General features: G+C 72.2%; 85 protein-coding genes and 1 pseudogene (3 of these 86 only partly in view). 31 read left to right on the top strand and 55 right to left on the bottom strand.

Translation table 11 applies throughout. From position 1 onward, the window contains the following. Positions 1–41, top strand: partial view of a tryptophan--tRNA ligase gene (gene trpS, locus AB6L24_RS27300; protein ID WP_405659460.1) — the 3' end only. The gene continues 997 nt to the left of window position 1, outside the view; the window shows 41 of its 1,038 coding nt (coding positions 998–1,038); its start codon lies off the left edge, out of view; its stop codon occupies positions 39–41. On the opposite strand, the gene AB6L24_RS27295 is transcribed toward trpS, so the two are convergent. Beyond that, positions 1–967: the 5' portion of a GlxA family transcriptional regulator gene (locus tag AB6L24_RS27295; RefSeq protein WP_405663372.1), read on the bottom strand. 32 nt of this gene lie to the left of the window's left edge; only the first 967 of its 999 coding nucleotides appear in the window; its start codon is at positions 965–967; its stop codon lies off the left edge, out of view. The genes trpS and AB6L24_RS27295 overlap by 73 nt on opposite strands. A 173-nt stretch (positions 968–1,140) precedes the next feature. On the opposite strand from AB6L24_RS27295, the gene AB6L24_RS27290 reads away from it, so the two are divergent. After that, positions 1,141–1,725 carry a cysteine hydrolase family protein gene (locus AB6L24_RS27290; protein ID WP_405663370.1) on the top strand — a complete coding sequence of 195 codons (585 nt, stop codon included), beginning with the start codon at positions 1,141–1,143 and terminating at the stop codon, positions 1,723–1,725. A 215-nt stretch (positions 1,726–1,940) separates the two neighbouring features. Here AB6L24_RS27290 and proC read toward each other — a convergent pair whose 3' ends face one another. The 5 genes from proC to AB6L24_RS27265 form a co-directional block, all read right to left on the bottom strand. Then, a complete protein-coding gene (gene proC / locus AB6L24_RS27285; RefSeq protein ID WP_405659458.1) occupies positions 1,941–2,846 on the bottom strand; it encodes a pyrroline-5-carboxylate reductase in 906 nt (301 codons plus the stop codon). Positions 2,847–2,960: 114 nt separating this feature from the next. Then, positions 2,961–3,698: an ABC transporter permease gene (locus AB6L24_RS27280; protein ID WP_405659455.1), complete on the bottom strand. Its 738-nt coding sequence runs from the start codon at positions 3,696–3,698 to the stop codon at positions 2,961–2,963. A gap of 89 nt (positions 3,699–3,787) precedes the next feature. Continuing rightward, the gene (locus AB6L24_RS27275; protein ID WP_405659454.1) at positions 3,788–4,591 is read right to left on the bottom strand and encodes an ABC transporter ATP-binding protein; all 804 of its coding nucleotides are present in this window, start codon (positions 4,589–4,591) and stop codon (positions 3,788–3,790) included. A gap of 276 nt (positions 4,592–4,867) precedes the next feature. Continuing rightward, positions 4,868–5,692 carry a class I SAM-dependent methyltransferase gene (locus AB6L24_RS27270; protein ID WP_405659452.1) on the bottom strand — a complete coding sequence of 275 codons (825 nt, stop codon included), beginning with the start codon at positions 5,690–5,692 and terminating at the stop codon, positions 4,868–4,870. A gap of 100 nt (positions 5,693–5,792) precedes the next feature. Beyond that, positions 5,793–6,353 carry an EamA/RhaT family transporter gene (locus AB6L24_RS27265; RefSeq protein ID WP_405659450.1) on the bottom strand — a complete coding sequence of 187 codons (561 nt, stop codon included), beginning with the start codon at positions 6,351–6,353 and terminating at the stop codon, positions 5,793–5,795. Between the two features lie 233 nt (positions 6,354–6,586). On the opposite strand from AB6L24_RS27265, the gene AB6L24_RS27260 reads away from it, so the two are divergent. Then, the gene (locus tag AB6L24_RS27260) at positions 6,587–8,905 is read left to right on the top strand and encodes a protein kinase domain-containing protein (RefSeq protein ID WP_405659448.1); all 2,319 of its coding nucleotides are present in this window, start codon (positions 6,587–6,589) and stop codon (positions 8,903–8,905) included. 94 nt (positions 8,906–8,999) lie between these two features. Here the strand turns inward: AB6L24_RS27260 and AB6L24_RS27255 are convergent, their stop codons facing one another. From AB6L24_RS27255 to AB6L24_RS27235, 5 genes are all read right to left on the bottom strand, one after another. Next, positions 9,000–9,335 carry an SH3 domain-containing protein gene (locus AB6L24_RS27255; protein WP_405659446.1) on the bottom strand — a complete coding sequence of 112 codons (336 nt, stop codon included), beginning with the start codon at positions 9,333–9,335 and terminating at the stop codon, positions 9,000–9,002. A gap of 134 nt (positions 9,336–9,469) precedes the next feature. Further along, entirely contained in the window at positions 9,470–11,323 is a 1,854-nt protein-coding gene (gene ilvD / locus AB6L24_RS27250; protein ID WP_405659444.1) for a dihydroxy-acid dehydratase, read from the bottom strand. 168 nt (positions 11,324–11,491) lie between these two features. Continuing rightward, complete coding sequence (locus AB6L24_RS27245) at positions 11,492–12,118, bottom strand: TetR family transcriptional regulator (protein WP_405659442.1); 627 nt, start codon at positions 12,116–12,118, stop codon at positions 11,492–11,494. Beyond that, positions 12,115–12,939: a sugar phosphate isomerase/epimerase family protein gene (locus tag AB6L24_RS27240; RefSeq protein ID WP_405659439.1), complete on the bottom strand. Its 825-nt coding sequence runs from the start codon at positions 12,937–12,939 to the stop codon at positions 12,115–12,117. Before AB6L24_RS27240 ends, AB6L24_RS27245 begins: the two co-directional genes overlap by 4 nt. Positions 12,940–13,057: 118 nt before the next feature. Next, entirely contained in the window at positions 13,058–13,990 is a 933-nt protein-coding gene (locus tag AB6L24_RS27235) for a Ppx/GppA family phosphatase (protein WP_405659437.1), read from the bottom strand. Between the two features lie 92 nt (positions 13,991–14,082). Here AB6L24_RS27235 and AB6L24_RS27230 point away from each other — a divergent pair, with 92 nt between their 5' ends. After that, entirely contained in the window at positions 14,083–15,066 is a 984-nt protein-coding gene (locus tag AB6L24_RS27230; RefSeq protein ID WP_405659435.1) for a hypothetical protein, read from the top strand. A gap of 109 nt (positions 15,067–15,175) precedes the next feature. Here AB6L24_RS27230 and AB6L24_RS27225 read toward each other — a convergent pair whose 3' ends face one another. Continuing rightward, entirely contained in the window at positions 15,176–16,933 is a 1,758-nt protein-coding gene (locus AB6L24_RS27225; protein ID WP_405659433.1) for a BACON domain-containing protein, read from the bottom strand. Positions 16,934–17,102: 169 nt separating this feature from the next. Between AB6L24_RS27225 and radA the strand changes: the two genes are divergently transcribed. Next, a complete protein-coding gene (radA, locus tag AB6L24_RS27220) occupies positions 17,103–18,512 on the top strand; it encodes a DNA repair protein RadA (RefSeq protein ID WP_405659431.1) in 1,410 nt (469 codons plus the stop codon). Positions 18,513–18,602: 90 nt separating this feature from the next. Beyond that, the gene (disA, locus tag AB6L24_RS27215) at positions 18,603–19,727 is read left to right on the top strand and encodes a DNA integrity scanning diadenylate cyclase DisA (RefSeq protein WP_030361002.1); all 1,125 of its coding nucleotides are present in this window, start codon (positions 18,603–18,605) and stop codon (positions 19,725–19,727) included. 120 nt (positions 19,728–19,847) lie between these two features. Here disA and AB6L24_RS27210 read toward each other — a convergent pair whose 3' ends face one another. Continuing rightward, on the bottom strand, positions 19,848–20,678 hold the full coding sequence (locus AB6L24_RS27210) for a hypothetical protein (protein ID WP_405659429.1): 831 nt from the start codon (positions 20,676–20,678) through the stop codon (positions 19,848–19,850). Positions 20,679–20,927: 249 nt separating this feature from the next. Between AB6L24_RS27210 and AB6L24_RS27205 the strand changes: the two are divergent. Next, positions 20,928–21,530 (top strand): annotated as a pseudogene (locus AB6L24_RS27205) (phosphatase PAP2 family protein); the annotation flags it as partial. 426 nt (positions 21,531–21,956) lie between these two features. On the opposite strand, the gene AB6L24_RS27200 reads toward AB6L24_RS27205, so the two are convergent. Then, positions 21,957–22,637: a response regulator gene (locus AB6L24_RS27200; protein ID WP_405663367.1), complete on the bottom strand. Its 681-nt coding sequence runs from the start codon at positions 22,635–22,637 to the stop codon at positions 21,957–21,959. After that, a complete protein-coding gene (locus tag AB6L24_RS27195) occupies positions 22,634–24,205 on the bottom strand; it encodes a sensor histidine kinase (RefSeq protein ID WP_405659427.1) in 1,572 nt (523 codons plus the stop codon). Before AB6L24_RS27195 ends, AB6L24_RS27200 begins: the two co-directional genes overlap by 4 nt. A gap of 410 nt (positions 24,206–24,615) precedes the next feature. On the opposite strand from AB6L24_RS27195, the gene AB6L24_RS27190 reads away from it, so the two are divergent. The 5 genes from AB6L24_RS27190 (at position 24,616) to cseC (ending at position 29,427) form a co-directional block, all read left to right on the top strand. After that, positions 24,616–25,548, top strand: a complete 933-nt coding sequence (locus AB6L24_RS27190; protein ID WP_380841991.1) for an A/G-specific adenine glycosylase — start codon at positions 24,616–24,618, stop codon at positions 25,546–25,548. 291 nt (positions 25,549–25,839) lie between these two features. After that, positions 25,840–26,397, top strand: a complete 558-nt coding sequence (locus tag AB6L24_RS27185) for a SigE family RNA polymerase sigma factor (RefSeq protein WP_030361008.1) — start codon at positions 25,840–25,842, stop codon at positions 26,395–26,397. Then, on the top strand, positions 26,385–27,044 hold the full coding sequence (locus tag AB6L24_RS27180; protein WP_405659424.1) for a hypothetical protein: 660 nt from the start codon (positions 26,385–26,387) through the stop codon (positions 27,042–27,044). The genes AB6L24_RS27185 and AB6L24_RS27180 overlap by 13 nt, the downstream gene beginning before the upstream one ends. Positions 27,045–27,172: 128 nt before the next feature. Beyond that, positions 27,173–27,886, top strand: coding sequence for a two-component system response regulator CseB (gene cseB / locus AB6L24_RS27175; protein WP_405659421.1), 714 nt, complete (start codon positions 27,173–27,175; stop codon positions 27,884–27,886). A 32-nt stretch (positions 27,887–27,918) separates the two neighbouring features. Further along, complete coding sequence (cseC, locus tag AB6L24_RS27170) at positions 27,919–29,427, top strand: two-component system sensor histidine kinase CseC (RefSeq protein ID WP_405659419.1); 1,509 nt, start codon at positions 27,919–27,921, stop codon at positions 29,425–29,427. 16 nt (positions 29,428–29,443) lie between these two features. Here cseC and AB6L24_RS27165 read toward each other — a convergent pair whose 3' ends face one another. The 3 genes from AB6L24_RS27165 to AB6L24_RS27155 form a co-directional block, all read right to left on the bottom strand. After that, positions 29,444–29,890 (bottom strand): VOC family protein, encoded by a 447-nt coding sequence (locus tag AB6L24_RS27165; RefSeq protein WP_030361012.1) that lies wholly within the window; start codon positions 29,888–29,890, stop codon positions 29,444–29,446. Positions 29,891–29,984: 94 nt separating this feature from the next. Next, complete coding sequence (locus tag AB6L24_RS27160; RefSeq protein ID WP_405659414.1) at positions 29,985–30,452, bottom strand: helix-turn-helix transcriptional regulator; 468 nt, start codon at positions 30,450–30,452, stop codon at positions 29,985–29,987. A gap of 59 nt (positions 30,453–30,511) precedes the next feature. Beyond that, complete coding sequence (locus tag AB6L24_RS27155) at positions 30,512–32,083, bottom strand: MDR family MFS transporter (RefSeq protein WP_405663364.1); 1,572 nt, start codon at positions 32,081–32,083, stop codon at positions 30,512–30,514. Positions 32,084–32,290: 207 nt separating this feature from the next. On the opposite strand from AB6L24_RS27155, the gene AB6L24_RS27150 reads away from it, so the two are divergent. Next, positions 32,291–32,875 carry a TetR/AcrR family transcriptional regulator gene (locus AB6L24_RS27150; RefSeq protein ID WP_405659411.1) on the top strand — a complete coding sequence of 195 codons (585 nt, stop codon included), beginning with the start codon at positions 32,291–32,293 and terminating at the stop codon, positions 32,873–32,875. Between the two features lie 58 nt (positions 32,876–32,933). On the opposite strand, the gene AB6L24_RS27145 is transcribed toward AB6L24_RS27150, so the two are convergent. Beyond that, positions 32,934–33,614 (bottom strand): M23 family metallopeptidase, encoded by a 681-nt coding sequence (locus AB6L24_RS27145; protein ID WP_380842005.1) that lies wholly within the window; start codon positions 33,612–33,614, stop codon positions 32,934–32,936. A 411-nt stretch (positions 33,615–34,025) separates the two neighbouring features. On the opposite strand from AB6L24_RS27145, the gene AB6L24_RS27140 reads away from it, so the two are divergent. Both AB6L24_RS27140 and AB6L24_RS27135 read left to right on the top strand, forming a co-directional pair. Continuing rightward, complete coding sequence (locus AB6L24_RS27140; RefSeq protein WP_405659409.1) at positions 34,026–36,767, top strand: NACHT domain-containing protein; 2,742 nt, start codon at positions 34,026–34,028, stop codon at positions 36,765–36,767. A 103-nt stretch (positions 36,768–36,870) separates the two neighbouring features. Continuing rightward, a complete protein-coding gene (locus tag AB6L24_RS27135) occupies positions 36,871–37,164 on the top strand; it encodes a hypothetical protein (RefSeq protein WP_405659406.1) in 294 nt (97 codons plus the stop codon). On the opposite strand, the gene AB6L24_RS27130 is transcribed toward AB6L24_RS27135, so the two are convergent. Both AB6L24_RS27130 and AB6L24_RS27125 read right to left on the bottom strand, forming a co-directional pair. Further along, entirely contained in the window at positions 37,096–38,568 is a 1,473-nt protein-coding gene (locus AB6L24_RS27130; protein ID WP_405659403.1) for a condensation domain-containing protein, read from the bottom strand. The two genes, AB6L24_RS27135 and AB6L24_RS27130, sit on opposite strands and share 69 nt — an antisense overlap. Positions 38,569–38,780: 212 nt before the next feature. After that, positions 38,781–41,303 (bottom strand): ATP-dependent Clp protease ATP-binding subunit, encoded by a 2,523-nt coding sequence (locus tag AB6L24_RS27125; protein ID WP_030361019.1) that lies wholly within the window; start codon positions 41,301–41,303, stop codon positions 38,781–38,783. A gap of 466 nt (positions 41,304–41,769) precedes the next feature. Here AB6L24_RS27125 and AB6L24_RS27120 point away from each other — a divergent pair, with 466 nt between their 5' ends. Further along, positions 41,770–42,453: an SCO3374 family protein gene (locus AB6L24_RS27120; protein WP_405659399.1), complete on the top strand. Its 684-nt coding sequence runs from the start codon at positions 41,770–41,772 to the stop codon at positions 42,451–42,453. Here the strand turns inward: AB6L24_RS27120 and AB6L24_RS27115 are convergent. The 11 genes from AB6L24_RS27115 to AB6L24_RS27065 all read right to left on the bottom strand — a co-directional run bounded on the left by AB6L24_RS27115 (position 42,432) and on the right by AB6L24_RS27065 (position 51,628). Next, positions 42,432–42,770, bottom strand: a complete 339-nt coding sequence (locus tag AB6L24_RS27115; RefSeq protein ID WP_030361021.1) for an Lsr2 family protein — start codon at positions 42,768–42,770, stop codon at positions 42,432–42,434. The genes AB6L24_RS27120 and AB6L24_RS27115 overlap by 22 nt on opposite strands. A 225-nt stretch (positions 42,771–42,995) precedes the next feature. After that, positions 42,996–43,589 carry an amino-acid N-acetyltransferase gene (locus tag AB6L24_RS27110; RefSeq protein WP_405659396.1) on the bottom strand — a complete coding sequence of 198 codons (594 nt, stop codon included), beginning with the start codon at positions 43,587–43,589 and terminating at the stop codon, positions 42,996–42,998. 9 nt (positions 43,590–43,598) lie between these two features. Then, positions 43,599–44,102: a BlaI/MecI/CopY family transcriptional regulator gene (locus AB6L24_RS27105; RefSeq protein ID WP_193560849.1), complete on the bottom strand. Its 504-nt coding sequence runs from the start codon at positions 44,100–44,102 to the stop codon at positions 43,599–43,601. A 154-nt stretch (positions 44,103–44,256) separates the two neighbouring features. Continuing rightward, positions 44,257–44,436 carry a hypothetical protein gene (locus AB6L24_RS27100; protein WP_030361024.1) on the bottom strand — a complete coding sequence of 60 codons (180 nt, stop codon included), beginning with the start codon at positions 44,434–44,436 and terminating at the stop codon, positions 44,257–44,259. Positions 44,437–44,449: 13 nt separating this feature from the next. Next, positions 44,450–45,106, bottom strand: a complete 657-nt coding sequence (locus tag AB6L24_RS27095) for a hypothetical protein (RefSeq protein WP_405663362.1) — start codon at positions 45,104–45,106, stop codon at positions 44,450–44,452. A 381-nt stretch (positions 45,107–45,487) separates the two neighbouring features. Next, a complete protein-coding gene (locus tag AB6L24_RS27090) occupies positions 45,488–45,802 on the bottom strand; it encodes a hypothetical protein (RefSeq protein ID WP_405659393.1) in 315 nt (104 codons plus the stop codon). A 143-nt stretch (positions 45,803–45,945) separates the two neighbouring features. Beyond that, positions 45,946–46,752, bottom strand: coding sequence for a type III pantothenate kinase (locus tag AB6L24_RS27085; protein WP_380842012.1), 807 nt, complete (start codon positions 46,750–46,752; stop codon positions 45,946–45,948). Then, positions 46,752–47,759, bottom strand: coding sequence for a carboxylating nicotinate-nucleotide diphosphorylase (gene nadC, locus AB6L24_RS27080; protein WP_405659391.1), 1,008 nt, complete (start codon positions 47,757–47,759; stop codon positions 46,752–46,754). The genes AB6L24_RS27085 and nadC overlap by 1 nt, the downstream gene beginning before the upstream one ends. Before the next feature lie 5 nt (positions 47,760–47,764). Then, positions 47,765–49,468: an L-aspartate oxidase gene (locus tag AB6L24_RS27075; RefSeq protein WP_405659388.1), complete on the bottom strand. Its 1,704-nt coding sequence runs from the start codon at positions 49,466–49,468 to the stop codon at positions 47,765–47,767. 112 nt (positions 49,469–49,580) lie between these two features. Next, positions 49,581–50,630, bottom strand: a complete 1,050-nt coding sequence (gene panC / locus AB6L24_RS27070) for a pantoate--beta-alanine ligase (RefSeq protein WP_405659385.1) — start codon at positions 50,628–50,630, stop codon at positions 49,581–49,583. Further along, positions 50,627–51,628, bottom strand: coding sequence for a Rossmann-like and DUF2520 domain-containing protein (locus AB6L24_RS27065; protein ID WP_405663360.1), 1,002 nt, complete (start codon positions 51,626–51,628; stop codon positions 50,627–50,629). Before AB6L24_RS27065 ends, panC begins: the two co-directional genes overlap by 4 nt. A gap of 210 nt (positions 51,629–51,838) precedes the next feature. Between AB6L24_RS27065 and AB6L24_RS27060 the strand changes: the two genes are divergently transcribed. Continuing rightward, positions 51,839–53,086: a beta-eliminating lyase-related protein gene (locus AB6L24_RS27060; RefSeq protein WP_405659383.1), complete on the top strand. Its 1,248-nt coding sequence runs from the start codon at positions 51,839–51,841 to the stop codon at positions 53,084–53,086. On the opposite strand, the gene AB6L24_RS27055 is transcribed toward AB6L24_RS27060, so the two are convergent. After that, positions 53,046–53,282, bottom strand: coding sequence for a hypothetical protein (locus AB6L24_RS27055; protein ID WP_405659380.1), 237 nt, complete (start codon positions 53,280–53,282; stop codon positions 53,046–53,048). The two genes, AB6L24_RS27060 and AB6L24_RS27055, sit on opposite strands and share 41 nt — an antisense overlap. Before the next feature lie 315 nt (positions 53,283–53,597). Between AB6L24_RS27055 and AB6L24_RS27050 the strand changes: the two genes are divergently transcribed. Next, positions 53,598–54,707, top strand: a complete 1,110-nt coding sequence (locus AB6L24_RS27050) for a DUF5937 family protein (RefSeq protein ID WP_087885287.1) — start codon at positions 53,598–53,600, stop codon at positions 54,705–54,707. A gap of 58 nt (positions 54,708–54,765) precedes the next feature. Here the strand turns inward: AB6L24_RS27050 and AB6L24_RS27045 are convergent, their stop codons facing one another. Both AB6L24_RS27045 and AB6L24_RS27040 read right to left on the bottom strand, forming a co-directional pair. Beyond that, positions 54,766–55,440 carry a response regulator transcription factor gene (locus AB6L24_RS27045; RefSeq protein WP_030361035.1) on the bottom strand — a complete coding sequence of 225 codons (675 nt, stop codon included), beginning with the start codon at positions 55,438–55,440 and terminating at the stop codon, positions 54,766–54,768. A 175-nt stretch (positions 55,441–55,615) separates the two neighbouring features. Beyond that, on the bottom strand, positions 55,616–56,818 hold the full coding sequence (locus AB6L24_RS27040) for a sensor histidine kinase (RefSeq protein ID WP_405659377.1): 1,203 nt from the start codon (positions 56,816–56,818) through the stop codon (positions 55,616–55,618). A 172-nt stretch (positions 56,819–56,990) separates the two neighbouring features. Between AB6L24_RS27040 and AB6L24_RS27035 the strand changes: the two genes are divergently transcribed. Beyond that, positions 56,991–57,944: an SAM-dependent methyltransferase gene (locus tag AB6L24_RS27035; protein ID WP_405663357.1), complete on the top strand. Its 954-nt coding sequence runs from the start codon at positions 56,991–56,993 to the stop codon at positions 57,942–57,944. Between the two features lie 21 nt (positions 57,945–57,965). Here AB6L24_RS27035 and AB6L24_RS27030 read toward each other — a convergent pair whose 3' ends face one another. After that, positions 57,966–59,153, bottom strand: a complete 1,188-nt coding sequence (locus AB6L24_RS27030) for an NADH-quinone oxidoreductase subunit D (RefSeq protein ID WP_405659374.1) — start codon at positions 59,151–59,153, stop codon at positions 57,966–57,968. Between the two features lie 94 nt (positions 59,154–59,247). Here AB6L24_RS27030 and AB6L24_RS27025 point away from each other — a divergent pair, with 94 nt between their 5' ends. Further along, positions 59,248–59,763 (top strand): PH domain-containing protein, encoded by a 516-nt coding sequence (locus AB6L24_RS27025; protein WP_405659371.1) that lies wholly within the window; start codon positions 59,248–59,250, stop codon positions 59,761–59,763. After that, positions 59,760–61,172, top strand: coding sequence for a PH domain-containing protein (locus AB6L24_RS27020; RefSeq protein ID WP_405659369.1), 1,413 nt, complete (start codon positions 59,760–59,762; stop codon positions 61,170–61,172). The genes AB6L24_RS27025 and AB6L24_RS27020 overlap by 4 nt, the downstream gene beginning before the upstream one ends. Positions 61,173–61,483: 311 nt before the next feature. Here the strand turns inward: AB6L24_RS27020 and AB6L24_RS27015 are convergent, their stop codons facing one another. From AB6L24_RS27015 to AB6L24_RS27000, 4 genes are all read right to left on the bottom strand, one after another. Beyond that, on the bottom strand, positions 61,484–62,776 hold the full coding sequence (locus AB6L24_RS27015) for a hypothetical protein (RefSeq protein WP_405659366.1): 1,293 nt from the start codon (positions 62,774–62,776) through the stop codon (positions 61,484–61,486). 243 nt (positions 62,777–63,019) lie between these two features. Continuing rightward, positions 63,020–63,985 (bottom strand): ABC transporter substrate-binding protein, encoded by a 966-nt coding sequence (locus tag AB6L24_RS27010; RefSeq protein WP_405659363.1) that lies wholly within the window; start codon positions 63,983–63,985, stop codon positions 63,020–63,022. Positions 63,986–64,105: 120 nt separating this feature from the next. After that, on the bottom strand, positions 64,106–64,786 hold the full coding sequence (locus AB6L24_RS27005; protein WP_087885282.1) for an ABC transporter permease: 681 nt from the start codon (positions 64,784–64,786) through the stop codon (positions 64,106–64,108). Then, positions 64,783–65,523 carry an ABC transporter permease gene (locus tag AB6L24_RS27000; RefSeq protein ID WP_405659360.1) on the bottom strand — a complete coding sequence of 247 codons (741 nt, stop codon included), beginning with the start codon at positions 65,521–65,523 and terminating at the stop codon, positions 64,783–64,785. Before AB6L24_RS27000 ends, AB6L24_RS27005 begins: the two co-directional genes overlap by 4 nt. A 175-nt stretch (positions 65,524–65,698) precedes the next feature. On the opposite strand from AB6L24_RS27000, the gene AB6L24_RS26995 reads away from it, so the two are divergent. Next, complete coding sequence (locus AB6L24_RS26995; RefSeq protein WP_405659358.1) at positions 65,699–66,862, top strand: ABC transporter ATP-binding protein; 1,164 nt, start codon at positions 65,699–65,701, stop codon at positions 66,860–66,862. 30 nt (positions 66,863–66,892) lie between these two features. On the opposite strand, the gene AB6L24_RS26990 is transcribed toward AB6L24_RS26995, so the two are convergent. Next, the gene (locus AB6L24_RS26990) at positions 66,893–68,026 is read right to left on the bottom strand and encodes an alpha/beta hydrolase (RefSeq protein WP_405659356.1); all 1,134 of its coding nucleotides are present in this window, start codon (positions 68,024–68,026) and stop codon (positions 66,893–66,895) included. Between the two features lie 241 nt (positions 68,027–68,267). Here AB6L24_RS26990 and AB6L24_RS26985 point away from each other — a divergent pair, with 241 nt between their 5' ends. The 6 genes from AB6L24_RS26985 (at position 68,268) to AB6L24_RS26960 (ending at position 73,303) form a co-directional block, all read left to right on the top strand. Next, a complete protein-coding gene (locus AB6L24_RS26985; RefSeq protein WP_405659353.1) occupies positions 68,268–70,094 on the top strand; it encodes a phosphatidylglycerol lysyltransferase domain-containing protein in 1,827 nt (608 codons plus the stop codon). A gap of 30 nt (positions 70,095–70,124) precedes the next feature. Continuing rightward, complete coding sequence (gene folP / locus AB6L24_RS26980) at positions 70,125–71,003, top strand: dihydropteroate synthase (RefSeq protein ID WP_087885278.1); 879 nt, start codon at positions 70,125–70,127, stop codon at positions 71,001–71,003. Next, positions 71,000–71,620, top strand: coding sequence for a nuclear transport factor 2 family protein (locus tag AB6L24_RS26975; protein ID WP_405659351.1), 621 nt, complete (start codon positions 71,000–71,002; stop codon positions 71,618–71,620). The genes folP and AB6L24_RS26975 overlap by 4 nt, the downstream gene beginning before the upstream one ends. 177 nt (positions 71,621–71,797) lie before the next feature. Beyond that, the gene (gene folB / locus AB6L24_RS26970) at positions 71,798–72,157 is read left to right on the top strand and encodes a dihydroneopterin aldolase (RefSeq protein WP_030361050.1); all 360 of its coding nucleotides are present in this window, start codon (positions 71,798–71,800) and stop codon (positions 72,155–72,157) included. Continuing rightward, positions 72,154–72,750, top strand: a complete 597-nt coding sequence (gene folK, locus AB6L24_RS26965; RefSeq protein ID WP_030361051.1) for a 2-amino-4-hydroxy-6-hydroxymethyldihydropteridine diphosphokinase — start codon at positions 72,154–72,156, stop codon at positions 72,748–72,750. Before folB ends, folK begins: the two co-directional genes overlap by 4 nt. 64 nt (positions 72,751–72,814) lie before the next feature. Further along, a complete protein-coding gene (locus AB6L24_RS26960; protein WP_405659348.1) occupies positions 72,815–73,303 on the top strand; it encodes a DUF3180 domain-containing protein in 489 nt (162 codons plus the stop codon). 91 nt (positions 73,304–73,394) lie between these two features. Here AB6L24_RS26960 and folE read toward each other — a convergent pair whose 3' ends face one another. The 6 genes from folE to dacB form a co-directional block, all read right to left on the bottom strand. Beyond that, positions 73,395–74,000 carry a GTP cyclohydrolase I FolE gene (gene folE, locus AB6L24_RS26955; protein ID WP_030361053.1) on the bottom strand — a complete coding sequence of 202 codons (606 nt, stop codon included), beginning with the start codon at positions 73,998–74,000 and terminating at the stop codon, positions 73,395–73,397. A 121-nt stretch (positions 74,001–74,121) separates the two neighbouring features. After that, the gene (ftsH, locus tag AB6L24_RS26950) at positions 74,122–76,167 is read right to left on the bottom strand and encodes an ATP-dependent zinc metalloprotease FtsH (protein WP_405659346.1); all 2,046 of its coding nucleotides are present in this window, start codon (positions 76,165–76,167) and stop codon (positions 74,122–74,124) included. A gap of 161 nt (positions 76,168–76,328) precedes the next feature. Further along, complete coding sequence (gene hpt, locus AB6L24_RS26945; protein ID WP_030361055.1) at positions 76,329–76,868, bottom strand: hypoxanthine phosphoribosyltransferase; 540 nt, start codon at positions 76,866–76,868, stop codon at positions 76,329–76,331. A 65-nt stretch (positions 76,869–76,933) separates the two neighbouring features. Further along, complete coding sequence (gene tilS / locus AB6L24_RS26940) at positions 76,934–77,983, bottom strand: tRNA lysidine(34) synthetase TilS (protein WP_405659344.1); 1,050 nt, start codon at positions 77,981–77,983, stop codon at positions 76,934–76,936. Between the two features lie 176 nt (positions 77,984–78,159). Further along, a complete protein-coding gene (locus tag AB6L24_RS26935; RefSeq protein ID WP_405659342.1) occupies positions 78,160–79,284 on the bottom strand; it encodes a zinc-dependent metalloprotease in 1,125 nt (374 codons plus the stop codon). A 106-nt stretch (positions 79,285–79,390) separates the two neighbouring features. Further along, the gene (dacB, locus tag AB6L24_RS26930; RefSeq protein ID WP_405659340.1) at positions 79,391–80,914 is read right to left on the bottom strand and encodes a D-alanyl-D-alanine carboxypeptidase/D-alanyl-D-alanine-endopeptidase; all 1,524 of its coding nucleotides are present in this window, start codon (positions 80,912–80,914) and stop codon (positions 79,391–79,393) included. Between the two features lie 85 nt (positions 80,915–80,999). On the opposite strand from dacB, the gene AB6L24_RS26925 reads away from it, so the two are divergent. Both AB6L24_RS26925 and AB6L24_RS26920 read left to right on the top strand, forming a co-directional pair. After that, on the top strand, positions 81,000–81,491 hold the full coding sequence (locus AB6L24_RS26925) for an inorganic diphosphatase (protein ID WP_030361059.1): 492 nt from the start codon (positions 81,000–81,002) through the stop codon (positions 81,489–81,491). Between the two features lie 69 nt (positions 81,492–81,560). After that, positions 81,561–83,303: a threonine/serine exporter ThrE family protein gene (locus tag AB6L24_RS26920; RefSeq protein ID WP_405659337.1), complete on the top strand. Its 1,743-nt coding sequence runs from the start codon at positions 81,561–81,563 to the stop codon at positions 83,301–83,303. A 23-nt stretch (positions 83,304–83,326) separates the two neighbouring features. On the opposite strand, the gene AB6L24_RS26915 is transcribed toward AB6L24_RS26920, so the two are convergent. Together AB6L24_RS26915 and AB6L24_RS26910 are read right to left on the bottom strand one after the other, a co-directional pair. Then, positions 83,327–84,550, bottom strand: coding sequence for a DedA family protein (locus AB6L24_RS26915; RefSeq protein WP_405659335.1), 1,224 nt, complete (start codon positions 84,548–84,550; stop codon positions 83,327–83,329). 149 nt (positions 84,551–84,699) lie between these two features. Further along, positions 84,700–85,470 (bottom strand): MerR family transcriptional regulator, encoded by a 771-nt coding sequence (locus AB6L24_RS26910; protein WP_405659332.1) that lies wholly within the window; start codon positions 85,468–85,470, stop codon positions 84,700–84,702. A 130-nt stretch (positions 85,471–85,600) separates the two neighbouring features. On the opposite strand from AB6L24_RS26910, the gene AB6L24_RS26905 reads away from it, so the two are divergent. Continuing rightward, the gene (locus tag AB6L24_RS26905; protein ID WP_405659330.1) at positions 85,601–87,013 is read left to right on the top strand and encodes a glutamate decarboxylase; all 1,413 of its coding nucleotides are present in this window, start codon (positions 85,601–85,603) and stop codon (positions 87,011–87,013) included. A gap of 215 nt (positions 87,014–87,228) precedes the next feature. Here AB6L24_RS26905 and AB6L24_RS26900 read toward each other — a convergent pair whose 3' ends face one another. The 6 genes from AB6L24_RS26900 to AB6L24_RS26875 form a co-directional block, all read right to left on the bottom strand. Beyond that, the gene (locus AB6L24_RS26900) at positions 87,229–88,056 is read right to left on the bottom strand and encodes an ABC transporter permease (RefSeq protein ID WP_405663354.1); all 828 of its coding nucleotides are present in this window, start codon (positions 88,054–88,056) and stop codon (positions 87,229–87,231) included. 26 nt (positions 88,057–88,082) lie between these two features. After that, on the bottom strand, positions 88,083–89,045 hold the full coding sequence (locus tag AB6L24_RS26895) for an ATP-binding cassette domain-containing protein (protein ID WP_405659327.1): 963 nt from the start codon (positions 89,043–89,045) through the stop codon (positions 88,083–88,085). A gap of 155 nt (positions 89,046–89,200) precedes the next feature. Next, positions 89,201–89,845 (bottom strand): PadR family transcriptional regulator, encoded by a 645-nt coding sequence (locus tag AB6L24_RS26890; RefSeq protein WP_405659324.1) that lies wholly within the window; start codon positions 89,843–89,845, stop codon positions 89,201–89,203. A gap of 26 nt (positions 89,846–89,871) precedes the next feature. Next, entirely contained in the window at positions 89,872–90,423 is a 552-nt protein-coding gene (locus AB6L24_RS26885; protein ID WP_405659322.1) for a DinB family protein, read from the bottom strand. A 140-nt stretch (positions 90,424–90,563) separates the two neighbouring features. Next, positions 90,564–92,021: an aldehyde dehydrogenase family protein gene (locus AB6L24_RS26880; RefSeq protein ID WP_405659319.1), complete on the bottom strand. Its 1,458-nt coding sequence runs from the start codon at positions 92,019–92,021 to the stop codon at positions 90,564–90,566. Positions 92,022–92,081: 60 nt separating this feature from the next. Continuing rightward, positions 92,082–92,852, bottom strand: the 3' portion of a protein-coding gene (locus AB6L24_RS26875) for a helix-turn-helix domain-containing protein (protein WP_405659317.1). The gene runs 153 nt beyond the window's last position; the window shows 771 of its 924 coding nt (coding positions 154–924); its start codon lies off the right edge, out of view; its stop codon occupies positions 92,082–92,084.

Below are 92,852 nucleotides of genomic sequence, written 5' to 3'. Positions count from 1 at the left end.
CGGCGGTGCCCGAGCCGGTGCCGGTGAACGTGGCGCGGTAGGCGCGCGGGCTGGTGGCGAGACGCGAGGCGAAGTGCTGGCGCATCGTGATCTCGCTGCCGAAGCCCGCGCGGCGGGCCACCTCGGGCATGGGCAGGTCGGTGCGTTCGAGGAGCTTCTGCGCGGCGGCGACGCGCTGGTCCAGGAGCCAGCGCAGGGGTGTGGTGCCGGTCGCCGCGGTGAAGTGACGGGCGAACGAGCGCGCCGACATGCCCGCCCTGGCGGCCAGGTCGGAGACGGTGAGCGGTTCCTGGAGGTGACGCAGGGCGTATTCACGGACCGAGGCGAGGGCGTCGGCGTCGCGGTCGGCGCGAGGTGTGGGGTGCTCGATGAACTGCGCCTGGCCGCCGGTGCGGAACGGGGCGGTGACCATCGAGCGGGCGACGGTCGCGGCGACTTCCGAGCCGTGGGCCGTGCGGACCAGGTGCAGGCACAGGTCGATGCCGGCCGCGGTGCCCGCGGCGGTCCAGATGTTGTCGTCCTCGATGAAGAGGGCGTCGGGTACGACGGTGACGTGGGGGTGGTGGGTTCGCAGCAGGTCGACGAGGTTCCAGTGGGTGATGGCGCGGCGGCCGTCCAGGAGGCCTGCCTGGGCCAGGGTGAAGGCGCCGCCGCACAGGGCCGCGATGGTGACGCCGCGGGTGTGGGCGCGGCGCAGGGCCTCCAGTAGTGGGGGTGGTGCCGGTGTCAGGTGGTCGTCCAGGCCGGGGACGACGATCAGGTCGGTGCCGGTCAGCCGGTTCAGCCAGGCGAGGGTGCGGTCGGGGGTGAGGGTGAGGCCGGCGCGCATCGGGACGGGGGTGGGGGTGGCGGCGACGCGGTGGAGGTCGAAGGGGGGTACGCCGCGGTCGGTGCGGTCGGTGCCCCAGACCTCGGTGATCACGGAGACGTCGAAGGAGCGGATGCCTGGGAAGGCGAGGAGGGCGATGCGTTGGGGGTGAGGGGTTGTTTTCGGGGTGGGTGTGAGAGGGGTTGCTTCCGGTGTCGGGGGTGGTGTGGGGCGGGGCTCGGGCACGGTGGCAGTAAACCATCGATCGGTGGCTTTTGTAGGGCTGGGGTGGTGGGGCTCCTGGCGGCAGCATCGTGGACATGGAGAACGCACTGAACATCGCGGAGAACGCGGCGCTGGTCGTCGTGGACGTACAGAAGGGCTTCGAGGAGGAGGGGTACTGGGGCACGCGGAACAATCCCGAGGCCGACGACAACATCGCCGCGCTCATCGACGCGTGGCAGGCGACGGGGCGGCCGGTCGTGTTCGTACGGCATGACTCGCCCAAGCCGGAGTCGCCGCTGCGGGCGGGGTATGTGGGCAACGAGTTCAAGGAGTACGTCGAGCAGCGGCGCGGTAAGGGGGGTGGGGGTGAGCTGTTCGTCTCGAAGAGTGTGAACTCGGCGTTTTATGGGACGCCTGATCTGGATGCGTGGCTCAGGGGGGCCGGGGTTTCTCAGATCGTGGTGGCCGGGATTCAGACCAATATGTGTGCGGAGACCACTGCTCGGATGGGTGGGAATCTGGGGTACGAGGTGGTGTTCGCCTATGACGCGACGTACACCTTTGATCTGGTGGGGCCGTTTGGGTGGCGGCGGAGTGCTGAGGAGATTGGGCGGGCCTCGGCTGTTTCCCTGCATGGGGGTGGGTTTGCTCGGGTGGTGCTGACGAGGGAGGTGTTGGGGGGTGTGGGGTAGGGGCCCTGCGGGGCTCTCCCCAGTCCCGCCCCTTCCCGGCTGTGCCAATTTGCGGCTCCGCCGCGTGGGGGCTTCGCCCCTGGACCCCGGGGGTGGGTGTCCCGTTCCGGTGGGACAGCCCTCCCCCGAAATCGGCGCTTCGAGCCTCGTCCTCAAACGCCGGACGGGCTGAAAACTACTGCCCCGGGGGCGGGCTGAGAGGAGCCGGGATGGGGTCAGGAGTTGTTGCCTGAGGCCAGTTCTCGGCTGCGGTCTCGGGCTGCTTCCAGGGCTGCGATCAGGGCGGCGCGGACTCCGTGGTTCTCGAGTTCGCGGATGGCGTTGATGGTGGTGCCCGCGGGGGAGGTGACGTTCTCGCGGAGCTTGACCGGGTGTTCGCCGCTGTCGCGGAGCATCACCGCCGCGCCGATCGCCGCCTGGACGATGAGGTCGTGGGCCTTGTCGCGCGGGAGGCCGAGGAGGATGCCCGCGTCCGTCATCGCCTCCACCAGGAAGTAGAAGTACGCGGGGCCGGAGCCGGACAGGGCGGTGCACGCGTCCTGTTGGGTCTCGGGGACCCGGAGCGTCTTGCCCACGGCGCCGAAGACCTCCTCCGCGTGGGCCAGGTCGGCGGCCGTGGCGTGGCTGCCGGCGGAGATGACGGACATGCCCTCGTCCACCAGTACCGGCGTGTTCGGCATGACGCGGATGACCGGCGTCTCGTCGGCCAGGTGCTCCTCGATGAACGTGGTCGTGATGCCCGCGGCCGCGCTGATCACCAGGGTGTCGGTGCTGACGTGCGGGGCGAGTTCGCCCAGGAGGGAGGCCATGTCCTGCGGCTTGCAGGCGAGGATCAGGATGTCCGCTCGCTTGGCGGCCTCGGCGTTGGTGAGGGGCTCCACGCCGTAGCGGGTGCGGAGTTCGTCGGCGCGCTCCTGGCGGCGGGCCGTGACCAGGAGGTCACCGGGGGCTCGGCCGCTGCGGATCATGCCGCTGAGCAGGGCTTCGCCGATCTTGCCGGTGCCGAGGACGGCGACGACCTTCTGGTTCGGCTTGCTCGGCGTCTTCCGCTTGGTCGCGGTGCGCGGCCTCGTCGCGGACTGCGGCTTGCTCGGCTTGCTCGGCGTGCTCGGCTTGCTCATGGGCGGGGCCCTCCCGGGGTGCGTCGTTCGGGGTCATCCTCGCATCGGGTGGGGGTGGGGTGGCGGGTTGTCCGGTGTGCGGACGGGGGGTGAGGGCGTGGGTGTGTGTGGGCTTCACGGGGTGCGGCGGCGGAGGGTTGCTGCTCCTAGGGTCAGGACCAGGAGGGCGCAGGCCGCGACGATAACCGTGTCGCGGATGAAGTCGCCTGTGATGTCGGGGTGGCGCAGGACCTCGTTCATGCCGTCGACCGCGTACGACATGGGGAGGACGTTCGAGATCGCCTCCAGGACCGGCTGCATGTTGTCGCGGGGCGTGAACAGGCCGCAGAGCAGCAGTTGGGGGAAGATCACCGCCGGCATGAACTGGACCGCCTGGAACTCGGAGGCCGCGAAGGCCGAGACGAAGAGGCCGAGGGCCGTTCCGAGCAGGGCGTCCAGGAGTGCCACCAGGAGCAGGAGCCAGGCCGAGCCCGTCACGTCCAGGCCGAGGGCCCACAGCGCCAGGCCCGTGGCCAGGGCCGACTGGATCACGGCCAGGGCGCCGAAGGCCAGGGCGTAGCCCGCGATCAGGTCGCCCTTCGCCAGGGGCATGGCCAGGAGGCGTTCCAGGGTGCCTGACGTGCGTTCGCGGAGGGTCGCGATGGAGGTCACCAGGAACATCGTGATCAGCGGGAAGACGCCCAGGAGCGATGCGCCGATCGCGTCGAAGGTGTGCGGGCTGCCGTCGAAGACGTAGCGGAGCAGCAGGAGCATCACGCACGGGACGAGGATCATCAGCGCGATGGAGCGGGGGTCGTGGCGGAGTTGGCGTAGGACTCGGGCCGCTGTCGCGAGGGTTCGGTTCGGGGTCATGAGGGCTCCGTGGGTTTTTGAGTGGCCCGGGAGGGGTTCGCTCGGTTCGGGGGCGTTCGGGTCCGGGGGCGTTCGGGTCCGGGGGTTCGTCAGGCGGCGTTTGCCTTGTCCACCAGGTGGAGGAAGGCTTCCTCCACCGTTTCCGTGGCCGTGCGGGTGCGGAGGGCCTCGGGGGTGTCGTCCGCGAGGATCTCGCCCTCGCGCATGAGGAGCAGGCGGTGGCAGCGTTCCGCCTCGTCCATGACGTGGGACGACACGAGGATCGTGGTTCCTCTGTCGGTGGCGATGGTGTGGAAGAGGTTCCAGAGGTCTCGGCGGAGTACGGGGTCCAGGCCGACCGTGGGCTCGTCCAGGACCAGGAGGTCGGGGGTGCCGAGGAGGGCCACCGCCAGGGAGACGCGGTTGCGTTGGCCGCCGGAGAGGTTGGCCGCGAGGGTGTCCGCGTGGGTGGTGAGGTCCACCTCCGCGATGGCTCGGGTCACGTCCTCGCGGCGGCGGGTCGCCTTGGGGCCGTGGCCCGGGGAGAGGATCGCGGCGAAGTACTCCAGGTTCTGGCGGACCGTCAGGTCGTCGTAGATCGACGGGTCCTGGGTCACGTAGCCGATGCGGGAGCGGAGGGTGGGGGCGCCTGCCGGGTGGGTCAGGACGTTCAGGGTGCCCGTGACCTTGGCCTGGGTGCCGACGATGGCTCGCATCAGGGTGGATTTGCCGCAGCCTGAGGGGCCAAGGAGGCCGGTGATCTGGCCTTGGGGGACGGTGAAGGTGAGGTTTTTCAGGACTGTGCGGTGACCTCGGGTGGTGGTGAGGGAGGTCGCTTCGATTGCGGAGGTGGGGGGTGTCGGGTGGGGTGTCGTTGGGGGTGTCGGGTGGGGTGGGGGCTCGTTATTCATCATGTGATGATTATGCGGGGTGGGGGGTGGGGCCCGTCAAGGGTTGGGGGGTGGGGGGCGGTGGCCCTGCGGGGCATTCCCCAGTCCCGCCCCTTCCCGAAACCGGGGCTCCGCCCCGGGCCCCGGGGGTGGGGGTCCCCTTCGGGTGGGGCAGCCTCCGTCGAATCGGCGCTTCGCGCCTCGTCCTCAATCGCCGGACGGGCTGAAGTGTCCCGGGCAGGCCGAAGGTGCCCGTGGGACAGGCTGAGGGTTTCGGGCAGGACGGAGCGGGCGTGGGGGTCAGTGACGCGTCGAGGGCTTGCGTACGAGGGTCAGGTCTACTGCGTAGGCCTCTTCCACCTCGCCGCTGGGGAAGATTTTGGTCAGGTGGGTTCGTTCGTCGGCGAGGACCGGGGCCGAGCGTTCCGGGCCGAGGTTTGCGAAGTAGGAGCGGCTGCTCAGGTGGGCCAGGTGGAGGGAGAGGGGGACTCGGCGGGTCCAGTGGAGGCGGCGGTGGGTCGGGGTCAGGCCCGGGGTCACCGACTCGATCACCGCGGGTGCGCCGCTGCTGATGCCGCTCGCGTGGTAGCCCGGAAGCCGGGACTTCAGGCGGGCCTCCTGTTCCGCCGCCCAGGCGACATCCGGGTCCGGCGTGTTCCACCACACCGCGAGCGCGCCACCGGGGCGCAGGACGCGCAGGGCCTCCGGCACCGAGCTCGCCGGGTCCGTCCAGTGGAAGGCCTGGGCGTACGTGACGAGGTCCGCCGACGCGTCCGCCAAGGGCAACGCGTCCCCCACCGCACGCAACAGCGGGACCTCCGGCAGCGACGCCCGCAGCTGTGCGCCCATCCCCGGGCCCGGCTCCACCGCGATCACCTGCGCCCCGCGGTCCCGCAGCAGGCGCGTGGCGATGCCCGTACCGGCGCCCACGTCCACCACCGTGGCCCCGGCCAGAGGGCGTTCCGCCAGTTGCTCGATCGTGGCGAGGAGTTCGGGCGGGTAGCCGGGGCGGGCCTCCGCGTACTGGGTCGCCACCGTGTCGAAGGAGAGGGCGAGGGAGGAGGTGGAGGGTTCGCTGGTGGTGCGGGGCGCGTTCAGGTGGTCCAGGTGGTCGTCGGTCGGCATGGCGTCATCCTTGCCTCGCCGTCCGCCCCCTCGCCGGGGTTCGCGCGGCTTCGGCCGGCTGTCGCTCCTCTTCGAGCGTCCGGCCGGGCGCCCCCGCCGGCTACTTCCTGCGCTTCCGCTTCGACGGGTTCTTCGTCCTGCGCGACGTCCGCTTCTCGTACTCCTGCCGCGCCGCCTCGTACTCCTCCCGGTGCAGCTTCTCGCCGGGGGCCTCCTTCAGGGCGCGGAAGAAGTACGCGAGGAGGGAGCCGACGAAGCCGATCATCATCAGGCTGCGCATCGACGCCACCGACTGCGGGTCGTGGCGCTTGGCGAAGCCCTCCCACGTACGCCGGAACGCGATCGCGCTGCAGATCGCGAACATGATGACGACGAGGAGGTTCACGAACGCGCCCACGTCCGCGATCTCCAGGCCCTGGTACGCGAAGCGCAGCACGAGGCAGCCCGCGACGGCCGCGGCCAGCGCGCCGACCGCGACGCCGGCGCGGCGCAGGCCGTAGCGGTCCGTGTGGTCGACCCAGCTCGTGCCGAAGAAGCGGATGGGCTCGGGCCGGGGCCCCGGCGCGGTGCCCCCGGACGAGGGCTCGGACGAGAGCTCGGTACGGGGTTCGTCACGCGGTTGGTCACTCACGCCTCGATTATCGCCCGCACAGGCAGGCATCTCCCGCACCCTCGTCCGGCGGCTGCCACAGCCCGTCCGGCGTTTGAGGACGAGGCGCGGAGCGCCGACAGCGGGGGAAAGGGGCGCAGCCCCATGATCACCCTCGTCCACCCAAGGCCCAGGGGCCAGGCCACGCCGAAGACATCCCCCGCCTTGCCCCGCCCGGGCCCCCGGCCGCTAGTTTGTGCGGACAGGCATGACGCACGGGGGACGACCGGAACGGAGGTCGAAAGGTGTCGCTCCGCTCAGGGGATCCCGAGGAGATCGGTGGCTACCCGCTCGAGGCCCGCCTCGGGTCGGGCGGCATGGGCACCGTGTTCCTCGGGCGTACGGCGTCGGGGCGGCCGGTCGCGATCAAGCTGATCCACCAGCAGTTCGCGGACGACGACGAGTTCCGCATCCGGTTCCGGCAGGAGGTCGCCGCGGCGCGCCGGGTGAGCGGCGCGTTCACCGCCGCGGTCGTCGACGCGGACCCCGAGGGGCCGCACCCGTGGATGGCCACCTCCTACATAGAGGGCCCGACCCTCGCGCAGCGCATCGCCCGGCGCGGGCCGATCGGCGGCGCCGAGCTGCGCACGCTCGCCATCGGGCTCGCCGAGGCGCTGCGCGACATCCACCGCGCCGACGTCGTCCACCGTGACCTGAAGCCGTCCAACGTCGTCCTCTCGCCGGAGGGGCCGCGCGTCATCGACTTCGGCATCTCGCGCGCCGCCGACCAGCAGACGCTGACGATGACGGGGCGCGTGATCGGCACGCCGCCGTTCATGTCGCCGGAGCAGTTGCAGAACCCGCGCGGGGTCGGTCCTTCCTCGGACGTCTTCTCGCTGGCCACGCTCCTTGTGTACGCGTCCACGGGGCAGGGGCCCTTCGACGCGGACTCCCCCTATATGACGGCCTACCAGGTCGTCCACGAGCCGCCCGCCCTCGGCGACGTCCCGCACGCCCTGCGCACCGCCGTCGAGCCGTGCCTCACCAAGGACCCGGCCGCCCGGCCCTCCGTCGACGAACTCCTCGTCCTGCTCCGCGACCTGCCCGCCGACCTGGAGGTCGCCGCGGGCGGCGGGCGCACCCGGGACACCCGGACCCAGCACCATCTGTCCCGGGACACCGGCGGCGGGCGCGACACCGGCAGCGGCATGAGTACGGGTACGGGCAGAGGTACGGGCGCGGGCGCGTCCCCCGGCCCCGCCGTCCCCGACCCCACAGCCGCCCCGGCCTCAGCCCCGGCCTCCGCCTCGCCCTCCCCCACCCGCCGCCCCGCCCGCCGCCGCCTGCGCCCCGTCCTCGCCGCCGTCGCCGCCGTCGTCGCCGTCGCCGTCCTCGGCGCGGGCCTCGCCCTCCTCTCCCGGTCCTCCGACGACGGCCCGGACGCCAAGCGGGACGACAAGGGCCGCAACGTCGCCGCGACAAGACCGGCCCTGCCCGACGGCTTCCGGCCGTGGCGGCAGGACGTACCGGCGGGAACGGCGAAGATCCCCGACGAGGTGCGCTGTCTGCCGCACGGCGACTCCGTGTACTGCGGGGGCGGCGGCTCCGTCGCCACCCGCGTCCGGGTCGCCGACGGCAAGCGGCTGTGGACCGAGCGCGGTCCTGGCGTGCCGGTCCAGGACACGTCCCTCGCCGGGCTCGCGAACGGCGGCCGTACCGTCGTCGGCTACCGCTTCGCCACCGAGGGGTCGGGAACCGACGAGGTGGTCGCCCTCGATGCCGCGCGCGGCAAGGAGCTGTGGTCCGCGCCGTTCGGCGCCCGGTCCTCGACCGTCGCCGGCCCCGGCGCCGCGGACGCCGTGGTGGTCGGGGCGACCGTCCTCACGGCCGACGCGGACGGCAACCGGATCGAGGGCCGCGACGCCCGCTCCGGCAGGAGCCTGTGGACGGTCCCGGTCCCCGCGGGCAGCCAGTGCGCGCCCCTCGGCGCAGGCGTCCGCGCGTACGTGATGTGCGCGCCGAAGGCCGACCTCGCCGACGGCCTGGCGCGACGGGCCACGGTCCGCCCGGTCGATCCGGCCTCGGGCAGGCCCGGGCGTGCCGTCACCCTGGACGGTCCGGTCCAGCCGCTCGGCGCGCTGGACGGGCGGCTGGTCCTGGTGCGGCAGCGGGCGGGCGAGCAGATCGGCGTCGTCGTGTACGACGCGGTGCTGCGCCTGGACGCGGCGCGCGGCAAGGTCACGACGACCCGTCTTGCCAAGACGTACGGCGGGACGCCCGGGCTCGTCGGGGGCGCGGTGTACTTCACGGAGCAGAGCGGCCGGGTCAGCGCGGTCGACGCCGGGTCCGGCCGGCTCCGGTGGGCCCGGCACACGGGTGTGGAGGGCGCGGCGGGGCCGACGGCCGGGCCGGGCGGGCTGTACTTCGGGTCGAGCGGGGGCCGGGTCGCCGCGCTCGACCCGCGCGACGGCCGCCGCCTCTGGTCCACCGACCCGAAGATCAACGGCGACGGGGGCCTGCGCACGGGTCCCCGCGTGGCGCTCTCGGGGCGGGTGGCGGTGGTCTCGGGGTCGGACAACCTGCTGTACGCGTTCGACACGGCGAAGCCGCCGAAGTCGGACTGACGGGCTTCTCTCCCGGAGGGGCACACAGCGAAGCCGCCGGAGCCCGGATCCACCAAGGCCCCGGCGGCTTCATGCCGTCGGCGGTCGCCGCGTCTCAGCAGCGCGGCGCCACGTACCCGTTGCTCCCCGTCCGCACATACGTGTCCGACACGTACCGGCCGGTGCCGATCTTGTCCCATATCTTCGACGTGCCGGTCGGGCCCGTGACCGTCTCGCCGGGCCGCTGGCAGCTGATGGAGACGCGGCTGCCCGCCTGGACGCGGCCGACCTTGGCGTAGGACGTGCCGGGTCCCGAGCGGACGTTGACGTCCGCGACGACGGGATAGCTGCGGGCCGCCGCCGCCTCGACGTCGAGCTCGGCGATGTCGGTCCCGTCCGGCTCGGCAGCCCCTACTGCCCCAGCCGTCACCGTGAGTTCCTCACTGCTCATCCTGCTACCCCATATCCCCCGTGGAACGGGCGGCGCGGGCCGCCCATGGCATGTACCTCACACCATAGACGCGCCCGCGCATCACACCAGTTGCAGGACAAAGCAGGACAGTCTGCACCGGCCCGCGGAGGGGGTCAGCCCAGCTTCGACACGTCCCGCACGGCGCCCTTGTCGGCGCTGGTCGCCATCGCCGCGTACGCCCGCAGCGCCTGCGAGACCTTGCGCTCGCGGGACTTGGGGGCGTACACGCCGCCCAGGGCCTCGCGGCGGCGGTCCAGTTCGGCGTCGTCGACGAGGAGGTCGATCGAGCGGTTCGGGATGTCGATGCGGATGCGGTCGCCGTCCTCGACGAGGGCGATCGTGCCGCCGGAGGCCGCCTCCGGGGAGGCGTGGCCGATGGACAGGCCCGACGTGCCGCCGGAGAAGCGGCCGTCGGTGACGAGCGCGCAGGCCTTGCCGAGGCCGCGGCCCTTCAGGAAGGACGTGGGGTAGAGCATCTCCTGCATGCCGGGGCCGCCCTTGGGGCCCTCGTAGCGGATGACGACGACGTCGCCCTCCACGACCTTCTTGTTCAGGATCTTCTCGACGGCCTCCTCCTGCGACTCGCAGACGACGGCCGGGCCCTCGAAGGTCCAGATCGACTCGTCCACGCCCGCCGTCTTCACGACACAGCCGTCGACGGCCAGGTTGCCCTTGAGGACGCCGAGGCCGCCGTCCTTGGAGTAGGCGTGCGCGACGTCGCGGATGCAGCCGTTCGCCGCGTCCGTGTCCAGGGTGTCCCAGCGCTCGGACTGTGAGAAGGCCTCGGCGGAGCGCACGCAGCCGGGCGCCGCGTGCCACAGCTCGACGGCCTCTTCGGAGGCGGAGCCGCTGCGGACGTCCCAGGCGTCGAGCCACTCCTTGATGGACGGGGAGTGGACCGTGTGCACGTCCTCGTTGAGCAGCCCGCCGCGGTAGAGCTCGCCGAGGATCGCGGGGATGCCGCCCGCGCGGTGCACGTCCTCCATGTAGTACGTCGTGGTCGGCGCGACGTTCGGCGCGACCTTCGCGAGGCACGGGACGCGGCGCGAGACGGCGTCGATGTCGGACAGGTCGTACCCGGCCTCGGCCTCCTGGGCGGCGGCGAGCAGGTGCAGGATCGTGTTCGTGGAGCCGCCCATGGCGATGTCCAGGGCCATGGCGTTCTCGAAGGCCGCGTGGGTGGCGATGTTGCGCGGCAGGACGGAGGCGTCGTCCCCTTCGTAGTACCGCTTGGTCAGCTCGACGACCGTCGCGCCCGCGCGCTCGTACAGCGCCCTGCGGGCCGTGTGCGTGGCGAGGACCGAGCCGTTGCCCGGCAGGGACAGGCCGATGGCCTCGGTCAGGCAGTTCATGGAGTTGGCGGTGAACATGCCGGAACAGGAGCCGCAGGTCGGGCAGGCGTTCTCCTCGATGCGGAGGATGTCCTCGTCCGAGACGTTCTCGTTCACCGCGTCGCTGATCGCGTTGATCAGGTCGAGTTTTCGGACCGTGCCGTCGACCAGGGTGGTCTTGCCGGCCTCCATGGGGCCGCCGGAGACGAAGACCGTCGGGATGTTCAGGCGCAGGGCCGCCATCAGCATGCCGGGGGTGATCTTGTCGCAGTTGGAGATGCAGATCAGCGCGTCCGCGCAGTGCGCCTCCACCATGTACTCGACGGAGTCCGCGATCAGGTCGCGGGACGGCAGTGAGTACAGCATGCCGCCGTGGCCCATCGCGATGCCGTCGTCCACGGCGATCGTGTTGAACTCGCGCGGGATGCCGCCCGCCTCCTGGATGGCCTCGCTCACGATCCGGCCGACGGGGGCCAGGTGCGTGTGGCCGGGCACGAACTCGGTGAAGGAGTTGGCGACGGCGATGATCGGCTTCCGGCCGATGTCCGCGCCCGGTACCCCGGAGGCCCGCATAAGGGCGCGCGCGCCCGCCATGTTGCGGCCGTGGGTGACTGTGCGGGACCTCAGCTCGGGCATCGTCGCTCGCTCCTCAAGAGTCATGCTTCGGGGCATGTGTGACTTACGGCCGAGCGTACGCCGGTCATCCAAGATCCGGACAGGGTGTCCGGATGCCGGGACGACCGTCTCATCGGCGGGCCCGCGCCCTCCGGCGGACCGCGCCACGCCCCGCCCTGCCCCGCGCGGCTACGGCCCGGTCAGATGCCCCTGCACCACCGGCGCCACCCGCGCCACGATCTGCTCCACGTCCGCCGAAGCCAGCGGCTCGACCTGGATGACGTACCGCAGCATCGCCGTCCCCACCAGCTGCGCCGCCGCGAGTTCCGCGCGCAGCTCGGCGTCGGGCAGGTCGAGGCGCTCGGCGATGCGGGCCAGGAGCTGGGTGGAGATCAGGCGGCGGAAGACCGCGGCGGCCGTTTCGTTGTTGACGGCCGAGCGGACGATCGCGAGGAGCGGCGTACGGGTCGTCGGGTTCTCCCAGACGCCGAGGATGAAGCGGGTCAGGCGCTCCCCGACGTCGTCGAGCGAGCCCTCCGCCACGGCCGTCGGCGCTGCGAGCGCGGGCGCGAAGGCCACCTCGATGGCGGCGGCGAAGACCTGTTCCTTCGTGCCGAAGTAGTGGTGCACGAGCGCCGAGTCCACGCCCGCCGCCTTGGCGATGGAGCGCACGGACGCCTTCTCGTACCCGCGCTCGGAGAACTGCTCGCGGGCCGCGTCCAGGATCACCTCGCGCATGGCGGGGCCCTGCTCGGACTGGGTGCGGGAGGGGCGGCCCCGGCGCCGGGGCGCGGGGGCGGCGCTCTCGCCGGTCACGACCGGGGCACCTTCGCGGCCGACGCCAGGTGCAGGCGCGTGAAGGCGAGCGCCTCGGCGAGGTCGGCCTCGCGCTCGGCGCTGGACATGGCCCGCCGGGTGTTGACCTCGATGACGACGTGGCCGTCGAAGCCGCTGGTCGCGAGGCGTTCGAGCAGTTCGGCGCAGGGCTGGGTGCCGCGCCCCGGCACCAGGTGCTCGTCCTTCGCGGAGCCCTTGCCGTCGGCGAGGTGGACGTGGCCGAGCCGGTCGCCCATGCGGTCGACCATCTGGAGGGCGTCGGCGCGGGAGGTCGCGGTGTGCGACAGGTCGATCGTGAAGTGGCGGTAGTCGTCCTTGGTGACGTCCCAGTCGGGGGCGTACGCGAGCATCTCGCGGTCGCGGTACCGCCAGGGGTACATGTTCTCCACGGCGAACCGCACGTCCGTCTCGTCGGCCATCCGCCAGATGCCCTCGACGAACTCGCGGGCGTAGCCGCGCTGCCAGCGGAACGGCGGGTGCACGACGACCGTCGACGCGTCCAGCTTCTCGGCGGCGGCGCGGGCGCGCTGGAGCTTCACCCAGGGGTCGGTGGACCAGACGCGCTGGGTGATCAACAGGCACGGGGCGTGCACGGCGAGCACCGGGATCCGGTGGTAGTCGCTGAGGCGGCGCAGGGCCTCGATGTCCTGGCTGACGGGATCCGTCCACACCATGACCTCGACGCCGTCGTACCCGAGGCGCGCCGCCATCTCGAAGGCCGTCGCCGTCGACTCCGGGTACACGGAGGCCGTCGACAGGGCGACCTTCGCATCCGGGATGCGCACGACTGGTTCCACCACGGGGACAGCGTACGGGGTGCCCCCGGCGGCGGGGCGGGGGTGGTGGGCCTTCGGCCAGGGGCGGCGGACCCCCGCGTCGGGCCCCTTCTCGTACGTCAAACCGGGCCTTCCTGGTCCGTCAGGTCGTCGGCAGGTGGTCGAGGCGGCGCAGGATCACGCCCTCCCGCAGCGCCCACGGGCAGACCTCCACGGACTCCACGCCGAAGAGGTCCATCACGCCCTCGGCGACGAGCGCCCCGGCGAGCAGCTGTCCGGCCCGCCCCTCGGACACCCCGGGCAGCTCGGCCCGCTCGGCGGTGGTCATGGCGGCGAGCTGCGGCACCCAGTCCTCCAGGGACTTGCGCTTCAGTTCCCGCTGTACGTAGAGGCCCTCCGTGGACCGCGCGGCCCCCGCGAGCCGGGCCAGCTGCTTGAACGTCTTGGAGGTGGCGACGACGTGGTCGGGGCTGCCGAAGCGGCTGAACTCGCCGACGGTGCGGGCGATCTGGGCGCGGACGTGGCGGCGCAGGGCCCGCACGTCAGCCGGGTCGGCCGGGTCGGTGGGCAGCCAGGCCGAGGTCAGACGGCCGGCGCCGAGCGGCAGGCTGGCCGCGGCGTCGGGCTCCTCGTCGATGCCGTACGCGATCTCCAGGGAGCCGCCGCCGATGTCGAGGACGAGCAGCTTGCCCGCGGACCAGCCGAACCAGCGCCGCACGGCCAGGAAGGTCAGCCGCGCCTCCTCCGCCCCAGTGAGGACCTGCAGGTCGACGCCGGTCTCCGTGCGGACGCGGGCGAGCACGTCGTCGGCGTTGGTCGCCTCCCGCACGGCCGAGGTGGCGAACGGGAGGAGGTCCTCGACGCCCTTGTCCTCGGCGGCCTGGAGCGCGTCACGCACCGTGGCGATGAGCAGGTCGACGCCGTCGGGGCCGATGGCACCCGCCTCGTCGAGCAGTTGGGCAAGGCGCAGGTCGGCCTTGTGGGAGTGCGCGGGCAGCGGTCGCGCGCCGGGGTGGGCGTCCACCACCAGCAGATGCACCGTGTTCGAACCCACGTCGAGGACACCGAGTCTCATGTACGGAACGCTACTGCGCCCGGGGCCGCTCCCGGCGTCCGGGCGGGCGTCACTGGTCTTCGGGGACACACGTACGCGCATACCCTGGAGACGTGCCAAAGACGAAAAAGGCGAAGTCCGACAAAACGAAGCCGTCGCAGTCATCGGAGTCCTCGAAGTCGGAGAAGGCCGAGCGGGCGGAGAAGGCCGACAAGGGTGCCAAGGCCGAGCGGAAGGCCAAGGAGGCCGGGAAGGCCGAGAAGGCGAAGAAGCCCGGCAAGGCCGCGAAGGGCGCCAAGGCCGGGGCGGCCGGAGGCGGCGCGGTCCAGGACGAGCAGGGTCTGGACTTCGCGCGCGCCTGGGTGGAGTTCCCGGACCCGGCGGACGACGAGCAGGTCTTCCGCTGCGACCTGACGTGGCTCACCTCCCGCTGGAACTGCGTCTTCGGCAGCGGCTGCCAGGGCATCAAGGCCGGCCGCGCCGACGACGGCTGCTGCACGCTGGGCGCGCACTTCTCCGACGAGGACGACGAGAAGCGGGTCGCGGGTTACGTGGCGCGGCTCACTCCCGACATCTGGCAGCACCACGACGTGGGCACCGCGTCGGGCTGGGTGTCGCAGGACGAGGACGGCGAGCGCCAGACCCGGCCGTACAACGGCTCGTGCATCTTCCAGAACCGGCCCGGGTTCGCGGGCGGCGCGGGCTGCTCGCTGCACATCCTGGCCCTGAAGGAGGGGCGCGAGCCCCTTGAGACCAAGCCGGACGTCTGCTGGCAGCTGCCGGTGCGGCGGACGTTCGAGTGGATCGAGCGGCCCGACGACACGAAGGTCCTTCAGGTGTCGATCGGGGAGTACGACCGGCGGGGCTGGGGGCCCGGTGGTCACGACCTGCACTGGTGGTGCACGTCGGCGACCTCGGCGCACGGTGCGGGTGACCCGGTGTACGTGTCCTATCGGCCCGAGCTGATCGAGCTCATGGGTAAGGCGGGGTACGACCAGCTGGTCGAGCTGTGTGAGGCGCGGCTTGCCTCTCAGTTGCCGTTGATCGCTCCGCATCCTGCGGATCCTGGCGGGGCGCCTGATCGCGGGTGCGCCTGATCACCGTTGGGGGATTCGCCGTCGGCGGGTGCGGGACCGTGCTGGGCTGAGCGCGCAGTTCCCCCCGCCCCTCGGAAGACCCCGTCCGCCCGGGCCTTCGCCCCCGGGCTCAGCCCTGTCCGGGGTCCCCGCCTGGCGGTGGTGTGGGCGTGCCCGGGTCCGACGGGGTCGGGGTCGGGTCCGGGGGTGCCGAAGTGGTCGGGGTCGGGTCCGGGTCGGGTGGTGTCGGGGTGGGGTTGCCCTGGGTGGGGGTCGGGTCCGGGTCGGACGGGCCCGGGCGGGTTGCCGTCGGGCGGGGGCCCGGGTTGCCGGGGCGGTGCGGCGGTGCGGAACTTCCGTAGCCCTCCAGGGAGATGACCGCTCCGGTGGAGGCGATGGTGACGCGGGCGCTCCAGTGGCCCGCGGGTTCGCGGTCGGCGTCGACGTACACCCTGATCGTCACGGACTCGCCGGGCGAGAGGGTCCCCGAGGACTGGCTGAGGGCCAGCCAGGACGCTCCGGTGCTCGCGGACCAGCGGACCGGTGAGCTGCCGCCGCCGGTCAGCGTGATGAGCGTGACGCCGCCGTGCGAGCGGGCCTGGACGCCGATGCGGCCGGCGCCGGGGCCCGACCCCGCGGGTCCGCCGGGGCTGATGACCTCCACGGAGACACCGGGTCCGCCGCGGCCGTCGCGGAAGCGGTCGGGGTCGGTGCGGGCGTTGCCCGCGTTCTCGTAGTCCTCCCTGCCCCGCGGGCCCCCGCCGGCGCCGTCGTCGGCCTCCGCGGCGCTCGCGGAGCGGCCGTCGTGGCCCTCGCCGGTGAGCGGCGCGCCGCGGTAGGCCGCCCAGAGGGCGAGGACGGGGGCGGCGACGACGGTGGCGACGACCGTGGTGGTGACGGCACGCGCGCGCAGGCGTTCGCGGCGGGCCGCGTGGTCCTTGGGGTCCATCGGGAAGCCGCGCCGGTCGAAGCGCGGGCCGCCGCCGCGGGGCCTGCCCTTGGCGCGCGGGGTGTGGGCCATGGCGTGGTGCAGGGCCGCGCGCGGGGCGGAGACGACGGGCAGCGCGGCCGGGGTGACGGCGGTGCCGGGCCAGGCGCTTGAGCCCGTGCGCTCGGCGGTGCGGCGGCACTGCGGACAGTCGTCGACGTGCCGGACGAGCTCGCGGCGCAGGGCGGTGCCGAGCAGGACCTGGTTGTCGCCGGTGAGGCGGGCGACGATGGGGCAGGTTCCGGTCTCGACGACGGCGAGGGCCGCGCGGGTGCGCTCCACCTCGCAGGCGGCGGAGGCCAGCAGGTCACGGGCAGCGGCCGGGTCGAGGCCGAGGACGGCGGCGACCTCCTTGGCCGAGAGCCGGTGCCGGACGGCGAGCTCCAGGGCCTCGCGCTGCTCCGGCGTGGTCCCCGCGGCCTCGGGCCAGGCGAGCTGGGCCAGTTCGCGGCGGCGGGCGCGGGCGGTCTCGTCGACGGGGGCGGCGGGGGCGGCGGGCGACGCGGGGGCGGCCACCGGGGCGGACGTGCTCGCTCCGGGCGAGGCGCCCCCGGACGCGCCGCCCCCGGCCTGCGCTCCGTGGCGGCCCCGCTGCTTGGCCTCGGCGAGGGCGCGCAGGCACATCCAGCGGGCGAGGGCGTACAGCCACGCACGGGTGTCGCCGTCGGGCCGGGCGCCGCGCCGCTCGGCCAGCACGAGGACGTCGCCGAGCGCGGCGGTCGCCGCGTCGTGGTCGCACAGCACCGACAGGCAGTACGTGAACAGGCCGTCCAGGAACGGTTCGTAGTGCGCGGGCGGCGCCTGGGCGACCGTGCGCGGCACCACCCGCTTACGGGCGCCCGGATGCGCCCGGTGCGCGCCGGTGGTGTACGTGGGAGTTTCCGGGCTGCTGCTCATCACCCGTGCGAAGTTAGGCGCATGATGCAGGCGCCTTCTGCCCCCTTGAGCACATTTAATCCTTACGGGTGAACAGATCCCTCAAAAGGGGACAGGAAGCCATGATTCCGTTGCCCGTTCGAGAGGGAGGGGTTCGGGGCGCCTTGTCAGTGGTGGCGGCTACGGTTCGTGCATGGCTGCCCGTACGAAATCCAGTAAGGACCGGCCGTCCTACCGCTGCACCGAGTGCGGCTGGCAGACGGCCAAGTGGCTCGGCCGCTGCCCCGAGTGCCAGGCGTGGGGGACGGTCGAGGAGTACGGCGCGCCCGCGGTGCGCACGACGACCCCCGGCCGGGTCACCTCCTCCGCGGTGCCCATCGGCGAGGTCGACGTCCGCCGCGCCACCGCCCGCTCCACCGGCGTGCCCGAGCTGGACCGCGTCCTCGGCGGCGGCCTGGTGCCGGGCGCCGTGGTGCTGCTCGCGGGTGAGCCGGGCGTCGGCAAGTCCACGCTGCTGCTCGACGTCGCGGCGAAGGCGGCCACGGACGACCACCGCACGCTCTACGTCACCGGTGAGGAGTCGGCCAGCCAGGTCCGCCTGCGCGCCGACCGCATCAGCGCCATCGCGGACCACCTGTATCTGGCCGCGGAGACCGATCTGGCCGCCGTCCTCGGCCACTTGGACGCGGTCAAGCCCTCGCTCCTGATCCTGGACTCGGTGCAGACGGTCGCCTCGCCGGAGATCGACGGCGCGCCCGGCGGCATGGCGCAGGTCCGTGAGGTCGCGGGCGCCCTGATCCGCGCGTCCAAGGAGCGCGGCATGTCCACGCTCCTGGTCGGCCACGTCACCAAGGACGGCGCCATCGCGGGCCCGCGCCTCCTGGAGCACCTGGTCGACGTGGTGCTGCACTTCGAGGGCGACCGGCACGCCCGCCTCCGCCTGGTCCGCGGCGTGAAGAACCGGTACGGGACGACGGACGAGGTCGGCTGCTTCGAGCTGCACGACGAGGGCATCACGGGCCTCGCCGACCCCTCCGGCCTGTTCCTGACCCGCCGCGACGAGCCGGTCCCCGGCACCTGTCTGACGGTGACCCTAGAGGGCCGCCGCCCCCTGGTCGCCGAGGTGCAGGCGCTCACCGTCGACTCCCAGATCCCCTCGCCGCGCCGCACCACGTCGGGCCTGGAGACGTCCCGGGTCTCGATGATGCTGGCGGTCCTGGAGCAGCGCGGCCGCATCAGCGCCCTCGGTAAGCGCGACATCTACAGCGCCACGGTCGGCGGCGTGAAGCTGTCGGAGCCCGCCGCCGACCTCGCCGTGGCGCTCGCCCTGGCCAGCGCCGCGAGCGACACTCCGCTGCCGAAGAACCTCGTCGCGATCGGCGAGGTCGGCCTCGCGGGCGAGGTCAGACGGGTCACCGGCGTGCAGCGCAGACTGGCCGAGGCCCACCGCCTGGGCTTCACGCACGCTCTCGTGCCGGCCGACCCGGGCAAGGTCCCGCCCGGTATGAAGGTCACCGAAGTCGCCGACATGGGCGACGCGCTGCGCGTCCTTCCGAGATCGCGTCGTCAAGAGGCCCCACGCCAGGACGAAGTCCGCCGGTAGACTTTGCCCTGGTCTCGCCCATCCGTACGAAGCAAGGCGTATCGAGGCGTGTGGGGGAGGGCTTGGACAACCTGCGACCGGAGGAGTGCAGTGGCAGCCAACGACCGGGCAGCGGTTCCCGGCAAGCCCGGTGGAGGCTCCGGTGCCGACGGGCTGATGCGCGCCTCCCTGAGCGCGGTCGCGCCGGGCACGGCCCTGCGCGACGGCCTGGAGCGGATCCTCAGAGGCAACACGGGCGGGCTCATCGTGCTCGGCTCGGACAAGACCGTCGAGTCGATGTGCACGGGCGGCTTCGTCCTCGACGTCGAGTTCACCGCCACGCGCCTGCGTGAGCTGTGCAAGCTCGACGGCGGCATCGTGCTCGACAAGGACATCACGAAGATCCTGCGCGCGGGCGTGCAGTTGGTCCCGGACCCGACCATCCCCACGGAGGAGACGGGCACCCGGCACCGCACGGCAGACCGGGTCAGCAAGCAGGTCGGCTTCCCCGTCGTGTCGGTCTCGCAGTCGATGCGCCTGATCGCGCTCTACGTGGACGGTCAGCGCCGCGTCCTTGAGGACTCGGCGGCGATCCTGTCACGTGCCAACCAGGCCCTCGCGACCCTGGAGCGGTACAAGCTCCGCCTCGACGAGGTCGCGGGCACGCTGTCCGCCCTGGAGATCGAGGACCTTGTGACGGTCCGGGACGTCACCGCGGTCGCCCAGCGCCTGGAGATGGTGCGGCGCATCGCCAAGGAGATCGCCGAGTACGTGGTCGAGCTGGGCACGGACGGCCGTCTCCTGACCCTCCAGCTCGACGAGTTGATCGCGGGCGTCGAGCCCGAGCGCGAGCTGGTCGTCCGTGACTACGTACCGGAGCCCACCGCCAAGCGCTCGCGCACCGTGGACGAGGCGCTCGCCGAGCTGGACTCCCTCACCCACGCCGAGCTGCTCGAACTGCCCACGGTGGCCCGGGCGTTGGGGTACACGGGCTCGCCCGAGACCCTCGACTCCGCGGTGTCGCCGCGCGGCTTCCGGCTGCTCGCGAAGGTGCCCCGGCTGCCCGGCGCCATCATCGACCGGCTCGTCGAGCACTTCGGCGGCCTGCAGAAGCTGCTCGCCGCGAGCGTGGACGACCTCCAGACGGTGGACGGGGTCGGGGAGGCGCGGGCCCGCAGCGTCCGCGAGGGGCTGTCGCGCCTTGCGGAGTCGTCGATCCTCGAGCGGTACGTGTAGCCGTCCGGCCCGGTTCGCGGCGGGTACGTCGGCCTGCGGCCCCGCTGGGGCTCGGGGTGCCCTCGGCCTGGGCTTGCCCTCTTTCCGCCGCTCCGCGGCGGCGCGGAAGAAGCCCCGGCGTCAGTCCTTCGTCAGCACGAACGACGCCTGGTCGCCGCCCAGGCCCGCCGCCTTCGCCTCCACCAGGTACGTGCCCGCCTTCGCGCCGCCCGCCGGAGGCGTCGCGCACTGGGGGGCGCTGGCCTTGCGGTCCCACTCGAAGGAGTAGGTGGCGTGGCCGTTCGCGGGGACCCTGAACAGCAGGCTCGCCGCGGCACCGGGGCAGTCGTTCGAGGACCACATCGCGTCGTCCGCACCGGACAGGGTGATCGTCACGACGGCGCCCTTGCCGCCGAGGTCGACCTTGCAGGCCTTCCCGCCGCCATTGACGGCGGTCAGCTCCAGCTTCGGCTTCTGCCCGGGCGCGTACGAGTTCCGTACGCTGCGCAGCTTCAACTTGACCGCGCCGGGCGTGCAGTTGGCGAGGGAGGACCCGGCCGGGAGCCGCGCGCCCGACCCGCCGCCGCCCTTCGCGTCGTCCGAGCCGCCGGAGCCGCCGGAGCCGCCCGCGGAGTCACCGCCGGAGCCCGAGCCGCCGGAGCCCTTCGCGTCACCGGAGCCGTCGGAGTCGCCGGAGCCGTCGCCTCCGCCGTCCTCCCCGCCCTCCGACTCGTCCCGGCCGCCCGGGTGTTCGCTGATCGCGGGCCCGGATCCGGAGGGCCCGGGCGTGATGGACGTGGCGGGGCCGTTGCCCGACGGACCGTCAGCGCCGTTGTCCCCGCCGCCTCCGCCCGAGGCTAGGGCCCACACGACAAGGAGCAAGAGGAGTCCGACGACGGACAGCAGGACGGCCCTCCGACGCCAGTAGATGGAGGAGGGAAGCGGCCCGATCGGATTGCGCAGAGATCCCACGCCCAAACCTTACGAGAGAACCGGGCGTTGTCCTGCCCCACCCGCCGCCTCAGGCCACAACTTTTGCGGATCATCATCCCGGACAGGCCCGCCCGAAGGCCCCGGAACGACCCCCGGGACACCCCGCGACGCCCTCGCGGCGCCGTCCCGGAACGCCCTCCACGGCACCCACCCCTGACTTTCGTCAGGTCCACGATGCGCCCATCGCCGGATGTGACGGTGCCGGACCACTGCGTACGGTCCGGAATCATGGACACCATGGATTCTTCCGGCCTCTACCTAGACGTCACCGAATTCGCCCACGACACCCCTTCGTGGGTGCAGCACCTCGCGGAGGTGTGGACGGAGCTCGGGCTGCTGCTCTTCGGCGTCCTCTTCGTCGTGGCCTGGTGGCGGGCGCGGCGCGGGGACCCGCGGGCCGTGGCGGTTGCGGTGCTCGCGCCGCTCGGCACGGCCCTCGCGTACGTCATCAGTGAGACCGTGAAGTCCTTCATCGAGGAGGAGCGGCCGTGCCGGGCGGTGTCCGGGGCGCTCAAGCCGCTCGTGGAGTGCCCGCCGCACGGCGACTGGTCGTTCCCGAGCAACCACTCGACGATCGCGGGCGCCGCCGCCGTGGGCCTCGCCCTCGCCTGGCCCCGGATCGCCGCCCTGACCCTGCCGATGGCGGTGCTCATGGCGTTCTCGCGGGTGTTCGTGGGCGTGCACTACCCGCACGACGTGGCCGTCGGCCTGGTCCTCGGCGCGGTCGTGGTGTTCCTCGCGGTGAAGCTCGCCGCCCGGCCTGTGACGCGGATCACGGAGACGATGCGGGGGTCGCGGACCGGCGTGGTCAGGTGGTTCGCGGGCGAGGGCACGGGCCCGGCGACCGCTCCGGCCGCGGGGACCGGGCAGTACGTGCCGCAGCAGTCCGGGCCGTACGGGCAGGGGGGCCAGGCCGGGCACGGCGGCCAGTACGAGAACTCGCTGCCGTACCGGCCCGCGCGCGCCGAGCAGCCCCAGGAGCAGACGATGACGCTGCGCCGCCACCAGGACGCGCACCAAGGGGCGCACCAGGGCGGGCATCAGGATCCGTACCAGGGCCAGTACCAAGGGCAGGGCGCCTACCAGGGGCAGCAGGCGTACCAGGGGCAGGGCGCGTACCAGGGCGAGGACCCGTATCAGGGACAGGACGCGTACCAGGGACAGGGCTCGTACCAAGGCCAGGACCCCTACGGCCACCAGCCGCAGTACCGGCCCCAGGGCCCCGACCCCCGCTCCTGAAGCGGGAGTCGGGCGACCTCACCCCGAAGCCGGCTCCCCCGCGCCGTCGTCCGCCACCAGGCCCGCCTCGTACGCGACGACCGCCGCGCGGACGCGGTTCTTGACCTCCAGGCGGTCGAGGACCGCGCTGACGTAGGCCTTGACGGTGCCCTCGACCAGGTGGAGGCGGGCGGCGATCTCCGGATTGGACAGGCCCGCGCCGACCAGGCCGAGCACTTCGCGCTCACGGGGCGTCAGGAGCGCGACCCGGGCGCGCGCCTCGGCCCCGCGCGCCAGTCGGCGGGCGCCGAAGCCGTCGATGACCTGCCGCGCCACCCGCGGCGAGAGGAACGCGGCACCGCCCGCCACCGCCCGTACGCCCGCGATGAGTTCGTGCGGGTCGCCGGACTTCAGCAGGAAGCCGGTGGCGCCGCCGCCGAGCGCCCGTGCCACGTACGCGTCCTCGGAGAACGTCGTGAGCATGGCGACCGCCGTGCCCGGCAGCGTCCGTACGATCTCCTCCCCCGCCGCGAGGCCGTCCAGGCGCGGCATGCGGATGTCCAGGAGCGCCACGTCGGGGCGGTGCGCGCGGGCGAGGTCGACCGCCTCGCGGCCGTCGGCGGCCTCCGCGACCACCTCGATGTCGGTGCCCGCCGCGAGGATGGCGCCCACACCCGCGCGGATCATCGCCTCGTCGTCCGCGAGCAGCACCCGGATCACCGCGCCCACGCCGCCTCACCCCGCATGCTCCGGTCCGCGCCCGCCTTGGGGATCACTGTCTTGTCCACCAGCCTTCCGTCGTCGAAGCAGAGTCTGAAGTGCGTGAGGGAGGTGAAGAGCTCCCCGCTGGAGCGGTAGTAGCGGCAGTCCGCGCCCGCGGGCGGCGGGGTCGGCGCGCGCTCCACCGGCGGGTCCGTGACGCTGCGGTCCGGGAGCACGGCGGCGACCTGGGACTGCGGCTGGCCGACGCGCAGGGCCGCGTAGTCGGCGGGCCGCAGGACGGAGTGCGTCTTCGTGTACGCGTACCAGGTGAACGCGCCCGCCACGAGCACGGCGCCGATGGCGACGGCGGCGCCGAACGTGAGGGCGGTGCGGCGGCGGGCGTGGGCCAGGACGGAGCCCGGGGGCGGGGGCGTCGGCTCGGGCGCCGCGGGGCGGGGTGCTCCGGCCGCCGGCAGCCTCGCCGTGACGCGGAACCCGCCGCCCCGCGGCCCCGCGGTCAGCGTGCCGCCGCCCGCCGCGACCCGGGCCCGCAGGTCGGCCAGGCCGGAGCCGCCGTCCGGCGGGGCGGGACGGGGTGCGTCGCCGTGCGGGGGCGGGCCGTTGCTGACCTCGATCGTCGTGGTGGAGCCGGTGCCGGTCGCCGTGACGGTGACCGGGGCGCCCGGCGCGTACTTCGCGGCGTTGGTCAGGGCCTCCTGGACCACGCGGTACGCGATGCGCCCGGCGCCGTCGGACGCGTCGGTGCCGTCGTCCTCGTACCGCACCGGAAGGCCCGACTCCGCGGCGCGCGCGACGAGTTGTGCCACCGTCTCGCCGGGCGGGGCCAGGGGGGCGCTCTCGTCGCCCTCGTCCCGGAGTACGCCGATGATCTCGCGCAGCCGGTCGGTGGCCGTCGCGGCGGCCTCGCGCAGGTCGGACGCGGCGGCCCGGTGGTGCGCGGGGAGGTCGGCGGCCACCTGGAGGGCGCCCGCGCGGACCGCGATCAGGCTCAGTTCGTGGCCGAGGGAGTCGTGCATGTCCTGGGCGATGCGGGCGCGTTCGCGCAGCCTGGCCCGGTCGGCGACGATGCGCTGCTCGCGCTCCAGCTGGTCGGCGCGCTCCCAGCCCGCGGCGGCGAGGGCCCGGCCCTGGCGCCAGTAGCGGCCCGCGAGCCAGGGGAAGACCACGCCGAACAGCAGCGTGCCCATGAGCACCAGCCACTCCACGACCGGGTCCACGTCCCGGACCAGGATCCTGACCGTGCCCGCCGCCCAGACCGCCGCAAACGCCAGCAGCGCCGGGCGGGCGCGGGTGCCGTGCCGGCCGAGCAGCAGCGCGAGCACGGCGAGGGCGGGGCCGTACGACACGGAGAACAGGGCGGGGGCGGTCAGGCCGAGGGCGGCGGCCAAGAGGAAGGCGGTGGCCGGGCGGGTACGCCAGGTCGCCGTGGCCGCGGCGAGGACCACGAGACCCCCGAACCGGGCCCACAGCGGGCGGGGTTCGTTCAGTCCGATCGCGTCGGCACTCACCGCGGGCACGGCGAGGGCCACCCAGAGGGCGACGTCCATCGTGCGGGCACTCTTCACTCCCTCGACGGTACGTGCCACCGGCCGACCACCGCCCCTGTCGATCGTCAGGTCTCCCCGTCCGGGGCGCAGCCGCCCACCCACCCAGCCCGCCCGGCGCTCGAGGACGAGGCCGCAGGCCGACCGGCAGCACCCCGCCCCACCCGAGGGGAAACCCAAGCCCGATCCAGCCCGCCCGGCGCTCGAGGACGAGACCGCAGGCCGACCGGCAGCACCCCCGGCCCACCCGAAGGGGACACCAAGCCCGATCCAGCCCGCCCGGCGCTCGAGGACGAGACCGCAGGCCGACCGGCAGCACCCCCGGCCCACGCGGAGAGGACACCGAGCCCGCCCGACGTCCAAGAGCGAGGCCGCAGGCCGACACGCGGCTGTTGGCCCCCGGCCCGCCACCCCCGTGGCAGGATCGACCCATGCCGACCGCCCTCGCCGCCGATCTCGTCGCCGCCGGCACTGCCGACGCCCGTTCGCTGGACGAGCAGTTCCACTCCCCCGTCATCGCCTGGTTCGAGGCCAACGCGCGTGATCTGCCGTGGCGGCGGGAGGACGCCGGGCCCTGGGGCGTGATGGTCAGCGAGTTCATGCTGCAGCAGACGCCGGTGAGCCGGGTGCTTCCCGTGTACGAGCAGTGGCTCGCCCGCTGGCCGCGCCCCGCCGACCTCGCCAAGGAGGCACCCGGTGAGGCCGTGCGCGCCTGGGGACGGCTCGGGTATCCGCGGCGGGCGCTGCGCCTGCACGGCGCGGCCGTCGCCATAACGGAGCGGCACGGCGGCGACGTACCGGCACAGCACGCGCAGCTGCTCGCGCTGCCCGGCATCGGCGAGTACACCGCGGCGGCCGTCGCGTCGTTCGCGTACGGCCAGCGGCACGCCGTGCTCGACACCAATGTGCGGCGCGTCTTCGCGCGCTCGGTGACCGGCGTGCAGTACCCGCCGAACGCCACCACCGCGGCCGAGCGCAAGCTGGCCCGCGCGCTGCTGCCCGAGGACGAGCACACCGCGTCCCGCTGGGCCGCGGCCTCCATGGAGCTGGGCGCGCTGGTGTGCAGCGCCAAGAACGAGAACTGCGCCCGCTGCCCGCTGGCCGCGCAGTGCGCCTGGCTGGCGGCGGGCAAGCCCGCGCACGAGGGTCCCGCCCGCCGCGGCCAGACGTACGCGGGCACCGACCGCCAGGTCCGCGGCAAGCTCCTCGCGGTGCTGCGCGAGGCCGTCTCGCCGGTGCCGCAGTCCGCGCTCGACCGGGTGTGGGACGAGCCGGTGCAGCGGGCCCGGGCGCTGGACGGCCTGGTCTCCGACGGTCTGGTGGAGCCGCTGCCGGACGGGTACTACCGCCTGCCGCTGACCTGACACCCGCGGGCCCCGGCCTTCACATCACAGCCCGCTGACACGAAACAGCGACGAAATCAGCGACAAAAAGGGCATCCACGCCCACACTCACCTGCCGATTTACGTCCGGCCTACTTCTGTTACACAACCTACGTACAGCCGTGCGTCCGTCGCGGGCTGCTCCGCACAGCGCCGTGACACGCCCTCCGTAACTTCTTACCCGTACCGCACAGGCAAGGGATCAGCGGTCGAGAGGCACCCGGGAATCGACCGGGGGCAGCCGGGGATGAACGGGATCGGAGGCGGTTGGGTATGGCGCACGGCGAGGTGCTCGAGTTCGAAGAGTACGTCCGCACTCGGCAGGACGCCCTGCTGCGCAGCGCCCGGCGGCTCGTCCCGGACCCGGTCGACGCCCAGGACCTGCTGCAGACGGCGCTCGTACGGACCTACGGCCGCTGGGACGGCATAGCCGACAAGCGGCTCGCGGACGCCTACCTGCGCCGCGTCATGATCAACACGCGCACCGAGTGGTGGCGCGCCCGCAAGCTCGAAGAGGTGCCCACCGAGCAGCTGCCGGACGCCTGCGTCGACGACTCCACGGAGCAGCACGCGGACCGCGCCCTCCTGATGGACATCATGAAGGTGCTCGCCCCCAAGCAGCGCAGCGTCGTGGTGCTGCGACACTGGGAGCAGATGTCCACCGAGGAGACGGCCGCCGCGCTCGGCATGTCGGCCGGCACGGTCAAGAGCACGCTGCACCGCGCGCTCGCCCGGCTCCGTCAGGAGCTGGAGAGCCGCGCCGCCGACGAGTCGGCAGGGCCTGCTGCGCGGATGTTCGAACGTGAGGAGCGGGAGCGTTGCGCGGCCTGAGTGCCCGGACCGGACCAGCGGGCCGGGCCACCAAGGAGTGGAAGGCGGGGAGTACGGCAGTGGCCGTGCTCGCCGCCCTCGGCCTTTTGCTCGCCGTCACCGGCTGCTCCACGGGCGGCTCCGGCACCCGCGACGAGGGCCCGGCCCACGTCGGCGCCGTGCCGTCCACCGCGCCGTCGGCCTCCCCCTCGCCGACCCCGAAGAGCGTCGACGCGGTCCAGCTCGTGAAGGACGACCCGAAGGTCAGCCTGGCCGTCAAGCGGGACCTGAAGCCGTGCGCCGCCGACGAGTATCCGGTGGACGTCGCCTACGGCAACCTGACCGGAGCAGCGTCGGACGACGTCGTCGTGAACGTCCTGACCTGCGGTGACAGGGTGGGCATCGGCAGTTACGTGTATCGCCCCGAAGGCAAGAGGTACGAGAATGTCTTCGCCGACGAGCAGCCGCCCGTGTACGCCGAGATCGACCGGGGCGACCTGGTCGTCAGCAAGCAGATGTTCGGCAAGGACGGCTCGGTGGCGGACCCGACGGGAGAAGAGATCATCACCTACCGCTGGTCGACGAGCCACTTCACCGAGCAGGACCGCACCCGCAACAACTACAGCACCACGGCGGACGGCGACACGACCGATCCGTCGTCGGACTGACGCCCACCTGCCCTGACCGCCGCCCGTCCCACCCCGGGCCGACCCCGACCGACCTCCGACCGACCGCCGCCCGACCGCCGCCCGACCCCCGACCGCCCCCGAACCGAGACCGGAACTGAGAGCACCCGATGGCAGAACACACCCATGTCCTGTTCGTCGAGGACGACGACGTCATCCGCGAGGCCACGCAGCTCGCCCTGGAGCGCGACGGCTTCGAGGTCACCGCCATGCCCGACGGCCTGTCGGGCCTAGAGGCGTTCCGGGCGGACCGGCCCGACATCGCCCTGCTCGACGTGATGGTGCCGGGCCTCGACGGCGTCAGCCTCTGCCGCCGCATCCGGGACGAGTCGACCGTGCCGGTGATCATGCTGTCGGCGCGGGCCGACTCCATCGACGTCGTCCTCGGCCTCGAGGCCGGCGCCGACGACTACGTGACCAAGCCGTTCGACGGCGCCGTCCTGGTCGCCCGCATCCGCGCCGTGCTGCGGCGCTTCGGGCACGCCAGCGGCCCCGGCTCGGCCGCGCCCGCCGCCGATCAGGGCCAGAGCCCCGACGGCGGCGTGCTGAGCTTCGGCGACCTGGAGATCGACACCGAGGGCATGGAGGTGCGCCGGGGCGGCGAGCCCGTCGCGCTCACGCCGACGGAGATGCGGCTGCTCCTGGAGTTCTCCTCCGCGCCCGGCACCGTGCTGTCCCGCGACAAGCTCCTCGAGCGGGTCTGGGACTACGGCTGGGGCGGCGACACGCGCGTCGTCGACGTGCATGTGCAGCGGCTGCGGACGAAGGTGGGGCAGGACCGCATCGAGACGGTCCGCGGGTTCGGATACAAGCTCAAGGCGTGAGCTCGCGGCGTGGGGGGACACAGGGGTCTGCCATGGGCAGGGGCATGAACGGGGCGCGGTCCGCGTCCGGTGAGGGGCTGCGGGCGCGGCTTCGGGGGCTTCGGGGGCGGTTGCGGGGGCTCCAGGGGCGGCGGCCGGGCGACGGGGCGCGAGGGCCGCGGGACCCGCGGGATCTGTCGTGGTCGGAGCGGCTGCAGTCGCTGGTCGGCGCCCGGCTGCGCACCGGCGTGCGCTGGAAGATCGCCGCCGCCATCGGCCTGGTCGGCGCGCTCGTCGCGGTGGCGCTGAGCCTGGTCGTGCACAACGCCGCCTGGGTGTCGATGCTCGACAACGCCCGCGACCTCCAGGACGAGCGCGTCCAGATCGCCCAGCGCAACTACGAGGCGCGCCGCACTACCAGCGCCATCTACGGCACCAAGATCGACGACCCGCAGCTCCCGAAGGAGCTGCGGCAGAAGGTCCTCACCGGCCGCCGCGCCACCTTCGTGCAGGAGCACGGCGACGGTGTGCCCGACATCTGGGGCGCCGTGCCGCTCAGCGACGGCCACGTCCTGTCGGTGCACAGCCGCTTCGCCGACCGCAACACCACGATCATGAAGGACCTCGACCAGGCCCTCGTCATCGGCTCCATCGCGGTCGTCTTCGGCGGCTGCGCCCTCGGCGTCCTCATCGGCGGCCAGATGGCCCGGCGCCTGCGCAAGGCGGCGACGGCCGCGGGCGAGGTCGCCCAGGGCAACACCGACGTGTCCGTACGGGACGCCATCGGCGGGCACGTGCGCGACGAGACCGACGACCTCGCCGAGGCCGTGGACGCCATGGCCGACGCACTCAAGCAGCGCCTGGAGGCCGAGCGCCGGGTCACCGCCGACATCGCGCACGAGCTGCGCACCCCCGTGACCGGGCTGCTCACCGCCGCCGAGCTGCTGCCGCCGGGACGGCCGACCGAGCTGGTCAAGGACCGGGCGCAGGCGATGCGCACGCTCGTCGAGGACGTACTGGAGGTGGCCCGGCTCGACTCCGCGTCCGAGCGGGCCGAGCTGCAGGACATCACGCTCGGCGAATTCGTCAGCCGCCGCATGGCGCTGCTGAGCCACGACGTGCGGGTGACGATCGTGCACGAGTCGGAGGTCACCACCGACCCGCGCCGCCTGGAGCGCATCCTCGGCAACCTCGTCGCCAACGCCGCCAAGCACGGCAAGCCGCCCATCGAGGTCAGCGTCGAGGGCCGGGTGGTCCGGGTGCGCGACCACGGCCCCGGCTTCCCCGAGGCGCTGCTCGCCGAGGGCCCGTCCCGCTTCCGCACCGGCTCCGCGGACCGCGCGGGCCGCGGGCACGGCCTGGGCCTGACGATCGCGGCCGGTCAGGCGCGGGTGCTCGGCGCCCGCCTCACCTTCCGCAACATCCGGCCGCCGGGGGCCTCGCCGGAGGAGGCCGCCGAGGGGGCGGTGGCGGTCCTGTGGCTGCCGGAGCACGCGCCGACGAACACCGGGAGCTATCCGATGCTGCAGCTCCCGGAGAAGCCCGCGAAGTGGCAGAGGTAGCCGGGACGGGAAGGTCTCAGCAGCCCCAGTCCTTGTCCAGGTCCAGCTCGCCCTCGCGCTCCTGGGTGAACGAGAACCAGTTGCCGGAGTCGTCGCGGAAGATCGCCTCCACTCCGTAGGGGCGCTCCTGCGGCTCCTGGAGGAACTCCACGCCGCGCGCCTTCAGCTTTTCGTAGTCCCCGTGGACGTCGTCCGTGCGCAGCGCGCCGCCGCCGAGGACGCCCTTGGTGACCAGCTTGCGCATGGCCTCTGCCGACTCGGCGTCCATGCCCGCGCCGCCCGGCACCATCAGGGCCAGCATCAGCTCGGGCTGGTCCTTGGCGCCGACGGTGAGGAAGCGCATGCCGCCCTCGCCGAGCGTCATGTCGGTACGGACCTCCAGGCCGAGCTTCTCCGTGTAGAACTCCTTGGCCCGGTCCTGGTCGAGGACCCAGACGGTGGAAATGGCGAGTCCCTTGATCATGGTGTGCTCCTGGTGAGGGTCTTTCGTGCTTGCCCGGCCACCGTAGGCAGCGGGCCCGGCGCTCCGCTTCTCAAGAATTGCGCTCTTCGTCTTCTCAAGAATCGTGCTCTCCGTCGGCCTCCGTCCCCGTCCCGTCGAGCCCCGCCCGCGCCGGGAACCCCCCGGCCCACAGCAGCGCCCAGCACCCGGGGATCAGCGCGGCGCCGCGCCCCACGTGCTGGGAGCGGTACTCGCTCGGGGTGAGGCCCGTGTGGCGCTTGAAGGTCGACGAGAACGTGCCGACGCTGGTGAAGCCGACCAGCATGCAGATGTCCGTCACGGACAGGTCGGCCGAGCGGAGCATGTCCTCGGCCCGCTCGATGCGGCGGCGCGACAGATACTGCCCGGGCGTCTCCCCGTACGCCTCCTTGAAGGCGCGCAGGAAGTGATGGCGCGAGTAGCCCGCGTGGGCGGCGACCGCGGTCAGGTCGAGGGCGGGGTCGGCCCAGTCGCGGTCCATCGTGTCCTTCGCGAGGCGGAGCCTGCGCAGTCTCTCCACGCCCTCGATGCTGGCACGGGCCACTGACAACGGCCCCCCGGCACCGAAGTGCCGGGGGGCCGTGGGCCGGGCGGACCAGCGGGTCAGACGGCCTCTGCCACCGTCTTCTCCCGCTCGCCGCGCGCGGAGTCCCCGTCCGCGTCACCGGCCGGCTTCTTGTCCGCGGGGGCGGCGCCCCGCAGCGGCGTCTCCTTCACGAAGAACGCGGCGATCAGCGCGCCCACGGCCATGGCGGCGGCGAGCAGGAACGCCACGTGCGTACCGGCGGACACCGCGTGCTGGTAGGCCTCGCGCGCGGCCTCCGGGAGCTTGGCGAGGCTCGCCGCGTCGAGCTGGGCGGAGTGCTCGGTGACCTTGGCGACGCCGCCGCCCCCGGCCTTGGCCATCTCGTCCTGGACCCGGTTGTTGAACAGGGCGCCCATGATCGCGACACCGAAGGACGAGCCGAGGGTGCGGAACAGCGTGGCCGAGGACGAGGCGACGCCCATGTCCTTCATCTCGACGCTGTTCTGCGCGACCAGCATGGTGATCTGCATCAGGCAGCCCATGCCGGCGCCGAGCACGGCCATGTAGATCCCGGTCGTGACGCGCGAGGTGTCGGTGTCCATCTGCGCGAGCATGAAGAGCCCGACGGCCATCAGGACGCTGCCGGCGATCGGGAACACCTTGTACTTGCCGGTGGCCGTGGTGAACCGCCCGGCGACCATGGAGACCGCCATCATCGCGAGCAGCATCGGCATCAGGAGCAGGCCGGAGTTGGTGGCCGATGCGCCCTGGACGGCCTGCTGGTAGAGCGGCAGGAAGAGCATCGCGCCGAACATCACGAAGCCGGTGAGGAAGCCGATCACGGACATCAGGGAGAGGTTGCGGCTGCGGAAGATGTGCAGCGGCATGATCGGCTCCGCGGCCTTCTGCTGGACGAACCAGAAGCCGACGAGGGCGGCGACGCCGAGCCCGATCAGCTCCATGATCACGGCCGAGCCCCAGGCGTACTCCGTACCGCCCCACGTGGTGACCAGGACGAACGAGGTGATGCCGATGGTGAGCAGCGCGGCGCCGAGGTAGTCGATGCGGCCCTGGGCGCGCTTCTTCGGCAGGTGCAGGACGGCGCTGACCATGAAGAGGGCGACGATGCCGAGCGGCAGGTTGATGTAGAAGGCCCAGCGCCAGCCGAGGTGGTCGGTGAGAGTGCCGCCGACGAGCGGTCCGCCGATCATCGCGACCGCCATCACGCCGGTCATCATGCCCATGTACTTGCCGCGCTCCCGCGGCGGCACCAGCTCTCCGATGATCGCCATGACGCCGACCATCAGTCCGCCCGCGCCGAGCCCCTGGATCGCCCGGAAGCCGATGAGCTGCCCCATGTCCTGAGCGAGCCCGCTGAGCGCGGAGCCGATCAGGAAGATCACTATGGAGGAGAGGAAGGCGCCCTTGCGCCCGTACATGTCGCCGATCTTGCCCCAGATCGGGGTGGAGGCGGCGGTCGCGAGGGTGTACGCGGTCACCACCCACGACAGGTGTTCCAGGCCGCCGAGGTCACCGACGATCGTCGGCATCGCGGGGGCCACGATCATGTTGTCCAGCATCGCGAGCAGGATCGCGACCATCAGGGCGAAGATCACCACTCGTACGCTGCGGGGCTGCGGCTCCGCCACCGCGCCCTGGTTCCCGGCCTGCGCCGACTGCCCGGTCCGCTTCTCGCTGTCTGCCACGGTCCCCGCTCCCCTGTTCCCGTACCCGTACGCCCGCCGTACTTACTTGCCGCCCGGCAAGTTGGCTACAGTAGAGGAAAGTAGACCCCTAACTAGCCGGGCGTCAAGTAAGTTCGGGCGGTACCGGGGAGAAGTGCGAGGATCGCCACCATGAGCAGCACAGGCAGGCAGCGGCGCCGCGGGGACACCCGCCAGCGCATTCAGGACGTGGCGCTCGAACTCTTCGCCGAGCAGGGGTACGAGAAGACGTCACTGCGCGAGATCGCGGAGCGCCTGGACGTCACGAAAGCGGCCCTGTACTACCACTTCAAGACCAAAGAGGACATCCTCACCAGCATCTTCGACGATCTGACGCGGCCCATCGACGAGCTCATCGTCTGGGGCAAGGAGCAGCCGCGCACGCTGGAGACCAAGCGCGCGATCCTGACCCGCTACAGCGAGATCCTCACCGACGCCGCCCCGCTCTTCCGCTTCATGCAGGAGAACCAGGCGACGATGCGCGACCTGAAGACGGGCGAGAGCTTCAAGGACCGGATGCTCCAGCTCCTGGACATCCTCAGCCACGACGACCCGTCGGTGCCGATGACCGCGCAGGTGCGCTGCTTCAGCGCGCTGTTCACGATGCACGGCGGGATGTTCGTGCTCAAAGGCAACGATGGCGACCCCGAGGAGAAGCGGAAAGCCATCCTCGAAGTCGCCATCGATCTGGTGACCCAGGCGCACAACGGCACCTGAGCACCGGGGCGCCGCCCGCGGGGGATCGGACGCGCGCGCCCCGTTCACGGGGTCGGGATCAGACGCGGACGCCCTGCGCGCGCAGGAACGCGACCGGGTTGACGGCCGAGCCGTAGTTCGGCGTCGTACGGATCTCGAAGTGCAGGTGCGGGCCGCTGGAGTTGCCGGTGTTGCCGGACAGGGCGATGCGCTGGCCGGTGGTGATGGCCTGGCCCGGGCGGACCTCGACCTTCGACAGGTGCGCGTACTGCGAGAAGGTGCCGTTGGCGTGCTTGATCACCACGGCGTTGCCGTACGCGGGGCCGTCACCGGCGCCGTTGCCGCCGGCCTTGACGACGGTGCCGGCGTGCACGGCCTTGACCACGGTGCCGACCGGCACGGCGAAGTCCTGGCCGGAGTGCTTGCTGGCCCACATGCTGCCGCCGAGGCCGAAGCTCGCGGACAGGCGGTAGTTGTCGACCGGGTCCTGCCAGGCGGCGGCCTTCTTGGCGGCGGCCAGCTTGGCCTGCGCGGCCTTCTTCGCCACGGCCTGCTTCGCCTGCTCGGCGGCCTTGGCCTGGGCGACGGCCTGCGCGCCCACCGAGGACGCGGTCACGGACCGCTCCCCGCCCTTGGTGTCGGCGGCGGCCGCGATCCCGGCTCCGAGCACCGTCGTCACGCCGACACCGGCGGCGAGGACGGCCGCCCGGGTGCGACGCAGGGACGGGCCGGAATGGTGGGACTTGGCGCGCTTCGACATGGGGAACCTCCGGGACAAGGCAAGGGGGACGGCGGCACGGGGCGTGCCGGCTCTGCGGGGGTACTGCGAGCAGCACGGGGGTACTGCGAGCAGAAACGGGGGTACTGCGAGCAAAAGGGAATCCGGCACGCTCACTGCGCATGCCGGACGGCCATCCCTTGGTAACCCCCACCCCGCCCCGGCCCCAAAACGCCCCTCTACTAGCGGCGGCCGTACCCGGCCCCGCCCGCGATCACCGCCGGAGCCGTCCGCCCACGGCCCCCGAAGCCGCCGGTTCCAGGCCGAAAGTCCCGTCCCGGCGGCCGAAAAGCACCACTAATCCGCCTCGTATGTGACCTATGCCCTGTGCGTCATGTCACCGCGGCGCAAGATCCACCACCCGCGAATGTGACGCCCACTACGCTCTCGACCATGGATCCCGCGGCCATTGGCGTCCGTATCGCGTCCGGTGTCGTCACCCCGCTGATCAGGAAGCTCTTCGTACGCCCCGGACCGGGCGCGGGCCTGGTCACGGAGCCCGTACGGATCGACGCCCTGGTGTCCTTCCGCGGCGAGCGGCGCGACCTCGCCGAGCAGGACGTGCGCCGCCTCGCCACCGCCCTGGTCCGCCAGGCCGTCCGCACCGGCGAGCGCCCCGTCCCCCACGACGAGGAGGAGGCCCTCGGCCACGCCCTGGCCCGGACGCTGCTCGCGCTTGGCACCCTCACGCTCACCGACGTGGAGGCGGTGTCCCTGGGCCACGAGGAGCTGGCGGCCAGGCTGCGCCGGACGGCCGGGGACACGACCCGGGACCTCTCGGCGGACGCCGCCCACCTCCACGAACGCCTCCTCGACACGGCCTGCCTGCACATCCTGAACTTCTTCACCCAGCGGTCCACGTTCGTCGCCCACACCCTCGTCGAGCAGAGCCGACGCCAGGCGGAACTCATAGCCAAGGTCGACGAGCTGATCGCCAGGGACCCCCTGCCCGGCGCCCGGGACGTGGCCTTCGAGCAGCGCTACCTCGCGTACGTCGCGAAGAAGCACGGCAAGCTCACGATCTTCGGCATCGACCTCGCCGACTCGCCCGGCAAGTGGCCCCTGGACGCGGCCTATCTGAGCCTGACGGCCACCGCACGCGGGCGGCACCTGGGCGACATCCGGATCGGCGACGACTGGGGCCAGGTCTTCGAGGCCGACCTCGACCCGACTCCCCGCCCCGCCGACGAGGCCCTCGCCACCCACGACCGCGTGCTCCTGCGCGGCGAGGCGGGCTCCGGCAAGACCACCCTGATCCAGTGGCTCGCGGTCTCCGCGGCCCGCCAGGACCCGGACTCCGGTGCCGGGCGCATGGCCTACCTGCACGACCGCGTCCCCTACGTCCTGCCGCTGCGCACCCTCACCCGCCACGGCGAGCGCCTCCCCGCCCCCAAGGACTTCCTGTCCGCCGTCGGCTCCCCCCTCGCGGGCACGCAGCCCGACGGATGGGAGGCCCGCGTCCTGACCTCGGCCCGCGCCCTGGTCCTGGTCGACGGCATCGACGAGGTCCCCGACGCCGAGCGCGCCCGCACCCGCGCGTGGCTCTCGGACCTGATCGAGGCCTACCCCGGCAACCGCTGGCTGGTGACGTCCCGGCCCTCCGCCGTCCGGGAGGACTGGCTCACCGACGACGACTTCACCGAGCTGACGCTCGCGCCGATGAGCGGCGCGGACGTCACGGCGTTCATCCGGCGCTGGCACACGGCCGCGGCGACGGGCGCACCGGACGAGGACCGGGCCCTGCGGGCGTACGAGGCCCAGCTCCTCGAAGCCGTGCGCACCAAGCCCGACCTCGGTCTGCTCGCCACCAACCCGCTGATGTGCGGCCTCGTCTGCGCCCTGCACCGCGACCGGCGCGGCTTCCTGCCGCTGGGCCGCAAGGACCTCTACACGGCCGCCCTCTCCATGCTCCTGATCCGCCGCGACCGCGAACGCCACATGGACGTGCCCGAACTCCGCGAGGAGCCCCAGCTCCAGCTCCTCCAGCGCCTCGCGTACTGGCTCATCCGCAACGGCCGCACGGCCATGGACCGCACCCGCGCCACCACGATCATCGGCGACGCCCTGCCCGCCGTCCCCGAACTCGCCGCCCTCGGCGACGCGGAAGCCGTCTACACCCACTTCCTCCACCGCAGCGGCCTCCTCCGCGAACCCGGCCCCGGGACGGTCGAGTTCGTGCACCGCACCTTCCAGGACTTCCTGGGCGCACGGGCCGCCGTCGAGGAGGGCGACTTCGGAGTCCTCGCCGGGCACGCGGCGGACGACCAGTGGGAGGACGTCATCCGGATGGCTGTGGCGCAGGGGCGGCCGCGGGAACGGGCGGAGTTGTTGGGGGACTTGCTGGCTCAGGGGGATTCCTTCCCCGCCGGGTCGCCCGGCCGCAAGCGGGCGCATCTCCTCGCCGCGGCCTGCCTGGAACACGCGGCGGAGCTGGCGCCTGCGGTGCGGGGGGAGGTGGAGCGGAGGACGGCCGAGCTGATTCCGCCGCGTACGGCTGCGGACGCACGGGAGTTGGGGCTGGTGGGGCCGGTGGTGCTCGATCTGCTGCCGGGCCTCGACGGGCTGAGCGAAGAGGAGGCGCAGCTTGTGACGATCGCGGCGACCCACGTCCGCTCGGACGCGGCGATCCCCCTCCTCTCACGGTACGCGGACGACCCCCGCGACGAGGTGCGCAGGCAGCTGATGTGGGGCTGGAGCCGCTTCGACTGCCGGTTGTACGCGGACGGGGTGATCAGCAAGCTCGACGACGGCAGGACGAACTTCACGCTCCGCACGGACGAGCAGGTCGACGAGCTGTTCAGGCTGGGTCTGCGCCCCAGGCTCCTGGACATCCGCGAGTCGGTGTCGGGCGAGGCCGCGTCCCGCCTGCTCGCCGCGTGCGAACGTACCTACCTGATCCTCACGGTCACACACCTCAGAACCCTCGCCGACGACCTCGGCCACACGCCGTCCGGACCGTCGCAGCCCGGCGTCACGGAGCTGATCCTCACCGGCCTGGACCTGTCAGGACTGGAACCGATCGACGTGGAGCGGATCCAGATGCTCTTTCCCCGCCTTCAACGCCTGCTCGTCCCCGACGCCTTCGTTGTCCAAGTCCGTTCATCGACCGTCGATTTCACGGTCGAGCCCTACTGAGACCCCACCCCCGGACCCGAACGCCCACCCCACCCCCACACGTTCGGATGATCCACCCCCGATCCCCCTCCCGCACACCACCCCCCGAGCGACCCTCGACCTCATGCGCCACGTCGTCGTCCTGATGGAGCGCCTGGAGACCCGCGCGGAGCTGGAGTTCTACGCCACCGAGGCGGTCCGGCACGGCTGGTCGCGGGCCGACCTGGACCGGGAGATCCGGGAGCACCGGCACACGCGGGCGGGCGCCCCGCCGACCCTGGACGTGACGCTCCCGGAGGACTCGCCCGCGTTCGCGGAGCTGGCGGAGGACCCGTTCCGCCTGGACTTCCTACGCCTCGGCCGTCCCGACCGCCTCGACGGACACGGTGTCGACGCGACGGGGCCGTGGCACCGCTGAGCCACCGCCGACGTGCGCGCCGTGCCGGGCCACGGCGACGACGGTCTCCCGCAGCCGCTCCACGTACAGCCGCATGTTCTTGGCCGCGACGTCGGTGTCCGGGTAGCGGCCCGCGAACCGCAGGCCCTCGTGGAGCCGGTTGACCCAGGCGCACGCCTTGTCCCCGTACGACACCCTGACCAGGCCGTACGCCTTCAGCTCGGTCCAGCGTCCGGAGCCGACGATGCCGCGGGCGTCGACGAAAGAGACGATCGAGTACAGGTCGGGCGACGTCGGCCGGAACTCCGAGCCGAGCAGGCGCAGGACCCGGGCGATGGGCATCCGCGCCAGTGACCTGTTGGCCCGCAGCTCGCCGCGCACACAGTGCAGCGCGCTCTCGAAGTCACGCGCCCGCGCCGCGGGCACCTCGATCGGCGCGCCGCCGACGTACCACCCCACGGAGTCCAGCCACTGCGACTTCACGCGGGTGTGGAACGGCACGATCGTGCGGTAGACGGGCTGCCCGCTGATCTCGTGGGCGATGAGGCTGGTGGCGGCGAGGACGCCGACGAGGGTTCCGCCGAAGGGACGGCAGTACGCCTCGAACGCGGCGGCGTCGTCCGCGTCCACCAGCCTCTCCTCCATGAGTTTCTGCGTGGGCATCCGGGCGGCCGGATCAAGACCGGGATCGACGGGGAATTCCGGCAGCTTTCCACCGCAACGTTTGATGAATTCCCGCCACCGGTCGACGATCGCGTGCGTTCCGTCGATACGGTCCGCGTCCGCGCGCTCGCTCTCGCAGAAGTCGATGTAACTGCTGATCGGCGTCCGCTCCACCGCACGGCCTTCGAGCCCCGCCGCGTAAAGCTCATGGATCTCGGCGGGGATCCGCTGGAGGGAGTACGAGTCGACATTGCTGTGGTCGAACGCCAGATACACGCTCGTGCAGTCCTGCCGCACCACCGCCGTGTAGAGGAAGTTCGGCCAGTTCAGCGCGTCCGCGACCGCATCGAAACGATCCTGGAGACGCTGGACCAGTTTGTCCGCGTCGGGGAAATCGCCGACGACCTCGCGGCGCAGCGACACGGCTTCGGCGTCGAAGGTGAACCGGCGCATTTCGTCACCGGCCCAGCGGAATCCGCTGCGCAGCGTCTCGTGCCGGAGAGTCCAGTTCCGCAGGGCGTCCTGGAGTACGTCGAGATCGACGGCCCCCGGAATGTCGAAGGCCGTACCGAGCCAGGTCGGCATGAACAGGCCGTCCGCGCGCACGGACCGCGCCGTCCGGACGTGGGACTCCTGGACGTACGCCGGCCGCCGGGAGTCGTCCGGCAGGTCGGCCGCCCTGTCGACCGTCGCCGGGTCGAGGGTCCATTCGACGAGCCGTCCGGGGCGTACCTCGCAGCGCTGGAGGTCGGTCATGCGCACTGGGCGTCTCCGTTCATCGGGCGTGGGGGGTTGTGGAACGCACCCTCTGGGCCCAGCGGGAGCGCGCCCTTGGGGCCCAACGAGATCGCCCGCCACGGGGAAACGCCGGACTGTGGAAGCCGTGGAGAGGAACGGGGGAGGTCACGGGAAAAAGGGCTGCCCCGGACCGATTCCTCGGTCCGGGGCAGCCCCTTCGACGCGCCCTGTGCGGGCTATGCCTCCTTGCTCAGGTTCGGCCCGCCGCTGCCGGCGGACTCGATCGGCGGCACGTCCGGGAGCGCCGCCTTCTCCTCGCCGCGGAAGGTGAACGTGGCGTTCTCGCCCTCGCCCTCCGTGTCGACGACCACGATGTGGCCGGGGCGCAGCTCACCGAAGAGGATCTTCTCGGAGAGCGTGTCCTCGACCTCGCGCTGGATGGTGCGGCGCAGCGGCCGGGCACCCAGGACGGGGTCGTACCCCTTCTTGGCGAGGAGCTCCTTCGCGGACTGGGAGAGCTCGAGGCCCATGTCCCGGTCCTTCAGGCGCTCGTCCACCTTGCCGATCATGAGGTCGACGATCTCGAGGATGTCGCCCTGGCTCAGCTGCGGGAAGACGACGACGTCGTCCACGCGGTTGAGGAACTCGGGCCGGAAGTGCTGCTTCAGCTCGTCCGAGACCTTGTTCTTCATGCGCTCGTAGTTGGACTTCGTGTCGCCCTGGGCGGCGAAGCCCAGGTTGAAGCCCTTGGAGATGTCCCGCGTGCCGAGGTTGGTCGTCATGATGATGACCGTGTTCTTGAAGTCCACGACCCGGCCCTGGGAGTCGGTCAGCCGACCGTCCTCCAGGATCTGGAGCAGCGAGTTGAAGATGTCCGGGTGGGCCTTCTCGACCTCGTCGAAGAGGACGACCGAGAACGGCTTGCGGCGGACCTTCTCCGTCAGCTGACCGCCCTCCTCGTACCCGACGTAGCCGGGGGGCGAGCCGAAGAGGCGCGAGACCGTGTGCTTCTCGCTGAACTCCGACATGTCGAGGGAGATCAGCGCGTCCTCGTCGCCGAAGAGGAACTCGGCGAGGGCCTTGGAGAGCTCGGTCTTGCCGACGCCGGACGGGCCCGCGAAGATGAACGATCCACCGGGGCGCTTGGGGTCCTTCAGACCCGCTCGCGTACGCCGGATCGCCTTCGAGAGCGCCTTGACGGCGTCCTTCTGGCCGATGACGCGCTTGTGGAGCTCGTCCTCCATGCGCAGCAGACGCGAGGACTCCTCCTCGGTCAGCTTGAAGACCGGGATGCCGGTGGCCGTGGCGAGGACCTCGGCGATCAGCTCGCCGTCGACCTCGGCGACGACGTCCATGTCGCCGGCCTTCCACTCCTTCTCGCGCTTGGCCTTGGCGGCCAGGAGCTGCTTCTCCTTGTCACGGAGAGAAGCGGCCTTCTCGAAGTCCTGGGAGTCGATCGCCGACTCCTTGTCCCGGCGCACGCCCGCGATCTTCTCGTCGAACTCGCGGAGGTCCGGCGGCGCGGTCATCCGGCGGATGCGCATCCTCGATCCGGCCTCGTCGATCAGGTCGATCGCCTTGTCCGGCAGGAAGCGGTCCGAGATGTACCGGTCGGCCAGGGTGGCGGCCTGCACGAGGGCCTCGTCCGTGATCGAGACACGGTGGTGGGCCTCGTAGCGGTCGCGCAGACCCTTGAGGATCTCGATGGTGTGCGGCAGCGACGGCTCCGCGACCTGGATCGGCTGGAAGCGGCGCTCGAGGGCCGCGTCCTTCTCCAGGTGCTTGCGGTACTCGTCGAGCGTGGTCGCACCGATGGTCTGGAGCTCGCCGCGGGCCAGCATCGGCTTGAGGATGCTCGCCGCGTCGATGGCGCCCTCGGCGGCACCCGCACCCACGAGCGTGTGCAGCTCGTCGATGAACAGGATGATGTCGCCGCGGGTGCGGATCTCCTTGAGGACCTTCTTCAGGCGCTCCTCGAAGTCACCGCGGTAGCGCGAGCCTGCGACCAGGGCGCCGAGGTCCAGGGTGTAGAGGTGCTTGTCCTTGAGGGTCTCGGGCACCTCGCCCTTGACGATGGCCTGGGCGAGGCCCTCGACGACGGCGGTCTTGCCGACGCCGGGCTCACCGATCAGGACCGGGTTGTTCTTCGTGCGGCGGGACAGCACCTGCATGACCCGCTCGATCTCCTTCTCGCGCCCGATGACCGGGTCGAGCTTGGACTCACGAGCGGCCTGGGTGAGGTTCCGGCCGAACTGGTCGAGGACCAGGGACGTGGAGGGCGTGCCCTCGGCAGGACCGCCGGCGGTGGCGGTCTCCTTGCCCTGGTATCCGGAGAGCAGCTGGATGACCTGCTGCCGCACCCGGTTGAGATCGGCGCCCAGCTTGACCAGGACCTGGGCGGCGACGCCCTCGCCCTCACGGATCAGGCCGAGCAGGATGTGCTCCGTGCCGATGTAGTTGTGGCCCAGCTGAAGGGCCTCGCGGAGCGAGAGCTCCAGGACCTTCTTGGCACGGGGGGTGAAGGGGATGTGCCCGGACGGGGCCTGCTGCCCCTGCCCGATGATCTCCTCCACCTGCTGGCGGACCGCCTCGAGCGAAATCCCGAGGCTCTCCAGGGCCTTAGCGGCGACACCCTCGCCCTCGTGGATCAAGCCCAGGAGGATGTGCTCGGTGCCGATGTAGTTGTGGTTGAGCATCCGGGCTTCTTCCTGAGCCAGGACGACAACCCGCCGCGCGCGGTCGGTGAACCTCTCGAACATCGTTAATCGCTCCTCAGAGCGGTCAGGCAGTAAGGGGACGCTCCCCTCCCTGTCCTTCCGCAGCTTAGTCCCGCAAGCGGGGACCGCTCATTCCAACTGCCGACACCCGTCCGGATCACCCTCACTACCGTAGGGAACGGTTCCTGACTCCAACGCCGACACATGCTCCAACCTGATGGTGCGAGACGATGTTCCCGCAGGCCAAGCAGTTACCCTCGCCATCAGTACGCCGTTGGCGAACGTGAGACGCCTGAACGCTGCGTGTCGCCCCTCCCCACTAGGGATGTCTTACCCGTATGCACTGACACTCCATGCAGCGCGCACCGGTTCCCTCCGCTACGGGCGAACACCCTTGCGCTGCGCAGTACGCCATCACGCCCCCTTTTCGGCCACCGTGCGCAGTCACGGCGGCACCCAGCGTGACGCGAGCCGTAACTCCAGTGTGCCCGGCGCTGTTGCTCCGGACATGGCCCTCAGCGTTCCTCACCCCAGGCCGCCGGCCGACCGGCGTGCGGCGCCGGATCCGGCGGGGCCCCGCGCGGCGCGCCAGTGGGACGCGGCGGCGGCCGGATGCTGGGATCCGGCGGCGGTGCGGTGCTGGTACGAGAACGTGCTCGGCTGGGCCGTGGCCCCGGGGCCGGACGTCCGGCTCGTCACGGGGCTGCGTTTCGACGTACTGGAAATGCCCGCTCAGGCGGGTTTCGCGGCGCTGCGGCAGCTGGGCCCGAAGGCGCCCGTGGCGCTGCACGGGGAGACCATGCGGATCCTGGTGGCCGCGGGCAGCGCGGACGAGCTGCCGGGGCTGCTCGACTGGCTGGAGTGGGGGGACATCCCCCTGGACCTCGCGGCGATCGGCGCGGGCGGTCTCGTCGACGCGCCGACGCCGCCCGGGGCCGTCGGCCCTTCGGGGGCCGCCGTGTGGCTGCGGCCCCCCGAGCCCGGCCACGAGGTGGAGCGAGAACTGCCGTCGCTGACGGCCCTGCCCGGCCTGGCGCCGAGCGTCGCTCTGGCCACGGACGGCAGCGGAACCGACCCCCATTCCGGCTCCGCCGCGGGCTCCGACCTCGTACGGCTCGTGGACACGGCGGCCACTGCGTGCCACCGGGTCCGGCTGCGACGTGCGAGCAGTCAGCCGTTGGCCTTGTCGTAGGCCTCGCGGATGGACGCGGGGACGCGGCCGCGGTCGTTGACCTCGAAGCCGTTGTCCTTCGCCCACGCGCGGATCGCCGCCGTGTCCTGGTTGCCGCCGCCCACGGCAGCGGCGCGCGCCTTGCCGCGGCCGCTGGCACGGCCGCCGGTGCGGCGCCCGCCCTTGAGGTAGGGCTCAAGGAGGCCGCGGAGCTTGTCCGCATTGGCGGTGGTGAGATCGATCTCGTACGACTTGCCGTCCAGCGCAAACGTCACGGTCTCGTCCGCCTCGCCGCCGTCGAGGTCATCGACAAGAAGGACCTGAACCTTCTGTGCCACCGGATTTCCTTTCATCGATAACTTCAGGGCCGGACCATGCGGGGTGAGCCGCCGAATCGCCGCCCCCTGTTATATGCAGCACTGCAGTACGTCGGAAAGCAAACCGCTTTTCCCGGAAAAACACAAACCCCTGGGAGAGACCGACTGCACGAGATCCCGGGAAACATGCGCGTTTCGGACATAGGGCACCGGGGCAGGTGACTGCCCGGAATACCTCCGTCACGATCACAGATGCAGAAGCATCCGGCTGTTGCCCAAGGTGTTCGGTTTCACTCGTTCGAGGCCGAGGAACTCGGCGACGCCCTCGTCATAGGAACGCAGCAGCTCGCTGTAGACATCAGTGTCGACGGTATCGACGGGCGTCTCGCCGATCTCCACGAAGCCGTGCTTGGCGAAGAAGTCGACTTCGAAGGTGAGGCAGAATACCCGCCGGACACCGAGCCAACGCGCGGTCCCAAGCAGCTTTCCGAGCAGCTGATGACCCACGCCCGCGCCCTTGACCTGTGGATTCACCGCAAGTGTCCGTACTTCGGCGAGGTCTTCCCACATCACGTGCAACGCGCCGCAGCCGACCACCGTCGTCCCATTGCCGTTGCCGTCCGCGCGTTCCGCGACCCAGAACTCCTGGATGTCCTCGTAAAGTGTGACGGTCGCTTTGTCGAGCAGGACGCCCCTGCGGACGTACGAGTCCAGCAGGTCCCGGACGGCGGGCACATCGGCGGTGCGGGCCCTGCGCACGGAGACCGCATTTGCCGGGGGCGTGCCGTGCGCCCCGAGTTCGCCGGGCGCCGGGGGGAGTTCGTCGGGCTGTGCTGGCATGAGCGGACGCTATCGTTCGGGCCCGGGTCCGGGGCCGCCGGGGTTCTCCGGTCCTTCCCCGCCTCCCGGTCCGCGTTCCGCCGCTTCGGCCTTGCGATCCGCTTCGGCTTCGGCTTCGGCCTTGCGATCCGCTTCGTCTTCCCTGCGAACCGTGTCGCCTTCCACCATGCGAACGGCGTCGCTGAGCGCTTCCCGCTGCGAGGGCGACATCATGCCGAAGAAGGCGACGAGAGCCGCCGCCGGGTTGTCACTCTGCGACCAGGCGTCGTTCATCAGAGCGGCGGCATACGCGGCCCGCGTGGAGACCGCCTCATATCGATAGGCCCGGCCTTCCGCTTCGCGGCGCACCCAGCCCTTCTGATGGAGATTGTCCAAAACGGTCATGACCGTCGTGTAGGCGATGGACCGTTCCTGCTGAAGGTCTTCCAGGACTTCTCGAACGGTCACGGGGCGGTTCCACTTCCACACCCGCGTCATCACTGCGTCTTCGAGTTCTCCCAAGGGGCGAGGCACAGCTGAACAATAGTGGGCGAGACCACTAATGGCGTGATGGACGTGGCATACCGGTCATTTCCGCAACAAAAAGGGCGCACGACTCGGTGGAGTCGTGCGCCGGGCGGCGACCCGCGCCCCGGTGGGGCCGAGGGGGCCGTGGTGTGGCGGTCGCTCAGGCGTCGCTGGTCTTCGTGGTCTGCCGGACGGCCTCGGTGCGGGCGATCGCCGCGTCGACGGCGGCGTCCTCCTTGGCCTTGTTGGCGCCGCCCTGGGTCTTGACGATCGTCACGATGAGGCCGACGAAGAACACGGCCATCACTACGGGGGGCACGAGCGCGGAGACGTAGTCCATGCCCCCAGCGTAGCTAGCCCGCCGCGAGGCGCTGCGACGGGGCGGCGGGCTGTGCCGGACGCTTGGGCGGGAACACCTCGGCCGGCGTCGGCACGGGGCGGGGGCGCTCCTGCGGGGCCGCGGGGCGCTCCGCGGGGGGATTCGGGCGGGGCGCGGGCTTCTTCTCGTCGGCCGCGGTGAGGCCGCCGGGCAGGGCGAGGAGGCGGGTGCGGGACGGGGGGACGGTGGGGCGGGGGCCGGTCCGCGCCGTCTCGTCCACCTCGGGGGCGGCCCCGGGGGTCGCCGCCGTCGTCGCCGCCAGGCGGGCGCGTACGGCCCGTTCGGCGAGCACCCGGCAGCGGTCCAGGAGCGCGGTCGCGTGCGGGTTGCCGCGCAGGGCGCGCAGGGCGGCGAGGTCGTCCGCGCCCGGGCGGTACCCGGTCGCGAGGACGTCCTCGAGGAGTTCCAGATACCCGGCCGCGGTGCCGGGAAGGGCCGCACGGTAGCGCGCGAGGTCGGCCACCAGGAAGGCGCGCAGCCGGGCGCCCTCACGTACCGCCTCGTCGATGTCGTCGGCCAGGCGCACGCAGTCCTGCACGGCCTGGTCGTCAAGGGCACGAACGGTGCTGGGGTGCAGGGCGTGGGCCAGCGCACGGCGGAGCACTCGCAGCTCCTGCGCACCGAAGGCCATGCCGCCCCGGGATCCGTATGGCGTGGGCATGGGGTGACGATACGCGCTGGGGGAACAAAATCCTCTTAACGGACACGTGGGCGTGGCCTGGGGGCCTTGGGGGACGAGGTTGGTGTGGGGCTGGTGGGTGTTTCCTTCTGGTGGGCCGGGGCGCCGCCGGGTCGCGCTGCGCGCTCGTCCTCAAGCGCCGGACGGGCTGGATTTGCCTGGTCGTCCCCTTCGGGTGGGACCGAGCACCGCCGATCGGCCTGCGGCCTCGTCCTCAAACGCCGGACAGGCTGGGCTTGCCCCGTCGTCCCCTTCGGGTGGGACCGAGCACCGCCGATCGGCCTGCGGCCTCGTCCTCAAGCGCCGGACAGGCTGGATTGGTACTGCCGTTTGTCAGTCCGGGCGGCGGCGGGTCGTCGCGAAGGCCACTGCGCCTATGCCCAGGGCTCCTGCCGCCGCTGCCACGATCCAGGGGATGACGCCTGCGCCGGTGTCCGCCATGCGGTCCGTGGGGGTGGGCGAGGATGTGGTCGAGGTGGGGGTCACCGTCGGCGTGGGGGTCACCGTTCGGGTCGGGGACGGGAGCGACAAGGTCGCCGACGCGGACGTGGCCGGGTCCGTCGTCGTCGCCGCTGCCGTCGCCGGGGCACCCGTCAGTGCCACCAGCGCGGCCGCCGTCGCGACACCCAGGCGTGCCTTGCCCCTCATCCGCCCCACACTCTTCAGCCACCCGTACCAGACACCCGGTCAGAACCCCTCCCAGCACAGACTCTTGGACGGGGGTGCTGGTTGTCTCGCGGACGCGAGAAGTTGGCGTCGAGGTGCCGCACCCGGCGGCGTGAAACGGGCGGTCAGCCGCGCGACACGTTCCGTTCGTAGACGAGGCGCAGGCCGATCAGCGTGAGCCACGGCTCGTGGTGGTCGATGACGGACGCCTCGCCGAGCACCATCGGCGCGAGCCCGCCCGTCGCGATCACGGTCACGTCCTCGGGGTCGGCGTCAGGACCCGCGAGCTCGCGCGCCATCCGCCGTACGACGCCGTCGACCTGGCCCGCGAAGCCGTACAGGATGCCCGCCTGCATGGCCTCCACGGTGTTCTTGCCGATGACGCTGCGCGGCCGGGCCAGCTCGATCTTGCGGAGCTGGGCGCCGCGCACGCCGAGAGCCTCGACGGAGATCTCGATGCCGGGGGCGATGACGCCGCCCGCGTACTCCCCGCGCGCGGACACCGCGTCGAACGTCGTCGCCGTACCGAAGTCCACGACGATCGCGGGGCCTCCGTAGAGCTCGACCGCGGCGACCGCGTTGATGATGCGGTCGGCGCCGACCTCCTTGGGGTTGTCCATGAGGATCGGGACGCCGGTCTTGATGCCGGGCTCCACGAGGACGGCGGGCACGTCTCCGTAGTAGCGCCTCGTGACCTCGCGGAGCTCGTGCAGGACGGACGGGACGGTGGCGCAGATCGCGATGCCGTCGATGCCGTCGCCGAGTTCGTCGCCGAGCAGCGGGTGCATGCCCATCAGGCCCCGCAGGAGCACGGCGAGTTCGTCGGCGGTGCGGCGCGGGTCGGTGGAGATGCGCCAGTGCTCGACGACGTCCTCGCCGTCGAACAGGCCGAGGACGGTCTGTGTGTTGCCTACGTCGATGGTGAGCAGCATCAGCTGCTCACCTCTCCGGAGACGCGTGCTTCGCGCAGGTCGAGGCCGATGTCGAGGATCGGGGACGAGTGCGTGAGGGCGCCCACCGCGAGGTAGTCGACGCCGGTCTCCGCGTACGCGCGGGCGTTCTCCAGGGTGAGGCGGCCGGAGGACTCCAGGGCGGCGCGGCCGGCGACGAGGGCGACGGCCTCCTCCGTCTCGCCGGGCGTGAAGTTGTCCAGGAGGATCAGGTCGGCGCCCGCGTCCAGGACTTCGCGCAGCTGGTGCAGGGTGTCCACCTCGACCTCGACGGGCACGCCCGGGAACATCTCCCGTACGGCCTTGAAGGCCTGCGCGACGCCGCCCGCGGCGACCACGTGGTTGTCCTTGACGAGGGCCGCGTCGGCGAGCGACATGCGGTGGTTGACGCCGCCGCCCGCGCGGACCGCGTACTTCTCCAGGGAGCGCAGTCCCGGGGTCGTCTTGCGGGTGTCGCGGACCTTGGCGCCGGTGCCCTCCAGGGCGTCCGCCCACGCGCGCGTGGCCGTCGCGATGCCGGACAGGCGGCACATCAGGTTCAGCGCGCTGCGCTCGGCCGTCAGCAGGTCGCGGGTGCGGGTCGTGACGCTCAGGAGCACGTCACCGGCCTCCACGCGCTCGCCGTCCTCGACGTGCCGCTCCACCTCGAACTCGTCCTCGCAGACGACCGAAAGGACGGCCTCGGCGACGCGCAGGCCCGCGACGGTGCCCGCCTGGCGCGCGGTGAAGTCGCCGGTGGCCACGGCGTCCTCGGGGATGGTGGCGACCGTCGTGACGTCCACGGCGTCCGGCGAGAACTCCATGTCCTCGGCGATGGCGAGGTGCGCGATGTCCTCGACCTGGACGGGATCGAGGCCCGCGTCCTCCAGCATCCGGACGAGCGACGGGTCGAGGCCGCACTCCATCGCGTCGTGCGCCGCGTCGCCGCAGCCGCAGCCGTCGCCGCAGCCGCCGGTGCCGTCGGCGAGGGGGAGGTCGGTGGTGCTCACGTCGGTCACTGCTCCTGGGTGCTGGGGAAACGGGCGTTGTCGGTGGTGCGGGTCATGAGGGTCCGGTCCGGGTTGAGGCGTACGACGATGTGGCGTCCCCACGCCGCGTCGTCGCGGTCCGCGTGGTCCTCGCGCCAGTGGCAGCCACGAGTCTCCTCGCGCTGCCGTGCCGCCGCCACCAGGACGCGGGCGACGCACAGCAGGTTCGTGGTCTCCCAGGCATCCACGCCGGGCTCGGCGGTCTTGCCGTCGTCGGCGAGCGCGCCCGCCGCGTCCGCGTGCACGGCGGCGAGCCGGTCGGCGGCCGCGGCGAGGGACTCGGCGGAGCGGAGGACTCCGGCGCCCTCGGTCATCACCCGCTGGATGGTGAAGCGGGCCTCCGGGGGCAGCAGGGGGTGGGCGGGCCGCTGCGGGGGCGCCGGCTCGGCGGGCACGCGCGCGTGGAGGGTGCCGTCGGCGTGCCGTGCGGTGATGTCGTCCGCGATGCGCTCGGCGTAGACCAGGCCCTCCAGGAGGGAGTTGGAGGCGAGCCGGTTCGCGCCGTGCACGCCGGTGCAGGCGACCTCCCCGCACGCGTACAGGCCGGCCACGGTGGTGCGGCCGTGCGGGTCGGTGCGGACGCCGCCGGAGGCGTAGTGGGCGGCGGGGGCGATCGGTACGGGCTCGGTGACGGGGTCGATGCCGTGGCTGCGGCAGGCCGCGAGGATCGTCGGGAAGCGCTTCGCCCACATGTCGGCGCCGAAGTGGCGGCCGTCCAGGTACATGTGCGTGGTGCCCTGCTCCTGCATGCGGCGCGTGATGCCCTTGGCGACGATGTCGCGCGGCGCCAGCTCGGCCAGTTCGTGCTGCCCCACCATGAAGCGCACGCCGTCGGCGTCCACCAGGTGGGCGCCCTCGCCGCGCACCGCCTCGGAGACGAGCGGCTGCTGGCCCTCCGCGTCGGCGCCCAGGAACAGCACGGTCGGGTGGAACTGCACGAACTCCAGGTCGGAGACCTCGGCGCCCGCGCGCAGGGCGAGCGCGACGCCGTCACCCGTGGACACCGACGGGTTGGTGGTCGCCGAGAAGACCTGGCCCATGCCGCCGGTGGCGAGCACCACGGCGGGCGCGTGGACGGCGCCCACGCCGTCGTGCTGGCCCTCCCCCATGACGTGCAGGGTCACTCCGGCCGTGTGTCCTTCGGTGTCCGTCAGGAGGTCCAGGACCAGGGCGTTCTCGACCGTCGGTATGCCCCGGGCGCGGACCGCCTCGACCAGGGCGCGGGAGACCTCCGCGCCGGTCGCGTCGCCGCCCGCGTGCGTGATGCGGCGGCGGTGGTGGCCGCCCTCGCGGGTGAGCGCCAGGCCGCCGTCGGCCGACTCGTCGAACCTGGCTCCGGCCTCGATCAGCCGGCGTACGGCGCCGGGGCCCTCGGTGACGAGGACGCGCACGGCCTCCTCGTCGCACAGGCCCACGCCCGCCACGAGGGTGTCGTCCAGGTGCTGTTCGGGGGTGTCGCCCTCGCCGAGTGCCGCCGCGATGCCGCCCTGCGCCCAGCGCGTGGAGCCGTCGTCCAGGCGCGCCTTGGTGACGACGACGGTCTTCAGGCCGGCCGCCGAGCAGCGCAGGGCGGCGGTCAGACCGGCCACTCCGGAGCCGACGACCACGACGTCGGCGTCGAGCGACCAGCCGGGCGCGGGGGCGTACAGGCGTATGCCGGTGGCACTCATACGGGGGCTCCGATCCGGATCGGGCGGATGGCGGCGGGGGCGCACGGGCGGGCGCTCGTGCCGGGGGTGCGGGGGCTGCGGGGAGTGCGGGGGCTGCCGCACGGGCGCGGGCTCATGCCGGGGCTCCGAACGTCAGCGGGATGTTGTCGATCAGGCGGGTGGTGCCGACCTTGGCGGCGACGGCCAGGATCGCCTCGCCCCGGTGGTCGGGGGCGATCTCCCGGAAGTCGGCCGGGTCGACGAGCGCCAGGTAGTCAAGGACGAGCGGCGGGCGCAGCCGTCTGGCCTCGTCGAGGACCTGCCGGGCGGCCGCGCGGACGGCGGCGGGGCCCGCCGGGCCCGCGGGGACGGCCTGGGCGACGGCGTGCGCGTCGGCGGCCGCGCGGGCCTCGCCCAGCGCGTTCAGGCCGTCCACGCGCGCGTGGGTGGCGGGGGCGAGCGCGGCCCGGGCGCGCAGCGCCTCCTGTGCGGCGTGCCGGTCACGGCCCGCGAACAGGGCGCGGGACAGCGCGAGCGCGGTGCGGCGCTCCTCGGGCGACAGGTAGCGGTTGCGGCTGGAGCGGGCCAGGCCGTCGTCCTCGCGGACCGTGGGCACGCCGACGATCTCCACGTCGAAGTTCAGGTCCCGCACCATGCGGCGGATCACCGCGAGCTGCTGGGCGTCCTTCTGCCCGAACAGCGCCACGTCGGGCGCGGTCAGGTGCAGCAGCTTGGCGACGACGGTGAGCACGCCGTCGAAGTGCCCGGGGCGCGTGGCCCCTTCGAGGACGGTGCCCATGGGGCCCGCGGTGACCCGGACCTGGGGCTCGCCGCCGGGGTAGACCTCCTCCGCGGCGGGGGCGAACACGACGTCCGCACCGGCCTGGGACGCGGTCTTGATGTCGGCTTCGAGGGTGCGCGGATAGCGGTCCAGGTCCTCGCCCGCGCCGAACTGCAGCGGGTTCACGAAGACCGTGACGACGACCTCGCCGCCGGGTCCCGCCGCCTGCCGTGCGGTGCGGACCAGCGTGGCGTGGCCCTCGTGCAGGGCGCCCATGGTCATGACGACGACGCGGCGCCCGGCGCGGGGGCGGGCGCGGAGGTCCGCCGCGGTGTGCAGGAGGGTGGTGTCGCGGGGGGTCCCGGGCTCCTGCGGCACCCGCGGGTTCGTCTCCTCGCTCATCGGTCCCCTCCGTCCGAAGCGTCCGGGCCATCCGGGCCGTCCGAACCGCCGGGCTCACTCGGCCCGCCCGAACCGCCCGAACCGCCCGAACCACCGGGACCAGCCGGACCACCGAGCCCCGATCCCCCAAGGCCCCCCGGCCCGTTCACCCCGCCCGCCAGCACCCCGAGCAGGTCCTCGGCGAGTTCCGGCTTGAGGAGGCCGTGGGCGAGGGCGCGGTCGGCGGTCGCGCGGGCCATCGCCAGATACCCGGCGACGGTCTGCGGCGCGTGCTTGCGCAGCTCGGCGACGTGCGCGGCGACCGTGCCCGCGTCCCCGCGCGCGACGGGCCCGGTCAGGGCCGCGTCACCGGAGCGCAGGGCGTTGTCGAGGGCGGCGCCGAGCAGCGGGCCGAGCATGCGGTCGGGGGCCTCGACGCCCGCGTCCCGCAGCAGTTCCATGGCCTCGGCGACCAGCGTGACCAGGTGGTTCGAGCCGAGCGCGAGGGCCGCGTGGTAGAGCGGGCGGGCCTCCTCGGCGATCCACTCGGGCTCGCCGCCCATCTCGATGACCAGCGCCTCCGCGGCGAGCCGCAGCTCGTCGGGTGCGGTCACGCCGAAGGAGCAGCCGGCCAGGCGCTGTACGTCCACGGGGGTGCCGGTGAACGTCATCGCCGGGTGCAGCGCGAGGGGCAGGCCACCGGCGCGCAGGGCGGGTTCGAGCACCTTCGCGCCGTACCGCCCGGAGGTGTGCACCAGGAGCTGTCCCGGGCGCACCGCGCCCGTCTCGGCGAGGCCCTCGACCAGGCCGGGCAGTGCGTCGTCGGGGACGGTGAGCAGGACCAGGTCGGCGCGCTCGAGGACCTGGGCGGGCGAGACGAGCGGGACGTCGGGCAGCATGGCGGCGGCGCGCCGCACGGAGCTGTCGGACACCCCGGAGGCGGCCACCGGGCGGTGCCCGGCGAGCTGGAGCGCCGCCGCGAGCGCCGGACCTACGCGGCCCGCTCCGACGACGCCCACGGTGAGCCGCGCGGGGCGGTCCCTGGGGTCCGATCGGGGCTCCGGACGCTGCTCCGGCCGGTGGGATGCGTTCACGCGATGAGGCCTTCCGTTCCAGTCCGCTCGGGGTACCGGACGATTTCTCGTCATGCTAACGCTATCCGTCGGCGGAGCGCCGTCGGCTGTCCACAGGCTGTGGGCATTCGTACGACCACGCGCGATGATCTGTGGATGACCGCACACGACAATCCGGACGACCCCAGCGAGCCGGACGCGTCTGCCGAACCACGCGTTTCCACCCCACCGGACGGGCCCACCGGGCCGGACGGGCCCGCCGAACCGGACGAGCCCACCGAACCTGACGGCCGCGAGCGCCGGATCGCCGCGGCCCGCGGCGCCGCACGCCTCCTGACCCGCTCCCCGATGACCGTGACCCTGGCCGAGCGCGTCACGGCCCTGGCCGAGGGCGTCGCCGACGTCACGGACCCGGACGGGACGAGCGACATGTACGGCGACGGCGTGGTCGCCGACCTTGAGGACGAGGTCGCGCGGCTGCTCGGCAAGGAGGACGCCGTCTTCTTCCCCACCGGCACGATGGCCCAGCAGGTCGCGCTGCGCTGCTGGGCGGGGCGCACGGGCAACGCCACCGTGGCCCTGCACCCGCGCGCGCATCCGGAGGTGCACGAGGGGGGCGCCCTCTCCGTGGTGAGCGGTCTGCGCACCGTGCACCCGACGGACGAGCCGCGCTGCCCCACGGCCGACGAAGTGCGCGACTTCGAGGAGCCCTTCGGGACGCTGATGCTCGAACTGCCGCTACGGGAGGCCGGTTTCGTCCTGCCCGACTGGCAGGAGCTCACGGACGTGGCGGCGGCGGCGCGCGAACGGGACGCCGTCGTGCACCTCGACGGGGCACGGCTGTGGGAGTGTACGACGCACTTCGGCCGCCCGCTGCCGGAGATCGCGGCGGTCGCGGACAGCGTGTACGTGTCGTTCTACAAGTCGCTCGAAGGCATCGCGGGCGCCGCGCTCGCCGGGCCGCGGACGCTGACCGACGAGGCGCGCGCCTGGCGGCACCGGTACGGCGGTCTGATGTTCCAGCAGTTCCCGACCGCCGTGTCGGCCCTGCTCGGCCTCAAGCGCGTGCTGCCGCGCCTGCCGGAATACGTCACTCACGCGCGCGTGGTCGCCCGGGCGCTGCACGAGGGGTTCACGGCTGCACGGGTGCCCTGGTCGCGCGTACACCCCGATCCCCCGCACACCCACCAGTTCCAGGTCTGGCTGCCGTACGACGCCGACGTCCTGAACGAGGCGGCCCTCACGCAGGCCGAGGAGACCGGGACCCAGCTGTTCTGGCGCTGGTTCCCGGAGGGACCGCCGGGCCTGTCGGTCACGGAGGTCACCGTGACCGGACCCGGCCTGGCGTGGACGCCCGACGACGTCAGGGCAGCGGTCGCGGAGTTCGTGCGCCGCCTCCCCTGAGCCCGCGCAGCAGCCGCCCGAGCGCGCCCCGGAAGCGCCCGTGCGCCGGACGCTCGTGGACGACGGCGTTGAAGCGCCCGTAGTCACGCACTTCCCGCACGACCTGCCAGTCGCACACACCGGGCGCGGGCGGCGTCCGCTCCCCGTGCTGGGCGGCGCGGTAGCTGTCGAGGAGGTACTGCTGGGTGACGCTCATGACGTAGACCTTTCACAAGAAATGTTACTTAACGGACACCAGGGAGACCAAGGGAGCCCAAAGGAGTAGGCGACAACGAGACGGCGGGTGACTGACAGCCCGTCCGGCGATCGAGGACGAGCGCGAAGCGCGACAGACGGCACCACAGGCCGACGACCAGGCCACGCAAGAGGACGACACCATCGGCGCCCCGGGCGAGCCGCCGGACCCGGCGACAACCCCACCCTGCGCCCGGCCGGCAGGCCACGTCGCGTCGATTGACGTCAGTCGTCAATCGACGCCGGCGCTGTCAGTGGCACGGTGCACCATGGGGACATGAGCGTGAGCATCGACATCACCGGCCTGACGCCGGAGCGGGTCCATGTCGTGCCCTCGCCCCTCGCCGAGCTGGGCATGGCGCTGCACGCGCTGTCCGAGCCCGGCCACCACCCGGGGCTGCAGGGCTGGGCGACGGCCGTCTCCACGCGCCTTGACCCGTGCCTCGCGGACCGCATGTGCGAGGCGGACTTCCTGTGGCGGACGACGTTCTCGGACGTCTTCGCGCCGTTCGCCGGCATCCCCGGCAAGACCACGCTCCCCGGCGCCACCCTCGCCGAGGAGCTGGACCTCCTGGACAAGCTCACGGACCAGCAGTTCGTGGACGCGGCCCTGGAGTTCACCTGTCAGCTGGCGTACGACACACAGCGCGCGACGGACCCGCTGAACGACCCGGAGACGCGCCGCCACGCCCTGGAGCTGGCCGCGGCCCGCGGTGACCACCAGGTGCGGTTCACCAAGCGCCTCCTGGACGACCCGCCCGCCGTGCGGGCCTGGTTCCGGCAGCTGATGGAGGACTGCGACGAGGCCTTCTTCGCCGACACCTGGTCGCGGGTCAGCCATCAGCTCGCCGCGGACGCCCGGCACAAGACGGACCTGCTGCGCCGCAAGGGCCTCGGCGAGGCGCTGAACGCCATCTCCGGAGCGGTGACCCTGGACGAGGAGGCCCGCAGGATCACCATCGACAAGATGGCCGTGGGCCAGACGAGGACGGGCGAGGGCGGCCTGGTCCTGGTGCCGACCAGCCTCGGCTGGCCGCACCTGCTGGTCCTTCACCGGTTCGGCTGGCAGTCCTCGATCACGTATCCGGTGAACTCCCCCGGGCTCGCCGCCCCCGCCTCCGTGGAGCAGCTCACGCGCCGCATGGCCGCGCTGTCCCACCCGGTCCGGATGCGCCTGTGCCGCCACCTGGCCCGCGGGTCGTACACCACGGGGGAGCTGGCCGACGCGCACGGCATGACGGCCCCGGAGATATCCCGGCACCTGAGCGTCCTGAAGAAGGCCGAGCTGATCACGACCCGCCGCCGCGGGCGGTACGTGCAGCACCAGCTCGACCTGGGCGTGGTCTCCCGCCTCGGCAGCGAGTTCATCGAGGGCGTCCTGCGCTGAGCCGTCACCGGGGGCAGGCCGCGCCCGGCCCACACGGCGGACCGCCCCCGCGCGGGGCTCAGCCCGTCCCGCCGCCCGCCCGCACAAGACCCGTCTCGTAGGCGAGCACCACCACCTGCACCCGGTCGCGCAGCCCGAGCTTCGTCAGGATGCGGCCCACGTGCGTCTTCACGGTCGCCTCGGACAGCACGAGCCGCGCCGCGATCTCGCCGTTCGAGAGGCCCTGGGCGACGAGCACCATGACCTCGCGCTCGCGCTCGGTGAGGCGCCCCAGCTCCTTGTGGTGCGGCTGGCTGCCGGTGCCCGGCAGCATCGGCGCGAAGCGGTCGAGCAGCCGCCGCGTCGTGGACGGCGCGACGACCGCGTCGCCGCTGTGCACGGCCCGGATGGCGGCGAGCAGTTCGGCGGGCGGCACGTCCTTGAGCATGAAGCCGGACGCGCCCGCCTTCAGGCCCGAGAAGGCGTACTCGTCGAGGTCGAAGGTGGTCAGGATCAGCACCTTCGGCGGCTCGGCGGCGGCACAGATGCGCCGCGTCGTCTCCACGCCGTCCAGCTTCGGCATCCGGACGTCCATCAGGACCACGTCGACCGCTGTGGAGCGCAGCTCCTGCAGCGCCTCGACGCCGTCGCCGGCCTCCGCGACGACCTCCATGTCCGGCTGCGCGGCGAGCACCATCCGGAACCCGGTGCGCAGCAGCACCTGGTCGTCGACGAGCATCACGCGGATCGACATCAAGGAGTCCCTTCACGGCCTTCGTGCACGGCCTTCGTGCGTGGCCTTCATGGATGGGTCGTCCGTCCATCATCGCGGACGGAGCGGGGGCGCGGGGCGGGGGCTCGGGGCGGCGGCCGCGCGGGGCGCGCCCCGCGCACGCTCGACATGCGCGGCGGCACGGCACTGACAGGTGTCAGTGTGCGGGTTTCAGTGGCAGCAGAGCACTGATGCGGAATCCGCCGCCCGGACGCGGTCCCGCGTCCAGCGTGCCGCCGACCATGCCGACGCGCTCGCGCATGCCGATCAGGCCGTGGCCGCTGCCGTCGGCGCCGCCGTCCTCGTACAGCTCGTGCGGGGCGCCCTTGCCGTCGTCCTCGACGAGCAGCCCGAGGCCGTCGTCGAAGTAGACGAGCCGGACGCTCGCCCCGGCGTTCTCGCCGCCGTGCTTGCGGGTGTTGGTCAGCGCCTCCTGGACGATGCGGTACGCGGTCAGCTCGACGCCGCTGGGCAGCGGGCGCGGGGTGCCCTCCACCCGGAAGTCGACCGGCAGGCCCGCGCCGCGCACCTGCTCTATCAGCTCGTCGAGCTGTTCCACGTCCGGCTGCGGGACGTACTCACCGCTCTCCTCGGGCTCGCCGGTGCGCAGCACGCCGAGCAGCCTGCGCATCTCCGCGAGGGCCTGGCGGCCGGTGCCCGAGATGGTGGCGAGGGCCTGCTTGGCCTGGTCGGGCGCGGCGTCCAGGACGTACGCGGCGCCGTCGGCCTGCACCACCATCACGGAGACGTTGTGCGCGACGACGTCGTGCAGCTCCCGGGCGATGCGGGCGCGCTCGGCGGCGACCGCGACCTTGGACTGCGCCTCGCGCTCCTTCTCCAGGCGGTCCGCGCGCTCCTCCAGCTGGGCCAGGTAGGCGCGGCGGGTGCGGATGGAGTCGCCGAGCACCCAGGCGAGCGCGAACGGCACCACCATGAAGACCATGAACAGGAGGCTGCCCCAGACCCCCGACGAGCTCTCCGGCCAGCGCAGCTGCGAAAGCGGCGCCGCGGAGAGCCCTCCGACCAGGGCGAACCGCGAGGCCCACGGCGGGCCGTCCGCTGCCGCCGTGTAGATGATCACGAGCATCGCGAAGTTGGCCGGCCCCGGCTCCACGTCGAAGACCATCTGCAGGACGCCGATCCCGGCGGCGACCAGCAGCATCCGGTCGGTCCACCGGCGCCGCAGCGTCACCACCAGGCACAGGCCGATGATGACCGGAATCGACGCGAGGGCCGGGTCGCGGCCGTCAGCCTCCGCGACGGCCACCACGCCAAGCCCGGAGATCCCGAACAGGACGAACGCCCAGAAGGCGTCGACTCCCGTCGGGTGTCTGCGGAGAAAGTCATAGAGGCGCTGCACGTAACCCAGCGTAGGCAACCCGTCGGGCCCCTCGGGTCAACCGGAGGTCCGATCCGTACGGCCGCCTCGTACTCCCCAAGGTGGAGGCCCGCATACCCTTCTCGCTGTGACGAATGAGGCACGGGGAGCGCCGCGAGCGCCAGTCGGCGCGCCGCGCGCCTGGCGGGAAGCCATGGAGGAGGCGCTGTACGGCCCGGAGGGCTTCTACCGGCGCCCGGAGGGACCCGCGGGTCACTTCCGCACCTCCGTGCACGCCTCGCCCCTGTTCGCGGGCGCCGTGGCCCGCCTCCTGTGCCGCGTCGACGCCGCGCTCGGGCACCCCGGGGAGCTGGCGTTCGTGGACATGGGCGCGGGCCGCGGCGAGCTGACGGCGGGCGTCCTCGCGGCGCTGCCGGCGGACGTGGGGGCGCGCACGCGCGCGTACGCCGTGGAGCGCGCCGCGCGCCCCGAAGGCCTCGACCCGGTGATCGAGTGGCGCGCGGAGCCTCCGGCCGACGTGACGGGCCTGCTGTTCGCCAACGAGTGGCTCGACAACGTCCCCCTGGACGTCGCCGAGCGGGCCCCCGACGGGGCCGTGCGCCAGGTCCTCGTGCACACCGACGGCAACGAGGAACTCGGCGCTCCGGTGGCCGGGCCCGACGCCGCGTGGCTCGCGCGCTGGTGGCCGCTCGGCCCGGAGGCGGGCCTGCGCGCGGAGATCGGCCGCCCCCGGGACGAGGCGTGGGCGGCGGCCCTCGCGACCCTCACGCGCGGCCTCGCGGTCGCCGTCGACTACGCCCACACGCGCGCCGACCGGCCGCCCTTCGGCACGTTGACGGGCTTCCGCGCGGGCCGCGAGGAGCGGCCCGTCCCGGACGGCAGCCGCGACATCACGGCGCACGTCGCCCTGGACGCGTGCGCCCTGCCCGACGCCCTGCTCCTCACCCAGCGCGCCGCCCTGCGCGCCCTCGGGGTCTCCGGCGACCGCCCGCCCCTGTCCCTCGCCTCCGGCGACCCGGCCGGCTACGTACGGGCGCTGGCCCGCGCGGGCGAGGCCGCCGAGCTGACGGCGGCGGGCGGCCTCGGCGACTTCGGCTGGCTGACGCAGCCGGTCGGCATGCCCCTGGGGGGCGTACTCACGCCCTGAAGGCAGGGCCCCATGGGCCCGCTACTTGTCGATGTCACCGACGACGAAGAACAGCGACCCCAGGATCGCCACCATGTCGGCGACGAGCTGCCCCGGCAGGAGCTCCGCGAGGGCCTGGATGTTGTTGTACGAGGCGGAGCGCAGCTTCAGCCGGTACGGGGTCTTCTCGCCCTTGGACACCAGGTAGTAGCCGTTGATGCCGAGGGGATTCTCGGTCCAGGCGTACGTGTGGCCCTCGGGGGCCTTGAGCACCTTCGGGAGCCGCTGGTTGATCGGGCCCTGCGGGAGGTCGGCGACGCGGTCCAGGCAGGCGTCCGCGAGGTCCAGGGCGTTGTGGGTCTGCTCCAGGAGGCACTCGAAGCGGGCCAGGCAGTCGCCCTCCTCGCGGGTCACCACCTTCAGGACGTCGCCGAGCTCGCCGTACGCCAGATACGGCTCGTCGCGGCGCAGGTCGAAGTCCACTCCGGAGGCGCGGGCGATCGGACCGCTCACTCCGTAGGCATGCACCGCCTCTCCGGAGAGCACGCCCACACCACGGGTGCGCCCGCGGAAGATCTCGTTGCCGAGCACGAGCCGGTCGTACACGTCCATGCGCGACCGCACCGAGGCGACGGCCGCCCGCGCGCGCGTGGTCCAGCCCGCGGGCAGGTCCTCCTTGAGGCCGCCGACCCGGTTGAACATGTAGTGCATGCGCCCGCCGGAGATCTCCTCCATGACGTTCTGCAGCTCTTCGCGCTCCCGGAAGGCGTAGAAGACCGGGGTGATGCCGCCGAGCTCCAGCGGGTACGAGCCGAGGAACATCAGGTGGTTCAGGACCCGGTTCAGCTCCGCGAGGAGCGTGCGCGTCCACACCGCGCGCTCGGGCACCTCCATGCCGAGCATCCGCTCGACGGCCATGACCACGCCCAGCTCGTTCGAGAACGCCGACAGCCAGTCGTGGCGGTTGGCCAGCATCACGATCTGCCGGTAGTCGCGCGCCTCGAAGAGCTTCTCCGCGCCGCGGTGCATATAGCCGATGACCGGCTCCGCACGCTCGATCCGCTCGCCGTCGAGGACGAGCCGCAGGCGCAGCACGCCGTGCGTGGACGGGTGCTGGGGGCCGATGTTGAGCACCATGTCGGTGCTCTCCGCGGCACCGCCGATGCCGAACGTGGTCTCGGCGGGTTCCGTCGTCCGCGTGCTGGGCGTGTGCTCCGTCGTGGGGCTCATGCCCACAGTCTGTCGTACGCCCGCCGCGGTGCCACGGTCAGATCCCGTACGCCGGGCCGCCCCGCTGTCGGATCCCGTACGTACGCTTGGGTGCATGGAGACCGGGACGGGGTCGGGGCCAGGGGGAGCCACGGGGGAGCGCGACGCGCCGCCCGTGTGGACCGGGCTGCCGCGCGGAGTGCTGACCATGCGCCGGATGCTGCTCGCGGTGTGGCTGGTGCCGATCGGGGTGGCGCTCGGCGTGCTCCTCGGCCTGTTCGCCGGGCCCGGGTGGGCGGCCTTCGCGGCGCTGCCGTTCGCGCTCACGGCCTGGGGCTGGGTCCTGCTCGGGCGCAACTGGCGCTCGTGGCGGTACGCGGAGCGGGCCGACGACCTCCTCATCAGCAGGGGCGTGCTGTGGCGCCAGGAGACGATCGTGCCGTACGGCCGCATGCAGCTCGTCGAGGTCACGTCAGGCCCCGTCGAGCGGTACTTCGGCCTGGCCGGCGTCCAGCTGCACACGGCGGCGGCCGCCACGGACGCCCGCATCCCCGGCCTCGACCCCAAGGAGGCCGAGCGCCTGCGCGACCGCCTCACGGAACTCGGCGAGGCCCGATCGGCGGGGCTGTGAGCGGGGCGCGGGAGCGGGAGCAGGACGGGGCGGGGACGCCCGGCGACGTACCGGCGCAGTCGGAGACCGCAGCGGCCGGCGGCGCCGCACCCGACTCGACAGAGGTACGGGAACGGCGCCTGCACCCCGTCACACCGCTGCGCCGCGCGTGGGCGCCGGTCGCGATCCTCGTCGGCTGGGCCTTCCACGACCCGGACGGCACCCAGCGGCGCCTGTCCGAGCTGACCGCGACGACGCTCGCGCTCGGCGCCACGGCCGTGGTGGTCGGCGGTGCCCTGTACGGCTTTCTGAGCTGGTGGTTCACGCACTACGCGGTCACGGACACGGAGTTGCGCATCCGCACCGGGCTGCTGTTCCGGCGCACGGCGCACATCCGCCTCGACCGGCTCCAGGCCGTCGACATGACGCAGCCGCTCGCGGCCCGCCTCGTGGGCGTGACCAAGCTCAAACTGGACGTGGTCGGCACCGAGAAGAAGGACGAGCTGGCCTATCTCGACGAGCGGCACGCCGCCGCGCTGCGCGCCGAACTGCTCGCGCGGGCGGCCGGTTTCGCCCCGGAGACGGCCCGCGAGGTCGGCGAGGCGCCCGCGCGGAACCTGCTGCACGTGGAGCCCCGCATGCTCGCCGTGTCGCTGCTCCTGACCGGCGCGCCCTGGGCGCTCCTGGTGGCCGCGCTGGTCGTGCCGACGGTGCTGTGGCTGATCACGCACAACGCGTGGACGGTCATCGCGACGGCGCTGCCGATGCTGGGCGGCGCGTTCGCGAGCAGTGTGGGCCGGTTCATCGCGGAGTACGACTGGCGGGTGGGCGAGTCGCCGGACGGCCTGCGCATCGACCACGGGCTGCTCGACAAGGCGCACGAGACGGTGCCGCCGGGGCGCGTGCAGACGGTCCACGTGGTCGAGCCGATGCTGTGGCGGCGCCTGGACTGGGTGCGCGTGGAGCTGGACGTGGCGGGTTCGTCCAACAGCGTCCTGGTGCCGGTCGCCCCGCGGGCGCAGGCCGAGTCGGTGATCGCGCGGGTGCTGCCCGGGGCGCGGGTACCGGCGGCGAGCGAACTGTCGCGCCCGCCGAAACGGGCGGCGTGGTGCGTCCCGGTGTGGTGGCACGGCTACGGCCTCACGGTCACCGACGCCGTCTTCGCCGCCCGCCACGGCCTGCTCCGCCGCCGCCTCTCCCTGGTCCCGCACGCGAAGGTGCAGAGCGTACGGCTGTCCCAGGGCGCCTGGAAGCGCTTCAAGGACGTCGCCGACGTGAAGGTGGACACGGGCGCCAACAAGACGGTCACAGCCCGCCTCCGGGCCACACAGGAGGCCTACGAACTCCTCCACGCCCAGGCAGAACGCTCCCGAACGGGCCGCCGGGAGGCGCTGCCGGATCGGTGGATGGCGGGTGGGGCGGAGGGCTGAGCGCGGCGGGCGCGGGCGCCTCGGGGCGGAGAGCTGGGCGCGGCGGGCGCGGACGCCTCGGGGCCGGGGGCTGAGCGCGGCGCGCTCGGGCACATCGGGGCCGGGAGCACACGGGTGCGCAGGTGCCGGACGGTGTGCCGCGTCCGACCGAAACGGGTGGGCGGGTGGGAGATCGGCCGCCGCGCAGCGGCGGTCGAGGGAGGGCGCACGGCGACGCGGCGACAAGGTCGAGCAGGCCCACCGCCGCCGGACGGCGCCCCGCGTCCGACTGAAACGGGCGGCCGGCCCAAGGCGCCCCGGCCAGGGGAACGCTACGCGCGCAGTGCGGTGCGCAGCCCCTCCACGTCGATCTGCTCCGTCTCGTCGTGGGCCGTCAGGTCGATGACCTGACCGACCCCGCGCTCGGCGTCCGTCGCCGCGTCCGACGGCCTGAACTCGGCCTCGGCCTCCGCCTTGTGCACCGCGAGGGCCTCCTCGCCGACGACGTCCGCGAGGTCCTCGTTCTGCACGGCCTCCAGGGCGGCCGGAGCCACACTCTTCGCGGACGTGCTCTTCGTACCGAAGAAGTCGAAGCCGCCCTCTCCCGCGGGCCGCCGCACCCGCGCAGGCGGCACCACGGCCGCCGCGGCGGGAACCGCGAAGTGACCGGCGACCGCACGCTCGTGACCGTGCCCGTCGGCCGCCGCGGGCTTCCCCTGGCCGTCACCGCCGTCCACGTCACCGGCGGCGTCGCCGTCCTCGGCGAACTCGGCGGCGTCAGCGAACTCGGGGCCGTCAGCGGCGTCGAGCCCGCCCTCCGTCACCGCGGGCCGCGCCTCGGCCCGCGCGAGCCGGTCGAGCGCGTCGTTGGCGCGCCCGTACAGCGAGGGCGTAGGACTGGCGCCGGGCCGGACCGCTACCCGGACGCCCTCGGAAGGCTCGGAGCCCTGGGCGGAACCGACCGCGTCGACGGACTCCCCGGCCGAACCGGAGTCGACAGACTCGACGGACTCCCCCGACGAAGACGCAGACGCAGACGCAGAGGACGCAGACGAACCCGAACCCGAGTCGACGGACTCCACCTCGTCCGCAGCCCCGTCCACCTCACCGGATACGCCGACCTCACCCTCGTCCGCCCCCACCCCGGGCGGCAACGCCCGCGTCGGCGTGGACGTCTCGATGGCGAGCAGCCGCCGCCCTTCGAGGGCACTGGCCCGCTCGGTCTCCGCCGTCGCGTACCGCCGGAGCAGCGCCGCGTGCTCGTTGCGGAGCGCCGCGAGCTCGGCGCGCTTGGAGCGCAGCTTGGCCTCCAGCTTGGTGCGCAGCTCGCGCGACTCCTCGAGGTCGGACTCGGCCTCGGCTATGCGCTCGTCGTAGCGCCACTCGTCGCTCGCCCGGGCCCGGCTCAGCTCGGCGACGCGTTTGCCCGCCGACCGGTCCCACTGGCGCATGACGACCGAGCCGATGACGGCACTCGCGGCCGCGGCGGCGGCGAGGCCGCGCAACACGACTGGTTCCGCGAACATCCAGGCGCCGCCGGCGCAGACGAGGGAGAAGCCTGCGACCGCCGACGGAGGAAGCAGCCTGTGCAGTGGTGGGGAATGGCGGTGACGTCCACGTGGCATGGCCAGAAACTTACCGCGCGTAGGCGAAGTCTGGTGCCCCGCCCGCCAAATTCCCGGTACCCCCACCGCAACTCCCCACCCCGTCGTGCCACTTCCTCTTGGAAGCGTCACTCCATCTCCTCCGCGCGGATTCCGCAACCCGGCGCGCGCCGCTTCCGCATTCCGCCGCGAAGGCTCCCCGGGGATCCGGAGTTCGGCCTGGCCCGGGACCGCGCGAAGCGCGCGCCCGGGCCGTCCGGGGACCTACTTCTTGATCAGGCCCTTCGACTCCAGATACTCCTTGGCGACGTCCACTTCCTTCTGCCGCTCGGCGTCGACCTTGCGGTTGAGTTCGATGAGATCGTCGGTCGTGAGCGTCTTGGTGACCTTGGCGAGCGCCGCGGCTATCTTCTTGTCGCCCGCCTCCTTCTCGTTGACCACGGGAAGGATGTTGTCGGCGTTCTGGAGCTTCTTGTCGTCCTCCAGGATCACGAGGCCGAAGTTCTTCAGCGTCGCGTCCGTGGTCGTCGTCAGGACGAGCTGGTCCGTGCCGTTCTTCACGGCCTGCTTGGACTGGGTGGTGCCGACGCCCTTGGGGTCGATTCCGGCGACGTCGATGCCGTACTTCTTCTTCAGGCCGGGCGCGCAGAACGGCCGGGTCTCGCATTCGTCACCGGCGGCGATGCGGACCTTCTCGCCGGACTTTCCAAGATCGGAAAGCGTCTTGAGCTTGTGCTCCTCGGCGTAATCCTCGGTCACCGCGAAGGCGTTCTGGTCCACGGCCTCACCTGCGGGGAGTGCCTTCAGGCCGCGCGCCCCGGCGAGCTTCGTGAGCTGGCCGTAGGTCGCGTCGAGATCGCTGGAGGCGACCGGCTTGGCGTCCGCGCCGTTCTTCTTCAGGTTGAGGAATTCCGTGAGCGTGGCCGCGTATTCGGGCGCCACGTCGATGGTGCCCTTCTTCAGCTCGGGCTCGTAGACCTCGCGGTTCTGCACGGTCTTGACCGACGCGTCGTACCCGGCGTCGCGCAGGACGCCCGCGTACAGCTCGGCGAGCACCTTCTGCTCGGTGAACCGCGCCGAGCCCACCACGATCTTGCCCTTGCCGCCACCGTCGGACCCCTTGTCGTCCTCCAGGCTGTCGCCGCCGCACGCGGTCAGCCCCGCGGTCAGCGCCACGACGGCCGTGGCCGCCCCTGCCATCCGTCGCGCGCGACGCGTCCTGCTGTTCATCGGTGAACCACCATTTCGAGAGTTTCCACATCAAGCGTCAAGCAGGGCCCCGGCCCGAACGGGCGGAGCCGACACCGGTGGAGCCGCGCGGGCCGGAGCCGACACCGAGCGCCCCGCCCCTCACTCGCTCACACGGGACCGCCCCCGCATCGGATCGAAGACCCACCCGGCAAGGACCAGGACGCCCTCCACGGCCAGCGCGAGCAGCGCCACCAGGAAGGCGCCCGCGACGACCTGCGGGGTGTTCTGGAGGTTGAACCCGGCCGTGATGATCCGCCCGAGGCCCCCCTCCCCCGCCATCGCGGCGAGCGTCGCCGTGGCCACGACCTGCACCGCCGCCGACCGGACGCCCGTCATGACCATCGGGTACGCAAGGGGCAGTTCGACGCGGGCGAACACCTGCCCCCCGCTCATGCCCATGCCGCGCGCCGCCTCGACCACCGACCGGTCCACCTCGCGCATGCCGATGTAGGCGTTGGTGAGCAGCGGCGGCACGGCGAAGAGGACGAGCGCGATGAGCGTCGGCAGGTCCCCGTGCTCGCCGAGCGGGGTGAGCGTGAGCAGGATGAGGACGGCGAGCGTGGGCACCGCACGGCCCACGTTGGAGATGTTGACCGCGAGCGCGCCGCCCTTGCCGATGTGGCCGAGCAGCATGGCGAGCGGCAGCGCGATCAGGCAGGCCACGGCGAGGCACACGCCGCTGAAGTACAGATGCTCGGCGAGCCGGTGCCACACCCCCTTCTCGCCCTGCCAGTTGGCGGACGTGGTCAGCCAGTCGTAGGCACCGGATATCGCGTTCATACGGGCTCAGCCACCTTGGCCACGCTCTTGGCCGCGTCCGCCTTGCGCGCGAAGCGGCCCGGTCGTATTCGATGGGCTCGCGTCCAGGGCGTCAGGAGCCGCTGGAGCGCGAGGAGCAGCAGGTCGGCCGCGACGGCGAGCGCGACGCACAGCGCCGACGCCGTGAGCACCTGCGCCTTGAACTGGGTGTCGAGGCCGTCGAGGATCAGCGTGCCGAGGCCGCCGTAGTCCACGATGGCGCCGACGGTGGTGAGCGCGACCGTGGAGACCGTCGTGATCCGCACGCCCGCGAGCAACGCCGGAAGTGCGAGAGGCAATTCCACTTCCCAGAGGAGCCGCAGCGGGCCGTATCCCATCCCCTTGGCGGCTTCTCTGGCTTCTTCGGGAACCGCCTGGAGTCCCGCGAGGATGTTCCGCACGAGGATCGTCAGCGAATACAGCACGAGGCCCGTGACGACCAGGGACGCCGACAGGCCGAAGAACGGAAGCAGCAGCGAGAACATCGCCAGGGAGGGAATCGAGTACAACACGGTGGTCACGCCGAGAATCGGGGCCGCGAGGAACCGCCAGCGGCGCGCGAGCAGCGCGAGGGGCAGTGCGACCGCCACCCCGATCGCCACCGAGGAAGCCGTGATCGCCACGTGCTCCACCGTCGCGTCGATCAATTCCTGGCTGCGGGAACGGACGTACTCACCGCAGATCCAGTCGTTCGCCACCAGGCAGTCGCGCTTGCTCACCCGCCCCGCCTCCCCCGAAAGCCCGTCACCATGCCCGCCCCTGCACGTGCGGAAAGCCACATGTTCCGCTGTCTGGCGACCCTAACCCCGAGCACTGACAATCACCGAGACGCAGAGAGGCTCTTCGTGCCGGCGCAACACGGCCTTCACAGAACACGCGCCACAATGGGGAATCATGATCCGGTTCGAGAACGTGACCAAGCGGTACGCGGACGGCACGACGGCCGTCGACGACCTGTCCTTCGAGGTGGGCGAGGGTGAACTGGTCACGCTCGTCGGCCCGTCGGGCTGCGGCAAGACCACGACGATGAAAATGGTGAACCGGCTCATCGAGCCCACCGACGGGCGGATATTCCTCGACGGCGACGACATATCCGGAATCGACCCCGTGCAACTGAGGCGCCGCATCGGCTATGTCATCCAGCAGGTCGGCCTGTTCCCGCACAAGACGGTCCTGGACAACACGGCGACCGTCCCGCACCTGCTCGGCGTGAAGCGCGCGAAGGCCCGCGAGCGCGCCGCCGAACTCCTCGACCTGGTCGGCCTCGACCCCGCGACCTTCGGCGGCCGCTACCCCGAGCAGCTCTCCGGCGGCCAGCGCCAACGCGTCGGCGTGGCCCGGGCCCTCGCGGCCGACCCGCCGGTGCTCCTGATGGACGAGCCCTTCGGCGCGGTCGACCCGGTGGTGCGCGAGCACCTGCAGAACGAGTTCCTCCGCCTCCAGCAGGCCGTGCGCAAGACCGTGCTCTTCGTCACGCACGACATCGAGGAGGCCGTCCGCCTCGGCGACCGCATCGCCGTCTACGGAAGCGGCCGCATCGAGCAGTTCGACACCCCCTCGACGGTCCTCGGCGCGCCCGCGACCGAGTACGTCGCCGACTTCGTGGGCGCGGACCGGGGCCTGAAGCGGCTCTCGGTGACCCCCATCGAGGAGGGCGACCTGGAGCAGCCGCCCGTCGTGCACCTCGACGACCCGCTGCCCAAGGAGTTCGCCTCGGACGCCCGCTGGGCCGTCGTCCTGGACGGCGAGAACAACCTGCACGGCTGGCTCTCCGCGGAGCACGCGCGCGTGGGCAAGGGCACGGTGCGCGAGCACGCCCGCCGCATGGAGGCCTGGCTGCCGGTGGGCGCGAGCCTGAAGCAGGCGTTCTCGACGATGCTCCAGCACGACGCGGGCTGGATCGCGGTCATCGACGAGAAGAGCGAGGGCCGCTTCCTCGGGGTGCTCACCCCGGCCCGGCTGCACGAGGCGCTGCGCCGCTCGACGGCGGCGGACGCGCGGGACATCCCGCGCGAGGAGGTGGAGCTGGAGACGGTGGCGTCGGTGCCGGGAGCCTGACCCCCGGCACCGCACGCCGCGCGCCGGGCGTCAGCGCACGTCCGACCCTCCGGTCAGCCGTCCGCTCATCCACACCAGCGACGCCGGGATCTCGCGCCGCCAGGTGTTGAAGTTGTGGCCGCCGCTCTCCAGGGTGATCGACGACACCCGGGTCGGCGCCTTGACCTTGTCGATGAACTTCTTGGTGTCCTTGAAGTTCCCCTCGCCCTTCTTGCTGGTGGTCACGAGGAGGGAGGTCTTGGGCGGCGGCATGTGGTCGAGGTACCACATGAGGTCCGCGCGGCGCTCCAGGTCCTCGTCCCCGTGGAACAGGTTCCCGGTCGTCACGTCCTGGGCCGCCTTGTAGTACGCGGAGAGGCCGACTCCGGCGCCGTACACGTCGGGGTGGTGCATGGCCAGCTTCAGGGCGCAGTAGCCGCCCGTGGAGTCGCCGATGATGCCCCAGCTGTCGGGCTTCTTGCCGACGCGGTAGTGGTCGGTGATGGCGTCGGGCAGGTCCTTGGCGAAGAACGTCTCGGACTGCGGGCCGCCGGGGATGTCCACGCACTCGGTGTCCCGGGGCGGTGCCACCGTCGGCCGCAGCATGACCAGGATCATCGGCTGCATCTTGCCGTCCTTGACCTGCCGGTGGGCCGTCTGCGGGTAGTGCAGGCCCTTGATGAGGGCTTCCGCGGTGCCGGGGTAGCCGGTGAGGACGGCGGCCGCGGGGAAGGTGCGGTGCTTGTACTGCGGCTGGAAGTACTCCGGCGGCAGATACACGTACGCCGGGCTCGCGATCTTGGAGTTCCGGCCCTGGATGTCGATCTTCTGGATCTGTCCGCCCATGCGGGGGATGCCGCCGCCGGGTACGTCCACGGACTTGGTGTCGACCACCCGGACGGGACCCTTCTCGCCCTTCATGGCGTCGTGGTCGACGACCACGCCCTGCGCCGTCTCCTGGCCGAAGAGGTCGGCCCAGGTGGCGTAGAAGCCGAACGCCTGGTTGGCGGAGAGGCCGACCGACGCGAAGACGGCCAGCTGTGTGGCGAGCAGCAGTCCGACGCGGCCGGTGATGGCGCGCCAGCTGCGGCGTGCGAGCCGCGGCCAGAGCCAGATCGTGCCGATGAACAGCAGCACGGCCAGCGCTACCGCAAGTGCCAGCACATTATTGCTCGTCAGACCCATGGGATGATCCTGCCTGCGCTTTCTGCCTGTTCTCTTCCCGGGGGGGGGGCGGAACCGTCGGCTCCAGAGGGGCGACGTTCCTTTTCCGCCAGCTTTACACCGGTTTTCCGGCCGGGAGTGAACCCGTGTCCCCGAAGGACCGTCCTAGAGGGCGCAATATCACCGGACGCCACCTTTGGCACCGGATGGAAGCTCTCTCGCAGAACTACGGGATGCGATGTCTGTCAGGATAGATGGGGAAATGTCGGGTGCGGTTCCAGGAGGCGACGACGGCAGCGACCGGGGGCTGCGCCGGTTCTTCCGCGGCCCCCGCCCCGAAGCCGTCCCGGTCCTCGCAGCGAGAATCTGCACCCTGGTCGCGCTGCTGAACATCGCGGCCGGTGTGTTCCCCCGCTTCCGGCGCAGTCGGCTTCACACCTTCGCGGAGGTCCTGCCGGGCGCGCTCGGCCCCTTCGCGGCCGCGCTCGCGCTGAGCTGCGGCGTCCTGCTGCTCCTGCTCGCGCACGGCCTGCGGCGGCACAAGCGCCGGGCGTGGCGCGCCGCGGTGGTGCTGCTGCCCGCGGGCGCGGTGGCGCAGTTCACGTACCGGCACTCCTTCATCGGCGCGGCGATCTCGCTCGCGCTCCTCGCGCTGCTGCTGCGCCACCGCCGTGAGTTCGCCGCGCTGCCCGACCCGCGCAGCCGCTGGCGCGCCCTCGCCAACTTCGTGCTCCTCGGCGCCGGCTCCATCGCGCTCGGCCTGGTCATCGTCAGCGTCCACCCGGACAAGGTGGTCGGCGACCCGGGGATCGCGGACCGGCTCGCGCACGTCCTGTACGGCCTCTTCGGCTTCGAGGGACCCGTCGGCTACACCGGCAGGACCTCCTGGACGGTCGGCTTCTCCCTCGGCGCCCTCGGCATGCTGACCGCCCTCACCACCATCTACCTGGCCTTCCGCCCCGAGCACCCGGCGGCGCGGCTCACCCAGGACGACGAGAGCCGGCTGCGCGAGCTGCTCGCCAAGCACGGCGGCCGGGACTCGCTCGGCCACTTCGCGCTCCGCCGCGACAAGGGCGTCGTGTTCTCGCCCAGCGGCAAGGCCGCCGTCACCTACCGCGTCGTCTCCGGTGTGATGCTCGCCTCAGGCGACCCGATCGGCGACGTGGAGGCCTGGCCGGGCGCCATCGAGCGCTTCATGGACGAGGCCAAGGCGCACTCCTGGACGCCCGCCGTCATGGGCTGCTCCGAGACCGGCGGCGAGGTCTGGACCCGCGAGACGGGCCTGGACGCCCTGGAGCTCGGGGACGAGGCGGTGGTGGATGTCGCGGATTTCTCCCTGTCCGGGCGCGCGATGCGCAACGTGCGCCAGATGGTCAAGCGGATCGAGCGCAATGGCTACGAGACGCGCGTACGGCGCATCCGTGACCTCGGCGAGAAGGAGCTGGAGCGCATCCAGCGCGCCGCCGAGGACTGGCGCGGCACCGACACCGAGCGCGGCTTCTCCATGGCCCTCGGCCGCATCGGCGACCCGAACGACGGCGACTGCCTGATCGCGACGGCCCACAAGGCCGACGAGAAGCCCGGACCCTACGGCGACCTGAAGGCCGTCATCCACTTCGTGCCGTGGGGCAAGGACGGCGTGTCCCTGGAGCTGATGCGCCGCGACCGCTCGGCCGACCCGGGCATGAACGAGCTGCTCATCGTCGCCGCCCTGCAGGCCGCGCCGAAGCTCGGCATCGAGCGGATCTCCCTGAACTTCGCGATGTTCCGCGCCGCGCTCGCCCGCGGCGAGAAGCTGGGCGCGGGCCCGGTCCTGCGGGCCTGGCGCGGGCTGCTCGTGTTCCTCTCGCGCTGGTTCCAGATCGAGTCGCTGTACAAGTTCAACGCCAAGTTCCGGCCGCGCTGGGAGCCCCGCTTCGTCGTCTACCGCTCCAGCCGCGACCTGCCGCGGATCGGCTTCGCGGCGATGCAGGCCGAGGGATTCGTGACGTTCGGCCTGCCGCGCTTCCTGCGCCGTGCCATCGCGCAGCGCCGCCCCTGCCCGCACCAGACGGCCCCGACCGCCGAGCGGGAGGTACGCGCGGCATAGCCGCCGTCCGCTCGGGCCTAGGCTTGAGGCATGAGTACGTTGCGCGGGCGGGGAACGGTCGCAGGGCTGCCTCAGTGGGACCGCTGTGCGGTCATGGGGGTGGTGAACGTGACCCCCGACTCCTTCTCCGACGGCGGCCGGTGGTTCGACACCACGGCCGCCGTCAAGCACGGCATCGACCTGGTCGCCCAGGGCGCCGACCTGGTCGACGTGGGCGGTGAGTCGACCCGCCCCGGCGCCTCGCGCGTGGACGAGGACGAGGAGCTGCGGCGCGTCGTCCCCGTCGTACGGGGCCTGGCCGCCGAGGGCGTCACGGTCTCCGTGGACACCATGCGGGCACGGGTGGCCCGCGAGGCGCTCGCCGCGGGCGCGGTGCTCGTGAACGACGTCTCCGGAGGCCTCGCCGACCCGGACATGGTGCCGTCGGTCGCGGCCGCCCAGGCGCCGTTCGTGGTCATGCACTGGCGCGGCTTCCTCGCCGACATCCACGCCCGCCCCGTGTACGCGGACGTGGTCTCCGAAGTCGTCGACGAGCTCCACGCGCGCGTGGCGGCCGCCATCGACGGCGGGATCGCCCCGGAGCGCATCGTCGTCGACCCCGGACTCGGCTTCTCCAAGGACGCCGAGCACGACCTGGCGCTCCTCGCCCATCTGAACCGCCTGCACACGCTCGGCCGGCCCGTCCTGGTCGCCGCGTCCCGCAAGCGTTTCCTCGGCCGGGTCCTCGCGGGCCCCGAGGGCGCGCCGCCGCCCGCGCGGGAGCGCGACGCGGCCACGGCGGCCGTGTCCGCGATCGCCGCGCACCAGGGCGCCTGGGCGGTGCGGGTGCACGAGGTGCGGGCCACGGCGGACGCGGTGCGGGTCGCGCGTGCGGTCACCGGCGCGGCCGGGGAGGCGGGCGCTCAGTGACGCGCGCGCGGACGGATGTCGAGCAGGTCGAGCTCGCCAACACCGCCTTCTACGAAGCCTTGGAACGCGGTGACTTCGACGGCGTCTCGGACCTGTGGCTGGACGCCGCGGACCTCGCGGACGCGGAGACGTACACCGGGCCCCAGGACCCGGACGGCGACACCGGCGCGGGCACGGCGCCCGCCGGGGACCCCGACGGCCCCGGCAGGACCGCCGACCCGGACAGCGCCGACGACGGCGAAGACGGCGCGGACGCGGCGTCGGACGGGCCCGCGATCTCCTGCGTGCACCCCGGCTGGCCGGTGCTCACGGGCCGCGGCGAGGTCCTCAGGTCGTACGCCCTGATCATGGCCAACACCGAGTACATCCAGTTCTTCCTCACCGACCTGCGCGTCAGCGTGGCCGGGGACACGGCCCTGGTGACCTGCACGGAGAACATCCTCAGCGGGGGCCCGGCGCCGCAGGAGGGCGACGAGCTGGGGCCGCTCGTGGGCCAGCTCGTGGTCGCCACGAACGTGTTCCGGCGCACGGCCGACGGCTGGAAGCTGTGGTCGCACCACGCGTCACCCGTGCTTGCCGAATCCGGTGACGAAGAGGACGACGAGACACCCGCATGAGTGGTGGCGGGCTGCCGCCGAGTGGGTAGGGGCACCCGCGAACCGTCGTGGGAGGGCCGTCCGGCGGCCCCCGCGGGCGAACACTGTCGGTGCTCGCAGGTAGATTCGAATGTGGCTGGTGTGCCGACCGCACTCGGCGGAACCGGCCGATACCGACGACTGTCAGGAGTGATTCGCGTGGATCGTGTCGCGCTGCGTGGCCTGAAGGCGCGCGGGCACCACGGTGTGTACCCGCGGGAACGCGAGGAGGGCCAGACCTTCATCGTGGACCTGGTCCTCGGCCTGGACACCCGGGCGGCCGCGGCCGACGACGACCTGGCGAAGACCGTGCACTACGGCATCGTGGCGGAGGAGGTCGTGGCCGTCGTCGAGGGCGAGCCGGTGAACCTCATCGAGACGCTCTCCGAGCGCATCGCCCAGGCCTGCCTGAAGCACGACGGCGTCCTGGAGGTCGAGGTCACGGTCCACAAACCGGACGCCCCGATCACCGTCCCGTTCGACGACGTGACCGTCACCATCACCCGGAGCCGCGTATGACCCCCCACAGCGACCCCACCGTCCAGCCGGTCCCCACGTCCGTCGTGGAGCAGGTGGACGCCGCCGACACCACGCTCTCCAACCCCCAGCGCGCGGTGATCTCCCTCGGGTCGAACCTGGGCAACCGCCTGGAGACCCTCCAGGGCGCCGTCGACGCCCTGGAGGACACCCCCGGCCTGCGGGTCAAGGCGGTCTCCCCGGTGTACGAGACCGAGCCCTGGGGCGTCGAGCCCGGCTCCCAGCCGTCGTACTTCAACGCCGTGGTGGTCGTGAAGACGACGCTCCCCCCGGCCTCGCTCCTGGAGCGCGCGCACGCCGTCGAGGAGGCCTTCCACCGCGTCAGGGACGAGCGCTGGGGCCCGCGCACGATCGACGTCGACATCGTCGCGTACGCCGACGTGGTCTCCGACGACCCGGTCCTGACGCTCCCCCACCCGCGGGCGCACGAGCGGGCCTTCGTCCTCGCCCCGTGGCACGACGTCGAGCCCGAGGCACAGCTCGCGGGCCGCGGGCCGGTCGCGGAGCTGCTCGCCGGGGTCGGCCGCGAGGGCGTCGCGCCGCGCGTCGACCTGGAACTCCGGCTGCCCGAGTAATCGTTAGGTCCACAGCACGACGGCACAACAAACACGGCAAGGAACATAAGGGGCGACCGCCGGAATGAAGCAATTGCGCGTGAGGATGCTGGCCGGCCTCTTCGCCGTCGCCGGAGTGCTGTCCTGGGCGGGGGCCCGGCTCTGGGACTCCGTGGGCACGCTGCCCCGGGTGCCCCTGGCCGCGCCCATCGTCCTCGCGCTGATCGCCGTGGTGCTGCTCGCCACGGCGATCTCGCTGCGCGCCCGCCTGAAGGCCCAGCGCGAGCGGCGCCCCGGCGCGAAGGGCGTCGAGCCCCTGATGGCCGCCCGCGCGGTCGTCTTCGGCCAGGCGAGCGCCCTGGTCGCCGCCCTGGTCTGCGGGATGTACGGCGGCGTGGGCGTCTTCATGCTGGAGTTCCTGGACATCCCCGCCCGCCGGGACCAGGCGTACTACGCCGGATTCTCGGTCCTCGCGGGCATCGGCGTGATAGCGGCCGCCTTCTTCCTGGAGCGGGTCTGCAAGCTCCCGGAGGACGGAGACGACGAACACGGCGGGGCGAGCCCCGCCGTGTGACACCGGTACGGCCCGCGCCGGGCGCGGGTGCCGCGCCGGGCGCGGGTGCCGCGCCGGGCGGGCGTCGGACCGACACCCGCCCGCAGCCGCTCTAGCGCGCCATGATCAGGCTCATCGCCTCGTTGCGCGTCGCCGGGTCCCGCAGCTGCCCCCGCACCGCCGACGTGATCGTCTTCGCGCCGGGCTTGCGGACACCGCGCATGGTCATGCACATGTGCTCGCACTCCACCACGACGATGACCCCGCGCGGCTCCAGGATCTGCATCAGGGAGTCCGCGATCTGCGTGGTCAGCCGCTCCTGGACCTGCGGACGGCGGGCGTAGACGTCGACGAGCCGGGCGAGCTTCGACAGGCCGGTGATCTTGCCGTCGGAGGACGGGATGTACCCGACGTGGGCGACGCCGACGAACGGCACGAGGTGGTGTTCGCAGGAACTCATCACCTCGATGTCCTTCACCAGGACCATCTCGTCGTGTCCCAGGTCGAACGTCGTCGTCAGGACGTCCTCGGGCTCCTGCCACAGGCCCGCGAATATCTCCTTGTAGGCGCGCGCCACCCGCCCCGGAGTCTCCCGCAGGCCCTCGCGGTCCGGGTCCTCGCCGACCGCGATGAGCAGCTCCCGCACGGCGTTCTCGGCCCGCTTCTCGTCGAACTCGCCGATCGTGCCCTCGCCGTCCAGCGTCACGGGGTCGGTCATCTGTGCCTCGTTCCTGGGTCCTGTGTGCGGGCGGCCGAAAACAGCCGCGCCCCCCAGGCTAGAACCTGGGGGGCGCGGCATCCATTCCGGGCCTGGTGGAGCGCCCGGGACGGGATGTGGCTCAGCTCTCGGGGCGGTCCTCAGGGGCCACTTCGAGGGACTGGGTCTCGCTCGTGCCGGTCGCTCCGGTCGCTCCGGCGGTCACCGCGGGGGTGGCACCGTTCGCGCCGTTCGTCAGCGACAGTTCCTTCGGCGAGAGCACCGGCGGACGTGTCGACGGCGTACGCCGGGTGGAGCCCGTCCAGGCCGGACGGGCCGGGCGCTTGACGATCGGGGCGAAGATCTCAGCGATCTCCTCCTTGCCGAGCGTCTCCCGCTCCAGGAGCTGGAGGACCAGGTTGTCGAGAACGTCGCGGTTCTCGACGAGGATCTCCCAGGCCTCGTTGTGCGCGGTCTCGATGAGCTTCTTGACCTCTTCGTCGACCAGCGCCGCGACCTCTTCCGAGTAGTCCCGCTGGTGCGCCATCTCGCGCCCGAGGAACGGCTCGGTGTTGTCGCCGCCGAACTTGATCGCGCCCAGACGCTCGGTCATGCCGTACTGCGTGACCATCGCGCGAGCGGTGGCCGTGGCCTTCTCGATGTCGTTGGCGGCACCGGTGGTCGGGTCGTGGAAGACCAGCTCCTCGGCCGCGCGCCCGCCCAGCATGTACGCCAGCTGGTCGAGCATCTCGTTGCGCGTGGTCGAGTACTTGTCCTCGTCCGGCAGGACCATGGTGTAGCCGAGGGCGCGGCCGCGCGACAGAATCGTGATCTTGTGGACCGGGTCCGAGTTCGGAGAAGCCGCCGCGACCAGGGCGTGTCCGCCCTCGTGGTACGCGGTGATCTTCTTCTCCTTGTCGGACATGATCCGGGTCCGCTTCTGCGGGCCCGCCACGACGCGGTCGATGGCCTCGTCCAGCATGTGGTTGTCGATCAGCTTCTGGTTGCTGCGCGCGGTGAGCAGCGCGGCCTCGTTCAGCACGTTCGACAGGTCGGCGCCCGTGAAGCCCGGCGTACGACGGGCGACCGCGCCCAGGTCGACGTCCGGGGCGACCGGCTTGCCCTTCTGGTGAACCTTGAGGATCTCCAGACGGCCCTGCATGTCCGGGCGGTCGACGGCGATCTGCCGGTCGAAACGGCCGGGGCGCAGGAGCGCCGGGTCGAGGATGTCCGGGCGGTTCGTGGCGGCGATCAGGATGACGCCGCCCTTCACGTCGAAGCCGTCCATCTCGACGAGCAGCTGGTTGAGCGTCTGCTCGCGCTCGTCGTGGCCACCGCCGAGACCGGCACCGCGGTGTCGGCCGACGGCGTCGATCTCGTCGACGAAGACGATCGCCGGGGCGTTCGCCTTGGCCTGCTCGAACAGGTCACGCACTCGGGAGGCACCGACACCGACGAACATCTCGACGAAGTCGGAACCCGAGATCGAGTAGAACGGGACGCCCGCCTCGCCCGCGACGGCGCGCGCGAGCAGGGTCTTGCCCGTACCGGGCGGGCCGTAGAGCAGCACGCCCTTGGGAATCTTGGCGCCGACGGCCTGGAACTTCGCCGGCTCCTGGAGGAACTCCTTGATCTCGTGGAGTTCCTCGACGGCCTCGTCGGAACCCGCGACGTCGGCGAACGTCGTCTTCGGGGTGTCCTTGGTGATGAGCTTCGCCTTGGACTTGCCGAAGTTCATGACCCGGCTGCCGCCGCCCTGCATCTGATTCATCAGGAACAGGAACACGACGACGATGAGGACGAACGGGAGAAGGGACAGCAGGATGCCGACGAAGGGGTTCTGCTTCGACGGGGAGACGGTGTAACCGTCCGGAATCTGCTTGTCCTCGTATTTGGCCTGCAGCGTCTTGGCGAGCTCGACGCCCTGGTCGCCGATGTAGCTCGCCTGGATCTTGCTGCTGCCCTTGACCTTCTGGCCGTCCTTGAGCTCCACCTTGATGGTGTGATCGTCACCGGTGGTGAGCTTGGCCGACTCGACCTTGTTGTCGTCGATGGCCTGCACGACCTGGCCAGTGTCCACCGTCTTATAGCCACCGGACGAACCGACGACCTGCATCAACACGACCACGGCAAGGACGGCCAGCACAATCCACATGACTGGCCCACGGAAGTATCGCTTCACGTCCATCCACGGAGCGATGACGCTCCGTACCTCCTGCCATAGTGAGATTGATTAAGACTGTTCTTCGGACGGTACCCCAGCATTGTCACCCGAAGCCGCACGGGACGGCTGGCAATCCCGCCTTCGCATGCTCCAACGGCGGGAAGCGGCTGAGGGTTCCCGGGAAGTCAGCCGCCGTACACGTGCGGAGCCAACGTTCCGACGAACGGGAGGTTGCGGTACTTCTCGGCGTAGTCCAGGCCGTACCCGACGACGAACTCGTTCGGGATGTCGAAGCCGACCCACTCCACGTCGATCGCGACCTTCGCGGCCTCGGGCTTGCGCAGGAGCGTGCACACCTTCAGCGAGGCGGGCTCGCGCGAGCCGAGGTTGGAGAGCAGCCAGGACAGTGTCAGGCCGGAGTCGATGATGTCCTCGACGATCAGGACGTGCTTGCCCTTGATGTCGGTGTCGAGGTCCTTGAGGATGCGGACCACGCCGGAGGACTGCGTACCGGCGCCGTAGGAGGACACCGCCATCCAGTCCATCGTGAGCGGCGTGGACAGCGCGCGCGCCAGGTCCGCCATGACCATCACGGCGCCCTTGAGCACACCGACGATCAGCAGGTCCTTGCCCGCGTACTCCGCGTCGATCTTCGCGGCCAGCTCGGCCAGCTTCGCGTCGATCTCTTCCTTGGTGATGAGCACCGACTGAAGGTCGGTGCCCATGTCGTTCGCGTCCACCCGTATCACTTTCGGTCGTCCCACCGGCCGGTCGGGAAAACGCTCCCCAGTCAGCCTTGCCGGATGACCAGTCTGCCACCCTGCCGCTGTGCGACGACTTTGCCCGGGAGATTGATGGCTCCCTGGCCGCGCCAGCCGGTGATCAGCCGGTCCACCTCTTCGATGTGCCGGGCGAACAGCGCGCCGGCCGGGGCGCCCGCCTCGATGGCCGCGCGGCGCACGATGCGGCGGCGCACCGCGGGCGGCAGCGCGTACAGCTTCGCGCACTCCAGGAGGCCGCCGGCGTCCCGCACGGACGACTCGGCCTGGGCGGCCCAGGCGTCGAGGGCGTCCGCGTCGTCGCGGGAGAGCTGCGCGGTGCGCGCGAGGGCTTCCACGACGCCCTTGCCGAGCGCCTTCTCCAGGGCGGGCAGGCCTTCGTGCCGCAGCCGGGAGCGGGTGTAGGCGGGGTCGGCGTTGTGCGGGTCGTCCCAGACCGGCAGGGACTGCACCATGCAGGCCTTGCGGGCGGTCTGGCGGTCCAGGTGCAGGAACGGCCTGCGGTAGCGGCCACCGGCCCCCGAGACCGCGGCCATGCCCGACAGGGAGCGGATGCCGGAGCCGCGGGCGAGGCCGAGCAGAACTGTCTCCGCCTGGTCGTCGCGGGTGTGCCCGAGCAGGACGGCGGCGGCGTCGTGGCGCTCGGCGGCGTCGTCGAGGGCCGCGTACCTCGCGTCGCGGGCGGCGGCCTCAGGGCCGCCGTCGCGGCCGACGTGCACCACCAGGGACTCGATGGGGTCGAGGCCGAGCGCGGTCATGCGGGTGACGACCTCGGCGGCGCGCAGGTCGGAGCCGGGCTGCAGGCCGTGGTCGACGGTCACCGCGCCGGCGCGGATGCCGAGCTTGGGGGCTTCGAAGGCCAGTGCGGAGGCGAGCGCCATGGAGTCGGCGCCGCCGGAGCACGCCACGAGCACGAGCGGCGGGGGCGGCTGCTCGTGCGGGGGGCGGGGGACGGCGGAGTGCGGGGTGAGGGTGCGCCGGGTGGCTACGTCGGTCAGTACGTCGTGAAGTACGCGGCGGACCGCCAGGCGTATCGCCGCGACCGCAGGATGGGGACCCATTCCGGTTGGTTCCCTTCATGAAGTTCGGGGGGTGAGCCTCGGTTCAGTCACTCAGAGTGTGTCGATGGTGACAGAACCGAGCCGTTACCCGAGCATTGCACGCCTACCCATGGCTCACGGTCCCTCGGACGGGTGATTGCGGGGGCGTTCTCCTGCCGTCGGCCGCGTCTGTTCGCTCAGTCTGCCTTACGGTGCACCCGCGCGACCCAGTCCGCCGGTTTGGCGATCTCCGCCTTGGTGGGAAGCGTGTTCGGAGAGGTCCACACGCGGTTGAAGCCGTCCATGCCGACCTCCTCCACGACCGCCCGCACGAACCGCTCGCCGTCGCGGTACTGCCGCAGCTTGGCGTCGAGGCCGAGGAGCTTGCGCAGCGCCTGGTCGAGGCGGCTCGCGCCGCGCTGGCGGCGCTCCTTGAACTTCTCCCTGATCTCCGTCACGGACGGTACGACGTCGGGGCCGACGCCGTCCATCACGTAGTCCGCGTGCCCTTCGAGCAGGGACATCACGGCGGTCAGGCGGGCCAGGATCTCGCGCTGGGCCGGGGTCTGGACGAGCTCCACGAACGTGCGGCCGCCGTCGTCGTCCTCCGCGCCGTCCGTGCGGCCGCCCGCCAGGCTCTGCGCGGCCTCGCGGACGCGTTCGAGGACGGTCATCGGGTCGACCTCGGTCTCGCCGAGGAACGACTGGATCTCGCCCTCCAGGTGGTCGCGCAGCCACGGCACCGACGAGAACTGGGTGCGGTGCGTCTCCTCGTGCAGGCACACCCAGAGCCTGAAGTCGTGCGGGTCCACGTCCAGTTCGCGCTCCACGTGGACGATGTTCGGTGCCACCAGGAGGAGGCGGCCGCCGCCGTTGCCCGCCGCGGGCAGCTCCCTCGTCGCCGGGGCGAACGTCTCGTACTGGCCGAGGACGCGGGAGGCCAGGAACGACAGGAGCATGCCCAGCTCCACGCCCGTCACCTTGCCGCCGACCGCGCCCAGGACCGCGCCGCCCGGGCCGCTGCCCCTGCGGTCCTTCATCTTCTCCAGGAGCGGCTTCAGGACCTCCCTGAAGCCCGCCACGTTCGCCCGGACCCAGCCCGCGCGGTCCACCACGAGGACGGGGGTGTCGTGAATGTCCTCCGTGCCCATCCTCGTGAACGAACGGACGTGCGCCTCCGAGGACTTGGCGTGCCTGCGGAGTTCCGCGACGACCTCGCGGGCCTCGTCGCGGCTCACCTCCGGGCCCGGCCGCACGAGTCGCGTGGCGGTCGCCACTGCGAGATTCCAGTCGACCATCTCCGCACCACCGAGGCTCGTCATGTGTCAACGGTACGTGGTCGGCTGCGCCCGCGTACGGGGTTGGGGGCGCCGTTGTCCGGCCGGGGCGGGTCGGCCGGGCCGTGCTCACCCTCCCCCGGGCTCTCGGCTAGTCGTCCCGGCCCGCCAGGGCCGACGCCATCGCGTCCAGGGCTGATTGGGCGCCCTGGGGGTCCGTGGTGCCTGTGGTCATGAAGGCGAAGGCCAGGAGGCGGCCGTCGGGGTCCACGACGGTGCCTGCGAGGCTGTTGACGCCGGTGAGGGTGCCGGTCTTGGCTCGGACGACGCCGGTGCCCGCGGAGGCGTCGGGGTAGCGGTTGACGAGGGTGCCGGTGAAGCCGGCGACGGGCAGGCCCGTGACCGCGGAGCGCAGGTCGGGGCGGCCGGGTCCGGCCGCGTGCTTGAGGAGGGCGGCGAGGAGCCGCGCGGAGAGGCGGTCTTCGCGGTCGAGGCCGCTGCCGTCGGCGAACCTGGCGCCGTCGAGGGGCAGTCCGAGCTTGTCGAGCCGCGCCCGCACCGCCCTGGCCGCGCCGTCGAAGCTGGCGGGCTCGCCCCCGGCCACGGCGGTCTCGCGGGCGAGGGCCTCGGCGATGTCGTTGTCGCTGTGCGTCAGCATCCGCTCGACGAGGGCGGACAGGGGCTGCGACCGGGTCCGGGCCAGCTCGGCGGCCTTCTCGGGGGCCTTGCCGGACTTCGGGTCGGCCTTGAGGCCGATGCCGCGCTCGCGCAGCAGGTTGGCGAAGTTGTGCGCCGCGTCCCGCGCGGGCTCGGCGGTGCGGGCCGCGGGCCCCGACGAGGAGTCGTCCAGGCGGCCCTCGTCGGCCATCAGGGCGCTGACGGGGGCGATGTTCTCGTTGGGGCCGATGGGGTGCTGCGGCGGCCCGGAGTAGCGGGACGTGTCGTACGACAGGGAGACGTCCTGGTCGGCGCCGCGCTTCTTGAGGGCCTTCGCCGTGTCGTCGGCGAGCTCGCGCAGGCTGGCGGACTCGGCGACGTACCGGCCCTCGCCGCGGGCGGTCAGGGTCGGGTCGCCGCCGCCGACGAGGACGACGTCGCGGGAGTCGCGGCGGATGACCGTCTTCGTGGTGAGGCGGTGGTCGGGGCCGAGGGCCGAGAGCGCGGCGACCGCCGTGGCGATCTTCGTGGTGGACGCGGGCGTCAGGGCCCGGCCCGAGCTCTTGCCGTACAGGCGCTTGCCCGTGGCCACGTCCACGACCACGCCGGACCGCTCGCGGCCGAGCTTCTTGTCGTCCATCAGGGGGCGCAGGACGTCCGCGAGCCGCCTGCCGCCGGTGTCGGGTGCCTTGCGGGCGCTGCGGCCGAGTCCGGCGATCCCTGCGAGCACCGAGGGCGCGCTCGGGGCCGCGTTCGGGGCGCCGCCACCGGCCCCACCGGCGTGATCTGCGCCACCCCCGGCTTCCCGGGAAGCCGCCAGGTCCCGCTCGGCCGTACGCTGGCCGGAGGAGTCCCAGGGGCCGGCCGCGGCGATCGCCACGGCCGCGACGACGAGGCCGACGGCGGCCGAGACGGCCGTGAGCTGCCAGGTCCTGAGTTTCGCGGGAGGCTTGACGGCAAGCCGCCCCAGAAGCTGCAGCAGCTGACGAAGCTGCTGCCCAGGCTTGCGCTCGTCCACGACGACCTGCCCCTTTCGCGATCACACATCTGCGTGAGGGACACTTAACCACCCGAAGTATGTGCTGATCATGGAGGAGCCACCCGTGGAGTTCGACGTCACCATCGAGATTCCGAAGGGTTCGCGGAACAAGTACGAGGTCGACCACGAGACCGGCCGTATCCGCCTGGACCGTCGACTCTTCACGTCCACGAGCTACCCGGCGGACTACGGCTTCGTCGAGAACACCCTCGGCGAGGACGGCGACCCGCTGGACGCCCTGGTCATCCTCGACGAGCCGACCTTCCCGGGCTGCCTCATCAAGTGCCGCGCGATCGGCATGTTCCGGATGACGGACGAGGCCGGCGGCGACGACAAGCTGCTCTGCGTCCCCGCGTCGGACCCGCGCGTGGAGCACCTGCGCGACATCCACCACGTCTCCGAGTTCGACCGCCTGGAGATCCAGCACTTCTTCGAGGTCTACAAGGACCTGGAGCCCGGCAAGTCCGTCGAGGGCGCCGACTGGGTCGGCCGCACCGACGCCGAGGCCGAGATCGAGGCCTCCTACAAGCGCTTCGAGGCGCACGGCGGTCACTGACAGCCAGCCGCGCCCACGGGCCGCGTGACTCCTCCGGGGGGCACGCGGCCCGTTCGCGTGCGCCGACAGATGCGTGCGCATACTCACGTGTCTCGTGCGCATACTGACGTACGTAGGGTGCGCACGACACGTACGTACACAGGAACGAGGCATCACCCAGTGGCAGAGGCGGAGGAGGACCGCAAGCCGCAGTCGGACGAGGCGCACAGCGCCTTCGCCCCCGTCGGCGGCGTCGACCAGGCGACCGGGCCCGAGGAGGACCACCCGTCATCGGAGTTCACGATCCCGACGGGTCTGCGGATCCCGCAGCTGCCCGAGGACAAGGAGTCCTCGGCGTTCACGCCACCTCCCGCGTACGACGCCCAGCAACCGCCCGCCTTCACCCCGCCCGGCGGGGTCCCCGTGGTCCGGCTCGTCAAGGAAGCGCCCTGGCAGGACCGGATGCGCACGATCCTGCGCACGCCGGTGGCCGACCGCCCCGCGCCGGAGCCGACGCAGCGGCACGAGGAGGACGAGGGGCCTGCCGTGCCCCGCGTCCTGGACCTCACCCTGCGCATCGGGGAGCTGCTGCTCGCGGGCGGTGAGGGCGCGGAGGACGTGGAGGCGGCGATGTTCGCCGTCACGCACTCCTACGGCCTGGACCGCTGCGAGCCGAACGTCACGTTCACGCTGATCGCGATCTCGTACCAGCCCTCCCTCGTGGACGACCCGGTGACGGCGTCGCGCACGGTGCGCCGCCGGGGCACCGACTACACGCGTCTGTCGGCCGTCTACCGGCTCGTGGACGACATCAGCTCCGAGGACGTCGACATCTCCCTGGAGGAGGCCTACCGGCGCCTCGCGGAGCTCCGCAGGAACCGGCACCCCTACCCGGGCTGGGCGCTGACGGCCGCGGCCGGGCTGCTCGCCGGTTCGGCGTCCGTGCTGGTCGGCGGTGACGTCCTGGTGTTCGTGGCGGCCGCGCTCGGGGCGATGCTGGGCGACCGGCTCGCGTGGCTGTGCGCGGGGCGCGGGCTGCCGGAGTTCTACCAGTTCGTGGTCGCGGCGATGCCTCCGGCCGCGATGGGCGTGGCGATCAGTCTGCTCGACCTGCCGGACGTGAAGGCGTCCGCGGTGATCACCGGTGGGCTGTTCGCGCTGATCCCGGGGCGGGCGCTCGTCGCGGGCGTGCAGGACGGCCTGACCGGCTACTACATCACCGCGGCGGCCCGGCTCCTGGAGGTCGGGTATCTGATCGTCGGGATCGTCTGCGGCGTGCTGATGGTGCTCTATCTGGGCGTGACCCTGGACGCGGGCCTCAACCCGGAGACGTCGATCCACTCCTCCGACCGGCCGTGGATCCAGATCCTCGCGTCCATGTCGCTGAGCCTGGCCTTCGCCATCCTGCTTCAGCAGGAACGTTCCACCGTGCTCCTGGTGACGCTGAACGGCGGGGTGGCCTGGGTCGTGTTCGGCGCGCTCGCCCGCGCCGGGGGGATCTCGCCGGTGGCGGCGACGGCGGTCGCGGCGGGGCTCGTGGGCCTGTTCGGCCAGCTCCTGTCGCGCTACCGGTTCGCGTCCGCGCTGCCGTACGTGACAGCGGCGATCGGGCCGCTGCTTCCCGGTAGCGCCACGTACTTCGGGCTGCTCGAGATCGCCAGGAACAACCTCAACCCGGGGCTCGCCTCGCTCTCCAAGGCGGCCGCCCTGGCCCTCGCCATCGCGATCGGCGTGAACCTGGGCGGCGAGCTGTCCCGGCTCTTCCTCAAGGCGCCGCGGGCGTCCGGAGGCCAGAAGGGCCGCCGCGCGGCCAAGCGGACGCGCGGCTTCTAGGGCGGGTCAGCACCGGGGGTTGCTCAGTACCTGGGGTTGCCGGGCTGCTGGGGCTCTTCGGGGTACGGGGGCTGCTGGGGCTGCTGGCGGCCCAGGTACTGGGTCTGGTGGTCGCCGTACTGCGGCTGCTGAGGCTGCTGGCCCTGGTACTGCCCGCCGTCGTACTGCTGGGCGGCGGGGTCGTACGGGGCTTGGTACTGCTGGCCGCCCTGCTGGCCCTCGTACTGGTTGCCGTACTGATCGCCGTACTGGTTGCCGTACTGATCGCTGTACTGGCCCTGGTACTGCTGGTGCTGCGCGGGCTGGGCGTGCTGGGCGTGCTGGTCCGGGTAGCCCTGCTGCTGGTGCGGGGCCTGCTGGTCGCCGTACTGCGGCTGCTGGCGGCCCAGGAACTGGGTCTGGTGGTCGCCGTACTGCGGCTGCTGGGCCTGGTAGTGCCCGCCGTCCGCGCCGTTGCCGTACTGGCCGCCGCCCTGCCGGTCCCCGTACTGGCCCTGCTGCGGGTACGGAGACTGCTGGGACTGGTGCGTCCCGTACTGCGCGCCGCCGTGGCCGCCGAAGTCGTCGTGGTCGTCGGCGCCGGCAGTGGCGTCGGTGGCGGCCGCCGGGGCCTCGGCGGACCCCTTCTTGCTCTTGGAGCGGGCCCGCAGGAACTCGATGATGATCGGGACCACCGAGATGAGGACGATCAGGATCAGGATCGCCTCGATGTTCTTGTGGACGAACTCGTGCTTGCCGAGCCAGGCGCCGAGCAGCGTGACGCCCGCGCCCCACAGGATGCCGCCGAGGATGTTGAACGTGATGAACGAGCGGTACCGCATGCCGCTGACGCCCGCGATGATCGGCGTGAACGTGCGCACGATCGGCACGAAGCGGGCCAGGACCAGGGACTTCGGGCCGTGCTTCTCGAAGAACTCATGGGCCTTGACCACGTTCTCCTGCTTGAACAGCTTGGAGTCCGGGCGGTTGAACAGGGACGGGCCGACCTTCTTGCCGAAGAGATAGCCGGCCTGGTCGCCGAGGATCGCGGCGATGACGATCAGGATGCAGGCCAGCCACAGCGGGGTGTCCAGCTTGTTCGTCGTGATCAGCAGACCCGTGGTGAACAGGAGCGAGTCGCCCGGCAGGAAGAAGCCGATGAGCAGGCCCGACTCCGCGAAGACGATCAGGAGCAGGCCCCAGAGTCCGAACTGGTTCAGCAGGTAGTCCGGATCCAGCCAGCTTGGTCCGAGCGCAAGCGTCGTCACGGTTCCGGGCTCCTGTGGGTGAGGGGGGCGGTGGGGCTCTGCGGGCGGGCCGTGCGGTGTGATGGCATCGGTCGCCGCCCAAAGTTACCAACGCGAGGTGACGCGGACAGGTTCCACCGGCCCCCCTCGGGTTCCCCCAGGAACCGCGGTCACTCGCCGCGGGCCCCCGCGCGGGCGCCGTTCGCGTGGATCGCGTCCCGCATGTACACCGCGAGACCCGGCCTGACGGCCTCGTACGTGGCCGTGAAGCGGGCGTCGGACACGTACATGTCGCCGAGGCAGCTGTGCAGCTCGTGGGCGCAGTCGTAGTAGCCGGCGCAGATGAAGAGCCGGTGCTCCTCCGCCACGTCCATCGCCGCCGCGGAGTCCGCGGGCTCCCCCGCGGCCAGCAGGTCGCCCATGCGCGCGTGGATCGCGTCCAGCTCCTCGGTCAGCCGCTTCCAGTCCTCCTTGGTGTACGCGGCGGTGCGGCGCTGCGACTCGGCGTACGCCTCGGTGTCGCCCCAGCGGCGCTCCACCTCCTCCGCGTGCTCGTCGGGATCGAAGTCTCCGAAGACCTCGAACTTCTCCTCGGGCGTGAGGTTGATGCCCATGCGTCTCGCCTCCATGGCGGTCTCGACGGCCGCGGCCATCTGCTGGAGCTTGGCGATCCGGGCGGACAGCAGCTCGTGCTGGCGGCGCAGGTGCGCGCGCGGGTCCGCGTCCGGGTCGTCGAGCAGGGTCGCGACCTGGTCGAGGGGGAAGCCGAGCTCCCGGTAGAACAGGATCTGCTGCAGCCGGTCCAGGTCGCCGTCGCTGTAGCGCCGGTGGCCCGCGTGGCTGCGCTCGCTCGGCGCGAGCAGGCCGATCTCGTCGTAGTGGTGCAGCGTGCGCACCGTGACCCCGGCGAAACCGGCGACCTGTCCCACGGAGTAGCTCATGGATTCCGCCCTCTCTTGCTCGGTACGCGTCCCAGAGTGAGTCCTCACGCCACGTGAGGTGCAAGCCCGAACGCCCGGCCATATCCTCCCGAAAGGGACAGCACCCGAGCCTCGGCCGGAAGGACCCGCGATGCCCCTCCACCACGGCCCCGACCGGCCCGACGACCGCGCCCTCTCGGTGAACCCGTTCTACGGCGAGGCGAACCCCGTCGGCGGCATGACCGAGGCCCCGCCCGAGCACCGCCTCCCCGACGGGCCGCTGCCGCCCATGACCGCGTACCAGCTCGTCCACGACGAACTCATGCTGGACGGGAACTCCCGCCTCAACCTCGCCACCTTCGTCACCACCTGGATGGAGCCGCAGGCCGGGGTCCTGATGGCGGAGTGCCGGGACAAGAACATGATCGACAAGGACGAGTACCCGCGCACGGCGGAGCTGGAGCGGCGGTGCGTGGCGATGCTCGCCGACCTGTGGCGCGCGCCCGACCCCGCGGCGGCCGTCGGCTGCTCCACCACCGGGTCCAGCGAGGCCTGCATGCTCGCCGGGATGGCCCTCAAGCGCCGCTGGGCGCGCCGCAACGCCGACCGCTATCCCTCCCGCGAGGCCCGGCCCAATCTCGTCATGGGCGTCAACGTGCAGGTCTGCTGGGAGAAGTTCTGCGACTTCTGGGAGGTCGAGGCGCGGCAGGTGCCCATGGAGGGCGACCGGTTCCACCTCTCCGCCGAGGCCGCCGCCGCGCTCTGCGACGAGAACACCATCGGCGTCGTCGCCGTCCTCGGCTCCACCTTCGACGGCTCCTACGAGCCCGTGGCCGACGTGTGCGCCGCGCTCGACGCCCTCCAGGAGCGGACCGGGCTCGACATTCCCGTCCACGTCGACGGGGCCTCCGGGGCGATGGTCGCGCCCTTCCTCGACGAGGACCTCGTCTGGGACTTCCGGCTGCCCCGCGTCTCGTCCATCAACACCTCCGGGCACAAGTACGGGCTCGTCTACCCCGGGGTCGGGTGGGCGCTGTGGCGTACGCCCGCCGAGCTGCCCGAGGAACTCGTCTTCCGCGTCAACTATCTCGGCGGGGACATGCCCACATTCGCGCTCAACTTCTCGCGGCCCGGGGCGCAGGTCGTCGCGCAGTACTACACCTTCCTGCGGCTCGGGCGGGAGGGGTTCCGGGCCGTCCAGCAGGCGTCCCGGGACGTGGCGCGGGGGCTGGCCACACGGATCGAGGCCCTGGGGGACTTCCGGCTGCTCACCCGGGGGGACGAGTTGCCCGTCTTCGCCTTCACCACGGATGCGGGTGTCGACTCCTACGACGTGTTCGATGTGGCCCGGCGGTTGCGGGAGCGGGGGTGGCTGGTGCCCGCCTATACGTTCCCCGCGAACCGGGAGGATCTGGCGGTCCTGCGCATCGTGTGCCGCAACGGGTTCTCGTCCGACCTCGCGCGGCTCTTCGTGGCGGACCTGGGGCGGCTCCTCCCCGAACTCCGCCGCCAGCCGCATCCGCTGACCCGGGACCGGGGGGTGGCCACGGGGTTTCATCACTAGGGGAGGGGCGGGTGGGGGTGGGGCCTGCCGGGGGCTCCCCAAGCCCGCCCCTTCCCGAGACTGGGGCTCCGCCCCAGACCCCGCTCCTCAAGCGCCGGAGGGGCTGTATGGAGCCCGTCCGGCGATTGAGGACGAGGCGCGGAGCGCCGATTCGGCGGAGGACCGTCCCACCCGCACGGGACACCGACCCGCCCCCGCGAAGGCGCCCCGCCCGCCTACTTGCTCAGCGCCCCGAACCTCCGCACCGCCAGCGGCAGGAACACGCCCACCAGGGCCAGGGGCCAGGCGACCGCCAGGAGTTCGGCGTGGTCGGCGGCCCAGGACGAGCCGGTCACTCCGGGGTCGTTGCCGAAGAGGTCACGGACGGCCGTGGCGGCCGCGGACATCGGGTTCCACTCGACCGCCGCCCCGAGCCAGTCGGGCATGTTCTGCGGCACGGTGAAGGCGTTGGAGAGGAACCCGACGGGCCAGACGAGGATCTGCACGGCCACGACGAGCTCCGGCTTGCCGGCGACCATGGCGAGGTAGATGCCGAGCCACAGCATGGCGAACCGCAGGAGCATGAGGAGCCCGACGGCTCCGAGGACCCCGGCGAAGGACCCGTGCCAGCGCCAGCCGATGGCGAGCCCGACGCCCATCATGACGATGAGGGAGGCGAAGGACTGGAGCATGTCGGCGACGGAACGGCCCACCAGGACGGCCCCGTTGGTCATCGGCATGGACCGGAAGCGGTCGACGACGCCCTTGTTGAGGTCGGTGGTGACAGCGACCATCGTGGCGTCCAGGCCGAAGACCATCGTCAGCGCGAACATGCCGGGCACCAGGAACTCGGCGTAGTCGCCCTGGATGCCCTTGCCGCCCCCGATCAGGTAGTTGAACATCAGCAGGAGCATCACCGGGAAGGCGAGCCCGACGACGACCTGCACGGGCTGGCGCGCCCAGTGGGCGAGTTCGCGCCGGGACATGGTCCAGGAGTCGATGAGGGCCCAGCCGATCCGGGAGCCGCCCGCCCCGGGGCCGCCCGCCGAGGTCCCGGCCACCATCGTCGGCGTACCGCCAGTCGTCGTACTCACACGGCCTCCTTCATGCGTTCCTGGTCCTCCGTGCGCCCCGTGAGGCGCAGGAACACCTCGTCCAGGGTCGGCCTGCGCACCGCGATGTCCTCCGCCTCGATGCCCTCCTCCTGGAGCGCCCGCACGACCAGGGTCAGCGCCTCCATGCGGTCGGCGACGGGCGCGCTGACCAGGCGCCGGTCGGCGTCGACCGTCACGTCGTCCGCCGCGCCGGGCAGCAGCCGGGCCGCGCGCACCAGCTCGGCCCCGTCGCGCACGACGACGTCGATGCGGTCGCCGCCGAGCCGCGCCTTCAGGTCGTCGGCGGTGCCCTCCGCGATGACCTTGCCGTGGTCGACCAGGGAGATGCGGTCGGCCAGCTGGTCGGCCTCTTCCAGGTACTGCGTGGTCAGGAGCACCGTCGTGCCCGCGCCGACGAGGGAGCGCACCGCGTCCCACACCTCGGCGCGGCCGCGCGGGTCGAGGCCCGTCGTCGGCTCGTCCAGGAAGAGCACCTCCGGTTCCGTGATCAGTGAGGCGGCGAGGTCAAGGCGGCGCCGCATGCCGCCGCTGTACTGCTTGACCGCCTTGCGGCCGGTGTCCGCGAGGCCGAAGCGGTCGAGGAGCTCGTCGGCCCGCACCCGCGAGCGGCGCGCGCCGAGGTGGTAGAGGCGGCCGAACATCTCCAGGTTCTGGTGGCCGCTCAGCTCCTCGTCGACGGCGGCGTGCTGGCCGAGCAGGCCGATGCGGCGGCGCACCTCGCCCGCCTGCCGCCCCGCGTCGTACCCGGCGATCTCCACGCGCCCCTCGTCCGCGCGCAGCAGCGTGGCCATGATCCGCACCGCCGTGGTCTTGCCCGCGCCGTTCGGCCCGAGCACGCCGTGCACCGTGCCGCGCGCGGCCACCAGGTCGAGCCCGTCCAGGGCCTTCTTCTCGCCGTACCTCTTCCGTGCGCCTTCGACGACGATCGCGTCCGTCATCCGACTCCCTCCGGGGTTCACCACTGCCCAGCCCACGCAATTAGTCAAGCTTGACTACCTTGCGGGCTTCGAAGGTAGTGCCCGCTCCGCGATTCGTCAAACTTGATTAGCTGAAAAAGTCGAAGATTCTTTTGTCGCGCCCTGCCCCGTCGTGCTCAGGCGTCGTCGCCCGCGTGCCGCTCCCCCGTCGCGAACGGGTTCTCCTCGCCCTCCGCGAGCACCCCGACGAACGGTTCACCCTCACCGGCGAAGGTGTACGCGCCGCCCTCGATGCGCTCGATCAGGCTGCGGGTCCATGTCGCGCCCGCGTCGGCCTGGTGCAGCCAGAGGTTCATGATCTCGCCGATGTGGCCGAGCTGTTCGGGCCCGTCCTCGGGGGTGTAGTACTCGGTGACGGACGCGCGCCAGTCGCCGAGGCCGCTGACCCGCTGCTTGAGCAGGTCGATGACCTCCGCGCGCGGCAGGTCGACCATGAGGCCCACCGCGGCCGAGAGCATGTCGGGCTTCTGGTTGTACGTCGAGACCAGCGCCTCACGGACCAGGTCGAGGTACTCCACCGTGCCCTTCTCCGTGATCTCGTACTCGGTGCGCGGCGGGCCTCCGGCCGTGGACGGCGCGGTCTCGTGCTCGTACAGCAGGCCTTGCTTCGCCATCTGCTTCAGGGCGTGGTAGATCGAGCCCGGCTTGGCGTTGGACCACTCGTGGGCGCCCCAGTACTCCAAGTCGTTGCGGACCTGGTAGCCGTGGGCCCGCCCGTGCTGACGGACGGCCCCCAGGACCAGCAGCCGGATCGCCGACATTCACCACACCTCTCCGAGACAGCCAATCAACTTTGACTAGCGTATCCCTGGTCCAGCGCCACCAGCTCGAAGGCCGTCTTGCCGTCCAGGGACTCCCTGATGATGTCCGCGTGCCCGGCGTGCCGCCCGATCTCCTCGACCAGGTGCAGCATCAGCCAGCGCATCGACACGGCGCCGTCGTCCGGGAACCAGGGCTGGTCCGGCAACGGGAAGGTGTCGTCGAGGCTCGGCACCTCACGGATGAACGCGTCCGTCTCGGCGGCGACCTCGGCCCAGAACGCGAGGACGTCGGCGAGCGTCTCGCCCTCGACGAGGCGGAAGCTGTCGCCCCAGGTCTCCTCGGTGCGCCGGCGCTCGTTGGGCTTCTGCTGGGCCATGCGCAGCCAGTTCAGCTCGGTCTCGGCGACGTGCTTGACCAGGCCCGCGAGGTTCAGCTCGCTGGCGCTCGGCCGGCCGGACGCCTGCTCGTCGCTGAGCCCGAGCACCGAGCGGCGGATGCCGCCGCGCTGGGCCTCGACGAAGGCGATGAGTGCGCCGCGCTCGTCGCCGGGAGCTTCCGCGTTGACGTGGGTGACCATGATGTCCGCCTCTCCTCGGCCCTGCCGGGCCGTCGGCCTGTCCGACACCACAGACGCTACGGGCCATCGAGGACAGATGCTGTCCTCGATGGCCCGGGTGAGGGAGCGAATTTCCTCGCGCCGCGGTCAGAGCGCCGCGGTCAGAACGGGAAGCGCGACCGTCCGTACTGCACCGAGATCCACTTGTGCGTCGTGAACGCCTCGATCGTCGCGTCGCCGTTGAGGCGGCCGACGCCCGAGTGCTTCTCGCCGCCGAAGGGCACGATCGGCTCGTCGTGGACCGTGCCGTCGTTGATGTGCATCATGCCGCTCTTGACGCGCTGGGCGACCCGGACGCCGCGCTCGACGTCGGCGGTGTGGACGGCGCCGCTCAGACCGTACGGAGTGTCGTTGGCGATGCGCACGGCCTCGTCCTCGCCGTCGAAGGGCAGGATGAGGGCGACCGGGCCGAAGATCTCCTGGCGCAGGACCGGGGCGTCCTCGGGCAGGCCGGTGAGGACGGACGGCGCGACCAGGTTGCCCTCGGTGCGGCCGTGCAGGAGGGCCGTGGCGCCCGCCTGGACGGCCTGCGTCACGAGCGACGAAACCCCTTCGGCCTGCGAGGAGTTGATGAGCGGGCCGATGTGGGTGTCGGGGGACGCCGGGTCGCCGACCTTCAGGGACTTGACCTTGGTGACGAACTTCTCGGTGAACTCGGCCTCGACGGAGCGGTCCACGAGGATGCGGTTCGCGGCCATGCAGACCTGACCCTGGTGGACGAAGCGGCTGAAGACGGCCGCGTCCACGGCGTAGTCCACGTCCGCGTCGTCCAGGACGATCAGGGCGCTGTTGCCGCCGAGTTCGAGGATGCAGCGCTTGAAGGTCTGGGCGCAGACGGTGGCGACGTGGCGGCCGACGGCGTCGGAGCCGGTGAAGGAGATGGCGCCGGGGACCGGGTGGTCGATGAGCGCGTCGCCGATCTCGGCGATGTCCGTGATGACGACGTTCAGGACGCCCGGGGGCAGCCCCGCGTCCTCGAAGATCTTCGCGATCAGGCTGCCGCCGAGCACCGGCGCGTTCTGGTGCGGCTTCAGGACGACGGCGTTGCCGAGCGCGATGGCCGGGGCGACCGACTTGAGCGAGAGGAGGAAGGGGAAGTTGAAGGGGCTGATGACGCCGACGACGCCCACCGGGATGCGGTAGAGGCGGTTCTCCTTGGTGTCGTCGGGCGAGGGAAGTATGCGGCCCTGCGGGGCGAGCGCGAGATGTATCGCCTCGCGCAGGAACTCCTTGGCCAGGTGCAGTTCGAAACCGGCCTTGACGAGCGTGCCGCCGAGTTCGTCGACGATCGCCTCGGTGATCTCGGCCTCGCGGTCCTCGATGATGCGCAGGACACGCTCGAAGACGGCGCGCCGGGCATAGGGGTTGGTCGCACCCCATGCCTCCTGGGCGCGCTGCGCGGCTCGGTAGGCCTGGTCCACCTCGTCCGCCGTGGCGACGGTGATCGACGCCAGCTTCTCCCCGTTGTACGGATTGAAGTCGATGATGTCCCAGGAACCGGAGCCGGCCTTCCACTCACCGTCGATGTACTGGTGAGCCAGATCGGTGAAGAAGGACATGACGCGAGACCCCTTGCCGCAGAGAGCAGACACCTGATTTCACGTCATCCTACTGACGATTCAGGTCAGTTGGAGTAGACCACGGAGAAGGTCACGGCTGTCGGCCGGATTCGGACAGTCCTCCCGCAGTTCGGCCATCACGCGTTCGTACTGGGCGACTTCTTCGCGCTTGTCCAGATACAGGGCGCCCGTGAGCTGCTCCAGGTACACCACGTCGGACAGGTCGGACTCGGGGAAGCTGAGCATCGTGAACGCCCCGGACTCGCCCGCGTGTCCGCCGAAGGTGAACGGCATGACCTGCAGCGTCACGTTCGGGCGCTCGGAGATGTCGATCAGGTGCTGGATCTGACCGCGCATCACTTCCCGGTCGCCGTACGGGCGCCGCAGCGCGGCCTCGTCGAGGACGCACTGGAAGCGCGGCGCGCGCTCGGAGACGAGCAGCTTCTGGCGCTCCAGGCGCAGAGCCACCCGCCGGTCCACGTCCGCCTGGTTGATCCGGCCGCCGCGGCCCGCGCGACCGGACCGACCGCCTCCAGCCGCCTTGCCTGCGGCGGCGGCCTTCATGCCGCGCTCGACGACCGCGTGGGCGTACGCCTCGGTCTGCAACAGGCCGTTGATGAACTGGACTTCGTAGACACGGATGAGGGAGGCGGCGCCCTCCAGGCCGATGTATGTCTGGAACCAGCCGGGCAGGACGTCGGAGTAACTGTGCCACCAGCCCGTCAGGTTGGCCTCCTTGGCGAGCGAGAGGAGAGCGTTGCGCTCGGCCTCGTCCATGACGCCATAGAGCGTGAGGAGGTCCTCGACGTCCCTCGACTTGAAGCTCACCCG

It is taken from the genome of Streptomyces sp. RK9 (assembly GCF_045070545.1).
Lineage (GTDB): Bacteria > Actinomycetota > Actinomycetes > Streptomycetales > Streptomycetaceae > Streptomyces > Streptomyces alboflavus.
This window is presented reverse-complemented; position numbering and strand designations above follow the sequence as displayed.

Coding starts and splice junctions, on each gene's coding strand:
- cseC (WP_405659419.1), top strand. CDS start 27,919: ATGGGCAGGGGCATGAACGGGGCGCGGTCCGCGTCCGGTGAGGGGCTG.
- AB6L24_RS27120 (WP_405659399.1), top strand. CDS start 41,770: ATGGCCCTCAGCGTTCCTCACCCCAGGCCGCCGGCCGACCGGCGTGCG.
- AB6L24_RS26900 (WP_405663354.1), bottom strand. CDS start 88,056: ATGGTGGCCGGGACCTCGGCGGGCGGCCCCGGGGCGGGCGGCTCCCGG.
- AB6L24_RS27235 (WP_405659437.1), bottom strand. CDS start 13,990: ATGAGACTCGGTGTCCTCGACGTGGGTTCGAACACGGTGCATCTGCTG.
- cseB (WP_405659421.1), top strand. CDS start 27,173: ATGGCAGAACACACCCATGTCCTGTTCGTCGAGGACGACGACGTCATC.
- AB6L24_RS27275 (WP_405659454.1), bottom strand. CDS start 4,591: ATGATGAATAACGAGCCCCCACCCCACCCGACACCCCCAACGACACCC.
- AB6L24_RS27045 (WP_030361035.1), bottom strand. CDS start 55,440: ATGTCGATCCGCGTGATGCTCGTCGACGACCAGGTGCTGCTGCGCACC.
- AB6L24_RS26990 (WP_405659356.1), bottom strand. CDS start 68,026: ATGGGTCTGACGAGCAATAATGTGCTGGCACTTGCGGTAGCGCTGGCC.
- AB6L24_RS27075 (WP_405659388.1), bottom strand. CDS start 49,468: ATGAGTGCCACCGGCATACGCCTGTACGCCCCCGCGCCCGGCTGGTCG.
- AB6L24_RS26890 (WP_405659324.1), bottom strand. CDS start 89,845: ATGTCGGCGATCCGGCTGCTGGTCCTGGGGGCCGTCCGTCAGCACGGG.
- AB6L24_RS27005 (WP_087885282.1), bottom strand. CDS start 64,786: ATGAACGCGATATCCGGTGCCTACGACTGGCTGACCACGTCCGCCAAC.
- AB6L24_RS26880 (WP_405659319.1), bottom strand. CDS start 92,021: ATGTCCTTCTTCACCGATCTGGCTCACCAGTACATCGACGGTGAGTGG.
- AB6L24_RS27265 (WP_405659450.1), bottom strand. CDS start 6,353: ATGCCTGCCTGTGCGGGCGATAATCGAGGCGTGAGTGACCAACCGCGT.
- AB6L24_RS26905 (WP_405659330.1), top strand. CDS start 85,601: ATGCCCCTCCACCACGGCCCCGACCGGCCCGACGACCGCGCCCTCTCG.
- radA (WP_405659431.1), top strand. CDS start 17,103: ATGGCTGCCCGTACGAAATCCAGTAAGGACCGGCCGTCCTACCGCTGC.
- AB6L24_RS27165 (WP_030361012.1), bottom strand. CDS start 29,890: ATGATCAAGGGACTCGCCATTTCCACCGTCTGGGTCCTCGACCAGGAC.
- ilvD (WP_405659444.1), bottom strand. CDS start 11,323: ATGCCCGAGCTGAGGTCCCGCACAGTCACCCACGGCCGCAACATGGCG.
- AB6L24_RS27140 (WP_405659409.1), top strand. CDS start 34,026: ATGGATCCCGCGGCCATTGGCGTCCGTATCGCGTCCGGTGTCGTCACC.
- AB6L24_RS27095 (WP_405663362.1), bottom strand. CDS start 45,106: ATGGCCTTCGGTGCGCAGGAGCTGCGAGTGCTCCGCCGTGCGCTGGCC.
- AB6L24_RS27030 (WP_405659374.1), bottom strand. CDS start 59,153: ATGAGCCCCACGACGGAGCACACGCCCAGCACGCGGACGACGGAACCC.
- AB6L24_RS27090 (WP_405659393.1), bottom strand. CDS start 45,802: ATGAGGGGCAAGGCACGCCTGGGTGTCGCGACGGCGGCCGCGCTGGTG.
- AB6L24_RS27035 (WP_405663357.1), top strand. CDS start 56,991: ATGGAGGAGGCGCTGTACGGCCCGGAGGGCTTCTACCGGCGCCCGGAG.
- AB6L24_RS26910 (WP_405659332.1), bottom strand. CDS start 85,470: ATGAGCTACTCCGTGGGACAGGTCGCCGGTTTCGCCGGGGTCACGGTG.
- AB6L24_RS27055 (WP_405659380.1), bottom strand. CDS start 53,282: ATGAGCGTCACCCAGCAGTACCTCCTCGACAGCTACCGCGCCGCCCAG.
- AB6L24_RS27025 (WP_405659371.1), top strand. CDS start 59,248: ATGGAGACCGGGACGGGGTCGGGGCCAGGGGGAGCCACGGGGGAGCGC.
- proC (WP_405659458.1), bottom strand. CDS start 2,846: ATGAGCAAGCCGAGCACGCCGAGCAAGCCGAGCAAGCCGCAGTCCGCG.
- AB6L24_RS27150 (WP_405659411.1), top strand. CDS start 32,291: ATGAGCAGCACAGGCAGGCAGCGGCGCCGCGGGGACACCCGCCAGCGC.
- AB6L24_RS27185 (WP_030361008.1), top strand. CDS start 25,840: ATGGCGCACGGCGAGGTGCTCGAGTTCGAAGAGTACGTCCGCACTCGG.
- AB6L24_RS26885 (WP_405659322.1), bottom strand. CDS start 90,423: ATGGTCACCCACGTCAACGCGGAAGCTCCCGGCGACGAGCGCGGCGCA.
- AB6L24_RS27010 (WP_405659363.1), bottom strand. CDS start 63,985: ATGAACAGCAGGACGCGTCGCGCGCGACGGATGGCAGGGGCGGCCACG.
- AB6L24_RS27085 (WP_380842012.1), bottom strand. CDS start 46,752: ATGCTGCTCACCATCGACGTAGGCAACACACAGACCGTCCTCGGCCTG.
- AB6L24_RS26935 (WP_405659342.1), bottom strand. CDS start 79,284: ATGACGAGCCTCGGTGGTGCGGAGATGGTCGACTGGAATCTCGCAGTG.
- AB6L24_RS27190 (WP_380841991.1), top strand. CDS start 24,616: ATGCCGACCGCCCTCGCCGCCGATCTCGTCGCCGCCGGCACTGCCGAC.
- AB6L24_RS26960 (WP_405659348.1), top strand. CDS start 72,815: ATGAAGCAATTGCGCGTGAGGATGCTGGCCGGCCTCTTCGCCGTCGCC.
- AB6L24_RS26995 (WP_405659358.1), top strand. CDS start 65,699: ATGATCCGGTTCGAGAACGTGACCAAGCGGTACGCGGACGGCACGACG.
- folK (WP_030361051.1), top strand. CDS start 72,154: ATGACCCCCCACAGCGACCCCACCGTCCAGCCGGTCCCCACGTCCGTC.
- AB6L24_RS27100 (WP_030361024.1), bottom strand. CDS start 44,436: ATGGACTACGTCTCCGCGCTCGTGCCCCCCGTAGTGATGGCCGTGTTC.
- AB6L24_RS27135 (WP_405659406.1), top strand. CDS start 36,871: ATGCGCCACGTCGTCGTCCTGATGGAGCGCCTGGAGACCCGCGCGGAG.
- AB6L24_RS27125 (WP_030361019.1), bottom strand. CDS start 41,303: ATGTTCGAGAGGTTCACCGACCGCGCGCGGCGGGTTGTCGTCCTGGCT.
- AB6L24_RS27145 (WP_380842005.1), bottom strand. CDS start 33,614: ATGTCGAAGCGCGCCAAGTCCCACCATTCCGGCCCGTCCCTGCGTCGC.
- tilS (WP_405659344.1), bottom strand. CDS start 77,983: ATGGGTCCCCATCCTGCGGTCGCGGCGATACGCCTGGCGGTCCGCCGC.
- AB6L24_RS27280 (WP_405659455.1), bottom strand. CDS start 3,698: ATGACCCCGAACCGAACCCTCGCGACAGCGGCCCGAGTCCTACGCCAA.
- AB6L24_RS26920 (WP_405659337.1), top strand. CDS start 81,561: ATGCGTGCGCATACTCACGTGTCTCGTGCGCATACTGACGTACGTAGG.
- folE (WP_030361053.1), bottom strand. CDS start 74,000: ATGACCGACCCCGTGACGCTGGACGGCGAGGGCACGATCGGCGAGTTC.
- hpt (WP_030361055.1), bottom strand. CDS start 76,868: ATGGGCACCGACCTTCAGTCGGTGCTCATCACCAAGGAAGAGATCGAC.
- AB6L24_RS27015 (WP_405659366.1), bottom strand. CDS start 62,776: ATGCCACGTGGACGTCACCGCCATTCCCCACCACTGCACAGGCTGCTT.
- AB6L24_RS26895 (WP_405659327.1), bottom strand. CDS start 89,045: ATGACGGACGCGATCGTCGTCGAAGGCGCACGGAAGAGGTACGGCGAG.
- AB6L24_RS27050 (WP_087885287.1), top strand. CDS start 53,598: ATGAGCGTGAGCATCGACATCACCGGCCTGACGCCGGAGCGGGTCCAT.
- folP (WP_087885278.1), top strand. CDS start 70,125: ATGAGTACGTTGCGCGGGCGGGGAACGGTCGCAGGGCTGCCTCAGTGG.
- ftsH (WP_405659346.1), bottom strand. CDS start 76,167: ATGGACGTGAAGCGATACTTCCGTGGGCCAGTCATGTGGATTGTGCTG.
- AB6L24_RS27270 (WP_405659452.1), bottom strand. CDS start 5,692: ATGCCGACCGACGACCACCTGGACCACCTGAACGCGCCCCGCACCACC.
- panC (WP_405659385.1), bottom strand. CDS start 50,630: ATGAGCGAGGAGACGAACCCGCGGGTGCCGCAGGAGCCCGGGACCCCC.
- AB6L24_RS26985 (WP_405659353.1), top strand. CDS start 68,268: ATGTCGGGTGCGGTTCCAGGAGGCGACGACGGCAGCGACCGGGGGCTG.
- AB6L24_RS27255 (WP_405659446.1), bottom strand. CDS start 9,335: ATGAGCAGTGAGGAACTCACGGTGACGGCTGGGGCAGTAGGGGCTGCC.
- AB6L24_RS27110 (WP_405659396.1), bottom strand. CDS start 43,589: ATGCCAGCACAGCCCGACGAACTCCCCCCGGCGCCCGGCGAACTCGGG.
- AB6L24_RS27060 (WP_405659383.1), top strand. CDS start 51,839: ATGACCGCACACGACAATCCGGACGACCCCAGCGAGCCGGACGCGTCT.